Origin of the sequence: Paenibacillus sp. FSL H7-0357 (assembly GCF_000758525.1) — a bacterium.
Taxonomy (GTDB): Bacteria; Bacillota; Bacilli; order Paenibacillales; family Paenibacillaceae; genus Paenibacillus_AQ.
Window position 1 is genome coordinate 1 of the sequence record NZ_CP009241.1, and the last position, 115,343, is coordinate 115,343.

The following is a 115,343-nucleotide window of genomic DNA, read 5'->3' on the forward strand; positions in this document are numbered from 1 at the left end:
GATAAGATTCAGCACTAACCCATTTTCTTCGACATTTCCACTTCATGGCTGATGCCACATTTGGAAGATTTAAAGGAGTGACAGTCTGTGGACAGCCATACTTCCGAATTATGGCAGCAAATATTATCGATTATTCAAACCAAATTAAGCAAACCGAGCTTCGATACATGGTTTAAGGCGACGAAGGCATTAACTCTTAGCCAGCACGCCATTATCATCTCGGCACCTACAACATTTGCCGTAGAATGGCTGGAAAGTCGTTACACCAAATTGGTAGGAGCTACGGTTTATGAAGTTACCGGACAACAGGTTGACGTCAAATTTGTGATTGAGGAGAACAAGCCCGTAGAGCCTGTAATCCAGCAGATGACGCCTTCTCCCGCAGTATCGCGTGAAGAAGCGCAGACTCATTTGCTTAATCCCAAGTACACTTTCGATACGTTCGTTATCGGCTCCGGCAACCGGTTTGCGCATGCAGCCTCTCTGGCTGTAGCGGAAGCGCCTGCCAAAGCGTATAATCCCTTGTTTTTGTACGGCGGGGTGGGTCTTGGGAAGACTCATCTAATGCATGCCATCGGGCACTACGTCCTGGAACATAACCCTAACAATAAGGTTATCTACATCTCGTCCGAGAAATTCACGAATGAATTCATCAACTCCATCCGTGACAACCGCGGTGAAAGCTTCCGTAACAAATACCGCAACGTTGACATTCTGCTGATTGACGATATTCAATTCCTGGCCGGCAAAGAGTCAACGCAGGAGGAATTTTTCCATACGTTTAACGCTCTTCATGAAGAACGCAAGCAAATTATTATCTCCAGCGACCGTCCCCCAAAGGAAATTCCCACTCTGGAAGAACGGCTTCGTTCCCGTTTTGAATGGGGACTCATTACCGATATTCAACCGCCTGATCTGGAGACGCGGATTGCCATTTTGCGCAAGAAAGCCAAGGCGGAGAACCTGGATATCCCCAATGAGGCCATGATGTACATCGCCAACCAGATCGATACGAACATTCGCGAGCTTGAGGGCGCATTGATCCGTGTTGTTGCCTATTCATCGCTTACCAACCAGGACGTAACCACTCATCTGGCAGCCGAAGCACTGAAGGATATCATTCCTTCCAGCCGGCCGAAGATGATCACCATGAACGATATTCAGCAAAAGGTCGGCGAATATTACAATTTGCGCATGGAAGATTTCAAGGCGCGCAAACGCACCAAAGCCGTAGCTTTTCCACGTCAAATCGCTATGTATCTCTCCCGTGAATTAACGGATTATTCGCTTCCCAAAATCGGAGAAGCTTTCGGGGGACGTGACCATACGACAGTTATACATGCCCATGAGAAGATTACGCAGCAATTAAAGGTAGACCAGGAGTTGTACAAAGTGGTAAATAATCTTGCGGAGAAAATTAAAAATCCTTCCTAAGAGGAACAAAGAGCCTATGCACAATCTATACACATGTGGGTAGGCTTAATTTTATGCTGTTTCGGGGGTTATCCACATAAACGGCGCCCCTACTACTAATACTATTAAATAACTATAATAATTCATCTTCTAAGAGCAGGTTTCGAAGAGGAATTACGTACACCTATTTCCCAATTTTTCAGCTAGGAGTGAAATCATGAAAATCAGCATTCTTAAAAATGAACTCAACGAATCAATCGGGCACGTATCCAAGGCAATCTCCAGCAGAACTACAATTCCCATTCTGACCGGCATTAAGCTGGAGGTAAGCCATCAAGGCGTTACCCTGACTGCAAGTGATACGGACATTTCCATCCAGTCCTTCATACCTGCAGAGAACGATAGCCATACCATCGTGAAAGTGGAACAGCCAGGCAGCGTTGTGCTTCCAGCCAAGTTTTTCGTCGAGATCATCAAGAAGCTTCCCTCCAAAGAAATTCACATGGAAGTCAAAGAGGGCTTTCAAACCTATATCTCTTCCGGCTCCACGGAAATTCAGATCGTCGGTCTTGACCCCGAGGAATTCCCAGTACTGCCGAGCATCGAGGAGAACGAAACGATCTCAATTCCAGGTGATTTGCTGAAAAATATGATTAAACAAACCGCCTTCTCCATCTCCACCCAAGAGACAACACCCATTCTGACAGGGATTCTGTGGAATCTGAGTGAGAATGAATTTAAATTTACAGCTACCGACCGCCACCGTCTGGCCACAAGAGCTGCGCATCTGGAAGGGACCGAGAATGTCCAATTCGCCAACATCGTCATTGCCGGCAAAACGCTGAATGAGCTAAGCAAAATCATACCGGACCAGAATATGCTGGTGGATATTGTCGTGGCCGATAATCAGGTGCTCTTCAAAATCGACAAAGTGCTGTTCTATTCGCGGATTCTGGATGGAATTTATCCGGATACTTCTAGAATTATTCCGACCAACTACAAAACAGAACTAACTTTGGATACAAAAAAACTCAGCGAATCGATTGACCGCGCTTATTTGCTGTCCCGTGAAGAAAAAACAAACATTGTACGTATGCAGACACTGGAGAACGGCGATGTTGAGATCTCTTCCAGCTCGTCAGAGCTGGGGAAGGTCCGTGAAGAACTGGAAGTGCTTGATTTCAAAGGCGAGCCGCTCAAAATCTCCTTCAACTCCAAATATATGCTCGATGTCCTGAAAGTTGTCGAAAGCGAGCAGCTCGTCATCGCCTTCACCGGTATGATGAGTCCGATTATTCTTAGACCGCTGGATGACAGCCGCAGTCTGTATGTCATTCTGCCGTACCGCACAACAAATTAAACGCCGCTGTTCACGAACCTGTGGATAAGTGGTGGAAAGGATAAAAAACATGAAAAAAATACTTATCCACAGTGGATATATTAAGCTGGACCAGTTCTTGAAGCTTTCAGATTGCGTATCCACAGGCGGCATGGCGAAGGCGCTGCTGCAGGAAGGCTACGTGAAGGTTAACGGGGAAAAAGAAGAACGACGTGGCAGAAAGCTTTATCCGGGTGATACAATAGAGGTTCAGGACAACGGCGCATTCGAGATTGAAGGCGGCGGAATAAAAGAGTAGTTCACCCAAGGAGGCAGAGGTTCGTGTTTGTTAAAAATATCGGTCTGCAGCATTACCGTAACTACGGGCTGCTGCGTCTGGAGAGCCTGGGCGATGTGAACCTGATTCTCGGTCAGAATGCCCAGGGCAAAACAAACCTCATGGAGGCTCTGTTCGTCCTGGCGATGACCAAGAGCCACCGTACCTCGAAGGACCGGGAACTCATTTCTTTCGATGCTCCCGGAGGATCCGCGCAAATTGTTGCCGAGGTGGAACGTAAATATGGCGATTTGAAGCTGGAGCTGACCTTGTCCGCCCAAGGCAAAAAAGCCAGAATCAACGGGCTGGAACAGCGCAGGCTCAGTGAATTCGTCGGCTCGCTCAACGTGGTGATGTTCGCTCCGGAAGATCTGGAGATCGTCAAAGGGACACCTGGAATACGGCGCCGGTTTCTTGATATGGAGATTGGCCAGGTGCAGCCAAGTTATCTTTTCCATCTGCAGCAATACCAGAAGGTGCTTCTGCAAAGAGGCAATCTGCTGAAGCAGCTATGGGGCAAGGAAGCAGCAGGCAAGGAGCTGTTGGAAATATGGGATGCCCAACTTATAGAGCATGGTGTTAAAATCGTCAAAAAAAGGAAACAATTCATAAAGAAGCTGCAAATCTGGGCAGAAAGCATTCACCGGGGCATTACGAACGGCGGGGAAGAGCTGAAATTGCTGTACGTCCCCTCTTTCGGCGAGCGGGACGAGGAAGATGAAGCTGTCTTATTAGACAAATTTATGTTAAAGTTATCACAAACAAGAGATCAGGAAATTAGGCGCGGCATGACGCTGACGGGTCCCCATCGGGATGACCTGTCCTTTTTTATCAACGGAAGAGAAGCTCAGGTCTACGGTTCTCAGGGGCAGCAGCGCACGGCAGCTTTGTCGCTCAAGCTGGCGGAAATCGAGCTGATCCATGAAGAAATCGGGGAGTACCCTGTGCTGCTTCTTGATGATGTTTTGTCCGAGCTTGATCCTTACCGCCAGACTCAGCTTATAGAAACCTTTCAAAGCAAGGTACAAACCTTCATCACTGCCACCGGTGTGGAAAGTTTAAGTGCCGATAAATTAAAAGGCGCAAGCCTATACCATGTTCATGATGGAAAAGTGGAGTTATAAAGAGCGGAGGAAGAGAATGTATATTCATTTGGGCGGAGAAAAGATTATTCGATCCTCAGAGCTGATTGCTATATTTGATATATCGATTGAGAGGTCCTCGAAGGTGTCGAAGCAGTTCATTGTTCATTCCCAGCAGGATAAAAAACTGGAACGAATCGGTGAAGAGGAAGCGAAGTCCATTGTCGTGACCAAAAATACTGTGTACTACTCCCCTATTTCCTCCTCCACTCTCAAAAAAAGAGCCAAAATCTTGTTGGAAATATAAGCTTTTCAGGTTACAAGAGATAATCAGAAAGAAGTAGGTGAAGGCATGTCAATGAATCAACCGACATATGATGAGAGTCAGATTCAGGTACTGGAAGGGCTGGAAGCTGTTCGGAAACGTCCCGGCATGTACATTGGTTCCACTAGCGCTAAAGGTCTGCATCATTTGGTTTGGGAGGTCGTCGATAACAGTATCGATGAGGCGCTGGCAGGTTTTTGCGACCGGATTCAAGTGATTATTCATGAGGATAACAGTGTGACCGTTATTGATAACGGACGGGGTATCCCTGTCGGTGAGAACGTGAAGCTGAAGAAATCGACGCTTGAGGTTGTAATGACTGTCCTGCATGCAGGTGGTAAATTCGGCGGTGGCGGATATAAGGTTTCGGGCGGTCTTCACGGTGTAGGGATATCGGTTGTGAACGCATTATCCGAGAAGGTAGTTGTAACCGTCAAACGTGACGGCCACGTCTACCAGCAGGAATACAGACGCGGTGCACCCCAATATGATATCAAGATTATCGGAGATTCCGACGAGACGGGTACCACTACAACCTTTCATCCGGATTCGGAGATTTTTACCGAAACGACAGTCTTCGAATACAACACGCTCCTTACTCGTATCCGCGAGCTGGCGTTTCTTAACAAGGGAATCGAGCTTTCACTGCTGGATGAGCGGACTGGGGTTTCCAATACCTTCAAATACGATGGCGGTATCGTAGAATATGTGAAATATTTGAACGAGAAAAAAGAGGCGCTTCATGAGGATCCGATCTACGTGGAAGGCTCACGGGATATGATTGCGGTTGAAGTAGCTCTGCAATATAACGATTCGTACACAGAGAACATTTACTCTTTTGCCAACAATATCAATACGCATGAAGGCGGAACGCATGAATCCGGCTTTAAGAGTGCATTGACACGGATCATCAATGATTATGCCCGCAAAACCGGCGTGATCAAGGACAGCAGCAACAACCTGACCGGAGATGACGTTCGTGAAGGATTGACGGCGATTATTTCCGTGAAAATTCCTGAGCCGCAATTCGAAGGGCAAACGAAGACCAAGCTCGGCAACAGTGAAGTCCGCGGGATTGTAGAATCCTTGTTCGGTGAGAAGCTGCAGGAATTCCTGGAAGAGAACCCTGCGGTTTCCCGGCGGGTGCTGGAGAAGTCACTGCAGGCTTCACGTGCCCGTGAGGCTGCCCGCAAAGCCCGTGAACTGACCCGCCGCAAGAGCGCTCTTGAAGTCAGTGCCTTGCCGGGTAAGCTGGCAGACTGCTCATCCAAGGATGCTTCGATCAGTGAGCTGTATATCGTCGAAGGTGACTCTGCCGGTGGATCAGCCAAGCAGGGCCGGGACCGTCACTTCCAGGCGATTCTGCCGCTGCGCGGTAAAATCCTGAACGTAGAGAAAGCACGGCTTGACCGTATCCTATCCAATGCCGAAATCCGGGCGATTATTACTGCTCTGGGAACCGGGATCAGCGAGGACTTTGATCTGTCCAAGGCGCGTTATCACAAGGTTGTTATTATGACTGATGCGGACGTCGACGGAGCCCATATCCGGACTCTGCTGTTGACCTTCTTCTACCGCTACATGCGGAAGATTATCGAAGCTGGCTATATTTATATCGCCCAGCCGCCGCTGTTCAAAATTGAGCGCAACAAAGTCATCCGCTATGCTCAAAGTGAGAGAGAACGCGATGAGATCATTGCTACCTTTGGTGAGAATGTTAAGGTAAATGTTCAGCGCTACAAAGGTCTGGGAGAAATGAACGCCACCCAGCTTTGGGATACCACCATGGATCCTGAGAGTCGCATGATGCTGCAGGTAACGATTGATGATGCAATATTAGCTGACAGTATCTTTGATACACTTATGGGAGATAATGTGCAGCCAAGATATGAATTCATTCAAGAGCATGCAAAATCGGTTCGGAACCTTGATATTTAATCATATGCGCACACCGGTCCTCATACAGACCTAGCATATGTTCCTAGCAAAGAACCTCCAGTTTCCTATTCCTTGGCGAATAGAAGCCGGAGGTTCTTTCGGTTAGGGTAGTCTTTTGCTCAGGAGAGGGGTTACCGGCGGGAGACTGCTGTTTTTCTTCTCTTTAACCGTCCATACGCCACAGCATAACGATGAATTTTGCGATAAATAGATTTGTCGTGAATTAATTTAAAGGCAATAATGGAGGGAAGGGTGTTCACTTCAAGCAGCCATACATCATGATGCTGATCCAGGGCAATATCAAGCCCGATCTCTTTAAGACCAGGGTAGGCTGTTTCAAGCTGCATGGCGATTTTTACACCCAGGGATTTTAACGACTGAAGCGTGGATGCCATCTCTGCCGGACCCATATGTTCTTTAAACAACGCATTGACGGTAAAGACACTTCCCCCGTTATGATAATTGGTCACAATCTTTTGCGGAGCGGCCACTCTGCCCAGCATTCCGGTTGTTTCCCACCCTCCATCCGGTCTTTTTTGCGTCAGTACCCGCAAATCAAACGGGCGGTCAGCATGCCGGAGCAAATCAATTCCCTGTTGGATTAAGTAGGAGCGTCCTTTAATCTTCGGCTTCAAAGCATTATGCAGCTCCTCCGTTGTGGAGAATGCTTCTGCCTCCAAACCATGGCGCAAGATATACATTATTTTTTGTTCAACCGCGGCTTCACTGCTTCCAGTACCGTAATCTCTGTTGACCGGCTGCTGTCCGCTGGGACTTAAATTCACCGTACGCTGCTCGGCTCGCATCACACCATTCCCATAAGTCCCGCGGTCAGGTTTTATATATACCGTCCCGTAGGTTCCGAGCAATTCGTTAAGAGCGGCCAAACTGTACTTTCGTGTTTCCGGGATGAAGATTGCCAGTAGGCGGTTTTGCAGGATAACTTTAGTTTTTGCCCATTTGCTGGAGACCCGTTGAATCCTCATTATCTTCCTCCTTAAAAGTTTTGTGAGCGTAACAGCATTGAATTCTCCTCGTACAAAACTTGCTTCGAAAGCATAAACTTAAAGTTTTGTGGGTTGATCTGAATGATGAATCTGGAAAGCTGAAATTTTAGGACAAGCTAACTAAACAATGTTATAATATAAGGATATGGGGTTATGTCATTTTGGACAAAACCAGGGCCATATAACCAATCTTCTTGTCTTTACAGTCTATGTAACGAAGACATTGGCGGAAAGGGCATTTACCCCTGACTGTGCCAAAAGAAATGAATATAGAAGATATAAATCTATAGTGTTTAATTGTGCTGCTTTTGTGAAAGTAATATAATAAAGGGTAGCGGTTTTTAACTGAAGGAGGTCCAGCAACTCATGGCTGAACAAAATAACCCGCAAATCAAAGATCGGGACATTGGTGAGGAAATGCGCGAATCCTTTATGGATTACGCAATGAGCATCATTGTAAGCCGGGCTTTGCCAGATGTGCGGGACGGACTCAAGCCTGTTCACCGACGCATTTTGTTTGCGATGTCGGAACTTGGAATGTCTCCGGATAAACCTCACAAGAAGTCAGCGAGAATCGTCGGTGAGGTTATCGGTAAGTATCATCCTCACGGGGACTCCGCTGTTTATGAGACGATGGTACGGATGGCGCAGGATTTCTCCATGCGCTACATGCTCGTAGACGGTCATGGGAACTTCGGTTCCATTGACGGAGATATGGCGGCAGCAATGCGGTATACCGAGGCACGCCTGTCCAAAATCGCCGGAGAGATGCTTCGCGATCTCAACAAGGAAACAGTTGATTTCGCACCTAACTATGATGGTGAAGAGAATGAACCTGTAGTTTTGCCTGCGCGTTATCCTAACCTGCTCGTTAACGGGGTATCCGGGATCGCTGTAGGGATGGCTACCAACATTCCTCCGCATAATCTGGGTGAAGTCATTGATGGCGTACAGGCGATGATCAAGAATCCAGAGATCACACCTATGGAGCTTATGGAATATATTCAAGGGCCGGATTTCCCTACAGCGGGCTATATTTTGGGCCGTGAAGGTATTCGCCAAGCTTACCGCACAGGACGCGGATCGGTTACGATGCGTGCTAAAGCAACTATTGAGGAGAACAATGGTAAAGCGCGGATCATTGTGCATGAACTGCCTTATCAGGTCAACAAAGCGAGATTGGTTGAAAAGATTGCAGAATTGGTACGTGAGAAACGGATCGAGGGAATAACCGATCTTCGTGATGAGTCCGACCGTAACGGTATGCGCGTTGTAATTGAGATGCGGCGTGATGTCAATCCAAGTGTCGTACTCAATAACTTGTACAAACATACTGCCATGCAATCTACATTCGGTATCAATATGCTGGCTATTGTAGGCAACGAGCCGAAGATCCTGAATCTTCGCGACGTGCTGTATCACTACTTACAGCATCAAATCGAAGTTATCCGCCGGCGGACGATCTTTGATCTGAAGAAGGCTGAGGCACGGGCGCATATTCTGGAAGGTCTGCGTGTTGCACTGGATCATCTGGATGAGGTTATTGCGCTGATCAGGGCTTCTCGTACGACGGATATCGCCCGTGAAGGCTTGATGGAAACATTCAGCCTCAGTATTGAGCAGGCTCAAGCAATTCTCGATATGCGGATGCAGCGCCTGACCGGATTGGAACGGGAAAAAATTGAGAACGAGTATAATGAATTGCTAGTCAAGATTGCCGAGTATAAGGAAATTCTGGCCAATGAGCATCTCGTGCTGGATATCATCAGCAACGAGCTTCAGGAAATCCGTGATAAATTTTCGGATGACCGCCGCACTGAAATCACAGTCGGCGAAGAAAGCATTCTTGACGAGGATCTGATCCCGCGTGAAGAGGTTGTCATTACGATTACGCATACCGGTTATATCAAACGTCTGCCGGTGAGCACGTATCGCAGCCAGAAGCGTGGAGGCCGCGGTGTGATCGGGATGGATACCAAGGATGAGGATTTCGTGGAGCATCTCTTCGTGAGTAATTCCCATAATTACCTCATGTTCTTTACCGATAAGGGCAAAGTTTACCGGATCAAGGCGTATGAGATTCCTGAGCTCGGACGTACTGCACGGGGGACGCCGATTATCAACCTGATTCAAATTGAACAGGGTGAGAAGATCAGTGCAGTTATCCAGGTAGAGGAAGCGGATAGCGACAAATACCTGTTCTTTGCTACCCGCGAAGGGATCGTGAAGAAAACGCCGCTTGAAGATTATAACAACATCCGCAAAGGCGGATTGATTGCCATTAATCTTCGTGAGGAAGACTCCTTGATCGAAGTTAAGCTGACAGACGGAGAGCAGAATCTGATTATCGGTACTGCCCGCGGCATGTCGATTACCTTCTCCGAGAACGATGTACGTTCTATGGGCCGCAGTGCAACAGGGGTCAAAGGGATTAACTTGGACGACAATGACCATGTGATCGGAATGGACTGCGTGGACAAGGAGCTTGAGGTGTTGATCGTAACGACTAAGGGTTACGGCAAGCGTACACCTGCCAGCGACTATCGTTCACAAACCCGTGGCGGTAAGGGGATCAAGACCATTAATCTTACGGATAAGAATGGACCGGTTGTTGGCTTGAAGGTTGTTAAGAAAGACGAAGACCTGATGATCATTACAACGAGCGGGACCTTGATTCGTACGAGTATGGATGGGATTTCTACCATGGGCCGTTATGCGCAGGGCGTTAAGCTGATTAATATCCGTGAGGATGATGCAGTAGCTACCCTTTGCAGAGCCGATAAGAATGAGGAAGACGAATTGTCCGAGCTCGAGGACGGCGAAGAGGGCCAGGTTACAGCAATAGATGAAACTGCTGAAACTACTGAAGCCGCTGAGCCTGAAATGGACGCTGGCAATGACGAGGATATTCTCGAATAGCACCCTATAAAGAGAGCACAGGTTTCTTATAAGAAGCCCGTGCTCTTTTTTTTGCTTTCTAATATAATTTTTATGGATTGCCGATACACTATCTAGCCGCTTGCAACTATCCATACTATAATTAGAGAATCAAATACTCCGGTGCTGCCTGGCGGCACACCAGTTAGCCGGTAATGTTCAGTCTCTATATAGAGCAGCATTCCTGAGCGCAAGTGTCATGAAGTAGAGGGGCTGAGTGGATGCCAAATATATCCGTAGCAGAAGTTAAACCAGGTTCAAAAGTTATTAAAGATGTAGTTACCCCTTTAGGAGGAGTATTATTTCCCAAGGGAAAAATAATACTGCCACGCGACGTTGAGATTCTGCAGGCTTTTTTAATTCAACAGGTGGAGATTGAAGGCAACCAGGGAGAGGCTGTACCTGCTGAAAATGTTAAAGCAGCCGCGAAGACGTTGCCAGTCAAGGCAGGAACACTCATTAATGAGTCAGTGCTGGCCAAAAGCAATTCCTCTTTACATGATGAATATGAGAAGATGCTGATTTTGATTAAGCAGAGCTACCGTTCTGTTGCTGCTGCCTCGATACCCATTTTTGAATTACGCAGTCAGTTGGAAGCATTGATCGGCAATTTAAAAGATTATCATGTCTTGAAGTTTGCTCCACGGATTCTGCATGATGAAGATTATAACTATCACAATGCAGTGCTGTCGGCATTAACCTGTTATAAAATCGCCCAGTGGTGCGGATATCCGCAGAAAGATTGGATGCAGGCTGCATTTGCCGGTTTGCTGCATGATATCGGTAACGTTAAAGTAGATGGGGCACTGCTGCACAAGCCGACCCCGCTGAATGGAGCGGAATTAGAAGAAGTCCGCAGACATACCACTTATGGATACCAGCTGCTGAGAAATGTTACAGCTATTAACGAAGGGGTTAGACTTGCGGCACTTCAGCATCACGAAAAAATAGACGGTACTGGTTATCCGCTCCATCTGGAGGGCAGCCAGATTCATGTCTACGCCAAGATCGTTGCTGTGGCTGATATCTTTCACGCCATGACCCTGGAGAAGGCTTACAGAAAGGCTCAGTCGCCTTATCTGGTATTGGAGCAGCTACAGACCGAAAGCTTCGGTAAGCTGGATCCGGTTATCGTTCAAACCTTTATTCAGAAAACAACAGATCTCTATAATGGCACAAGAATACGATTAAGCGACGGGCGTCATGGAGAGATTATCTTTACAGACCGCAGCAATCCTACCCGCCCTATGGTGCAGGTGGAGGGAAAAATCGTCAACCTGATGATGGAACGTGAGCTATACATTCAGGAGATCATTGCCTAACCCAAGGGATGAGTCCAATGAAAGCTTTGTTATCGCCCTTTATGCTGGTGCTTTTGCAGTAGGGGGCGGTACAAGCTGTTTACTCTAGAAAGAATTTTATAAATAATGCTTGCAATGTAGAACCATACATGATATATTCTATTTCTGGCCGCGAAACATCAACGCCGGGCTCGAAAAAGAAGTTGAAAAAAAGAGCTTGCATTGATCGGTTGGATGTGATATATTATAAGAGTTGCTGGTGACGAGATAATCGACACTGACAACGAGCTTGATCTTTGAAAACTGAACAACGAGTGAGTATGGAAATCACGCAAGTGAGATCCAAAATTAGAGAATGTAAATTCTCGTCAGATGTTTCAAATTGAGCAATCGCTCTTTCTAAATACCAATTTGGAGAGTTTGATCCTGGCTCAGGACGAACGCTGGCGGCGTGCCTAATACATGCAAGTCGAGCGGAGTTATGATGGAGCTTGCTCCGGATTAACTTAGCGGCGGACGGGTGAGTAACACGTAGGCAACCTACCTCTTTGACTGGGATAACTACCGGAAACGGTAGCTAATACCGGATAATTCCTTTGTTCACATGGACGAAGGATGAAAGGCGGAGCAATCTGCTACAAGGAGATGGGCCTGCGGCGCATTAGCTAGTTGGTGGGGTAACGGCCCACCAAGGCGACGATGCGTAGCCGACCTGAGAGGGTGAACGGCCACACTGGGACTGAGACACGGCCCAGACTCCTACGGGAGGCAGCAGTAGGGAATCTTCCGCAATGGGCGAAAGCCTGACGGAGCAACGCCGCGTGAGTGATGAAGGTTTTCGGATCGTAAAGCTCTGTTGCCAGGGAAGAACGTCCGGTAGAGTAACTGCTACCGGAGTGACGGTACCTGAGAAGAAAGCCCCGGCTAACTACGTGCCAGCAGCCGCGGTAATACGTAGGGGGCAAGCGTTGTCCGGAATTATTGGGCGTAAAGCGCGCGCAGGCGGCTATTTAAGTCTGGTGTTTAAACCTTGGGCTCAACCTGAGGTCGCACTGGAAACTGGGTGGCTTGAGTACAGAAGAGGAAAGTGGAATTCCACGTGTAGCGGTGAAATGCGTAGATATGTGGAGGAACACCAGTGGCGAAGGCGACTTTCTGGGCTGTAACTGACGCTGAGGCGCGAAAGCGTGGGGAGCAAACAGGATTAGATACCCTGGTAGTCCACGCCGTAAACGATGAGTGCTAGGTGTTAGGGGTTTCGATACCCTTGGTGCCGAAGTTAACACAGTAAGCACTCCGCCTGGGGAGTACGGTCGCAAGACTGAAACTCAAAGGAATTGACGGGGACCCGCACAAGCAGTGGAGTATGTGGTTTAATTCGAAGCAACGCGAAGAACCTTACCAGGTCTTGACATCCCTCTGAATCCATTAGAGATAGTGGCGGCCTTCGGGACAGAGGAGACAGGTGGTGCATGGTTGTCGTCAGCTCGTGTCGTGAGATGTTGGGTTAAGTCCCGCAACGAGCGCAACCCTTGACTTTAGTTGCCAGCAGGTTAAGCTGGGCACTCTAGAGTGACTGCCGGTGACAAACCGGAGGAAGGTGGGGATGACGTCAAATCATCATGCCCCTTATGACCTGGGCTACACACGTACTACAATGGCCGGTACAACGGGAAGCGAAACCGCGAGGTGGAGCCAATCCCAGCAAAGCCGGTCTCAGTTCGGATTGCAGGCTGCAACTCGCCTGCATGAAGTCGGAATTGCTAGTAATCGCGGATCAGCATGCCGCGGTGAATACGTTCCCGGGTCTTGTACACACCGCCCGTCACACCACGAGAGTTTACAACACCCGAAGTCGGTGGGGTAACCCGCAAGGGAGCCAGCCGCCGAAGGTGGGGTAGATGATTGGGGTGAAGTCGTAACAAGGTAGCCGTATCGGAAGGTGCGGCTGGATCACCTCCTTTCTATGGAGAATCGTTTCCTGCAATGGAAACATTCAAATCGGAAGTATTACTTCCAAAACTCAGGTTTAGGCCTGTTACTCACTCGTTGGTCAGTTTTGAGAGTTTAAGCTCTCAAGTAACACCTTGATCCTTGAAAACTGGATACCGAAACGAATTTGCGTTTTAGAACATTCCTTTAAGCTGAACTTGTGTAAACAAGTTTGTATTATAGCGATGCTAGCGATTTTCCTTCTGGAAAAACGCATTGGTTAAGCTAATAAGAGCACACGGAGGATGCCTAGGCGCCAGGAGCCGACGAAGGACGTGGCGAACAACGAAACTGCCTCGGGGAGCTGTAAGCAAGCTTTGATCCGGGGGTGTCCGAATGGGGAAACCCAGCTGTGGTAATTCGCAGTTACTTCTCTCTGAATACATAGGGGAGATAGAGGCAGACCAGGGGAACTGAAACATCTAAGTACCCTGAGGAAGAGAAAACAATAGTGATTCCGTCAGTAGCGGCGAGCGAACGCGGAACAGCCTAAACCAAGGGGCTTGCCTCTTGGGGTTGTGGGACGTCTCACATGGAGTTACAAAGGAATATGGTAGGTGAAGAGGTCTGGAAAGGCCCGCGATAGAGGTAAAAGCCCTGTAGCCTAAACTGTGTTCTCTCCGAGACGGATCCCGAGTAGTGCGGGGCACGTGAAACCCCGTATGAATCCAGCAGGACCATCTGCTAAGGCTAAATACTACCTGGCGACCGATAGTGAAACAGTACCGTGAGGGAAAGGTGAAAAGCACCCCGGAAGGGGAGTGAAATAGAACCTGAAACCGTGTGCTTACAAAAAGTCAGAGCCCTATTAATGGGTGATGGCGTGCCTTTTGTAGAATGAACCGGCGAGTTACGTTTAACATGCAAGGTTAAGGTGAGAAGCCGGAGCCGCAGCGAAAGCGAGTCTGAATAGGGCGACTTAAGTATGTGGACGTAGACCCGAAACCGTGTGATCTACCCCTGTCCAGGGTGAAGGTGCGGTAACACGCACTGGAGGCCCGAACCCACGTATGTTGAAAAATGCGGGGATGAGGTGGGGGTAGCGGAGAAATTCCAATCGAACTCGGAGATAGCTGGTTCTCCCCGAAATAGCTTTAGGGCTAGCCTCGGTGAATGGAGTGGTGGAGGTAGAGCACTGATTGGGTGCGGGGCCCGCAAGGGTTACCAAGCTCAGTCAAACTCCGAATGCCATTAACTTCTTGCCGGGAGTCAGACAGTGAGTGCTAAGATCCATTGTCAAAAGGGAAACAGCCCAGACCATCAGCTAAGGTCCCCAAGTGTGTGTTAAGTGGGAAAGGATGTGGAGTTGCACAGACAACCAGGATGTTGGCTTAGAAGCAGCCACCATTGAAAGAGTGCGTAATAGCTCACTGGTCGAGTGACTCTGCGCCGAAAATGTAACGGGGCTAAACACACCACCGAAGCTATGGCTAGATGCTTTGCATCTGGGGTAGGGGAGCGTTGTATGCAGGTTGAAGGTGTACCGTAAGGAGCGCTGGACAGCATACAAGTGAGAATGCCGGTATGAGTAACGAAAAGATCAGTGAGAATCTGATCCGCCGAAAGCCCAAGGTTTCCTGAGGAAGGCTCGTCCGCTCAGGGTAAGTCGGGACCTAAGGCGAGGCCGAAAGGCGTAGTCGAAGGACAACAGTTTGAAATTACTGTACCACCGTAATCCGCTATGAGCGATGGGGTGACGCAGGAGGGTAGTGACGCGGACTGATGGATGTCCGTCTAAGCAGTGAGGCTGGTGTGTAGGCAAATCCGCACACCGTTAAGGCTGGGCTGTGATGGGGAGCGAAAATTATAGTAGCGAAGGTCATGATCTCACACTGCCAAGAAAAGCCTCTAGCCAGGAGAAGGTGCCCGTACCGCAAACCGACACAGGTAGGCGAGAAGAGAATTCTAAGGCGCGCGGAAGAACTCTCGTTAAGGAACTCGGCAAAATGACCCCGTAACTTCGGGAGAAGGGGTGCCTCGGTAGGGTGAATAGCCCGAGGGGGCCGCAGTGAAAAGGCCCAAGCGACTGTTTAGCAAAAACACAGGTCTGTGCGAAGCCGCAAGGCGAAGTATACGGGCTGACGCCTGCCCGGTGCTGGAAGGTTAAGGGGAGCGGTTAGGAGCAATCCGAAGCTGTGAACCGAAGCCCCAGTAAACGGCGGCCGTAACTATAACGGTCCTAAGGTAGCGAAATTCCTTGTCAGGTAAATTCTGACCCGCACGAATGGCGTAACGACTTGGGCGCTGTCTCAACGAGAGATCCGGTGAAATTTTAATACCTGTGAAGATGCAGGTTACCCGCGACAAGACGGAAAGACCCCATGGAGCTTTACTGCAGCTTGATATTGAATTTGGGTACGATCTGTACAGGATAGGTGGGAGCCGTAGAGGCAGGAGCGCAAGCTTCTGCGGAGGCGCCGTTGGGATACCACCCTGATCGTATCTAGGTTCTAACCTGGTACCCTAATCGGGTACGGGGACCGTGTCAGGCGGGCAGTTTGACTGGGGCGGTCGCCTCCTAAAGAGTAACGGAGGCGTTCAAAGGTTCCCTCAGAATGGTTGGAAATCATTCGAAGAGTGCAAAGGCATAAGGGAGCTTGACTGCGAGACCAACAAGTCGAGCAGGGACGAAAGTCGGACTTAGTGATCCGGTGGTACCGCATGGAAGGGCCATCGCTCAACGGATAAAAGCTACCCTGGGGATAACAGGCTTATCTCCCCCAAGAGTCCACATCGACGGGGAGGTTTGGCACCTCGATGTCGGCTCATCGCATCCTGGGGCTGAAGTAGGTCCCAAGGGTTGGGCTGTTCGCCCATTAAAGCGGTACGCGAGCTGGGTTCAGAACGTCGTGAGACAGTTCGGTCCCTATCTGTCGTGGGCGCAGGAAATTTGAGAGGAGCTGTCCTTAGTACGAGAGGACCGGGATGGACGTACCGCTGGTGCATCAGTTGTTCCGCCAGGAGCATGGCTGAGTAGCTACGTACGGACGGGATAAGCGCTGAAAGCATCTAAGCGTGAAGCCCCCCTCAAGATGAGATTTCCCAATTAGTAAGACCCCTTGAAGACGACGAGGTAGATAGGTTGGAGGTGGAAGTGCAGCAATGCATGGAGCTGACCAATACTAATCGGTCGAGGGCTTATCCAACTAGTAAAGACGCAGATTCGTTTCGGATTCAGTTTTCAGGAATTAAGGTTCCTGAAGCACTTACGCTGTAAATGCCCGTTTGGTGGCGATAGCGGAGGGGTTCCACGCGTACCCATCCCGAACACGACCGTTAAGCCCTCCAGCGCCGATGGTACTTGGACCGAAGGGTCCTGGGAGAGTAGGACGCCGCCAAGCACACAAAGCCATTGTTGAGTTTCTCAACAGTGGCTTTTTTGTTATTTAGAGTGTAAGAGATAGGTATAGAGGAGTATAAATTTATAAAACGCTTACAATGGAGTGACATTTTTGTTACCGACGCCACAGCAGATCAAAGTATAATAGAAAAGTGCAAATATTAAGAAGAACCTTAATACGAATGAACTACTGATAAATTCTAAATTTGAATTTTCTTGCGTCTTTAGATGCATGGTAGAGGTAAGGAGGATTTAAGGTATGAAGCGAACCCGGCCCTTGTGGATATTATTTATTGTTTCTATAGTTTGTGTAATGCTGGTTGGTTGTGGTACGAAAGAGCCTGCCTGGGATGCTTTTGAGGGTGCACTTAACGAAAAGAGCTTTCCGGTACCTAAGGATGCCAGCTCTCCTGATCGGACCACTACCAATGTCGCTATGGATTATGTTCGTTATTCATTGCCCGGACTTAAAGAAAAGGATGGCGTAGCAGAGCCTTATTTGGAAGCCATCCAGGCTTGGGGATGGGAAGAACAACAGGATGATGACTCCGGAAGCTCGCGAGTTTTTGAGAAGGATGGACTCACAGTTCACCTAACGATCCATGATGACTATTTCATTGTGATGATTCCGAAGGAGAAGAAAACATAGTTAAAGAGCTGGAGAGTAAATAAATAACCGCCGTCTATTAGGACGGCGGTTATTTATTGTAGGGTGAGCATTTCATCGCTGTATGTATGTAGCTTATTGATTACTGAGAGTAATAAGAAACATCAGTGGATGTGAACTTAAGCATACCATTTTTCTCTTCACGATTTAGTCTCAGCAGCGTATAAAGACGGGGGAAGAGCACCCATAGATGACAGATGATCAAGGATACTGTAAATGCCGGCGGAGACCATACAATAAACAGTGCGGCGATGCACAGGCCGATCCAGAAGTTATGCATCTGCACTTTACGGAAGATGCCATAACTGATGTATTGATCAGGCATATAACCAAGCCATGGCAGGCGAAAGGATAATCTCCACCGCTTGGCGATGGGATGCCCGGTAATGACCAGAACTGACCGCGAGATTACATATTGAATCCATATCACAACTGGTGCGGCAATAATCATGAACAGGATACTCCACCAGGAAAGGAACACTGTTTCCAGCACTACGAAAAAGAGGGGGAGCGCAATATATATCCGCAGCTTAACAGGCGTGAGATTAATCTTTTTGATAAGCTTGTATTGATAGAATGTGGCTGCGCCTTTGGTGTTAGGTTCCATAAAGAAAGGTTTGACCTCCTCACTTAGTTCTCATGTTACTAATATCGGCGAATGACAGCAATTTATTAAACTTCAGCATCAGGTTCACCTTTAGACAAATGACGGAATATATATATTATAAGCCTTGAAGGATAGGAAAAAACTATGAAAAGGTTTAAAATGATAGAAGGTGTAACATACTGTTCTTAAAAGAGTCAAGGTGGGATGGTAATGGAACAGCAACCCGGACAGCCCTGCATCATTTGCGGACAAGTGAAAGAGGAAGGTATTGTGATTGTCTCGCATTTCATTTGTGAGGATTGTGAGAGTGAAATGGTGCATACAGAGGCGGAAGATGCCAAATACCGTTTTTTTATTGGACGGATGAAGAAGATCGGATTGCAGAAGAACGCTTGAGCAGAACACAGGTATGGAATGAAGATGGGGTAAAAAGAGCAGGCGGTGGTTATGTGTCGCGTTGGCTGCATATGAAGGCTTCAATATAACGGCTTCCCCGTCTTAAAGGGCGGGAGGAGCCGTTTTGTTGTTGTGAAGAGGCTTTTGTGCAGAATAATAGGCGTTTGCACATATTTGCGTTAAAATAGAAGGTAACCCCCAGGGAAGGAATAGATTATGAACAATTTACAGCCTGGCAGGGCACCTGTATACGAAATGTTGGAACAATATAGAGTAAAGGGTAATATATCTTATCATGTGCCGGGCCATAAGAATGGTGAGGCTTATAGCGGATTCGGGGGCGCAGGATATCTAAATGAGATCATGAAATACGATGTCACAGAGATTTCCGGAACAGATGACCTTCATCATCCTGAAGGGGTGATTAAGGAAGCACAGGAGCTGGCAGCGGATTGTTTTGGGGCGGAAGAGAGTTTTTTTCTCGTTGGCGGCAGCACTGCCGGTAATCTTGCCCTCATCCTGACGGTATGCCCCCAGCCGGGAATGATCATGATTCTGCAGCGCAATGTGCATAAATCGGTCATTCATGGACTAATGCTGGCGGGTGTCCAGGCAGTTTTTCTGGAGCCGCTGCTGGATACGGACAGCGGCCTTGCGGTCGCTCCTGCGGCTGAGACGGTGCAGGCTGCCTTGGCAGCCTACCCGGAAGCCGCAGCTGTGCTGGTCACCATGCCGAATTACTACGGCATGGGCAGCGACCTGGCGCCCCTCGCGCAGATCTGTCACGACAGCGGTGTTCCGCTGCTGGTTGACGAGGCGCATGGGGCGCATTACGGACAGCACCCCGCGCTGCCGGCCGGGGCGCTAATGTGCGGCGCGGACGGCGTAGTGCAGTCCACGCATAAGATGCTGCCGACGCTCACCATGGGCGCCATGCTGCATGTGCAGGGCCTGCGGCTTGACCGCACCCTGCTTAGGCAGCGGCTCGCGATGGTGCAGAGCTCCAGCCCATCCTACCCCGTGATGGCTTCGCTCGATCTGGCCCGGCGGCTGGTGCACAGCCAGCGCGCCGCTGCTTTCACGGCGGGGCTCGCCGCCGTAGACGTCCTGCGTCGCGGCCTGGCGCAGCTGCCGCGTTATGGGCTGCTGCAGCCAGCGGTGCCGCTGCAGCCTTCCGGCGGCGCAGGCGCAGCCGCCGGCACGGGAACGCCGCCGCATAGCGGGGCGGCGTACAGCATGCAGGACCCTTTTAAGGCCGTCATTTATGACGTCGCCGGGGTCCTGGGGGGCTTCGAGCTGCAGCGCAGGCTCGAGGAGAAGGGCATCGTGCCGGAGATGAGCGATGCCCGGCACGTAGTGCTGGCCTTCAGCCTCGGCTCGAAGGCTGAAGATGCCGCAGCGCTGCTGAGCGCGCTGCAGGAGATTGATGCGGACATGCCATGCCCGGTGCCGCAGGCATCTGGGGCTGATGCTGGTCCGGCATCAGCGGTGTCCAAGGCTGCTGCGGAGCAAGCACCCGCAGCAGCCTTGGCTGACAGCCAGGCAGAGGGAAGCAAATCTCCTCACAGCAATAATTCCACGTGGAACAATTTCACCACGTCTCTGATTTCAGATCCGGTTCCGTTCTCTTTACGGCCGGTGCTTGAAAGTGAAACAGAAAGTATCCGCTTGGAATATAGTATAGGAAGAGTGGCGGCAGAGATGGTTATTCCTTATCCGCCGGGCATTCCACTGCTCTATCCGGGCGAAGCAATAACCGAAGCCATATGCAACCGGCTGAGTGGTCTCAGTAAAGGCGGAGCCAAATTTCAGGCCTGCGCTGATCCGGTCTTACAGCATATCAAGGTATACAACATTCAGAAGGGCGGAGAAGTATAAGTGGCACGAGAAGGTTTCTTCATTACTTTGGAGGGAGGCGATGGCTCGGGAAAAACAACAGTACTGGGCCGGGTGGCGGCATATTTGCAGAATCACTCCATGCCCTACAGGATTACGCGTGAACCCGGGGGGATTGAAATCGCCGAGAAGATCCGATCCATTATTCTGGATCCCGCCCATACTGCTATGGATGCCCGGACGGAAGCGCTGCTGTATGCAGCGGCAAGAAGCCAGCATTTGGCTGAAGTAGTTGAGCCTGCACTCAAGGACGGAATTACCGTACTCTGTGACCGGTTTGTAGACAGCAGTCTCGTGTATCAGGGTTATGCGAGAGGACTTGGCATTGAAGAGGTCTGGAGCATTAACCGCTTTGCCATTGGCAGCCGGATGCCGGATCTAACCTTCTATCTGGATGTGGACCCGGAGGTGGGGCTGTCACGGATTGCTGCCAATCAGGAACGGGAAGTGAACCGCCTTGATTTGGAAAACCTGGCTTTTCACCAAAAGGTTCGTGAAGGGTATCAGCTCGTTATTGCCTCAGATCCTCAGCGGATTGTTGTCCTTGATGCCAATCGTCCGATTCATATGGTTGAACAGGATATCGTTCGTACGCTGAAGGAGCGCATTTTAAAGGATTTTTAAGGCGCTTTGTCTAATATTACTTAGGTGTGAACTTTTCACATCACCTTTGGAGAGGTAACACTCCAATGTATCGCCTACAAAACTTTTAGGAGGGAACGAAGATGAATTTAATCATCGCAATTATCCAGGATAAAGACAGTAACCGGTTGTCCAGTGAGCTGGTCAAGGCAAACTTCCGTGCAACCAAGCTGGCCAGTACAGGCGGATTTCTGCGCGCAGGGAATACCACATTTATGATTGGTGTAGACGATACTCAGGTAGATGCTGTACTTAGTGTTATCCGCAATAGCTGCAAAGTGCGTGAGCAGCTTGTTACTCCGGTAACTCCTATGAGCGGTACGACGGATTCATATTTACCACTTCCTGTAGAGGTACAGGTAGGCGGAGCAACAGTATTCGTGCTTCCTGTTGATCGTTTTGAGCATTATTGAGCATAATACCGGTGCAATCCCATGATAAGGACGGTAGATATCTTTGAAAATCAATCCGGGCTACAGGCCCCTAAAAAGCGAGCTGCCGACTAACGAAGAAGGTAGAAGGCCCATTCAGCAAAAATCATTCACTGATGTATTCCATCAGCAGGGTGAGCAGAAAACGATAGATGAGCTTAACCGCCAGATTAAAGATATCCAGCAGCAGGGCGATCGGTTATCCAAATCCATGACGGTCCGCGAGCTGGCGATTTACCGCAATATGATCAAAAAGTTTCTGGAGGAGACTGCGCGCCGCGGAGTCATTCTGAAGGATACGAAGGGCTGGGACCGTCGCGGCAGGAGTAAAAGGTATAAACTGCTGGAGGAGATCGATGCCGCGCTGCTGAACTTGGCGGATGACTTGCTGGAAAGTGAGCATGGCCGTATTGATCTGCTGGGACGGGTTGGAGAGATCCGCGGAATGCTGATTAATCTTGCTTTTTAAAAGAGTTGGAGGAATTTATGCCTTTTCATGATATATTAGGCCAGGAGGATGCCAAACGCCTGCTGCAAAATGCATTGCGCAAAGAAGCGGTCAGTCATGCCTATCTGTTCACCGGACCTTCCGGGAGCGGACAAATGAAGACAGCGCTGATGTTCGCACAAGCCATATTTTGCACCGCGCTCAAGGACGATGCCTGTGGGGAATGCCTGGAATGCCGCAAGGTTGAGCATGGCAACCATCCGGATTTAACCCTGCTGAAGCCCGAAGGGGCGAGCCTTAAGATCGATCAGATCCGTGAGCTGCAGCGTGTTTTTTCTTACCGCTCGGAAGGAATTAACCCGAAGGTTTATATTATAGAAGGAGCGGATAAAATGACGGTGCAAGCCGCCAACAGTCTGCTCAAATTTTTGGAGGAGCCACCTGCTCCGGCAGTAGGCATTTTAATCTCCGACAATAGCAGTTCCCTGCTTCCAACGATCCAGTCAAGGACTCAGCGTATTCCGTTTAGTCCGCTGCATCCGGATATTATGCTCCAGGCGTTATCCGGCGAGGGGGTTCCCGTGCCGCTAGCCCGGTGTGCAGTGTCGCTGACTTCAGGTCTTGATGGCTGCAGGGAACTTTTGGCACAGAATTGGTTTGCAGAAATGAGAAATCTAGTGTTACAATTAGCTAAGGAGTCTTTGGGCAAAGGCAGCACTGCGGTAGCAACCGTAGGGCAGAAGCTGTTCAAGGCCGGGCTCGGTGAACATTTGGATATTCTTTTCAGCATGTTCCACCTTTGGTTTAAAGATATGCTTTACTTCCTGTACCGAAGACACGAAAGCATCGTTTTCATAGATCAGTTAGACTTTATTTCCAGACATGCCCGTCAGCGGAGTACGGAACAATGGGTGGCTTATATGGAATTCGCGGCGGAGAGCAAGCGGAGGCTCCGGTCCAATGCCAATGCCCAACTGTGTCTGGAGCAGTTCTTAATCCGACTGGAAAGTTAAAGGGTTAGTTATGATATATCCTCTATATGTCGCTTCAGCCTGGAAGTATGGGTTTAACGGATAAGGAAGGACAAGCATGGATCATCAGAGAGCGGACTTGCTTAAGGGTTCCTTTACCGGCAAACAAGGGGGTTAATTTTTGTACAGCGTAGTAGGTGTCCGCTTCAAAAAAGCGGGTAAAATATATTATTTTGATCCGCTTGATTTCCCGATTGAACGCGATCAATGCGTTATTGTTGAGACGGCAAGAGGGGTCGAATACGGTAGAGTTGTCGTTGGCAAAAAAGAGGTGCAGGAAGCGGATGTTGTATTGCCTCTCAAGAAGGTCATGCGTATTGCCGGAGAAACCGACGCACGTGTGGTTGAAGAGAACAAAGGTGCAGCCAAGGACGCTTTTACCACCTGTTTAAATAAAATTCGCGATCATGGCCTCAAAATGAAGCTTGTGGATGTGGAATTCACGTTTGACCGCAATAAGATTATTTTTTATTTCACTGCCGAGGGCCGCGTCGATTTCCGCGAATTGGTCAAGGACCTGGCAAGTATTTTCCGTACCCGGATCGAGCTGCGGCAGATTGGTGTGCGTGATGAGGCTAAGATGCTGGGTGGTCTGGGGCCTTGCGGACGAGTATTGTGCTGCTCCTCCTGGCTTGGAGATTTCGAGCCGGTGTCGATCAAGATGGCTAAGGATCAGAACCTTTCGCTTAATCCGACAAAGATCTCGGGTTTGTGCGGACGGCTGATGTGTTGCCTGAAGTTTGAGCATGATAATTATGAAAGTACGAAGGAAGAAATGCCGGCGGTAGGCAAGATTGTCGTAACCTCACTCGGTGACGGCAAGGTGGTAGGAATTAATGCCGGAACCCGCACGGTTCATGTACAGCTGTTTGAAGTGGGCAAAGTTAAGGAACTTCCAATGGATGATGTTGTCGTCAAGTAAACCATATAAGGTTACTTTCGGGGTGGAAACTTGGAGAAGATAAATATATTTGCACACATGCAGGAGATGGAAGCGCAGATGGAAAGCATGCGCGCAAGTCTCGGAGATTGGAAACAGACGGTTAAGGAACTGATGGAAACCAATCAAAGGCTTAGTCTGGAGAATGAACAGCTCCGCAAAATATTGAAGAGGGACGCACCTTTGGACCCTGCCGTTGATACTGCGGAGGCGGAAGCTCTTTTGGCCGCCAGAGAGGGAACAGAAGAGGTAGTTGGGGAAGGTTATGACAATCTGGCCCGGCTGTATCATGAAGGCTTTCACATCTGCAATGTCTATTTCGGCCATTTGCGCACAGAAGGTGATTGTCTGTTCTGTCTTTCTTTTCTTAATAAATGAGGATATCCAGCCGTAGGAGATTTACGCCTACGGTTTTTTTTGAATTTAAGGGCGCAAACTGATGAAAGCGGGCATAGGTTCAGGAAAAACTAAGCGTATGCTTCCGAAGCGAGTTTTGTTTCGCAGGATTTCATTGAAGTGTATGCTCAACAAAACTTTTAGGAGATTACAATGACGAATTTTTCTAACGAAATACCTGTTCCTTTACTGCCAACGGAGCGGGTGGATGATTTATTGACTCATGATCTGCGGATTATTCAGAGTGATGAAGTGTTCAGCTTCTCGATGGATGCCGTACTGCTGGCCCGGTTTGCGGGTATGCCGCCACGCGGCAGAGTACTTGATCTTTGTACTGGCAATGGAGTTATTCCGATACTGCTCACTACACGAACCAAAGCTTCTATAGAAGGTATTGAAATTCAGCCGCGTTTGGCGGATATGGCCCGCCGTAGTGTAGCCTTAAACGGCCTGCAGGAGCGGATCAAGATACATGAAGGGGATTTGCGTGAACTGCATAATGAGGCTGGATACGGTGTATACGATGCGATTACCGTTAATCCGCCGTACATGCCGCTTAACGGAAGCGACCTCAAGCTGAATACACATCAGGCGATGGCCCGCCATGAGCTTGGCTGCACGCTGGAAGAGGTGATTCAGGCATGCGTAAGACTGGTCCGCACCGGAGGCAAGGTAAGTATGGTACACAAGCCACAGCGTCTGGTGGATATTATCAGCCTGATGAGACAAAACAGACTGGAGCCGAAGCTGATTCGTTTCGTGCATCCAAGAGCGCATTTGGAAGCCAATATGGTATTGATTGAAGCTGCACGCGATGGAAAGCCTGAGGTGCGTTTACAACCGCCGCTGATCGTATATAATGAGGACAATCAATACTGTCCGGAAATTATGGATATTTATTATGGAAACAAAGAGGGTAAATGATGACTATAACGTGCCAAAGCAGCTTTCAAAATAACAATGATGGAATTAAACCGCCAGGATGCGGTTGTCTTTATCTGGTCGCTACGCCAATCGGCAATCTGGAGGATATGACTTACCGTGCGGTCCGCACTTTAAAAGAATGTGATATTATTGCCGCCGAGGATACAAGACAGACACGTAAGTTACTGAGCCATTTTGAAATTACGCCTTCCATGCTGTTCAGCTATCATGAGCATAATAAGGCTGCCAGTGGACCGGAACTGATCCGCTATATAATAGAAGGTAAAAATTTGGCGCTTGTCAGCGACGCCGGTCTGCCGGCGATTTCCGACCCTGGAGCAGATCTTGTAGCACTGGCCGTCAGCCACCATATTCCGGTCATTCCGATCCCCGGAGCTAACGCGGCTTTGTCAGCTTTGATCGCCTCCGGCTTGCCGACCACAAGCTTTACCTTTGTCGGGTTCCTGCCCAGGGAGCGTAAGGATATCCGTAGTGTATTATCCGCTGTTCGTTCTGTGCAGGGGACTTTGCTGTTCTATGAATCTCCGCACCGGGTAGCCAAAACCTTGGTTCATCTGCAGGAGGCGTTCGGCAACCGCCGGGTAGTGCTGGCCCGTGAACTGACAAAACGTTATGAGGAGTTTCTGCGCGGAACGATTGAGGAATGTTCTGCTTGGCTGGCCGAACATCCGCCGCTTGGCGAATATGTAATCGTGGTTGAAGGGGAAAGCAAAGAAGAGGCTGAGATTGCTGAATCCTCCTGGTGGCGTGAGCTCAGCATTGAGCTGCATGTCGCTCACTATGAAAACGCAGGAATGGCACGGAAGGAAGCTATGAAAAAAGCCGCCGCAGACCGTGGCTTGGCCAAACGCGATATTTACAATGCATTGTTGGACAGGGAGTAAAGGGCATTTATCTTCGTAAAGCGATTTCCGTAGGGAGAGCAGGCAAAAGCAGAAAAAGCAGCTCACCAGCCAGCAACCAGTAACCGCTAAAGTCACTGGCCCGTGCCACCGTAAAGCGATTCCCGGAGGGAGAGCGGGCAAAAGCAGAAAAAGCTACTCACCAGCCAGTAACCGGCAACCGCTAAAGTCACTGGCCCGTGCCACCGTAAAGCGATTCCCGCAGGGAGAGCGGGCAAAAGCAAAAAAAGCAGCTCACCAGCCAGCAACCAGCAAGCGCTAAAGTCACTGGCCCGCACCACCGTGAAGCGATTCCCGTAGGGAGAGCGGGCAAAAGCAAAAAAAGCAGCTCATCAGCCAGCAACCAGTAACCGCTAAAGTCACTGGCCCGTGCTACCGTAAAGCGATTCCCGTAGGGAGAGCGGGCAAAAGCAGAAAAAGCTACTCACCAGCCAGCAGCCAGCAAGCGCTAAAGTCACTGGGCCCGCACCACCGTGAAGCGATTCCCGCAGGGAGAGCGGGCAAAAGCAAAAAAAGCAGCTCATCAGCCAGCAACCAGCAAGCGCTAAAGTCACTGGCCCGTGCCACCGTAAAGCGATTCCCGCAGGGAGAGCGGCTTTATCGCCCAAACGGTGCATGGGAGCGCCTTCGCGCAGCCGCCATAGGCGCACGGCCTATGGCGAAATCCCTCGCATGGCAAGGCCCTGAGGGCGTGCCCGAAAGAGGGCCGGTCCACCGTCACAGTTACTCCTTTACGCGCGGCCACAAATTAGACAAGCTTCCGGGTGTCCAGAGGGCCGGGGCCCTTGGGGCCCTCCCTGTAGGGAGGGTTTGGGAGGGTAAAAAAGCATAAAAAATACCTCCCGCATCAACGGGAGGCCAAGGAGATATAAAAAGGTTAGAATTAACAATTTGATTAGTTCCTATTATAACCTATTTGTTCTAGTTTGTCACAGGGGTAGGGATAGCAGAAATGCATTCATGACAAACAATTTTTCCTTTGAAATAGGTTACATTCTCAGCATTGCCGCAGAAAATGCAAGCTGGCTCGTATTTTTTAAGCATGATCCGCTCACCGTCCACGTAAATTTCGAGCGCATCTTTTTCTCCAATGCCCAGTGTACGGCGCAATTCGATCGGAATAACAACCCGTCCAAGCTCATCTACTTTTCTTACAATTCCTGTTGATTTCATCATTACAATCGTTGCTCCTCTCAATGTTCAAAAGCGTCATTATTCGACATTGTTCACCGTTTTATGATATTTATAATACCAACCATTCCCAAAACAGTCAACCTTTTTTGAGGCTAATTTTAAGGAATTTTTAAATAAAACTTTTATATCGCCTACATTACACATAAATTCATACAAATGCAGATAAAATTAAATTGTCGATTTGTAAAACGTTAAAATGACACAATTCGACAAAGTGCGACATAATTCATTATTATACTACCTATTACCTCTTATTTCTAATTATATTATTCGAAGGAGTTGAACACATGAAGCAACCGCTGACAGAAGAGAAGGTTTTCAAAGATCCGGTTCATAACTATATTCACGTGCAGGACACAATTATCTGGCGATTGATCAACACTAAGGAATTTCAGCGTCTGCGGCGTATCCGTCAGCTTGGCACCTCCTATCTAACCTTTCATGGTGCAGAGCATAGCCGATTTTCACATTCCCTTGGTGTCTACGAAATTACACGCCGTATCATTTCGCAGTTCGAGCGAAGCGGGTATAAGGATTGGATGCCGGACGAGAGCCTGCTCACTCTATGTGCAGCGCTGCTGCATGATTTGGGGCATGGCCCGTTCTCCCATTCTATAGAAGAAGCCTTTGAAATGAACCATGAAGACTGGACCTGCCGGATCATTCTGGAGGACACGGAGATCACCGCAATTCTGCGGGATGTGGCAGAGGATTTTCCCGGCAAGGTAGCTTCGGTAATCTCCAAAACTTATGAGCATGAAATTGTAGTCAACTTGGTTTCCGGCCCTCTGGATGCTGACCGCATGGATTATCTGCTCCGCGATGCATACTATACGGGAGTAAACTATGGGACGATCGATATTGACAGGATCCTAAGAATGCTGCGCCCATACCATGGAAGGGTAGTGGTTAAGGAATCAGGGATGCACGCCATCGAGGATTACTTAATGTCGCGCTATCAAATGTACTGGCAGGTATATTTTCACCCGGTCACACGCAGTTCCGAAATCATTTTGCGGCAAATTTTCCGCAGAGCCAAAGAGCTGTACCAGAGCGGTTATGAATTCCGGTTCATGATTGATCCTTTAGGTGATTTGTTCCGCGGAGAGGTTACGGTGGAACAATATCTGCTGCTGGACGAAGCTATGATCCAGACCGCCTTCATGCAGTGGACTTTGGAGAAGGATGAATTGTTAAGCGACTTGTGCAGCCGGTTTATTCATCGTAAACTGTATAAATATGTAGAGATGGAGAACCTTGATTCCGAGACGATTGACGAAATACGCCGCAGCTTTGCCGTGGCAGGGCTAGATGCCGATTATGATCTGGAAATTGATTTTCCGACAGATTTGCCCTATGATGTGTTTCGTCCGGGACAAGGCTTTGACAGCAAGCAAATTCTGCTGCTTGACCGCCATGACAAACTGAGGGAGATCTCTGAAGTTTCAGATATCGTACGCTCCATCAGCGGAATTCACCGCGGCCGTTATCACCTGTATTTTCCACAGGATAAGCTGCAGAAAGCCCTTCCATTTCTGCCTTCTTCTATCGCAGAAATCTTTGCAAAGTAATCCAAAAATACTTGGAATTCATCATAGAAATTATGACAGAAAAGGGGATGTAACATGCAATTGTTCGACACGCACACCCATCTGGATGCTCCACAATTCGACGAGGACCGCGAAAAGGTAATCGCCAATGCGCTCGAGGCAGGAGTTACCAAAATGATTAATATTGGCTTTAACAGGGAAACAATCCCAACAACCATGAAGCTTGCTGAAACCTATGATTATATCTATGCAGCCGTCGGCTGGCATCCGCAGGATGCCATAGACATGAGGGACGGGGATCTCGAGTGGATTGCCTCACTGTGCAGTCATAAAAAAGTAGTTGCCATCGGAGAAATTGGGTTGGATTACTACTGGGATACCTCTCCTAAAGAGGTACAGCATGAAGTGTTCCGCAAACAAATCGGACTGGCCCGTGAACTGAAAATGCCGATTTGCATTCATAACCGTGATGCTCATGAAGATGTGGTGCGGATTCTTCGTGAAGAGAAGGCTGATGAAATAGGCGGAGTGATGCACTCCTTCTCCGGCAGCTGGGAAATAGCCAAAATGTGCCTGGATTTAGGCTTTCACCTATCCTTCGGCGGCCCGATTACATTCAAGAACGCCAGAGTGCCAAAAGAGGTGCTGGCCCAGACTCCGCTGGACCGATTGCTGATTGAAACGGACTCGCCTTATTTGACACCGCACCCTTTCCGGGGCAAGCGAAATGAGAGCGCACATGTGAGATTAGTAGCAGAGGCTGCCGCGGAAATAAAAGGGATTGATTTACAGGAATTGGCGGAAATTACGTATGCGAACGCACTGGAACGATTTGGGATTGTCTGAAATCGGGAGTAAAAGCGGTGAAAAATGAAGTATAGCCGATATATTAAACTTTTTTAATTTAAAAACGGCTGAATATTACAATATTTTAATCATTTTTTTGCGTAAACGTGGTTGAATCGTCCTTTACAACATGCATCAAAACAGGATATCATCTTTTCAGTGCAGTGAGCTGTTGTTACTGTGACAGTCACTGAATCATGGATCGTCTCGCTGAGTCTCCGTATGGAGAACGGGGGAACCAATAATGCCTGCCGCATGTCCGTACATAGAGTACAACACAGAAATGCCGCAGAATTTATTTGATTTCTTCACGTGGTCTTTGGGGTGAATTTGAGGGCAACCGCCGTGAGCGGGTGACCTAAGATAGGGCGTCTCTCTTATGCCCGAACCCGACAGCTAACCCCGTAAGCGCAAGTAAGAGAGGAAACCTCGTGCATAAACATTCCCGCGTATTCTGACATCCGGAGAAGCCACGAAAGAGTCCTCTGTGAACTCTTTTTTGGGCTTTTTTTGTTTTGAATAATGCGAATGTTCCCAGCATACTGTTATATAACAGGTATCTGGAGTAATTATGCCGGGCAGGCGATCCATGAGCAGGAAACGCTGAAGCAATGCGGGCGTATCCTGTTGCAATCTCAAACCTAGTTTCGTCAGCAATCATACAGTCACCTTGATATACAACTTGACGACGGGGCTATGTAAGGAGGATGGAGAGAGTGGGCGTATTCCAACCAGAAGTATCCCATGATTCGCAATCATCCAGCAGGTCTTTCGCATTACGGTGGAAGCAAGTGAATCCTCGCTTACTTTCGCTTGCAGGTGCGGTATCAATCGTTATCGCGCTGCTCATTCTGCTGTACGTACACGGTCAGAGCAAGAAAGAGATATTTTTAGTTATAGACGGGAAAGCACAGACGCTGGAAACGCGCGAAGCGCTGCTCAGTGATGTGCTGGCTAAGGAACAAATTTCGCTGCAGCCGCATGATGAATTATCTATTGGCCTTAGTGATGAGATACAGGACGGCGACCGTGTCGTGATCAATCGTGCGCAGAAGTTTAGTCTCACTGCGGATGGAGCAACAAAAACGCTGTACACCACCGAAGACACTATCGGTGACGCCATTAGCAAACTGGGTTTAAGCCTGGAGAGCAGTGACAAGATATACCCTTCGCTTGACACCACAGTATCGGCCGGCATGGAAATTAAAATTGTCCGCATCAACAAGCAGATTGTGGAGCGGAAGCAAAATTTGCCATTCCAGGTCATTAAGACCTCAGATCCTTCCCTGACCAAGGGGACCGTAAAAGTGGCACAGTTAGGCGCACCAGGCGTCATGGTCCAGCATATCGAGAAGGTCTACCAAGATGGAGAACTGGTCTCTATGCGCATGATTGGCAAGGAAGTACAGACGGTTACCAAACATAAAATTGTTTATGTTGGTACGAAGCCCCTGCCAAAGCCCGTTGTAGCTGCTGTGACAACTTCCAAAAAAAGTACGGCATCCAAAACAACCAAAGTTTCCGCAAAAAGCAGTAACGTCGTGCACAAGGCAGGCGTAGATTTCCAATACAAGAAGATGATCAAAAATGTGTCGATGACAGCCTATTCTTCAGAAGAACCAGGCATTGGGACCCGCACGGCTTCTGGCACACGTGTAACAGAAGGCCGGACAATAGCTGTGGACCCGAATGTAATTCCTATCGGCTGGTGGGTGTACATTGAGGGATTAGGGTTTCGCCGAGCAGAGGATACCGGCGGTGCCATCAAAGGCAACAAGTTAGATGTTTATTACGATTCACTGAGCCATGCCCGTAATTTCGGCCGCAAGTCCCGGACTATTTATGTGATCGGTCCAGTGAAGCCGGAGCTGAATTAACGTGGTCCGCTTTTGCAAATTAATGGTTTATAAGCTATAGTGAGTGTAGCACTGACAGAACGGGCTACCGCTCATCACTTATACATTCTTTAGCCAAAAAGAAGGGGAGCGAATCCTCTTCTTTTTGTGTTTTACAGGAAGGAGCAACGTGTATGATTAAGGAATTAATTGTGGTGGAAGGCAAGAGTGATACGGTTGCCGTCAAGCGGGCGGTGGAGGCCGATACGATAGAGACTGGCGGTTCAGCGGTAGACCGCAAGGTTATCGCCAAGATAGCGCTGGCAATGGAACGCAGAGGCGTGATCATCCTTACGGATCCCGATCATGCCGGCGAACGCATCCGCAAGATTGTTTCCTCCAAGGTGCCAGGCTGCAAGCATGCATTCATCCCGGAGAAGGATGCTACACGCAAAGGGGATATCGGTGTTGAGAATGCATCACCGGAAGCGATCCGTCATGCGCTGCAGCATGTACATACCTCCTTTGAAGGAGCCCCTGCCCTAATTGGGCTGGAGGATCTTATGGCGGCGGGCATGCTGGTGCATTCGCGAGCGGCTGAGCGCAGGATGGCGCTGGGCAACCTGCTTGGCATCGGGTATTGTAACGGCAAACAGCTATACAAGCGGCTGGCTATGTTTGGCATCACGCGGGAAGAATTCTCCGGAGCTCTCGCACAAATTGATCAGGGAGGCATTACTTCATGAGTGGCAATAACAAGATCTCATCGCCAGTACGGACCAAAGAAATTATTCAGCGCTACGGTTTTTCGTTCAAAAAAAGTCTGGGACAGAACTTTCTGATCGACCAGAATATCCTTGATAAAATAGTGGACGCAGCAGAATTAACTGACTCTGCGGGCGCCCTGGAGATTGGCCCGGGTATCGGAGCGCTTACTGAACGGCTGGCCATGGCTGCGGGTGCGGTGACTGCTGTAGAGATCGACCGCAGACTGATTCCGATTCTGCGGGATGTATTGTCTCCGTACCCGCATGTCAAAATCCGCAATGATGATGTGCTGAAGGTAAACCTGCAGGAACTGTTCACAGAGGATTTTGCAACCGTCGACAAAGTAAGTGTGGTTGCCAACCTGCCGTATTATGTGACAACCCCCATACTGATGAAACTGCTGGAGGAGAAACTTCCGCTGGATAATATCGTGGTAATGATCCAGAAGGAGGTTGCTGAGCGTATGGCGGCTTCTCCGGGCGGCAAAGAATATGGAAGCCTCAGCATAGCCGTGCAGTACTACAGTGAGCCTGAGCTGGTCTGTATTGTGCCGCGTACGGTCTTCATCCCGCAGCCGAATGTGGAATCTGCTGTAATCCGGCTGAAGGTCAGAGAACGTCCTCCAGTTGATGTGGCTGATGAGAAGCATTTCTTTGAAGTGGTCCAGGCTTCCTTCACCCAGCGGCGCAAGACAATAGCGAACAATCTCAAGGCCCGCTTCTTCCCGGGAGAAGGCCGTGAGCGCCTGGAGGCGCTGCTGGCTGAGGCTGGCATAGAACCAACCCGCCGCGGGGAGACGCTGAGTATTGCGGAGTACGCCCGGCTTAGCGCTGTGCTGCTGGCGGCAGGAATCGCCTAGAGTATGCAGCGTGAAACATCGCGCTTTATCTTTTGAAAATGCGGCTGTTTAAGAACCAACCATGACCTTTGCCCATACGATGGGGGTAGAGGTGGTGTTGTCATGAATTTAGGAGACTTGGTCGTTCGCAAATCTTATGGTGGAGATGTAACTTTCCGGGTGGAGAACATCGTGCAGAGTGGAGCCGTAATCAAAGGCACAGAATTCCGCCTGTTGGCGGATGCTCCCCTGGACGACTTGGTTCAAGTGCCGCCTACCCGTATTACAGAACGGGGACAGCAGGCACAGATCAAAGCGAAGGAATCATTGACAAGGTTGCGTAAGGACCGTCAGGAACAGAGCCAGCGCAGCGGAGAGACTGTTGCGGGAGGCTGGCCGCAATCCCCCAAGGAGGCGGCTTATTTCGAGGTGCCGGGCAAAGTGCTGCATTTGGACGGCGATGCGCTTTATTTGAACAAAAGTCTTAGCTTGTATGAACAGCTGCGGATTCCCGCAGAAGGACATCATGTTCATGAGTCCAAAATGGCAGAGACGTTATACCGGCTTCTGCCCCGTGTGCGTCCGGATATCGTAGTTATTACTGGCCACGACGGGGTGCTGAAACAGCCGCATACTTATGATCTCTACAGTCTCAGCAGCTACAAAAATTCGCAGAACTTTGTGGCAGCTATTGGGGTTGCAAGGGAATATGAACGGAATTTTGATGCCCTGACCATTGTGGCAGGAGCCTGCCAGTCGCATTTTGAGGCACTGCTGGGGGCGGGGGCCAATTTTGCCAGTTCGCCGGGGAGAATCCTGATTCATGCGCTGGATCCCGTCTATATAGCGGCCAAAGCTTCTTTTACCTCGATCCGTGACACTGTGAGTCTAGGCGATGTACTGAATCATACCATCAGCGGCAACCAGGGAATGGGCGGGATAGAGACACGCGGCAGCTTCCGGATCGGAATGCCTCGCCTGCAGAATCTTTCCGCGCTGAAAGTCACCCCGTCGGCGATATAGTATCGTGGCCCCGGAAAGGCCGTGCGCAATAATTTTCCAGAATGGCAGGAATAAAAAAAGGAAAGGATAAGCATAACGCTTTTCTTTTCCTTTTTTTGTTGTGGAAGCCGGACAAGCGGTGACAGCCTCCGGTATATTATTACCGATAACAAGGCGCCTCGGTCGGCACTCTTTCGTTCCGAAAAAATTCCGTTGACAACTATTTTGGCATCATCTATAATTATTTATTTGCTTTGACAATGTTTGTGAAAAGTTGTATAATGGACAAGGAAAGAGGTGGTCGTCAGGTAATGGCTAATAACGCGCTGTTGGAAATTAAACGCAGTCTCGAAGCTCACGTCGGTCATAAGATCACGTTGCGTGCAAACGGTGGACGTCGTAAGACCGTTGAACGCACCGGTGTCCTGGAAGAAACGTACCCTTCTGTATTTATTGTCAAACTGGATCAGGAGCAGCAAACCTTCAAGCGTGTCTCCTATAGCTATGCCGATATTCTTACGGAGTCTGTGGAGATCACAGTCTGCGAAGACGATGGGCAAATGCGGATTATGTATATTAAGGCTTAAGAGTTACGGACAGTCTCCTATGGGGGCTGTTTTTTGTTTTTTGAATATAACAACGGTGTGGACGGTTTCTTCGCGGGTTGAATGATCATTGCCCCGGTACAGCATACTAAAGGAGCAATAAGCTTATCATCTACTACCCTAAGGAGGAATTCCGCTAATGAGCCGCAGAAAACGAGGCATGATGTCGGAGGAACTGAAGACGGAATTGGCCAAGGAGCTTGGATTCTACGAAACGGTAGAGCGGGACGGCTGGGGTGGAATCCGGGCCCAGGATGCAGGGAATATGGTGAAAAGGGCCATTCAGCTTGCCGAGCAGGCTGCCCGGAAGTCTTAACCGCTTTTGTGCGGAAAAACGGTCATAAAAAAGGGGAGCCGTCCTTGCGGCGGTCCCCTTTTCGGCCTGTCCAAACTTTTGATAATGGACTTCGTTACAAGTTTCTCATATAATATGTTAAGTTGTTTTTACGGGAAAAGCTGAAGGTGGGTGAACGCCTTGAAAATGTATGAGAAAGCGCCGGCCAAGATCAATTTGATGCTGGATGTGCTTCACAAGCGGCCTGACGGATTTCACGAAGTGGAAATGATTATGACCATGGTGGATCTGGCGGACCGTTTGGAGCTATCAGAGATGAAGAGAGACTCGATTATTATATCAAGCCAGGCGGGATATATTCCGCTCGACGAGAAGAACCTTGCCTTTCAGGCGGCGAGGCTTATTAAAGACCGTTATAACGTGAAGAGCGGTGTACATATCCATCTGGACAAAAGAATTCCGGTCGCTGCCGGCCTTGCCGGCGGCAGCAGCGATGCCGCAGCTACGCTGCGCGGCCTGAACAGGCTCTGGCGCCTTGGTATCCCGGCGCAGGAGCTGCAGGAACTGGGCGCCGAGCTGGGCTCGGACGTGCCGTTCTGCGTCACAGGAGGCACTGCCCTGGCTACGGGCAGAGGCGAGCGGCTGACTCCGATTGAGAATCCGCCGCAGTGCTGGGTCGTCCTGGCGAAGCCGCCGATTAATGTGTCGACGGCTGAGGTGTATGGACGCGTACGAGCGAGTGACATTGCGGTGCATCCGTCGGCAACGCGGATGCAGGAGGCCATTGCAGCGGGCGACTTCAACGCAGTCTGTGCGGGGCTAGGCAACGTGCTGGAGGGTGTGACGCTAAAGCTCCATCCTGAGGTGCAGCAGCTGAAGGAAGCCATGATGAAGCTGGGTGCAGATGGAGTGCTGATGTCCGGCAGCGGACCGACCGTCTTCGGTCTGGTATCCAAGCAGTCGAAGGTAGCCAGAATTTACAATGGACTGCGCGGATTCTGTAAGGAAGTTTACGCGGTACGTTCGCTAAGCTGAAGAGCTTCCAGAGGAACGGCTAGCCCTGTCAAAGGCAGAGCAGCCGTTTCTTCTTGTGTAAATCCGTACAAAAGTGATATTATTTTATAATAATATTCGGTTTTGGCGAGGAGCATTCCGTGAAAAAACTTAAAAGAAGCCAACGTTTGGTAGACATGACCCAATTTTTGCTTGAGAAACCCCATGACCTGCTGTCGCTGTCAACATTTGCAGACCGGTATGGCGCGGCAAAGTCATCCATCAGCGAAGATTTGGCTATTATAAAAGAAGTATTTGAAGGCGAAGGCATGGGTGAGCTGCAGACACTGGCCGGTGCGGCAGGCGGGGTACGTTATATTCCTAGAATGCCAACAGAGATGGCGCTGGCCTTCGTTAACCGTTTGTGCGGACAGCTGGAGCAGAGCGACCGGATTCTGCCCGGCGGTTATTTATATATGTCTGACCTGCTGGGGCTGCCTTCTCTGATGGAACAGGCCGGAAAGATCATTGCAACGGCTTTCTACGGGGTAGAGATTGATGTAGTGATGACCGTGGAAACCAAAGGCATTCCGCTGGCTTATGCCACAGCTGCACAGCTCGGGCTGCCGGTGGTGCTGGTGCGCCGTGACCATCAGGTAACTGAGGGCTCTGCCGTTAGCATCAACTATGTATCGGGCTCGCACAAGAGCATACATACGATGTCGCTGTCGAGAAGGGCGCTGCGTGAGAAGTCGCGGGTGCTGATCGTGGATGATTTCATGAAGGCTGGCGGTACCGTACGCGGTATGGTCGATCTGCTTGGCGAGTTCAATGCCGAAGTGGCCGGTGTAGGTGTACTCGTGGAATCAGGTGCGGTGGAGACGGAAGAGCGTCTGCTGCATGACTATGTATCTCTGGTGAAGCTGAATGAGGTGGATTCCAAGGTGCGGCGGATTTCAGCGTATCCGGGTAATTATTTCTCCTCCTGAGCTGGACAGTCACTTTGCGCTAAAGAACAGTAAAATGTCGAAATCGTAAGGGATTATTAGAAAACCCCGCGAATGGTGTCGAAATCAATGGTTGCGCAAAAATAATCTTCATTATCAGGCATTTTTTGGAATCAAAAAGAAGGAATTCGCTTTGCTGTGTGGAATTATACACCAAGTCTCTGATGGAAAAAGGTGGTGAACACACACATGCAAATTACGGATGTCAGACTCCGCCGCGTCAACTCTGAGGGGAGAATGAAAGCAATCGCATCCATTACAATCGACAACGAGTTTGTTGTTCATGACATTCGAGTCATCGACGGTAATAACGGGATGTTCGTTGCTATGCCCAGCAAGCGTACACCGGACGGCGAATTCCGCGATATCGCACACCCGATTTCTTCGGGAACACGCGAGAAGATTCAATCTGCGGTTCTGGCCGAGTACGATCGCGCCGCTACGGAAGAAGAAGAGGTCATCGAAGAGGGAGCTTAAGCCTTAAGCTGACTCTGATGTCCAGCTGCCCTCCCAGGGCGGCGTAAGGTCAAGCCGTTTTTAATTGGGGTTCGAAGAAAAGGGAACCATGCTTACATGGTTCTCTTTTCTTTTTTCCCGATATGAGATATATTCAGTAGTGAGCTCAAGAAGTGGGAGGTTGGCATTCTTGAAAAGAATGGCTGTTGTACTTGCCGCAGGTCAAGGCAAGCGCATGAAATCTAAATTATATAAAGTGCTGCACCCCGTCTGTGGCAAACCGATGGTAGGGCACGTACTTGATACAGTTAAAGCGACCGGAAGCCAGCGTACCGTTGTTATTGTCGGACATGGCGCAGAGCAAGTAAAAGCCCATATAGGCCAGGATGCGGAATATGTGCTGCAGGAAACCCAACTGGGTACCGGCCACGCCGTCAAACAGGCTAAGGATCTTATCGGCGGCGAGGAAGGCACAACCATCGTGATTTGCGGCGATACACCGCTGGTCATGGCGGAAACGCTGGAAGGGCTTATGGCACTGCACGAAGGGCAGCATGCGGCAGCAACTGTACTGACTGCTGTGATGGATCAGCCTGCAGGCTATGGACGGGTTATCCGCGGGGAAGACGGCGGTGTACTGAAGATTGTGGAACAGAAGGATTGCACCGCTGAGGAAGCAGCTGTAAGCGAAATTAATACAGGTACCTACTGTTTTGATAATGCCAAGCTGTTCGCGGCGCTGGAGAAGGTCACCAACAGCAATAACCAGCAGGAATATTATTTAACCGATGTAATCGGCATACTCCGGGCACAGGGTGATATCGTTCTGGGATATCAGGCTCATGACGCTGCGGAGTCTATCGGCGTTAACGACCGTTTGGCTTTATCCGAAGCGGAAGGTTATATGCGCCAGCGCATCAACCGCCAGCATATGCTGAACGGTGTAACCATCATTGATCCGGCTTCCACCTATATAGGAGCCGATGTCATCATTGGATCAGATACCGTGCTATATCCGGGTACCCAGCTGAAAGGCAAAACCGTCATTGGTGAAGATTGCGTGATCGGGCCTTCCAGTGAAATCGAAGACTGCGTGATTATGGACGGCGCTGAGGTGAAGCATTCCGTACTGAATCAGGCACAAGTCGGCGCACGGACTACCGTTGGGCCTTTTGCCTATTTGCGTCCGGGCACTATACTCGGTGAGGAAGTCAAAATCGGCGATTTCGTGGAAATTAAGAATGCAGTGATCGGCGACGGCTCCAAAGTATCGCATTTGAGCTATGTCGGCGATGCCTCTGTAGGTAAGAATGTAAATGTTGGCTGTGGTGCAATTACTGCCAATTATGACGGATTTAATAAATCCAAGACGACAATTGAAGATGATGCCTTCATCGGCAGCAATGTGAATCTGATTGCACCAGTCACCGTAGGCAAAGGCGCTTTTGTTGTTGCAGGGTCGACAATCACAAGATCTGTTTCGGAGAATGATTTGGCCATTGCCAGAGTAAGACAGGAGAACAAGCCGGGGTATGCCGAGAAGATCCGCTCCCGGGCCAAAGCAAAGAAAGACCAGTCGAGTCAATCGTAAGGGCCACTGCCAAAGCGCCGGATAGAGCTGAGATCTCTTTACCGGCGCTGCTTGGAAGCTAAATTCCGTCACGGAGGGTTTATATTTTATGACTTATTGCGATTCCAAATTAAAGATTTTCACCTGCAACTCCAATCCTAAGCTGGCTAGTCAAATTGCCGATTATATCGGAATTCCGATGGGTGAATCACATACCACAAGCTTCAGCGACGGGGAGATTCAGGTCAAGCTGTCTGAGAGTGTCCGGGGCTGCCATGTCTATATCGTACAGTCGACTTGTGGTCCGGTTAACGACAATTTGATGGAGCTTCTGGTTATGGTAGATGCGCTCAAACGCGCTTCCGCGAAAAGCATCAATGTGGTTATTCCTTATTACGGATACGCTCGTCAAGACCGTAAGGCGCGTTCCCGTGATCCAATTACGGCCAAGCTGGTAGCGAACCTGATCGAAAAAGCAGGAGCTCACCGTGTTATCACGATGGACCTTCATGCGATGCAAATTCAAGGCTTTTTTGATATTCCGGTGGATCATCTGCTGGGTGTTCCGATTCTTGCCCAGTATTTCCGTTCGAAGCAAATCCAGAATCCGGTTGTGGTCTCCCCGGACCATGGCGGTGTTGTGCGGGCTAGAAAGCTTGCCGATTTCCTTAACGCACCTCTGGCGATCATCGACAAACGCCGTCCGGAACCGAATGTCAGCGAAGTCATGAATATTATCGGTAACATCGAAGGTAAAACAGCGATTCTGATCGATGATATTATCGACACTGCCGGAACGATTGTACTGGGAGCCAATGCCTTGATGGAAGGCGGCGTGAAGGAAGTTTATGCTTGCTGTACCCACCCGGTATTGTCCGGACCTGCGCATGAACGTCTGGAAAATTCACCAATCAAAGAAATTATCGTGACGGATACCATTCCAATCCGCAGCAGCAATCCGACCTCGAAGCTCAAAGTGTTGTCCGTGGCTCCACTTATGGGTGAGGCGATTATTCGTGTTCATGAGGAGCTGTCCATCAGCAAATTGTTCGAAATCGAATAGTATTCGGGTAGTGCTCTTGTAGAGATATGACTGCCGTTCCCGCCTGTATTCAAAAAGGGTTACACCTCCGTAACGGAAGATGTAACCCTTGTCGGCGTGATGACCTCCAGCTTTGCTGCGGCATCAATACCCTGGCCGGGAGATAAAGGTGAACAGGCTGCGGTTGTAAAGAGTACCCTGCAGCTCAACAAAGCCTTCATCTGCTGCTGTAACTACACCGATGGCTACGTGCACATTGTCTCTGTAAATTTCGACAGGCACAGCATATTGGATGTGGTACTGGAAATGGCGCTGAAGCGTTAAGATGTCGCCCTGATGTGGCATTGTTCATCACCTGTCTTTGGAGTAAAGTGGCCCTCGGCTGCTCTAGAAGTAAGCCTAATAAAATTTATTGTACCAAAAACGGAACTCTTCTGCTTAAGAGAACCGGATGGAAAGGATAGGCCATCATGAAATGGATTGTTGGACTCGGAAATCCGGGACCGCAGTACGCCAAAACCAGGCATAACGTCGGTTTTATGGCGCTTGACGAGCTAGCGGCCAGAAACGGAATCACCTTTAACCAGAATAAGTGCAAGTCCGTAATCGGTGAGGGCGTCATCGGGGGAGTCAAGACAGTTCTGATCAAACCCATGACCTTTATGAACCTGTCCGGAGAAGCAGTTCGTGCATACATGGAATATTATAAAGTGAATTTAGAGGATATGATTGTAGTCTATGATGATCTTGATACGGAAATCGGCAAAATCCGGCTGCGTTATCAGGGAAGTGCCGGAGGCCATAACGGAATCAAGTCGATCATACAGCATACAGGCACGCAAAGCTTCAACCGTGTGCGGATGGGGATCTCCCGTCCTGAACCGGGCTTTGCTATTGTAGATTATGTGCTTTCTGCCTTTCCCAAGAAAGAAGGAGACAGGCTGAAGACCATGATCCTAGATACCTGTGACGCCCTGGAGTTCAGCCTGCAGCATACCTTTGAACAGACCATGGCCAAATTCAATGGCTAACTGCCCGCTCCCGCCCGCATCTTAAGGCTAAATACGACCGGAGCGGGGCATACTGAAGGGTATATACTACCTTCAGGAGGCATATAGATGGCAATACACTACGTATGCAGGCACTGCCGGACATTTCTGGGAAGCATCAATAGAAGTAATATCACAGAAGCGCAGCTTGGTCTGCATTCTTTGACCCCTGCGGAGCGCAGAGATATCATAGCGTATGATTCAGAAGGTGAGATCACGGTAAAGGTTACTTGCGATTACTGCAAGCAGGCCTTGGAGAACAACCCTGAGCTCAGCCTGCTGGCCAGTCCGCTTCAGTAAGGTGGAAGCGCCTGTCTCTATCGTCATCCGCAAGCCTTGGCCTTATCGCTGAGGCTTGTTTTCGATTCTAATCATAATAGGTGCGGCAGCTTAGGCTGCCGTCAGCCTGTTCAGTAAGAGAGGTGTCCTTTGTTGTTACAAGGTCTTATAGAAGCTTTTTCCAAAGATCCTGATTTTCAGTCCGTCACCCGTGGTGTTGCCGCAGGGATGAAGGAGCAGCTAATATCAGGTTTGTCCGGTTCGGCCAGACAAATTATGCTGGCGGCGCTGCATGAAGAAACCGAACGGCCGCTGCTTATAGTCACCCATAATATGTTCTCGGCCCAGAAGATGGCTGAGGATTTGCAGGAAGCGCTTTCTCCGGATCGCGTGCTGCTTTACCCTGCCAATGAGCTGGTTGCCGCTGAAGCGGCTGTCTCCAGCCCTGAGACGCTTGCTCAGCGGATAGATGTCCTGACCAAATGTGCCCAGGGCTTCCGTGGCGTTGTGGTTGTGCCTTATTCTGGCGTCCGGCGTCTGCTTCCGTCGCCGCATGTGATGGCAGAGGCACAATTAACCGTTTCACAGGATGGAACCCTCTCTCTGGATGATTTTCTGATGTCTATGATTATGATGGGTTATGAACGGGTTGAACGGGTAGAGAACCGTGGTGAGCTTAGTGTGCGGGGAGGCATTGTCGATTTCTATCCAATGACCTCATCGCTGGCTTACCGGGTAGAGCTGTTTGATGATGAGATCGATTCGATTCGAACCTTTGATCCTGCAGACCAGCGATCCATCGACAAGGTGCGCAGTGTGAAGATCACACCGGCTAAGGAGATCATCGCAGACCAGTCCCGCCAGGATTCGGCAGCCTCTGAAGCGGCAGCGATGCTGGAACGCCAGCTGGAGAAAATGACCGACCGGCAGGCAAAGCTGCGTTTGCGTGAGGAAATGGGCCGGGAGCTGGAGATGCTGCGGCAGGGAACCTATTTCCCTGAAGTCTATAAATATATCAGTCTCTTATATCCTGAACGCTGCCATTTATATGATTATATGGCACAGGACACCCTTCTTATTATGGATGAGCCGGCCAGACTGCTGGAAACGGCGAAACAGCTGGAGCGGGACGAGTCGGAATGGAACCTGCATTTGCTGCAGAACGGCAAAAACCTGCCTGATCTTCATCTTTCCGTAGACAATGAAGCTATCATGTACCGCCGCCCATTCCAGAGCCTGTTCATGTCAATTTTCCTGCGCCAGGTTCCACATATCCAGCCGCAGAACATCCTTGGATTTATCAGCCGCGGCATGCAGGATTTCCACGGCCAGATGAATGTGCTGAAATCGGAGATGGAGCGCTGGCATAAGTCGGGTGTGCAGGTTGTGATGCTGGCGAGCAGCGAGGAGCGGATGGAGCGGGTCCGCCGGGTGCTGTACGATTATGGCATTGAAGAGCCTACTATTGTCCACGGGAATCTGGGCTCCGGTTTTGAGCTGCCTTCCATTCATCTTGCTGTGATCACTGAAGGAGAGATGTTCTCCCAGAAGCAGCGTAAGGCGCGCAAGGTTTCCAAAGGAATTGACAATGCAGAACGGATTAAGAGCTATACCGAGCTTAAAATCGGCGATTACGTGGTACACCAGAATCACGGTATCGGCAAATATATGGGGATTGGCACGCTTGAGGTCAGCGGAATTCACCGGGATTATATGCATATTCTATATGCCGGTGGCGATAAGCTGTCCGTACCGATTGAACAGATAGATCTGATTCAGAAATATGTCGGATCGGAAGATAAAGAACCGAAGGTATACAAGCTTGGCGGAAACGAGTGGACGCGAGTCACCAATAAAGTGCGTTCTTCTGTTCAGGATATCGCGGATGATCTGATTAAGCTGTACGCTGAGCGCCAAAGTGCTCTGGGTTATGGTTTTGAGAAGGATACGCAGGAGCAGCGTGAATTCGAGGAAATGTTCCCGTATGACGAAACCCGCGATCAGCTGCGCGCTATCGAAGAGATCAAGAAGGATATGGAGCAGAACCGTCCGATGGACCGGCTGCTATGCGGAGACGTAGGCTATGGCAAGACGGAAGTGGCGATCCGGGCAGCCTTCAAATCAGCGATTGAAGGCAAGCAGGTTGCCGTGCTGGTGCCGACCACAATCCTCGCACAGCAGCATTATGAAACCTTCCGTGAGCGGTTTGCCAATTATCCGCTGAACATTCAGGTACTGAGCCGCTTCCGCAGCCGTAAAGAGCAGAACGAGACCATTAAGGGTGTCCGGCAGGGAACGGTAGATGTAGTAATCGGCACACACAGACTGTTGTCGCAGGATATGGTCTTTAAGGATCTCGGTCTTTTAATTGTTGATGAAGAGCAGCGCTTTGGTGTAACCCATAAAGAAAAACTCAAGAAGCTCAAGACCAATGTCGATGTGCTCACCTTGACTGCAACGCCTATTCCACGGACCTTGCATATGTCGATGCTTGGCGTGCGGGATTTGTCAGTCATTGAGACACCACCGGAGAACCGCTTTCCCGTGCAGACGTATGTGGTTGAACATAGTCAGACGCTTACCCGGGAAGCGGTGGAACGTGAGCTGGCCCGTGGAGGACAGGTCTATTATCTCTACAACCGCGTTCAAGGTATTCAGGAAATGGCCGCACAAATCTCCATGCTTGTTCCGGAAGCAAGGGTCGGCATTGGCCATGGCCAAATGTCGGAGTCGGAGCTGGAGAAGACCATACTCGACTTCCTTGACGGAGAATACGATGTGCTGGTGAGCACAAGTATTATTGAGACTGGAGTGGATATTCCGAACGTCAATACGCTTATTGTCCATGATGCCGACAAAATGGGGCTATCACAGCTCTATCAGCTGCGTGGACGTGTAGGACGCTCCAACAGGATTGCCTATGCCTATTTCACGTACCAGCGGGACAAGGTGCTGACTGAGGTCGCGGAGAAGCGCCTGCAATCTATCAAGGAATTTACGGAGCTTGGCTCCGGCTTCAAAATTGCCATGCGCGACCTTTCCATTCGCGGAGCGGGCAATCTGCTTGGTGCGGAGCAGCACGGGTTTATCGCTTCCGTCGGTTTCGATCTGTATTCGCAAATGCTGGCGGAAGAAATCCGCAAGCGTAAGGTTACTGTACTGGGAGAAGAGGATACTTCGCTGAAGCAGGGCAATACGGTCATTGATTTGTCCATTGATGCGTATCTTCCATCCGAGTATATTTACGACAGCATCCAGAAGATCGAAATTTATAAGAAGGTTGCGGCGGTTTCCACTTTTGAGGACGCTGGGGAACTGGAGGATGAGCTGCTTGACCGCTTCGGAGAATTGCCGGAGGCCGTAGTCAATCTGCTGTCCGTAGCCCGGCTCAAGGTATATGGAAAGCTCTATGGATTGGAATCGATGATCCGTCGTGGCGACGATGTTTCGTTGAACTTCCATGAAGGCAGCACCGGGGCCTTTGATACGGCCAAGCTTGCCAAAGTTGGAAATAGCTTCGAAAGACGTGTACAATTTGATAGGGATGCTAAAGCCAGTATCCGCATCAAGTCGAAGGATCTTGACGATAAGGCGCTGCTTGATCTGTTGGAGCAGTTTCTGGCTGCGGCTAAACAGTCTCTAAAATTGAAGGGAGAACTACATGATGTCGTTAAATAAAAAAAAATCCTGGAAAGTGCTGCTGGTCTCACTGGCAGCGGCTCTTTCCTTCTCTATGCTTTCTGCTTGCAGCAGCAACAACAATACTAAAAATAATAATGCAGCTGATGATAGCAGCACAGCGTACGCTACCTACAAAGGGGGAACCATTACTGAGAAGGAATTCGATTTAGACACCCGTGTCATGAAATTTCTCTCCCCGCAGCAGGCCCAGTACCTGGAGATTGATACCTTCAAGGAATCCATTCTGAACCAGGAAGTGGCCTTTGAGCATCTGGCCGGCAAGGCAACAGATGAGGCTAAGAAGCAGGCCGAGAAGGAAGCCGATGTGCAATTAGCTGATCTTAAGAGCCGTTTGGGTGACACCTATGATAGCTTACTGAAGGAGCAGAGTCTAAAGGAAGACGATGTGCGGACTTATATGGTGCGTGTGCTTACGGTTTATCAGGATATGCTGCTCAAAGTAACCGATGACCAAGTAAAGAAGGAATTTGAACTAATCAAAGGCGATTTCACTGTAGCTACTCTGCGTCAGGTGTTGATCGGACTGACTGACGCCAACAAAAAGGAGCGTACCGAGGAAGACGCACTTAAGCTGGCTAAGGAGGTAAAGGCTAAGCTTGACGGTGGAGCGGACTTTGCGGAAATCGCCAAGCAATACACCGACGATACCGCGTCCAAGGAAGCTGGCGGCCAGCTGAAAGAAGTATTGCTGGGCAATTATTTGGAGGAGTTCAAGGCAGCAGCCCAGACACTGCCGTTGAATACAATCAGTGATCCAGTACTAACAAAAGTGGGTTATTACATCATTAAGGTGGAGAGCCGCACAGAAGCAACCTTTGAGAAGCTGACCGATGAACAGAAGGAAGCAATCAAAAGCTCGCTGGCTTCGCAAAGCCTGGAGTCCTACCTCGAAAATAATCTGAAAGACCTGGAAATTAAAATCAATCTGCCGAAAAGCTCCGCTGCTGCCACTGAGTCCGGAACAAACAGCGGAACTAAAGCTACAGAAGCTCCAAGTGCCTCACCAGCGGCTACAAAAGAAGCCAAATAAACCTTTTGCACGGACAAGCCATCCTGACGCTTCAAAGCGAGGGATGGCTTTATTTTGTAAATTATAATGTATAATTATGTTAAAAATAGCGCATAACGGGGAGGGGTGCGCCGGAAGTCTGCGGATTAAGGATATTTAATGTTATACCTTCCAGAGGATGTATAAGGAACTGGGAAGAGATGAATACTATGGTCAGATATTACGATAAATCACTGGGATTATCCATTCCCATAATGGACAGTAGTTGGACCATACTTCTTAAGAAAGCGGGGCAACATGTGAAATGAAAGCTACTGGAATTGTACGCCGTATTGATGACCTCGGTCGAGTTGTTATCCCTAAAGAGATCAGACGCACACTACGTATTCGTGAAGGGGATCCGTTGGAAATTTTCGTCGATCGCGACGGTGAAGTCATACTGAAGAAGTATTCCCCGATTGGTGAGCTGGGTGATTTCGCCAAGGAATATGCAGAGTCGCTTTATGAAGGCACAGGGCATATTACAATGATTACTGACAGGGACACTTTTATCGCCCTTGCCGGAGGTTCCAAAAAGGATTATCTCGAGAAACAGGTGGGTGTGCTCCTGGAGAAGGTAATGGACAGCCGCAAGACCGTGCTCGAAACGAATGCAGGCAGCTATGACATCGGTAAAGATCATGCAGAATTAATATCGAGCTATGTAGCCGCTCCCATCATCTCCGGCGGGGACCCCATCGGTTGTGTAGTGCTTCTGAACAAGGATGATTCGGTAAAAATGGCGCAAATGGAAATCAAAATGGCCGAAACGGCAGCCGCTTTTTTGGGCAAGCAGATGGAGCAGTAACAGCTTTGATACTATGGACCCCGCTTTCCTTTTGGTATGATACAAAGGGAGGGCGGGGTTTTAGCGTTCCATTTTGGAAAAGATAAGAAGATGCGGATTGCAGAAAAATGCAGCCGTACGTGTAAATGCAAGCAAAACCGTTTCTACTTACGCGCCTCCATGCGTTATAATATAGAAATTCATCCCATTATGGCAGTTATCGCTGTAGAAGCAGGTACTTTTATGAAATCTGGTACACAAGGCTCTAAATTACTGCAAGGCGCATTTATTCTCAGCGCAGCAGCCATTCTCTCCAAACTGATTGGTACGCTGCAGAAAATTCCGCTGCAAAATCTGGGTGGAGACGCCGTGTTCGGCATATACAACACGGTTAATCCCCTGTACACGATGCTTATAACGATAGCGATGCTGGGTCTGCCGTCTGCAATCGCCAGATTCGTGGCCGAGTCCTCGGCCGACAGAGATGAAAGCGAAGGCCGGAGGGTTCTGCTGCTGTCAGCGGCCATTACAGTCATCAGCGGCCTTGTGATTGGGGCCCTTGCCTATCTTGGGGCTCCGGTTATCGCCGGGTGGGTCGGCAACTCCCATGTGATTCCCGCGCTGCGCTGCAGCGCATTGGGGCTTGCTGTTGTTCCGCTTATGGCCGCATTGCGCGGTTATTTTCAGGGACTGCATAATATGGTCCCTACCGCGGTGTCGCAGGTTGTCGAGCAGTCGGTGCGGGTAGCCGTCATGATCGCACTGCTGTTGTATCTGACCGGTAAGGGAGCAGACGCGGCCACCATCGCGGCGGGTGCGCTGATTGGTTCGGCTGGCGGCGGAGCGGCCGGTCTGATTGTCATGCTGCTGTATTGGCAGAATTACCGCCGCCGTGTGAGCGTAGCGCAGCAGTCGGCTGAGCTGGCGATATCAGCTGCCTCCGAAACCGCCTGGACCCGGAGTTCTGCTGCGGACACTGTCCGGGAGCAGACAGGAGCCAAGGCCCGCAAGCTGCTGGGCTATGGCATTCCAGTCATGCTCGGAACGCTGGCTATACCGCTTATCGGGCTGGTCGATGTATTTACCGTCCCCCGGTTGCTGTCGTCAACTGTCAGCGAAGCGGCGGCGATGGCGCAGTTCGGCATCTACAATCGCGGTCTGCCGCTTGTTCAGATGGTAACAATGCTGGCCACTTCGTTATCAGTGGTCTTCATCCCGGCACTCGCGGAGGCGAAGCACCGCGGAGATCTCGGGCTGATCCAGACCCGCTGCAGCCTGTCGCTGCGCTGGTTCTGGCTGCTGGGCCTGGCCGCTTCGGTTGGCCTGGCCGTCCTTGCAGAGCCGGTCAATGTGGCTCTGTACGGTGATGCTGCCGGCAGCGGTACGATGACCTGGCTGGCCTTTACCGCCGCTGGCGGTACGGTCAGCATCATCTCCGCCGCGCTGCTGCAGGGCCTGGGCGCCGTGCGCGCGCCGGCGGTACATCTCTTGGCGGCCGCGGTGCTCAAGGCGGCCCTCAACCTGCTGCTGATTCCGCAGCAGGGCATTACCGGCGCAGCCATCGCCAGCGTGGCCGCGCATCTCTTCGCAGCAGCGCTGAATGTGCTGCTGCTGCACCGTATGGGCCATCTGCGGCTGCGCTTCGCAGATGCCCTGGTGAAGCCCGCGCTGCTGCTCGCGGGCCTTGGCCTGGCCGCCGCAGCTGTAAGCCTCGGCGTTGGCAGTGCGGCCGCAGCCGCCGGCTTCGGCGGCGGGCGAACCACAGCCCTGGCGCAGAGCCTGCTCGGCGTGCTGGCAGGCTGCGCCGTCTTCGCCGCCGGCGCTGTTGCCCTGCGGCTGCTCAGCGAAAGCGAGCTGCGCCAGCTTCCGGGCTTTGGCCCGCGGCTTGCGGACAAGCTGAAGAAGCTGCGCCTGTTCCCTTAAGGCGCAGCTAGCTGTTCCAAATGTTATCTCTTAAGCATGAGATTACTATATTGCAGTACATACAAAGCTGCCTTAGCCACAGCGGCATGGCAGTGAGAAGGAGTGGAGACAGGTATGAGCGCAACATTAACCGTGGTTGGCCTCGGTTCCGGCAATCCCGACCGGCTGACCCTGGGCATTATCAAGAAGCTGCAATCCGCATCCGCCGTTTATGTCCGGACCGCAGAGCATCCGGTGATGGCGGCTTTAACAGAGCTTGAAATAGCTTCCCAGTCCTTTGACGGGCTGTATGAATCGCTGTCCTCGTTTCCTGAGGTGTATGAAGCCATTACGGCGAAATTAATCGAGGAAGCGCGTTCCGCACCGCAGGGTACGGAAATTGTCTATGCCGTCCCGGGGCATCCCATGGTTGCAGAATCGGCGGTATCCCTGCTGCGGGAGCGCTGCCCGGGCGCGGGAGTAGAACTGCACATTCTCGGCGGGGAGAGCTTTCTCGATGAGGCATTTGTACGGCTTGGCTTCGACCCGATTGAAGGGTTTCAGCTTCTGGATGCTTCCGGTATCCGCAGTTCCCAGCTTCAGCCGGAGCTGCATACGCTGATCGGCCAGGTCTACGACAGCTTCACGGCTTCCGAAACCAAGCTCTGTCTGATGGATTGTTATCCGCCGGAGTATGAGGTAATCGTAGGGCATGCTCTTGGAGTGGATAAGGAAGAACGTATTCTCCGGGTACCGCTGTATGAGCTGGACCGTCTGGAAGGGTACGGCAATCTCTCGCTGATTTATGTTCCGGCAAACCGCGCGGAAAGTGCACGAAAACGCACATTTGCCCGCTTGCATGAAATTGTCGATACGTTGCGCAGTCCGGAAGGGTGCCCATGGGACCGGGAGCAGACGCATGAATCACTGCGCAAAAATCTGATTGAGGAAACCTATGAGGTTCTGGAAACGATCGATGAGGATGATCCGGACCATATGAAGGAAGAGCTGGGCGACCTGCTGCTGCAGATCATGCTTCATTCCCAGATGGAGGAGGAGCAGGGCACCTTTAATGTCTATGATGTCATTGAAGGATTGAATGACAAGCTGATCTTCCGCCATCCGCATGTCTTCGGCGATAAGAATGCTGCAGATGCCGAGGAAGCGCTCCAGAACTGGGAGGGCATGAAGGCTGAGGAAAAACGGCTTAAGGGTGTAAAACCGGAAGCAGAATCCGCGCTGAGCGGTGTTCCCCGTGATTTGCCTGCGCTGATGAAGGCCTACAAACTGCAGAAAAAGGCCTCCAAAGTAGGATTCGATTGGGACAACGTTGGCGATGTGCTGGCTAAAATCCGCGAAGAGATTGATGAGCTTCAGGAGGCTATCGAATCCGGTGCACCGGCGGAGGAGCAAATGCTGGAGCTGGGGGATCTGCTGTTCGCCGCGACCAATGCGGCACGCTTCATCGGAGCGGATCCTGAAGAGGCGTTGACCCGCACCAACCGCAAGTTTGTGTCTAGATTCCAATATATTGAGGAGCAGCTGCTAAGCCGGAATACCCGTCTATTGGACAGTAGTCTAGAAGAGATGGAAGCGTTGTGGCAGGAGGCTAAGATCAAGGAGCGAAAACAATAGATTCTGAGCATCCTCTAATATTGGATAGGCGCTTTCTCCGCCTTTTGCAGTATAGGGGCCGTAAGAAGAGGCAATGATGTGAATGGGGCTTAACTCTCTGGTTTGGAATGTTGTGAGAGGTTTATAATGTAATAGTGCCTGAGCCTGGACTGCTCTCTTAATTTTTTTAAAATCGAGTGTTTGCGGCAGGAATTTCGGGCGGCATCCAGAATATCTTAAAGACGAAATGACGATTCGCGGCATATCTTAGCAGCTTATCGCGTTTCATTTATTTTTTTGTATCCTAGGAGGAACTTCAAATTATGAACAAGACAGATTTGGTAAACAACATTTCCGAAAAAAGCGGATTGGCAAAGAAAGATGTAGAAACCGTATTGAACGGCGTGCTGGGCGAAATTACAGATGCTCTGTCCAAAGGCGATAAGGTCCAATTGATCGGCTTCGGTACTTTCGAAACCCGCAAACGTTCCGGCCGCACCGGCCGCAACCCGCAATCGGGCACACCTATTGAAATTCCTGAATCCACTGTACCGGCCTTCAAGGCTGGCAACAAGCTTAAAGAAGCCGTCAACTAATGCGCCTGGACAAATTCCTGAAGGTATCCCGTTTGATTAAGCGCCGCACTGTGGCTAAAGATGTGTCCGAACAGGGCCGGGTGCTGATTAACGGGAAGGAATCGAAACCGAGCAGTACGGTAAAGATCGGCGACGAGATTACAGTGCAATTCGGTCAAAAGCTAGTAACGGTCAAAGTGGAGAAACTGGTGGAAACGACCCGCAAGGACGAGGCCGCCGGTATGTATACGCTGCTCCGTGAAGAGCCTGTTGCCAAAAGCAGCGGTCTCGACTGGTAAAAGCGCTGTAAGGATAAGCAGATCACAAGCAAGAGGGTGTTCCTGATGCCAGAAATGGCCGGAACACCCTCTTTGTTTTTAATAATAATAGAACTCCGTTGGCTTCTTGCATGAGCTCTATTGGTCTTTTGAAATTCTAAAAGCCTCTGTTCTATAACCTCTCCTTCCACCATAGATTAGAAACAAGAAGGAGGGGTACATGCTATGATCGAGCCAGTCAAAGTCAATAAACAGCACGATCTGCACATGCGCAGTCGCAAGCAATTGGAGATAACAGGCGTGCAGAATGTAGAGAGCTTCGACAGCGAGGAGTTTCTGCTACGCACGGAACTTGGCCATCTCACCATTCGCGGAAATCATTTACATATCAAGAATCTAAGTCTGGAGAATGGGCTTTTGTCTCTGGAGGGCAATGTCCATTCCCTGATTTACCTTGATCCCGGAGCGCAGAGTAAAAACAAAGGCATCCTCGGCAAACTGTTTAAATGAATCCCGCGATTCAGTGGATCACCCTGCTTTACATGATGCTGGCCGGCACAGCCATGGGACTGGCCTATGACAGCTACCGGGTGCTGTCGCTGAAATTAAGCTTTCCCAAATGGCTGAATGCGCTGCTGGATCTGCTGTATTGGATGTGGGCGGCACTCCTCGTCTTCCGGATGCTTTATGCCGGAAATCAGGGACAATTGAGGTTTTATGTCTTTCTTGGCCTCTTTCTAGGCGTATGGATTTATTTTTTACTCTTCAGTGTTACGGTGCGGCATTTTGTGGTAATGTTAATTCAGTCGATTCAGTATACGTGCAGGCTGCTATGGAGAGCTGTAGAAATCGTAATAGGCATGCCGCTTCGCTGGCTTTGGCGCCTCCTGAGGGGGACGCTGCTGCTCTTGGGCCGGATCCTGTTATTTATCCTGAAGCTGCTGCTGCGTCTAACGAAGCCAATTTGGGTACTTCCAGTAAGATGGATCTCTCCGCCATTGTCCCGGCTCTATCACAGTGCCTGGATGGTGAGATTGTCTGAGTGGTTGACCGCATGGTGGAAACGCTGAGATTGAACTGGGGGTAGGCTGCATGAACAGATTTTCTGCAGAAGAGAAGAGTAGCAATAACAAAGGCTTGGCTGCAGGCACGAAGAGAAGAAGATTCCTATGGGCGGTCATGGTTACAGTTTTTTTGGGCTGGGCCGGTTATATTTTCTTTGCCCAGAGTGCGGCAATTGCGGAAAAGAGTGAACAACTGGCCAAGAAGCAGGCGAGCAGCGAGGGAGTTACGGCTTCCCTCAATCAACTGAAATACGAAGTGTCGCGACTTAACGACGACGAGTATATCGGCCAATTGGCGCGTAAATGGTACAATATGTATCCGTTAGGGGAACAGCCTATTCGTCCCGAGCAATCAGGGCAATAAAGCAGGCCAAAAGAGGCTTTCGCTGTGTTGCCTTGCTTTGCTCTTTACTGTATAATCAAATCACCGCAGACTGGATGGACTTTATATTCGTCTGTATATTTTTAAGGGAGGATCATTTTATTCTATGGCAATTGAAGTGGGCACCAAGTTAGAAGGCAAGGTGACAGGCATCACGCATTTCGGAGCATTTGTGGATCTGTCAGGAGGTGTCACAGGTCTCGTTCACATTTCGGAAATCGCCGATAACTACGTCAAGGATGTTAACGATCATTTAAAGATTGGTGATGTAGTAACTGTCAAGGTGATCAACGTTGACAAGGACGGCAAGATCGGGCTTTCCATCAAGCAGGCTGTAGATAAGCCGGCATCGGAAGTACGTCCCCCTAGAGCTCCAAGACCAGAACGTCCAAGCGGTGGAGACCGTTTCGGCGGCGGTGGCGGCAGTGGTGGTGGAGGCGGCGGCGGTGGTGGTGGTTTCAATCGTGAACGGGGAGGGCGTCCATTCAAGCCTGCAGCCGGTAAACCTTCATTCGAGGATAAAATGTCACGCTTCCTGAAAGACAGCGAAGAACGGATATCTTCGATCAAGAAGAACACAGAAGGAAAGCGCGGAGGCCGTGGAGCCAAACGCGTATAATCTACTTGCACATCATAAATAACCGCAGGGGCTTTCGCCCTTGCGGTTTTTTTGTCGGTGCCCGGCAAATTGCCGACAGCATCTATCTCATTCTCACATAACACCAGAGCAATCGCTGACGAAAATCTGCCGCTGGCCTCTGCACAGTTTTGCGGCAATCCGCTGGTCGAGTCTATCAATCCAATGCCCCGCATGGGATCGAGAGGCTTCGCGGGTGCTTTGTCGGGACAGGCTTTTTTGTCGGAAATTTTTTACAGTTTGCTCTCTGTTTCTGACAAACTTTCTTAAGACCCCCGCTATATAATGAGAACCATAAATTCTTAAACGGGTGGTGCAGAGGAATGAATAAAAGCAATGTGGTCAATTTGCCGGAGTGGACAAAAGCGGGAAGCAAAGACAAGGTGCAGAAGGAAGCCTGGGGCATGCGTCTAAAGAGCTGGGGTATGAATCAACCGCTGCTTCAGTTTCTAACAGTGAAGAAATGGATGCTGCTGTTGAGCTTAATGGGCTTTATGCTGGGACGGGCAATGATTTTGGACGAGCTGTCACCCTTTGCTGTAGCTTACTTTGCTGTCATTGTGTTTATGCGTAAAGACTCTATACTTCCGGTGGCTGCAGCCACGATCCTCGGCAGTCTGTTCACCCCGTTCCCCGGAGCAGTAGTGATTGCCGCAGAGCTAATTATCTTCTACCTGCTGTACAAAGGTTTTGAGAGCTTCCAGCGGATTGATCTATCCTATGCGCCGCTGATGGTATTCGTATCCTCATTTATGGTCGGACTGTTCCGGATTATCATGGGTCCCTCCCTTACCTGGTACCCGCTGATGATGGCGACACTCGATGCGCTGCTTGGCTTTGTGCTTACACTGGTATTTTTGCAGGCGCTTCCTTTGTTTACTTACAAGCAAAGGAGCCGGGCGCTGCGGAATGAAGAAGTTCTCTGCTTAATTATTCTGCTGGCTTCCGTCATGACCGGCCTTGTGGGCTGGACCATAAACGGCTTGTCGCTGGAACATATTCTGTCACGCTTTCTTATTCTGTTGTTTGCTCTCGCCGGGGGAGCTCCGCTCGGTGCTGCCGTCGGGGTAGTCACCGGACTGATCCTCAGCCTGGCTGATATCGGAGCCATTTATCAGATGAGTCTCCTGGCTTTCTCCGGAATGCTGGCCGGGATGATGCAGTCCGGGCGCAAAGGGGCAGTCTCGATCGGGATGCTGCTGGGCTCGACTATACTTTCGGTCTACTTCCTGGGCCCGGGTGATGTGATGGCCTCAACTTGGGAGACTTGCGCTGCAGTGTTGTTGTTTCTTCTAACACCAAAGGGGATTATTTCTGCCATCGCCAAATATGTGCCGGGCACACCGGATCACAGCCGGTCACAGCATGAATATGCCAGAAGAGTGAGAGATATTACAGCAGACCGGGTAACCCAGTTCTCGCAGGTATTCCAGCAGCTGTCGAGCAGCTTCGGGCAGATTCCCCGGGCTGGAGAAGCCGGTAAAAGTGAACGTGAAATGGAAGACTTCATGAGTACCGTAACTGAGGGTGCCTGCGCCGGCTGTATCCGGCGTTCGCATTGCTGGGACACGAAGTTTTATCAGACGTACAGGTATATGACAGATATGATGACGACCGTAGAAGAATGCCCGGATATCACCGCAGCCCAGCTTCCGCCCGAGTGGAGCCGGATTTGCGGCAAGACAGGGGAGGTACTGGAAGTGATGAAGGGCCAGTATGAGCTATACCAGCATGATATGCGCTGGAAAAGACAAATATACGACAGCCGCCAATTTGTTGCCGAGCAGCTTTCGGGTGTATCTCAGGTGATGGAGGACCTGGCGAAGGAGATCAAACGTGAAGGCCAGGCAATGTACCGGCAGGAGGCCCAGATCCGCGAGGCGCTGGAGAAGCTGGGGTTGTCCATTCATTCGATTGAGATTTTAAGCCTCGATCCCGGCCGGGTAGAAATAGAAGTGGTTCATGCTTATACCCGCGGTTTTGATGAGTGCCGCAAGATGGTTGCGCCGCTGTTGTCCGATATTCTGGAGGAGAATATTGCAGTCGTAAGTGAAACGGCGGTGCATCCCCGCGAGGGATTGTCGATGGTCACCTTTGGATCTGCCAAAGCTTATGAGGTGAATACCGGAGTGGCAGGGGCGGCCAAGGGAGGCGATATGTTCTCCGGCGACAGCTTCAGTACCGTAGAGCTTGGAAATGGCACATTTGCTGTGTCCATCAGTGACGGGATGGGTAACGGAGAGCGGGCCCGGATGGAGAGCAGTGCCGCATTGTCCATGCTGGAGAAGCTGCTGCAGTCCGGTATGGACGAGAAGCTGGCGGTAAAGTCCGTCAATTCCATTCTGCTGCTGCGTTCTCCGGATGAGTTCTATGCGACGGTGGATATGGCGCTAATCGACCAGTATTCGGCGCATACCACTTTTATGAAAATCGCGTCTGCGCCTTCCTTTATCCGCCGGGGGAGCGAAGTCATCCCGATTACTTCGAGCAATCTTCCGATCGGAATCATAAAAGACATTGAGGTGGATTTGATCAGCATGCAGCTGCGTCCGGGTGATATTCTCATTATGATGACCGATGGTATTTATGATGCGCCCGGATATGCCGTTAATAAAGAGATATGGATGAAGCGGTTAATCCAGGAGCTGGAGGGAGATGATCCTCAGGATATGGCCGACAGCCTGCTGGAAAAGGTTATCCGTTATCAAGGCAATGAAATCCATGATGATATGACCATTGTCGTCAGCCGGGTCGATCATTATCATCCGGAGTGGTCCAGCCTGCATATGCCTGGCATCGGCCGGATGGAGCGGCCGCGGACGGTCAGCTAGTAAGGTAATCTATCATCTAACTCACGTTATTCTTTCGTGAGCTATATATGGAAGCAATGGAGTATCCTAATTCGGCGGGGCCTCATCTACCCCGCCGCCCTTTGCGCCGCCCCGTTTCAAAAGCCGCTGGCTCGGCGGCGTTCTTTTTCAGGTTTCAAACATAACGTGAATCTATGGGACGGAGAGGAATTTTGGAGCTGGAGAAGCGTCAGCGTGCGCCTTTGTCCCCGGATTTGCACCATGTGGCCAATTCAATAAATCCGGGGACAACAGCGATCGGAAGCCCAAAAGTTCCTCGCAGTTCCCCGAGTTCACTATTGTTTTTATCTGAATATCTCCGCTAAGCGGCGTTTGAAATCTCTCAACCTTGGATATGCTAGAAACAGATAACAAGGCAAAGGGGAGTGAACGGTCATGAAGCAAATTCTGCTCATTACGGACGGATGTTCCAATGTGGGGGAGAGTCCGGTGATGGCTGCGGCGCATGCCCGGCAGGAGGGAATCACCGTTAACGTGGTTGGCGTGGTCGATTACGGAACCATTGGCGAGCTGGGAAGCCGGGAGATTTCTGATATTGCCAAAGCAGGGGGAGGACTGAGCCGGATTGTCGGAACGCCGCAGCTGGCGCAGACCATCCAGATGATGACCCGCAAAACTGTGGTTCAGACCATTCAGCAGGCGGTTAATAAAGAGGTAAAAAAAATACTCGGCGAAGGCTCGCTGGAAGAGCTGCCGCCATTGAAACGTTCGCAGGTCGTTACCGTCGTAGATGAGCTGACAGAAACCTCGCCGCTGCGCATCGCACTGCTGATTGACGCAAGCGCAAGTATGAAGCCTAAACTGGGTGCCGTAGAGGATGCCATCCGTGATTTGGCCCTCAGCCTGGAAGCGCGGGAAGGAAGCAGTGAGATTTCCGTGTTCCATTTTCCCGGGCGCTCGAGCAGTGAGGAGGCCATGCTGGATATGGACTGGACGAGCAATGTGTCGGAGGTCCGCTCGCTGTTCTCCAAGCTGAAAATGAGGGGAGCCACGCCTACAGGACCGGCTATTTTCAAGGTGCTCGAACATTACCGTTGTGATACACTGGATGAACACCGTGACCGCCTTCCGGGCAGGGATCACGATGAAAGAGAAGGGATGATTGGTGGGTATGTCGTCTAATCCGCCCTACCCTGTCGGCACCGTTATTAGCGGCAAATGGCGGGGGAACCGTTATGTCATTGAACGGATGCTGGGAAGAGGGGCCAATGGAACCGTATATCTCGTGCAAAGAGAAGGCAGACGGGAGCGGTATGCGCTCAAGATCGGAAACGATACGCTTGAGCTGCAGTCAGAAATCAATGTGCTGACCTCGCTGCAATCCTGCCGGAAGCGAAGTGAGTTTCGCGCCCGCCGTGAATCCGCGCTGTCCTCTTACCTGCTGGAGTCGGATGATTTCAAAGATGGAGAGCATACCCCTTTTTATGTGATGCGTTACGTTGAAGGTAAACAGCTGCACCATTTTTTGGCCAAAAACGGGATCTCCTGGCTGGGGCTGGTAGGACTGAAGCTGTTAGAGAAGCTGCAGACGCTGCATGAATGCGGTTTTGTGTTTGGTGATCTCAAGCCCGAGAATGTAATGGTATCCGATTACGGCGAAGCCGAACTGATCGACTATGGCGGCGCAAGTCCCATGGGACGCAGTGTGAAGCAATTTACCGAGTGGCATGACCGCGGATTCTGGAATGCAGGCAGCCGTACCGGCGACGAGAATTATGATCTGTTTGCTTTTGCCGTTCTCTGCCTTCGTTTGCTTAATGAAGACGGGCTGAAAGCCGCTGCCCAGCAGCTGCCGCAGACAAGAAGCGTCGATGAACTGATTAAGCTGGCCAAAAGTTTGCCCGACAGGAAGCTCTCCTCTTGGCTGTGTCTTGCACTGAAAGGCGGATTTCCCGGTTCCGCGCAGGCTGCTGAGATCTGGAAGATTCATATATACGGAACGCGCAAACAGCCGAAGGATGCCATGGCGACCCCGCGCTGGCTAAAAAGTGCGTTTGGGTTATCGTTATTTGTGCTGGCTTTTACGATTTATTGGGTATTGCGTTTTTGATCTCATACATATACCGGAATGCTTGCCATACCGGTCAAAGATTGTGTAAATGATAGGGCAAGAAAGGGAGCACCGTATGGAGCAAATGAATGAGCTTGTGGAATCCGTAATGGAGTCTGCAGACGAGCACGGGCTGTGGGCGCCCCATGACACCATAGTAGTCGCAGTTTCCGGAGGGCCGGACTCTGTGGCTCTTTTGCGTATTCTGCATGAAATATCCGTGAACCGGATACCGCTAAACCTGGTATGTGCCCATGTGAACCACGGGTTCAGAGCCGAGTCCGTTGAGGAGGCGGAGTTCGTCCGGCAAATGGCCGGGGAGCTGGGGGTGCCTTTTGAGCTGGCCGAATTTGATATCCCTTCCCTCGCCAAAGGCAGCGGGCTTGGCCCCGAGGGGACGGCACGCGAGAAACGCTATCAGTTTCTGATCGAGACCGCGCACCGCTATGGCGCACGCTCCGTTGCACTGGCACATCATGCCGATGATCAGGCGGAGACGGTGCTTATGCGGCTGTTGCGGGGCAGCGGACCTTCCGGCCTGGCCGGAATGCGCTGGAAGAGGACAGAAAAAAAGGTGGAACTCATCCGCCCCTTCCTGCGTATTAACAAAACGGCTCTTGTCGGGTTATGCCGGGATGAAGGGTTTCCCTATGCCGAAGATGCCAGCAATCTGCTGACCAAATACAAGCGGAATGTCATCCGGCTGGAGGTGCTGCCTTCACTGGAAAAGTACAACCCGAAAGTCAAACAGTCGCTTCTGCAATTGTCCGAAATTGTCGGAGCCGAAGATGAATTTATGGAGGCGAACGCAGCAAAATGCTTCGATGAGCTGGTTTTGATGAAGCATGGAAAATACACCTTTAAGAGAGCTTTGTTCGCGGCCATACCCTCCGCTTTACAACGGCGTTTGATTAAACTAATATTAAATTATCTGTCGGCGGATTCATCGACCCTGGATTTTTCCAAGATCGAGGCTGTACGCCGGGGGACGCTGCAGGAACACCCCACCGTATGGAGTTTGGATTTGGGTGGAGGTCTGATCTGTGTGCGGCAATATGATACAATTTTGTTCTCGTCCAAGCCTCCGCAGCGGAAGGTAAGTTATACATATCGGCTGTCTTTGCCTCATTCCCGGCTTTTGCTGACGGAAATAGGAAAAGTAATGACGATGACGGTGCTGGAGAAAGAAACTTTTTTAGTACAGGGGGAGGACTATGGGAAGATGTCGGCTTGGTTTGACAGCGATGAGCTGGTCCTGCCGCTGACCATTCGTTCCCGATTGCCTGGAGATACCATAAGGGTTATGGGATTAAACGGAAGCAAAAAGGTAAAAGATATTTACATTGATGATAAAATACCTTCTTCCGAACGCTCTGAGATTCCCCTCGTTTGTGATGGTTTGGGCAATATCGTCTGGATTCCGGGCGTAAGGCGCTCGATGCATGCCGCAGTAGGGCGGCACACGGCCTCGGTTCTTCTCTTGTCTCTGGAGGACATGGAGCAGCACGAAGAAGCGTAATGGTCGAAGTAAGTCTTTCATAGTATAACTTAGGAGGTTCGCAAGTTGCAGAACGATATTCAAGAAATCTTGATCAGCGAAGAAGAAATCCAACAAAGAATCAGGGAGCTCGGCGCCCAGCTGAGCGCAGAATATGCAGGACGTACGCCATTGGTAATTTGTGTGCTGAAAGGCGCGTTTATCTTTATGGCAGATTTGGTTAAAGTCATTACAGTACCTGTTGAGATGGATTTCATGGCTGTATCCAGCTATGGGGCATCCACCAAATCTTCCGGTGTGGTCAAAATCATCAAGGATTTGGATGCGTCAGTTGAAGGACGCGATGTTCTGATCGTCGAAGACATCATCGACAGCGGTCTTACACTCAGTTATTTAATTGAAATGCTTCAAGGACGCAACGCTGCTTCCATTTCTGTGGTTACCCTGTTTGATAAACCGACAGGACGCACCGTTAATCTCGAAGCTGCTTATACCGGCTTTGTGATTCCTGATGCTTTCGTAGTCGGCTACGGACTCGACTATGCCGAACTGTATCGGAACCTTCCTTACGTCGGTGTACTGAAGCCTGAAATTTATTCCAAATGAGCTAATCGACAGCCTTAGATCCACGGATCAGATTTCCGGACCTCTGAGCATTTGAGGACTCTGGGCAGGCTATGGTACAATAACTTGAGCGTTGTGAGAGGAGGTAGGGGATGAATCGGTTCATCCGGAATTCTGGTTTTTATTTGATTTTATTTTTAGTCGTGGTGGGCATTGTCCAGTTTGTGAGCAATGGAAATGAATCCGCCGATTTCCCTAGATACGATGAATTAAGGCAGGAATTGAAAGACAATAATGTGAAGAGTATGACGATTCAGTTTGAAGGCAATGCTTTTGCCGTTACTGGTGAATATAGAGAGCAGCCGTCAGATGCCAAATCGAAAAATTTCTCCACATTTGTTCCTCCTACAGACAAAGCCCTTGATGAGCTTATTGGAGCCAGCGAAGTCAACGGTGTAGAGCTGGTTACGAAAAAAATGGAAGGTGACAGCATTTGGCTGACATTCCTTTCTTCCATCATTCCGCTGGTTATTATGTTCATCCTGTTCTTCTTCCTGTTCAATCAGGCACAGGGTGGCGGCGGCAAAGTAATGAATTTCGGCAAGAGCAAGGCCCGGTTATATAATGAAGAGAAGAAGAAAATCAGCTTTGAGGATGTTGCAGGCGCTGATGAAGAGAAGCAAGAGCTGGTGGAAGTCGTGGAATTCCTCAAGGATCCGCGTAAATTCGCAGCTGTAGGCGCACGTATTCCTAAAGGGGTTCTCCTCGTGGGTCCTCCAGGGACTGGTAAAACCTTGCTGGCCCGTGCAGTTGCCGGTGAAGCAGGAGTTCCGTTCTTCAGTATTTCCGGTTCCGACTTTGTGGAAATGTTCGTAGGTGTCGGTGCTTCCCGTGTACGTGACTTGTTCGAAAATGCCAAGAAGAATGCACCATGTATCATCTTTATTGATGAGATCGATGCAGTGGGACGTCAGCGCGGCGCCGGACTTGGTGGCGGACATGATGAACGTGAACAGACACTTAACCAATTGCTTGTAGAAATGGACGGTTTCGGCGGCAACGAAGGCATTATTATTGTCGCAGCTACCAACCGTGCAGATATACTTGACCCGGCATTGCTTCGTCCGGGACGTTTCGACCGTCAAATTACGGTTGACCGCCCAGATGTTAAAGGCCGTGAAGCTGTACTTAAAGTTCACTCCCGCAACAAGCCGCTTACGAAAGACGTAAGACTTGATGTTATCGCCAAACGCACTACCGGATTTACCGGTGCCGATCTGGAGAACCTGCTGAATGAAGCGGCTCTGCTCGCTGCACGCCGCAACCGCAAGGATATTACCATGCGTGAGGTAGATGAAGCGATTGACCGTGTAATTGTAGGTACCGAGAAGCGCAGCCGCGTGATCAGCGACCGTGAGAAGCGTATTGTAGCTTACCACGAAGCCGGTCATACGATTGTCGGTTACTTCCTGGAACATGCAGACATGGTTCACAAAGTTACGATTATCCCGCGCGGACGCGCAGGCGGATATGTCATTATGCTTCCTAAAGAAGACCGCATGCTTGTTACGAAGCAGGAATTGCTTGATAAAGTAACCGGACTCCTCGGTGGACGTGTTGCCGAAGAGATGTTCATCGGTGAAATCGGCACAGGCGCATACAGCGACTTCCAACAGGCTACGCGTATTGTCCGCAGCATGATTATGGAATACGGTATGAGTGATAAGCTGGGACCTATGCAGTTCGGTACATCCCAAGGCCAGGTCTTCCTGGGCCGCGATATCGGGCATGAGCAGAACTACAGTGATTCCATCGCTTATGAAATCGACCAGGAGATGCAGAACTTTATCCGCAGCAGCTATGAACGCTGCCGGGAGCTGCTTACCAAGCACTCCAAGGAAATGCACCTCATTGCCAACACCTTGCTTGAGAAAGAAACGCTGGAACTGGATCAGATTAGAGAATTGATCGAGCAAGGCTATCTGACTGAAGATGGTAAACCGGAAGAGACTCCGGGTGTGACACACGAAGCCGGCGAACCAGTTATTGATTCTATCGGTGATGTGCGTGTCCGCATTCAAGGCAAGGACGACACCTCTTCTACAATTCCTGATCTGACCAAGGATATTCCGAATAATCCGGAGTCCGGGGATGGAAATGATTCTAACGACGGCAATAAAGACGGCGGCGGAGGCCTCGTCTAAAGAGCCCCTTAACTGAATGAAGCTACGCAAGCTCGTCCGGAGAACCTTAAAGTTCTCCGGATTTTTTTCGCCTTTAGGCTTCCTGCCGTACAGCTTGATCGACTCCCGGTTACATTGACAGAGGGTGGAACCTTGTGTACATTAGTGATTAAATATTAAATAATGGATAACTATCTATAGCAGAGCTGAGTGGCTGTGCAGATCCGCAAGGAACATATAATCTATTCGAATGTAGAGCCGGCTTACGCCGTGAAGAAATAAGGGGGAGAACTAACCGTGGAAGCTCTGGCGCTTGAGCGCAAGCAGGAACAAAATCGCGAACTTCGTGTGCGCCTCGAACAGCTGAAAAAAGAACGGAATGCAATCATTTTGGCTCATTATTATCAGCGTGATGAAATTCAGGAGGTTGCCGATTTTCGGGGGGACTCTTTTTTACTCGCTCAAAAGGCAGCGGAGACCGATGCGGAAGTGATTGTCTTCTGCGGTGTTCATTTCATGGGGGAAAGCGCTAAGATTCTGGCGCCTAACAAAACTGTGCTTATTCCTGATGAACGCGCCGGTTGTCCGATGGCCGATATGGTCAATGTAGATGGCTTGCGCAAGCTGAAAGCACAGCATCCGAATGCTAAAGTGGTGACTTATATCAACTCGTCGGCTGAAATTAAAGCAGAGACTGATATTTGCTGTACCTCTGCCAACGCTGTGAAGGTCATCGAATCACTCGATGCGGAAGAAATTATCTGGGTGCCGGATAAGAATCTGGGCCAATATGTCCAGGATCAGACGGGCAAGAAGCTGATTATCTGGGAAGGCTATTGCAACACTCATGATATGCTTACCGTTAAAGATGTAGTGGAAATGAAAGCAAAATATCCGGAAGCCGAGTTTGTGGTGCATCCGGAATGCCGTCCTGAAGTGGTTGCCATGGGCGATTATGTAGGCAGCACCACCTCGATTCTTGAATATTGCCGGAAATCGGACCGCCGGCAGTTCATTGTTGGGACAGAAGACGGTACCGGATACCAGCTCCGCTTGGATAGTCCGGATAAGGAATTCCATTTTGCAACGAAATTTCTTGTATGCCCTAATATGAAAGTCAATAATTTAAAGAAACTGGTCAAATGCCTGGAGACGATGAAGCCGCAGATTTACGTACCACCCGCTGTCGCCGACAAAGCCAGAACTTCCCTAGAGCGCATGCTACAAGTCCGGTAGCATGCGCTACTCTTTCGTTGAAACAGGTGAAAAGCGGTCATGATTCCACAGTATTTGGTTGATTTCGACCTTCGCGAGCTTCCTACAATAAAGACGGATTGCATTGTTATCGGTTCAGGTATCGCCGGATTGTTCACGGCTATTAAAGCGAGTGAAGAGCGGCATGTCATTATGATTACTAAAAAATCGCTGATGGAGAGCAATACTAGATATGCTCAGGGAGGAATTGCCGCTGTAATAGCCGAAGATGACTCTCCGGCATATCACCGGCAGGATACACTAATGGCCGGTGCAGGGCTCTGCTCCTCGGCTGCTGTTGATGTATTGGTGAATGAAGGACCGGGCGGGGTGCATGAGCTGATCCGGCTCGGCACCGTATTTGACAAGGAAGATGGCATATTAGCTTTGACTCAAGAAGGAGCACACAGCCACCGCCGGATTCTGCATGCCAACGGGGATGCTACGGGCTTTGAAATTGTGCGTGCACTCTCTGAACAGGTTACTGAACATGACAATATAGAGGTATGGGATGATCATTATGTCATTGATCTCGTTACCGAGGGCGGCGAATGCCTTGGGGCACTGGTACAGCGGCCGGGCGGAGGCAGATTGTTCCTGCAGGCTGATGCAACGATTCTATGCTCCGGGGGGCGGGACAATTGTACCGCTATACTACTAATCCGGAAGTTGCGACCGGAGACGGCGTAGCCATCGCTTACCGGGCCGGAGCCCATGTGCGTGACATGGAATTTATCCAATTCCATCCGACGGCGCTTAGTTATCCGGGAGCCCCGAGGTTTCTGATCTCGGAAGCGGTACGCGGCGAGGGAGCCGTGCTGCGCAATATCAATGGAGAGCGGTTCATGGAACGATATCACGAGCTGCTGGAACTGGCACCCCGCGATATCGTGGCCCGGGCCATTGTCAGTGAGATGGAGCTGACCAAATCAACGTTTGTCTATCTGGATATTACGCATGAATCGGCCGATATGGTCAAACATCGTTTTCCCACGATATATGAGACATGTATGGGCTACGGACTGGATATTACAACGGACTGGATTCCCGTGGCTCCTGCTGCGCATTATATGATGGGGGGCATTAAGACCGATCTCAACGGAGAGAGCAATATCTCCCGTTTATTCGCCTGCGGTGAGGTGTCTTCCACCGGGGTGCATGGTGCCAACCGCTTGGCTAGCAATTCCTTGTCCGAGGCCATTGTGTTCGGACGGCGGATTATTGAACGCATTCGCCAGCTTCCCCCGCTGCGGCGGGAGACGATTTCGGCAGGCAGTCAGCAAGGCCGTGTTGAGTCTCCCACACAAGCTATTGTGGAGCGGCGGCTTAAGCTGCAGAAGGTAATGGTCCGTTACGCCGGATTGCGGCGGAATGAGGAGATGTTGTCCAAGGGGCTGGAGGAATTGAAACGGCAGCTGCCAATTTTTGCTTCGGCGCTGACCAAACGTGAGGAGTACGAGTTCGCCAATATGCTGACCTGCTGCCTGCTGATTACGGAATCGGCTTTGGCGCGGGAGGAGAGCCGCGGAGCACATTACCGTGAAGACTATCCGCTGCGGAATGATGCAGAGTGGCAGAAACATCTGCTCCAGATTCGCGAACTGGGAATAGTGGAGGAATTAAGTGATGATGTTTAATGGATATAATGAAGAGCTGGTACAGGCAATTAAAGGCTGGCTGCAGGAGGATGTCGGCTCCGGGGATATAACGACCCGTACGACGATACCTGCAGGCCATGAGTCCAAGGGTATTATTCATGCCAAAGAGGACGGCATTATCTGCGGAATTCCTGTAGCGGAGCTTGTGTTTGAGATTGTAGATCCGTCGCTTGTGTTCACGGCACTGGTGCAAGAAGGCCAGAGTGTGTCCAAGGGAACGGTCATCGCAGAAGTTGAAGGCAGCACGCATGCGATCCTCACCGGGGAACGGCTGGCACTTAATTTAATGCAGCGGTTGTCCGGCGTGGCTTCACGTACCGCCTCCTTCGTTCAGGAGCTTCATGGCTTGCCGACGCGTCTGGTGGATACGCGCAAGACAACACCCGGTCACCGGATGCTGGAGAAATACGCTGTACGGGTCGGTGGTGGAGCGAATCACCGATTCGGATTATATGATGCGGTAATGATTAAGGACAACCATATCAAAGGTGCTGGCGGAATCCGTCAGGCTGTAGGACGTGCTCGGGCTAATATTCCGCATACAATGACGATTGAAGTAGAGACGGAAAACCTGGAGCAGGTGGAGGAAGCACTTGTTGCCGGAGCCGATATCATCATGCTTGATAATATGTCTCCTGAACTGATGAAGGAAGCTGTGAGAAGAATTAAGGCGAAATCGCCTCATGTCAAGACTGAAGCATCGGGTAATGTATCTTTGGAAACGGTTCGCCGTATCGCGGAGTCCGGCGTTGATGTAATTTCAGTGGGCCGTCTCACCTATTCTTTCTCCAGTCTGGACATCAGTCTGGATCTGAATGCGAAGAAGGAGGGCCCGCTGTCATGATGCTCGCCGTCGATATCGGCAATACCAATATTGTTCTCGGTGTGTACCGGCAGCGTGAGCTGCTGCACCACTTCAGGCTTAATACTGCACGCCAGTCCACTGTGGATGAGTATGGAGTTCTGATCCATAATCTATTCAGCATGTCGGGACTTTCGGTGAAGGACATCGAAGGGGTTATTATCTCCTCGGTAGTGCCGCCGCTTGTTCAGGTCATCGTGGAGATGTGTGTGAAATATATTGGCAAGGATCCGCTGCTGGTAGGTCCAGGAATCAAGACTGGGCTTAACCTGCGCTATGAGAATCCGCGTGAGGTAGGCGCTGACCGGATTGTTAATGCGGTTGCTGCCATTGAGCAATACAAATGTCCGCTAGTTGTTGTTGATTTCGGAACTGCGACTACCTTCGATTGCATTGACGCAGGTGCCAATTATCTTGGCGGGGCGATTGTGCCGGGACTCGGCATTTCTACGGAGGCTTTATATCAGCGGGCTTCCAAACTGCCGCGGATTGAGCTGGAGAAGCCGAAGAAGGTAATCGGACGGAACACGGTCCACGCTATGCAGGCAGGGATTATTTTCGGCTATGCCGGGCAGGTTGAAGGGATTGTAAGGCGCATTAAGCTGGAAATGAATGCGCCGGTGCTGAAGGTCATCGCTACGGGTGGACTTGCCCCGCTCATTGCCGGTGAAACGGATTGTATTGATGAAGTGAATCCAATGCTGACGCTGGAAGGTCTGCGTATTATTTATGACCGTAACAAATAAAATAAAGAAGCCTTAAAAGGGCAAGAGATAGGAGGAGTATGCACCCGATGGATAACAAAAAGGACCGGCTGGTCCGGGGAACGGCGCTGGATGGCAGAGTCAGAGCTTTTGCTGTGCGCACGACAGCGCTGGTTGATGAATTGCGGCGCAGACATGATACGTATCCAACGGCTACAGCCGCACTGGGCCGTACAGTTACCGCTGCAGCCATGATGGGCGCAATGCTCAAAGGTCAGGAGAAACTCGCCGTGATGGTCAAAGGCAATGGACCGATCGGACAGATTACTGCAGAATCCAATGCTTTTGGAGAGGTACGCGGTTATGTGACCAACCCGCATGTTCATCTGCCGAGCAATAGTCTTGGCAAGCTGGATGTCGCAGGAGCCGTGGGTACGGAAGGGTTTATTGATATCAGTAAGGATTTAGGCATGAAGGAGCCTTACCGGGGAAGTGTGCCGATTATTTCCGGTGAGCTCGGCGATGATTTCACGTATTATTTTGCAGTTTCCGAACAAACGCCGGCTGCGGTGGGTCTTGGTGTGCTGGTTGAAACCGATAACTCCGTGCGCGTAGCCGGGGGATTTATTGTACAACTGCTTCCAGGGCTTACGGATGAAGAGATCACTGAGATTGAGCGGGCGGTAGGGTCGCTGCCTTCAGTAACCGCTTTACTGGAAGAGGGGCTGGAACCCGAAGAGATGCTCCGTTATCTTTTACCGGATGCAGTGATTATGGATGAGCTGGATATCAAATTTGTCTGCCAATGCTCGCGTGAAAGGGTGGAGCAGACACTGGTCAGCTTGGGTGAGAAAGAGCTGGAGCGTTTGATTGAAGAAGATGATCAGGCTGAGGTTGTCTGCCATTTTTGCAACGAGGCCTATGTTTTTAATAAGGATGAATTGCAGGTTATCCTGGATCAAGCGAAATCGTAGGGCTGGGGATGATGACAAGACAGGAGCGCGCGCTGCGCAATGCCGTTATTCTACTGGCTGTCGCGACTTTGATGCTCGGAGGTCTTTTATTCTGGAGTTTGCGGGCGATGTCCATTCTTAAAGGAGAGCCGGCGGACGGCGAGTCCCCGGACATCGCCTCTGCGGGAGGCCAACCGGTAACGGACCAAGCCTGGGTGGATGAACTCAAAAAAAAGTACGGTAATGATGTGCTGCTGGGCATGCTTAATCATATTGTAGTCGACAAAGAGGCCAAGGCTCTTGGTGTTGCTGTGACAGATGTGGAGATTGAGCAGGAATTGAAGCGCAGCATGACCGGTTACGGTTCGGAAGAGCAATACTATGCCCAGATGCAGTCGGAGCTGGGGCTTTCCCGTCAGGAAGTGCGTGAAGAAGCGGTGTATCGTCTGACTCTTCAGGCAGTCGCAACTGCAGGCATTACAATTACTGATGCGGAAATTGATAATTATTTAGCGGAGAATTCCGAGCGGTTCACACCGAGGAAAGAAATGCAGCTCTCAATAATTAAAGTGGCCACCTACAGCGAAGCTGAGCGTGTAATGGACCGGCTGGAGCAAGGAGAGGACTTTGCTGCACTTGCCAAGGAATTATCCATAGATGAGGAAAGCCGTGGACGAGGCGGCAGCATCGGAACCGTGGAGGAGGAGGATCCCTTTTGGCCGGAAGATCTGCTGAAGACGGCAGCGCAGCTGGACGAAGGAGATATCGCAGGTCCCCTGCAGACGGGCGATGATTATGCCATTATCCGGCTGGAGAAAATGATTGATCCCAAAAGCCAGGATCAGACGGAAATCCGTGAGCAGGTTCGCCGTGAGCTGGCACTGGAGCAGGCAGCTCCATTACAGCAGGTGGAGAGTGATTTGCGCGCTAAATATGATACAGCGATATATATTGACAACAGCCTGCAAGATTGATAATATGAAATTAAATGGAAAACCTACTGTTTTAGTCGGAAATAGATGGCGGCGAATCATATTTGGCCGTGGAACAGCGCTATAACTTGGTGCTGCGGTGTTGAATCTCCTGGTGCACACCCGGAATTACAAGCTGAAGACTTATGTATGTCACAAGTTATGCACCCATATATATCATTTATCATTCCAAGGAGGTTTTTACTCATGGCTAAAGTCGTCAACAGTGTAACAGATTTGATCGGAGGCACACCGCTCGTTCGTCTCAATCGTATTGTTCCTGAAGGATCAGCGGAAATTTATTTGAAGCTGGAATACCAAAACCCGGGCTCCAGCGTTAAAGACCGCATTGCCCTCAGTATTGTAGAAGAGGCTGAGAAGGAAGGTCTTCTGAAACCAGGCGGCACGATTGTAGAAGCAACCAGCGGCAATACAGGTATTGGCCTTGCGCTTGTAGCTGCAGCCAAAGGTTATAAGGCTATTATTGTTATGCCGGAAACGATGAGCCTTGAGCGCCGCAATCTGCTGCGTGCTTACGGCGCAGAGCTGGTGCTGACTCCAGGATCGGAAGGTATGAACGGTGCGGTTAAGAAAGCGGAGCAGATCTTAAGCGAGAACCCAAGCTTCTTCCTGGCTGAACAATTCAAGAACAAAGCCAACTTGAAAATCCACCTTGAAACAACCGGCCCGGAAATCGTGGAAGCCATTGAATCCATTGGTGGACCGCTGGATGCTTTCATCGCTGGTGTGGGTACAGGGGGAACTATCTCCGGTGCAGGTGAAGTGTTGAAGGGTCAATATCCTGATGTGAAGATTTATGCGGTAGAACCAGCTGCTTCGCCAATTCTGGCCGGCGGCAAACCAGGACCTCACAAAATTCAGGGGATTGGCGCAAACTTCATTCCTGAAATCCTCAACCAGGACATTTACGATGAGATCATTCACGTAGAGAACGATGAAGCATTTGAAACTGCCCGTCGCGTGGCTAAAGAGGAAGGCGTGTTGTCCGGTATTTCTTCCGGTGCAGCTGTATTCGCGGCTCTCAAAGTAGCTAAGGAACTGGGCGCAGGCAAAAAAGTAGTTGTGATCATCCCAAGTAACGGCGAACGCTACTTGAGCACACCGCTGTATAATTTCGAAGCATAATTGCTGACAAAGCAAATGACTAAGAGTCCTCGCATCCGCTAAGACAGGGATAACGAAGGCTCTTTTTTGTGCATGATGAAAGATATAATCTTTCCTGTGCTTCCACAGCAGATGAGGCTGGAGTCAGTCGAAACGGTTTTTTTCAGAAAATCCATGGTTCAGGCTTTTCAAAGCAGCACGAAGTACAGTATACTGACAGGCAATAAACTTTAGATTGCTTAATGCAAGAAGCGCAGGCTTCACAAGACTTAAGCGAACGCTTACGAAGCAAGTTTTGTTACGAAGCAAATTTAAGAAGCGCAGGCTTCACAAAACTTTTAGGAGGATGGCTTTGGAAATCATAACGGCTTGGCAGGATTGGGAGCAGTGGGCACAAGAGGACTGGAGCCTCCTCCCTTTAATTATAAAATCACCGCAGGACAAGGAGGGCTTGCCCTCTTCCTGGATGAAGGCCTGGCAGCTGGCCTCCCCCTATTCAGTGGTGCTGGAGAGCGGGAAAGGCGGACGATACACATACTTGGGGTTGCAGCCCGTTTCAGTACTAAAAGGAAAAGGCGGGGATGCCGAGGTGCTCAGCTTGTCCCCGGAGGCAGCGGGAACGAATGAACCTGTGCCGCAAGCTGTGGAGCTGCAGGGAGAGCCGCTGAAAGTACTGCAAAACTGGATGAGCGGCTTCTCCTCACCCAAACTGCAGGTTGCCGGCCTGCCCCCGTTCCGTGGAGGCTGTGCGGGGTTCCTCAGCTATGACGTAGTCCGATCTCTGGAGCAGCTTCCTGTGCTTGCCCAGGATGATCCCGGATTTCCGGACTATCTCTTCATGCGGCTGGAAGAGCTGTGGATCTATGACCATCTTGAGAACACGCTCTATTCCATCGTGCATGTGCCGGTTGCTGCGGCCAGCTCGTCTGAGCTGGGCGCTCTGAAGTCACTGTATCAAGACGCAATCGTCCGGGCAGAAGGCATGGTGGAACAGTGGCATCAGATCTGCTCTGCTCCCGGCCTGGGAGAAGACCGCAAAGAGGAACGTGGGATTATCGCTGCTGTTGAATCAAGCGCCGACCTGTCCGGTGAATGGCCAGGCATGACCTCTGCTTTCTCGCCCGGGCAATTCCAGCAGGCTGTGCTTGACGTTCAAGAATACATCCGCCAGGGGGATGTATTCCAGGTCAACCTGTCGCTGCGCCAGGAGGCGCAGCTGAATTCCTCGCCGGAGGATGTGTATGATTGGCTGCGCAAGCTCAACCCGTCCCCGTACATGGGGCTGCTGCGCTCGCCCGGCTTCGCGCTCTCCAGCGCTTCGCCGGAGCTGCTGGTCAAGCTGCACGGGGACAAGGTCAGCGCCCGCCCCATTGCCGGTACCCGGCGCAGGGGCCTGACTCCCGCGGAGGATGCCGCCATGGAGGCGGAGCTGCGCGGGAGCGAGAAGGAGATCGCCGAGCATATTATGCTTGTCGATCTGGAGAGAAACGATATCGGCCGGGTCGCGGCCTATGGATCGGTCAGCGTGCCGGAGCTGCTGACCGTGGAGCGATACTCGCATGTCATGCATCTCGTCTCGCAGGTCGAGGGCAGCATCGCCCCCGGCAAGGATGCTTATGATGTCATGGCCGCCTTGTTCCCCGGCGGTACTATTACCGGCGCACCCAAGGTGCGGACAATGGAAATCATCGAGGAACTGGAGCCGGTACGGCGTGGTCCATATACTGGATCACTGGGCTGGATTGACTATAATGGCAATATGGAATTAAATATTATTATAAGAACACTGGCAGTGAAGGACGGAGTCGGATATATTCAGACGGGCGCGGGCATTGTGATTGATTCCGATCCGTACCGCGAATACCGGGAATGCCATAATAAAGCCAAAGCGGTTGTGAAGGCGGTTCTCTGCAGTGAGCATCAGCAGGAATTGCGGACGACCGGCGGCGCCGAAGGGGGAGCAATACAATGATCTTGGTCATCGATAATTATGATTCCTTTACGTACAATCTGGTGCAATACCTGGGTGAGCTGGGGGAAGAAGTGAAAGTATTCCGCAACGATGAAATCAGCATTCAGGAGATAGAGGCGCTGGCTCCGGACCACATTTTGATCTCTCCCGGACCTTGTACGCCGAACGAAGCCGGCATCAGTCTGGAAGTGCTGCAGCATTTCAAGGGGATCATACCTATCTTTGGAGTCTGTCTCGGACATCAGGCTATCGGACAGGCTTTTGGCGGTAATGTTATCCGTGCGGAGCGTCTGATGCATGGCAAAACATCGCCGATTCACCATCACGGCACATCCGTATTTGAAGGACTGGAATCTCCCTTTACCGCAACCCGCTATCATTCCCTGATTGTAGAGCGTGAGAGTCTGCCGGATTGTCTGGAGATTACAGCCGAGACTGCGGAAGGTGAGATTATGGCGCTGCGCCATAAAGAGTACCCGATTGAAGGCGTGCAGTTCCACCCTGAATCGATCATTACGGATCATGGGCACATCATGCTGCGCAACTTCCTGAAACGGAGAGCCGGGGAAACGGCATGAAATATATAGGGCTCAACAAAAGCGTAGTTGAGGCTAAAGACGCCGTGGTCTCCACCTTGGATCACGGCTTTTTATACGGTATGGGCTTGTTTGAAACCTTTCGCACCTATAACGGCGTGCCCTTCCTGCTGCGCCGTCATCTGGGCAGACTGGCTGAGGGCTGCAGGCAGCTAGGCATTCCGTTTGAACCGGATGAAGCGTCCTTGCGGGACTGGATCACACGGGTGATGGACAAAAACGAACTGAAGGACGCCTATATACGGTACACAGTTACAGCCGGGGAGGACATTCTTGGCCTTCCGGCTGGTGACTATAACCGCCCGAATCATTTGCTCTATATCAAAGAATTGCCGCGCCAGCCAGCCGCTCTCTACAGTGAGGGCAAAGGGCTGCAGCTGTTGCAGCTGCGGCGTAATACCCCCGAAGGACCGGTAAGGCTGAAGTCACTCCACTATATGAACAATATACTGGCCAAGCGGGAGCTTGCCGGATATGCCTCTGCGGCCGGCGGCACGGAAGGGCTTATGCTGACTGCAGAAGGGAATATTGCTGAGGGAATTGTGAGCAATATTTTTTTCATCAGCAATGAGGTGCTGCACACGCCTGACCTGGCCACAGGCATCCTTCCGGGAATTACCCGGGAAATGGTCCTTAAGCTGGCTCCTGCCGCCGGACTCCGCGTGGAAGAGGGATTGTACCGCTGGGAACAGCTTCAGGCTGCCGATGAGGTGTTTCTCACCAATTCGGTGCAGGAGATTGTCCCGGTTACCACACTGTGGCACGGTGATGAGGCGCTGACTGTAGGCACAGGGCGCTGCGGGGCACACACGGCGCAATTGATTACTTTATACAGGGAAAGGACGGGAGAGCCGGTATGAGACCCGTAATCTATAAGCGGATCTACCGCTGGAACAACAGCGAGCTGGTCCTTGGTGACCGAACGTTAATTATGGGCATTTTAAATGTAACCCCGGATTCCTTCTCTGATGGCGGACTATGGAATGAACCGGATCAAGCGGTAAAGCATGCGCTGCAAATGGCTGCTGAAGGTGCCGATATTATCGATATAGGCGGAGAGTCAACCCGTCCCGGCCATCAACCAGTAAGCTTGGAAGAGGAGCTGGCCCGTGTACTGCCTGTTATTGAGAGTATCCACCGCGCTGCACCTCAGTTGATATTATCCATAGATACCTATAAGGCGGAGGTGGCACGTCAGGCGATTCGGGCAGGGGCGCATATCATCAACGACATTTGGGGGTGCAAAGCCGATCCTGATATGGCAGCTGTGGCTGCTGAGGCGGACTGTCCGATTATTTTGATGCATAACCGCCACGACCGGAATTATCAGAATTTGGCCACGGATATGGCGGCTGACCTCAATGGCAGCATCAACCTGGCGCTCGAAGCCGGGGTGAAGCCGCATAATATCATCCTTGATCCAGGCATTGGCTTTGCCAAGGATTATGCGGAGAATTTGCAGGCGATGATGGTACTGGATGAACTGGCGATGCTGGGTTATCCCCTGCTGCTTGCCACTTCCCGCAAAAAATTCATCCGTACCGTGCTGGACCTCCCGTCTGATGATGTGATGGAGGGAACCGCCGCTACCGTTGCATTCGGCATTGCTCAAGGCTGCCAGATTGTGCGGGTGCATGATGTGGCCACGATGAAACGTACCGTACTTATGTGTGATGCGATGCTCTATGCCGCCTCTCCGCGGGTGCATGAATAGGTGGCTATTGCTGAACGAACTATTTTGTATTAGAAAGCAGGTATCAGGATGGATAAAATGAAGCTGCACCGCATGGAGTATTATGGATATCATGGTGTGTTTGAAGAGGAACGCAAGCTTGGACAACGTTACTATATTGACCTGGAGCTGGAGCTTGATCTGCAGGGGGCTGGTCTTCAGGATGATCTGGACCAAACCGTAAATTACGCCGAAGTGCATGCGCTCGTCAAAAAAATTGTCGAAACAAAGTCCTTTAAGCTGATTGAAGCTTTGGCGGAACATATTGCATCCTCAGTACTGGACACTTATACTATTATCAATGCAGTAACAGTCAAAGTAACCAAGCCGCATCCGCCGTTCGACATTCATTTTCAGGGAGTGACTGTAGAACTGCATAGAACGAGAAAGTGAGACAGGGCCCATGACTATACACTCCACCTCTGAGGTATCAGAGGCTTATATTGCTTTAGGGGCCAATTTGGGTGACCGCGAAGGCACCTTGAAGGAAGCTTTGAACAGGCTGGATCATTATGACGGGATTGAAGTTGTACGCTGCTCCAATGTATATGAGACAGAGCCTGTCGGCTATCTCGACCAGCCGCAGTTTTTGAATATGGCGGCCGCCCTCCGCACCACGCTTGCGCCGGAGGACTTGCTTCATGTGATGCTCGATATTGAAGCACAGCTAGGCCGGGTTCGTGATATCCGTTATGGCCCGAGAACAGTGGATCTTGATTTATTGTGGGTAGAAGGACAGAGCTATGATACGGCAGATTTAACGCTTCCGCATCCCCGGATGCTGGAACGGGCGTTTGTGCTGTTTCCGCTCAGTGACATCGTACTGCTGGATGAGGATTCTTCCGGACTCCGGGGAATCATTACAGCAGCGCTGCAGGATATAGACGGAAAGGAAGGAATGCGCTTGTGGACATCAAACGTATGGGAACGCGGGTCAGAGCATTCCGAAAGCTGAAAGGATACACCCAGCAAGAGTTGGCGGATTCTGTCGGAATTTCACTGGCTGTGCTAGGCGCAGTCGAGAGGGGAAACCGGCATTTGGAAGATAAAATTTTAAATAAAATTGCGGATGTTCTTGAGGTTTCGGTCGAAGAGTTGGCCAATCCCTCTACTTAGGCAGACATCCATTCATAAATAGAACTAAAGGAAGTGAAGAAATGTGCTGAAAATTGGCGGCATTGAGATGAAGAATCAGGTCGTTCTGGCCCCTATGGCCGGTGTATGTAATCCGGCGTTCCGGCTGATTGCAAAAGAATTCGGCACCGGCTTGGTATGTGCGGAAATGGTCAGTGACAAAGCTATTCTGCACGGCAATTCGCGTACGCGTGAGATGCTGTTCGTGGATGAACGGGAGAAGCCGCTTAGCCTGCAGATTTTTGGCGGAGACCGTAAATCGCTCGTTGAGGCGGCCAAAGTTGTGGATAAGGAGACCAATGCCGATATTATCGACATTAATATGGGGTGTCCCGTACCGAAAGTAACAAAATGTGATGCCGGGGCCCGCTGGCTGCTGAATCCGGACAAAATCTACGAGATGGTCTCGGCGGTTGTAGAAGCCGTTGACAAGCCGGTTACCGTGAAAATGCGGATCGGCTGGGACAGCGAGCATATCTTTGTAGAAGAGAATGCCCGCGCAGTGGAACGTGCCGGAGGCCAGGCTGTCAGTGTGCATGGACGTACCCGTGAGCAGCTCTACACCGGCCATGCCGACTGGAAGTATATTAAAATGGCTAAAGAGGCTGTTTCGATTCCTGTCATCGGCAACGGCGATGTTAACACACCTGAGGATGCCCGGGCGATGCTGGATCAGACCGGCTGCGACGGGGTGATGATTGGACGCGGCGCGCTGGGCAATCCATGGATGCTTTACCGGACCATTCAATATTTGAGCACAGGTGAGCTGACGCCTGAACCCGGAGCGGAAGAGAAGATCAAAGTGGCGATTCTTCATATGGACCGTTTGGTGGCCCTTAAAGGCGAGGCGGTAGCAGTTCGTGAAATGCGCAAACATCTAGCCTGGTACTTAAAAGGTCTTAAGGCTGCTGCCCGCGTAAAGGATGTCATTATGGAAGAAACCAAACGCGATGAAATGGTGCGGATCTTGAATGATTTTGTCGTACAGCTTAAAGATGAAGAAGAACAAGAGGACCGTAATCCGTCTCTCTCGGCAGTTTAATCACCGTCTCCACTGGCTTTAAGAGATAACACCGGAACATTATATGGGGCGTCATTGACATTTTGTAGCGGTTCCAATATAATTTCACAGTATAAAATCGCCGTTACAGCAAGGGCAATGCAGCATGGAGGGTTCTTATCCCTCTGGATTCGCATATAGTATGGTGTTTTCAATAAATGTATACGACAGGAGAATCGGTTGAGATGAGCGATAAAGAAGTCATCCTTACGCCGGACGGACTTAAGCGTCTGGAAGAAGAACTGGAGACCCTCAAATCCGTGAAACGCCGCGAAGTGGCCGAACGGATTAAAGTGGCGATTGGCTACGGAGATATCAGCGAGAACTCCGAATATGAGGACGCGAAGAATGAACAGGCCTTTATCGAAGGGCGTATTATCACTTTGGAAAAAATGCTCCGCAACGCGCGCATCATCAATAGCGATGAGATCGTTACCGATGTGGTAAGTATCGGGGTTACTGTAAGCGTTGAAGATATGGAATATGGCGATGTGATGGAATACACAATCGTTGGTACAGCCGAATCCGACCCGCTTAACAATAAAATCTCCAATGAAAGCCCGGTAGGCAGAGCTATTATCGGTAAGAAAATCGGCACTGTTGTAGATGTTAGTGTACCTGCAGGAGTCATTCAATATAAAATTCTTGATATCCGAATGAAGTAATCTACAGGCGCTTTGCACCTGTGAATAGACATGCTGCCCTCGCACAGAGAACTGCACTGCACTGGCAGAAGAAGGAACAGGGCCCGGAAAGCTTCCTTAGGGAAGCTTTTTTCTAAATAAAGAAGAGATACCGCCCGAAAAATATGGCTGAACACATATAGCTTATATTTTGTACTGGAACGGACTGCCCTCAATTATGAGGGTGGAGCCGTTTCTTCTTGTGTATATGACATGAGGCATTAGAGAGGATGAGGAACATGACTGAGGAAATGAACACCGTGGAAACCACGGAAAAAGAGCTTAGTGAGCTGTTGCAGATTCGCCGTGCTAAATTGGACGAGCTGCGGGCACTGGGAATTGACCCGTTTGGCAAAAAATATGACCGCACAGCAGGTGCCGGGGACCTTCTGGCTAAGTATGACGGACAAACAAAAGAGGAATTGGACGAGCTGGCTCTGGAAGTCAGCATTGCCGGTCGGATTATGGCTAAACGTGTCATGGGTAAGGCAAGTTTTGCCCACATCCAGGATCTTAGCGGAAAAATCCAAATTTATGTGCGCCAGGACAGCATCCCTGAGGCACAATACGCAGCCTTTAATGTTCTCGATTTGGGCGATATTATCGGAGTGCGCGGTATCGTGTTCAAAACCAAGACTGGCGAAACCTCTATTAAAGTGTCCAATCTTGAGGTTTTGTCCAAATCTCTGCTGCCGCTGCCTGAGAAGTACCATGGCCTGAAGGATGTTGAGCTGCGCTACCGCCAGCGTTATGTAGATCTGATCATTAACCCTGAAGTACAGCAGACCTTTATTGCCCGTTCACGGATCATCCAGTCGATGCGCCGTTACCTGGACTCCCTTGGCTACCTTGAGGTTGAAACCCCAACACTTCATGCAATTGCCGGCGGAGCCGCTGCACGTCCGTTCATCACATACCACAATACGCTGGATATGCAGCTGTATATGCGGATTGCGATTGAACTGCATCTGAAACGTCTGATTGTCGGCGGACTCGAAAAAGTTTATGAAATCGGCCGTGTATACCGCAATGAGGGCATTTCGACGCGTCATAATCCGGAGTTCACCATGATCGAGCTGTATGAGGCTTATGCCGACTACAAGGACATTATGCATTTGACCGAGAGCATGATCGCCCATATCGCCCAGGAGGTTCTTGGCAGCCAGAAGATCAACTATCAAGGCCAGGAAGTAGACCTCTCGCCAGGATGGCGCCGTGTGACCATGGTTGATGCCGTCAAAGAAGTGACGGGTGTCGACTTTGGCGTTCAGATGACGGATGAAGAAGCACAGCGTTTGGCCAAGGAGCACCGTGTACCGGTTGAAAAGCATATGACCTTCGGCCATATCCTGAATGCCTTCTTTGAGCAGTTTGTTGAGGAAACATTGATTCAGCCTACATTTGTAATGGGGCATCCGGTTGAAATCTCGCCGCTGGCCAAAAAGAACGATCAAGACCCGCGGTTTACCGACCGCTTTGAGCTGTTTATCGTCGCACGCGAGCACGCGAATGCCTTTAGTGAGCTGAACGACCCGATTGACCAGCGTCAGCGCTTTGAAGCGCAGATTCAGGAGAAGGAGCAGGGCAATGATGAAGCCCATGAGATGGACGATGACTTCATCCGTGCTCTGGAATATGGTATGCCTCCTACAGGCGGACTGGGAATCGGTGTAGACCGTCTGATCATGCTGCTGACCAATGCTGCCTCAATTCGTGATGTTCTGCTGTTCCCGCATATGCGCAACAAGACTGAATAATTTCAATTGTTCTATTTCACAGAGCCAAGGGGCGCTGTATTGTACAGCAGTTCCTTGGCTCTGTGGGTTTAGAATGATGGCTTAGAAGTGGTGTAACGGATTACGGGGTATGCGGGAAGCGGTGCATCCAACCTAATTTAAAATAATGCTTGCAATACAGAACCATACATGATATATTCTATTTCTGGCCGCGAAACATCAACGCCGGGCTCGAAAAAGAAGTTGAAAAAAAGAGCTTGCATTGATCGGTTGGATGTGATATATTATAAGAGTTGCTGGTGACGAGATAATCGACACTGACAACGAGCTTGATCTTTGAAAACTGAACAACGAGTGAGTATGGAAATCACGCAAGTGAGATCCAAAATTAGAGAATGTAAATTCTCGTCAGATGTTTCAAATTGAGCAATCGCTCTTTCTAAATACCAATTTGGAGAGTTTGATCCTGGCTCAGGACGAACGCTGGCGGCGTGCCTAATACATGCAAGTCGAGCGGAGTTATGAAGGAGCTTGCTCCGGATTAACTTAGCGGCGGACGGGTGAGTAACACGTAGGCAACCTACCTCTTTGACTGGGATAACTACCGGAAACGGTAGCTAATACCGGATAATTCCTTTGTTCACATGGACGAAGGATGAAAGGCGGAGCAATCTGCTACAAGGAGATGGGCCTGCGGCGCATTAGCTAGTTGGTGGGGTAACGGCCCACCAAGGCGACGATGCGTAGCCGACCTGAGAGGGTGAACGGCCACACTGGGACTGAGACACGGCCCAGACTCCTACGGGAGGCAGCAGTAGGGAATCTTCCGCAATGGGCGAAAGCCTGACGGAGCAACGCCGCGTGAGTGATGAAGGTTTTCGGATCGTAAAGCTCTGTTGCCAGGGAAGAACGTCCGGTAGAGTAACTGCTACCGGAGTGACGGTACCTGAGAAGAAAGCCCCGGCTAACTACGTGCCAGCAGCCGCGGTAATACGTAGGGGGCAAGCGTTGTCCGGAATTATTGGGCGTAAAGCGCGCGCAGGCGGCTATTTAAGTCTGGTGTTTAAACCTTGGGCTCAACCTGAGGTCGCACTGGAAACTGGGTGGCTTGAGTACAGAAGAGGAAAGTGGAATTCCACGTGTAGCGGTGAAATGCGTAGATATGTGGAGGAACACCAGTGGCGAAGGCGACTTTCTGGGCTGTAACTGACGCTGAGGCGCGAAAGCGTGGGGAGCAAACAGGATTAGATACCCTGGTAGTCCACGCCGTAAACGATGAGTGCTAGGTGTTAGGGGTTTCGATACCCTTGGTGCCGAAGTTAACACAGTAAGCACTCCGCCTGGGGAGTACGGTCGCAAGACTGAAACTCAAAGGAATTGACGGGGACCCGCACAAGCAGTGGAGTATGTGGTTTAATTCGAAGCAACGCGAAGAACCTTACCAGGTCTTGACATCCCTCTGAATCCATTAGAGATAGTGGCGGCCTTCGGGACAGAGGAGACAGGTGGTGCATGGTTGTCGTCAGCTCGTGTCGTGAGATGTTGGGTTAAGTCCCGCAACGAGCGCAACCCTTGACTTTAGTTGCCAGCAGGTTAAGCTGGGCACTCTAGAGTGACTGCCGGTGACAAACCGGAGGAAGGTGGGGATGACGTCAAATCATCATGCCCCTTATGACCTGGGCTACACACGTACTACAATGGCCGGTACAACGGGAAGCGAAACCGCGAGGTGGAGCCAATCCCAGCAAAGCCGGTCTCAGTTCGGATTGCAGGCTGCAACTCGCCTGCATGAAGTCGGAATTGCTAGTAATCGCGGATCAGCATGCCGCGGTGAATACGTTCCCGGGTCTTGTACACACCGCCCGTCACACCACGAGAGTTTACAACACCCGAAGTCGGTGGGGTAACCCGCAAGGGAGCCAGCCGCCGAAGGTGGGGTAGATGATTGGGGTGAAGTCGTAACAAGGTAGCCGTATCGGAAGGTGCGGCTGGATCACCTCCTTTCTATGGAGAATCGTTTCCTGCAATGGAAACATTCAAATCGGAAGTATTACTTCCAAAACTCAGGTTTAGGCCTGTTACTCACTCGTTGGTCAGTTTTGAGAGTTTAAGCTCTCAAGTAACACCTTGATCCTTGAAAACTGGATACCGAAACGAATTTGCGTTTTAGAACATTCCTTTAAGCTGAACTTGTGTAAACAAGTTTGTATTATAGCGATGCTAGCGATTTTCCTTCTGGAAAAACGCATTGGTTAAGCTAATAAGAGCACACGGAGGATGCCTAGGCGCCAGGAGCCGACGAAGGACGTGGCGAACAACGAAACTGCCTCGGGGAGCTGTAAGCAAGCTTTGATCCGGGGGTGTCCGAATGGGGAAACCCAGCTGTGGTAATTCGCAGTTACTTCTCTCTGAATACATAGGGGAGATAGAGGCAGACCAGGGGAACTGAAACATCTAAGTACCCTGAGGAAGAGAAAACAATAGTGATTCCGTCAGTAGCGGCGAGCGAACGCGGAACAGCCTAAACCAAGGGGCTTGCCTCTTGGGGTTGTGGGACGTCTCACATGGAGTTACAAAGGAATATGGTAGGTGAAGAGGTCTGGAAAGGCCCGCGATAGAGGTAAAAGCCCTGTAGCCTAAACTGTGTTCTCTCCGAGACGGATCCCGAGTAGTGCGGGGCACGTGAAACCCCGTATGAATCCAGCAGGACCATCTGCTAAGGCTAAATACTACCTGGCGACCGATAGTGAAACAGTACCGTGAGGGAAAGGTGAAAAGCACCCCGGAAGGGGAGTGAAATAGAACCTGAAACCGTGTGCTTACAAAAAGTCAGAGCCCTATTAATGGGTGATGGCGTGCCTTTTGTAGAATGAACCGGCGAGTTACGTTTAACATGCAAGGTTAAGGTGAGAAGCCGGAGCCGCAGCGAAAGCGAGTCTGAATAGGGCGACTTAAGTATGTGGACGTAGACCCGAAACCGTGTGATCTACCCCTGTCCAGGGTGAAGGTGCGGTAACACGCACTGGAGGCCCGAACCCACGTATGTTGAAAAATGCGGGGATGAGGTGGGGGTAGCGGAGAAATTCCAATCGAACTCGGAGATAGCTGGTTCTCCCCGAAATAGCTTTAGGGCTAGCCTCGGTGAATGGAGTGGTGGAGGTAGAGCACTGATTGGGTGCGGGGCCCGCAAGGGTTACCAAGCTCAGTCAAACTCCGAATGCCATTAACTTCTTGCCGGGAGTCAGACAGTGAGTGCTAAGATCCATTGTCAAAAGGGAAACAGCCCAGACCATCAGCTAAGGTCCCCAAGTGTGTGTTAAGTGGGAAAGGATGTGGAGTTGCACAGACAACCAGGATGTTGGCTTAGAAGCAGCCACCATTGAAAGAGTGCGTAATAGCTCACTGGTCGAGTGACTCTGCGCCGAAAATGTAACGGGGCTAAACACACCACCGAAGCTATGGCTAGATGCTTTGCATCTGGGGTAGGGGAGCGTTGTATGCAGGTTGAAGGTGTACCGTAAGGAGCGCTGGACAGCATACAAGTGAGAATGCCGGTATGAGTAACGAAAAGATCAGTGAGAATCTGATCCGCCGAAAGCCCAAGGTTTCCTGAGGAAGGCTCGTCCGCTCAGGGTAAGTCGGGACCTAAGGCGAGGCCGAAAGGCGTAGTCGAAGGACAACAGTTTGAAATTACTGTACCACCGTAATCCGCTATGAGCGATGGGGTGACGCAGGAGGGTAGTGACGCGGACTGATGGATGTCCGTCTAAGCAGTGAGGCTGGTGTGTAGGCAAATCCGCACACCGTTAAGGCTGGGCTGTGATGGGGAGCGAAAATTATAGTAGCGAAGGTCATGATCTCACACTGCCAAGAAAAGCCTCTAGCCAGGAGAAGGTGCCCGTACCGCAAACCGACACAGGTAGGCGAGAAGAGAATTCTAAGGCGCGCGGAAGAACTCTCGTTAAGGAACTCGGCAAAATGACCCCGTAACTTCGGGAGAAGGGGTGCCTCGGTAGGGTGAATAGCCCGAGGGGGCCGCAGTGAAAAGGCCCAAGCGACTGTTTAGCAAAAACACAGGTCTGTGCGAAGCCGCAAGGCGAAGTATACGGGCTGACGCCTGCCCGGTGCTGGAAGGTTAAGGGGAGCGGTTAGGAGCAATCCGAAGCTGTGAACCGAAGCCCCAGTAAACGGCGGCCGTAACTATAACGGTCCTAAGGTAGCGAAATTCCTTGTCAGGTAAATTCTGACCCGCACGAATGGCGTAACGACTTGGGCGCTGTCTCAACGAGAGATCCGGTGAAATTTTAATACCTGTGAAGATGCAGGTTACCCGCGACAAGACGGAAAGACCCCATGGAGCTTTACTGCAGCTTGATATTGAATTTGGGTACGATCTGTACAGGATAGGTGGGAGCCGTAGAGGCAGGAGCGCAAGCTTCTGCGGAGGCGCCGTTGGGATACCACCCTGATCGTATCTAGGTTCTAACCTGGTACCCTAATCGGGTACGGGGACCGTGTCAGGCGGGCAGTTTGACTGGGGCGGTCGCCTCCTAAAGAGTAACGGAGGCGTTCAAAGGTTCCCTCAGAATGGTTGGAAATCATTCGAAGAGTGCAAAGGCATAAGGGAGCTTGACTGCGAGACCAACAAGTCGAGCAGGGACGAAAGTCGGACTTAGTGATCCGGTGGTACCGCATGGAAGGGCCATCGCTCAACGGATAAAAGCTACCCTGGGGATAACAGGCTTATCTCCCCCAAGAGTCCACATCGACGGGGAGGTTTGGCACCTCGATGTCGGCTCATCGCATCCTGGGGCTGAAGTAGGTCCCAAGGGTTGGGCTGTTCGCCCATTAAAGCGGTACGCGAGCTGGGTTCAGAACGTCGTGAGACAGTTCGGTCCCTATCTGTCGTGGGCGCAGGAAATTTGAGAGGAGCTGTCCTTAGTACGAGAGGACCGGGATGGACGTACCGCTGGTGCATCAGTTGTTCCGCCAGGAGCATGGCTGAGTAGCTACGTACGGACGGGATAAGCGCTGAAAGCATCTAAGCGTGAAGCCCCCCTCAAGATGAGATTTCCCAATTAGTAAGACCCCTTGAAGACGACGAGGTAGATAGGTTGGAGGTGGAAGTGCAGCAATGCATGGAGCTGACCAATACTAATCGGTCGAGGGCTTATCCAAGAATTAAGACGCAGATTTGTTTCGGATTCAGTTTTCAGGAATTAAGGTTCCTGAAGCATTTACGCTGTAAATGCCCGTTTGGTGGCGATAGCGGAGGGGTTCCACGCGTACCCATCCCGAACACGACCGTTAAGCCCTCCAGCGCCGATGGTACTTGGACCGAAGGGTCCTGGGAGAGTAGGACGCCGCCAAGCACACAAAGCCATTGTTGAGTTTCTCAACAGTGGCTTTTTTGTTGGGTTAAAGTGCAAATGGTGGTAGTTAAAGCAATATATAGGCTAATCCCACGCCCTAAAACTACGAATGTACATATACAATAAATGGGTTCTTACAGTGATAATGTCCACTGGATACGGACTTTCGTCCAAGAATTCGCTTACCCGGTGACCGTTTTCCGATTCCCTCCTCCGATGATGTAATATTCTTGACAGGCCAAAAACCCTTTGCTAAGATGGCAATAATATATTTTTGGACAAGCATCTCAAACGTTAATTGAAGATACGGATATGTATAACTTCGCTGTTTAGTTCGGTGTCTATCGGATATGGACTTCAAACCGGAGTTTCTTCATTTATAAAGTTTGTGGGCGGTTAGAATAAAGATAATCGAGGAGGAATGACCCAGGTGTGGGAAGATAAGTTTGGTAAAGAAGGTTTGACGTTTGACGATGTGCTGTTGGTGCCGCGCAAATCCGAGGTACTGCCGAAGGAAGTGGATCTGGCCACGGTACTGAGCAAAAATGTGAAGCTGAATATCCCTCTGATGAGTGCAGGCATGGATACAGTCACAGAAGCAGCTATGGCGATTGCAATTGCCCGCGAGGGAGGCATTGGCATTATTCATAAGAATATGTCAGTGGAGCAGCAGGCTGAAGAAGTAGACCGGGTAAAGCGCTCCGAGAGCGGTGTTATTACTAATCCCTTTTCTCTAACGCCAGAACACTGGGTTTCCGACGCTGAAGTCCTGATGGGTAAATACCGTATTTCCGGAGTACCTATCGTTGATGAAAGCAACAAGCTGGTTGGGATTCTGACCAATAGAGATCTGCGTTTCATTCATGATTTTAATATTCAAATTAAAGAAGTGATGACCCATGAGAATCTGGTCACTGCTGCGGTTGGCACTACTCTCCAGGAAGCAGAAGGTATCCTTCAACGCCATAAGATCGAGAAACTGCCGCTTGTAGATGAGAACAACATTCTTAAAGGTTTGATCACGATTAAAGATATAGAAAAAGCAATTCAATTCCCGAATGGAGCAAAAGATGCTCACGGCCGTCTGCTGGTGGGTGCAGCAATTGGTATTTCCAAAGATACTTTTGAACGTACAGAGGCGTTGGTGAAAGCCGGCGTGGATCTGATTACGGTAGATTCCGCACACGGGCATCATATTAATATTATTGATGCTGTCCGCAAATTGCGTGAACTGTACCCGGATCTTACGATTGTTGCCGGTAACGTGGCAACCGGAGACGCAACCCGTGAATTGATTGAAGCTGGCGCTTCTGTAGTCAAAGTGGGTATTGGACCGGGATCAATTTGTACCACACGCGTAATTGCCGGTATCGGTGTTCCGCAAATTACGGCCATTTACGATTGTGCAACGGTTGCCCGTGAGTACGGCATTCCGATTATTGCTGACGGGGGTATCAAATATTCCGGTGAGGTTACCAAAGCGATTGCTGCGGGAGCATCTGCGGTTATGATGGGAAGCCTGTTCGCCGGAACGGAAGAAAGCCCGGGCGAATCTGAGATTTATCAGGGACGTAAATTCAAGGTATACCGCGGCATGGGCAGTATGAGCGCCATGAAGCAGGGCAGTAAAGACCGTTACTTCCAGGATGATGACAAGAAGCTTGTTCCAGAAGGTATTGAAGGTAGAGTCGCTTTCAAAGGTTCTCTCTCCGATACGGTTCATCAGCTGATCGGCGGGCTTCGTTCTGGTATGGGGTATTGTGGAACGAAGACGCTGGAGGAACTGCGCAATGATACATCTTTCATCCGGATTACAGGAGCCGGGTTGCGCGAAAGTCACCCTCATGATGTACAAATCACCAAGGAAGCTCCCAACTATTCCCTATAATTAGGCGGTTTCGATAAATTACGGACAGACAGGACTAAATTCGTCCTGTCTGTCTTTTTTTGCAGGTACCCCTGTGTTAGAATAGAACAAGCAATGGATATGAGGATCAAAAGGAGAGTAGTAATCATTGAAGCACAAGCGAAAATTTAGCAGTAAACAATTTGTGATTAAGACAGCGACAGTAGGTCTGCTTTTAAATATGTTAGCTTCTCCAGTACATTCGGTGTTCGCTGATGAAGTGAAGACACCGGCAACGACAGAAAAGGGTACTGCCGCCGGCACTACTGCGGCGAAAGCTGCAGTCAAGATTCCTAGTATAGAGTCACTGAAGCTCGAAGTGGATTCGGCAGTGTTGATCGAACCCACTACAGGCGAGGTGCTTTTGTCCCTGAATGCCGATAAGCCTCTGCCTCCGGCAAGCATGACGAAGATGATGACCGAATATCTGGTTGCAGATGCCGTGAAGAATGGCCAGATTTCCTGGGATCAGAAAGTAGTTGTTCAGGAAAATGCCTCCAAGCAGATCGGCTCGCGTATTTTTTTGGCTGAAGGCGATGAACATACGGTAAGAGAGCTATACATAGCAATGGCCGTTGGTTCTGCTAATGATGCCACCGTAGCGTTGGCTGAGCTTGTTTCGTCATCCGAGCAGGAATTTGTAGCTCTAATGAATGAAACTGCAAAGAAGATGGGAATGAAGACGGCTTACTTTATCAATTCTACCGGTCTTGACCGTGCCGATATGCCGGCTAAGTTCCAGCCCAAAGTCGATCGTGAAACCGTAATGTCAGCCATGGACGCAGCGATTCTTGCCAAATATATCGTCACGGACCACCCTGATTTCACAGAATTCACAACCATTCAGTCTTACAAGTTCCGTCAACGGGATGACAAACCGATGGTTAACTACAACTGGATGCTGGAAGCGAACAAGGATATCGCCAACTTTAAGGCATATGCTTATCCCGGCCTTGACGGGCTGAAGACAGGACATACCAACAATGCCGGCAACTGTTTCACCGGTACGGCTGTTCGCGACGGTATGCGGCTGATCAGTGTCGTTATGGGCGCCAACTCGGAAGCACACCGTTTCACGGAAACGAAGAAAGTACTTGATTTTGGCTTCAATAATTTCGAAATCAAACAGGTAGTGGCCCCTAAAGCCGTCATTGCCGGCAATGAAACAGTGCCCGTGCAAAAAGGCAAAAACAAAGATGTGTCTATCGTTACCGATGCCGGAGTTACTTTTATCGTGCCTAAAGGAACAGTTGCACCACAGATTAACACAGCGGTTGCCGTTAATGATGCAGCAACACTGGTAGCCCCGATTGCCAATGCTTCCAAAGTGGGCAAGGTTACTTACTCCTACAAGGTTGAAGGCATGTCTCAGGTTCAGGAGAAGACGGTCAATCTAATTACCGCAGAGGAAGCGGAGAAGGCTGGCTGGTTCAAGCTGCTGATGAGAGCAATAGGCGAATTTTTTAGCGATTTGTTTACAGGAATTAAGAACCTGTTCTAGGGCAGTAATGTCTGGTGCAGTGAATAATCCGAGTAAATAGGTTGTATATATAGCCGCCTTGCGGTAAAGTGGCAAGTTAGATAAGATCAATCGGGAGGCTTGAATCATGGAAACTGGAACATCGCGAGTTAAAAGAGGCATGGCAGAAATGCAAAAAGGCGGCGTCATTATGGACGTCATGAATGCAGAGCAAGCGAAAATTGCCGAGGCTGCGGGTGCAGTAGCTGTAATGGCTCTGGAACGCGTACCTTCTGATATCCGCGCAGCAGGCGGTGTAGCCCGGATGGCTGATCCTACAATCGTAGAAGAGGTTATCAAAGTGGTGAGCATTCCCGTTATGGCCAAAGCCCGTATCGGTCATTATGTAGAAGCGAAGGTTCTTGAATCTCTGGGCGTGGATTATTTGGATGAAAGCGAAGTGCTCACGCCTGCCGATGAAGTATTCCATATCAACAAACGTGAGTTTACAGTCCCTTTTGTCTGCGGAGCGAAAGATCTGGGTGAAGCGCTGCGACGTATTAATGAAGGAGCTTCGATGATCCGCACCAAGGGTGAACCGGGAACGGGCAACATTGTTGAAGCCGTGCGCCATATGCGTGTTATCAACAGCCAGATCCGCAAGGTAACCAACTTGTCCAAAGACGAGCTTTTTCACGAAGCTAAGACTTTAGGTGTTCCTTACGAGCTGCTGCTTGAAGTTCACGAGCTCGGCAAGCTGCCGGTTGTTAACTTTGCCGCAGGCGGTGTAGCTACTCCGGCTGATGCAGCCTTGATGATGCATCTGGGTGCGGATGGCGTATTCGTCGGTTCCGGTATATTCAAATCGGACAACCCCGAGAAATTCGCCCGGGCGATTGTGGAGGCAACTACTCACTTCACAGACTATAAACTGATCGCTGAAGTATCCAAGAACCTTGGCACGCCAATGAAGGGGATTGATATCGCAACTCTGACCCCGGCTGAACGTATGTCGGAGCGCGGCCGTTAATAGAGAGAAGGTTGTCCGGATGAAAATAGGAGTGCTGGCGCTTCAAGGCGCCGTAACAGAACATATTGTCAGTATAGAAAAAGCCGGGGCTGAGGGCCTGCCCATCAAGCGTGTAGAGCAGCTGGCTGAGGTCCAGGGGCTCATTATACCTGGTGGAGAGAGCACCACGATAGGCAAGCTGATGCGCAAGTATGGCTTCATTGAAGCGATACGCGATTTTGCAGGCTTGGGCAAGCCTATTTTTGGAACATGTGCCGGCATGATTGTACTGGCGAAGAGAATCGCCGGCGGTGAGCCCGGACATCTCGAACTGATGGACATTACCGTTGCCCGGAATGCCTTTGGCCGCCAGCGGGAAAGTTTTGAATGTGATCTGGAGGTTAAAGGGATAAATGAGCCGGTGCGTGCCGTCTTTATCCGCGCTCCTCTTATTAATGAAACGGGTCCGAATGTGGATGTGCTCACGGTTTACAATGATGAGATTGTAACTGCGCGTGAAGGCAATCTGCTGGTCTCCTCCTTTCATCCGGAACTGACAGAAGATTACCGGCTGCACCAGTATTTTGCCGATATGGTAGAGGCAAGTCTGGCAGCCAAACAATAGAACTGCATATAAGAACATTCTGACTCTTTCAGTGCTGCAAAACAGCAATTTGAAAGAGTTTAGGCTGTTTTCAGGAGGGAAACTTTGTGCTAGATGTAAAAGTATTGCGCAGTGATTACGCAAAGGTAGAAGAGGCGCTTAACAAACGCGGGAAATCGCTCGATTTGATCGCCCGATTTCCGCAGCTGGATCTGCGCCGCCGTGAGCTGCTGCAAGAGACAGAGGGTTTGAAGAACCGCCGGAACATTGTTTCCGGTGATGTTGCCAAGAAGAAGAAAAACGGCGAGCCGGCTGATGATTTAATTGCAGAGATGCGGACCGTTTCTGACCGCATTAAAGAACTCGATGATGAAGTGCGTGTTCTGGAGACTCAGATTGACGAACTGACGATGAGTATCCCGAACATTCCGCATGAATCTGTACCAGTAGGCAAATCCGAGGAAGAGAATGTTGAATTGCGCCGCTGGTCGCAGCCAAGAGAATTCGGATTCACTCCAAAATCACATTGGGAGCTGGCACAGCAGCTGGATATCATTGATTTTGAAGCTGCTGCTAAGGTAACCGGCTCCAGATTTGTTTTCTATAAGGGACTTGGAGCTCGTCTTGAACGTGCCCTGATTAACTTTATGATGGACCTTCACAGTGGAGAGCATAATTATGAAGAGATGCTGCCGCCGTATATCGTCAACAAGGATAGCTTATATGGTACAGGCCAGCTTCCGAAGTTTGAAGAGGATCTGTTCAAGCTGCGGGATACCGAGTACTACTTAATTCCTACGGCTGAAGTCCCAGTGACGAATTACTATCGTGAGGAGATTTTGACAGCGGCAGACCTACCCAAATATCATGTCGCTTACAGCTCCTGTTTCCGTTCTGAAGCAGGGTCGGCAGGACGTGATACCCGCGGACTTATCCGCCAGCACCAGTTCAACAAGGTGGAGCTGGTGAAGCTCACCACCCCTGAGACCTCGTATGAGGAGCTTGAGAAGATGACAGCGGATGCGGAGCGTGTACTGCAGCTTCTGGGGCTGCCATACCGTGTCCTGGGCCTATGCACCGGAGATATGGGCTTTACATCGGCTAAGACTTACGATTTGGAGGTTTGGCTGCCGGAGAGCGGCATGTACCGTGAAATCTCCTCTTGCTCCAATACGGAGGACTTCCAGGCGCGCCGGGCGAATATCCGTTTCCGCAAGGAACCCAAATCCAAGCCGGAGTTTGTTCATACGCTGAATGGCTCTGCACTGGCTGTCGGCCGGACGGTCGCCGCTATTCTGGAGAACTACCAGCAAGAAGATGGCAGCGTCCAGATTCCAGAGGCCCTTCAGCCGTATATGCGTAATGTAAAATGTATTAGTCCTAAAGTTTCTTAATAAAACAGTTGCTTATTGTTTGTATTGTGTGGTACAATTACTAATGCATGTGAAATTTAGATGCATTGGAGAGGTACCGAAGCGGTCATAACGGGGCGGTCTTGAAAACCGTTAGGGTGCAAGCCCACATGGGTTCGAATCCCATCCTCTCCGCCATTTCCTTTAATTGAATGAATTTACAGATAGAAGCCGCCTTCCTTGGAAGGCGGCTTTTTTGTACAGCAGGTTGAGAAAAATAAGGTTGTGGAATTTAATTTTTTAAATATTCCTTTACAGGAATATTCCCATGATGGTATATTTATATCGAGCAAGGGAATACAAAAGCCAGACACTTAATGAAGGGTACGTACCTTCACAGCTAAGAATGGATGATGACTATGAATTCGAATGTCATGAGTGCCTTGGCAGAGCCTAACCGCCTGCAGATTGTTGAGCTTTTGCGCGAACGCCCGCTAACTGTAGGGGAAATCGCTGAAAGGCTGCAACTGCGCCAGCCTCAAGCATCCAAACATTTGCGTGTTCTAAGTGAGGCTGGCATCGTGGAGGCCCGGGTGGACGCTAACCGCCGGATCTATAGCCTGCTGCCGGAACCTTTTCAGGAGCTGGAGAATTGGCTGAGGAGCTATCGCCACATCTGGGAGGAGCGGTTCGACCGGCTGGATGACTATTTACAGAAAGTACAAGGTAAGCAAGCAGTAGAAGAGCAGCAAGATTGAATAAGAGATGATGGATGAGCTTTGCGAACGCTGTGGCAGAACTGTCTTAACCCACTAAGGAAGATCGAGGAGGAAATTAAAAATGGCAAATGAAATGGTATCCAAGGTAGAGGATAAGGTACTTATTCTGGAACGTGAGTTCAATGCCCCTCGGGAGCTGGTATTTCAGGCGTTTTCGCAAGCAGAGCATCTGAAGCATTGGTGGGGGCCGAGAGGCTGGTCGCTGCCGGTATGCCATATGGATTTCCGCGTGGGCGGAGTCTGGCATTATTGTATGAAGTGCGAGGACAAGAACCAGGGTGATTTCTATGGTATGGAATCATGGGGCAAGGGTGTGTACCGTGAGATCGTTGCACCAGAGAAGATCGTGTATGTAGATTATTTCTCCGATGCGGAGGGCAACGTTGCAGATGATATGCCTGAGACGCTCGTTACCCTAATCTTCGTCGAAACAGAAGATGGGACTAAAGTCATTAATCGCGCAGAATATGCGACAGCAGAAGGATTGCAGCAGGTACTGGATATGGGTATGCTGCAGGGTATCACGGAGACCTGGAACAGACTGGTTGAGCATTTGGACTCGATCCGGAAGATCGGTTAAAGGATAAAAGTCCTGCATATATGAAGGTCATTCCTCTTAGAAGGAGTGATCTTTTTTTATTCTTATTTATGGAACCTGTTCCAGAGGGAATAAAAATCCTCTTTTCTCCGCAATGTATTAAAGAAGGGAGGCTGATAAGAACAATGAACCGACAATTACAACTGGACCAGCAAAGTCTGGTTACCGCATGGCAGGAGCGTCTGCCTGCACTGATGGAGGATGGAGACAGCTTTAGTGTGCAAGGAGATGCAGCTGACCAGAACAGTCTGCTGATTCATTTCAATGCGGCAGGGCGGCAGGATTATTCTCTTGATTTTCGCTGCACTTATGTCGATAGCCGTGAAGTGGCTGTGAATCTGATTGATGCCGAGCAGAGCGGAAGGAATACCGATGAGCGTACCGATGCCGTACAATTACTGGCCCAGCAGTATACAAGACAGATTCATGAATGTGCACAAGCGCTACAAGATTTAACTAATCCATAGGAGGGGAATAAGAAATGAGTAAGCCTAAAAGTATGCCGGTTCCCGGGGTAGACACCAATCATGAGCCTAGAGGAGAACATCATTCTTCAGCGCCCAAGCCGCTTTCCGGCTCCAAAAAGGTCAAACAGGCTAACCATGTAGATCATCATAATCCGCAGGGATAACACCTTCGGAAAAGAAAGGAGAAATGAACTGTTTCCCCTTTTTGCCAAATGGTTTATCATTAGGAAGGGGAAACAATTTTTTTACATGGGAGAGGAGAACAACAATGAACAAAAAATGGGGGTTATCCGCTTCCGCATTGCTGCTTGCAGCTGCAATTATTTTGCCGGGATGCGCGAACAAACAAGAGGCACCAAAAGAGGCCCTGAAATCGGCCGCCGCTAAAGCGACTGCATTGACTTCATATGAAATGAAGAGCAAGCTAGTCATTAACAACCTGACAGTGGAAGCCGGTGAAGGTACAACGGATGCCACGACAGGTATGGTGCTCAGTATGCTGAAGAACGCTGATATTTCCGTGAATGGGGTATACCAAGCGGATCCGATGCAGACAGAAATGACTATGGTACTGAACCTGAAGGGTGATATGGCGATGTCCTTTAACATCCCTATGGTAATGACCGCAGAGAAGATGTACGTCAAAGTACCGTCGATTCCGTTCTTGCCGCTTCCGGAGACAATTGTAGGGAAGTACGTAGAGCTTGACCTGAAGGAACTGGCAGAGCAGGGCGGCACCGAATGGAGCCCGGCTTCAGTAGACACGCAAAAAATGCAAAAGCTCTCCAATGAAGTGGTAAGCACACTGTTGGCCGAGTATGATGAAGAGAAATATTTTACCGACATCAAACCTAAAGATGCAGCATTGCCGGAGGACGTCAAGGCTAAACAAGTGGTTCAGTTCCAGGTGACCAATGACAATGTCAAAGAAGCACTTACAATCCTCGTGAATAATGCACTGCCGAAGATTATTGATATTGTGGGTAAGGAAGAATACAAGACTATGCTGCAAATTGACGAGGCTGATTTAGCCAAAGCCAAAGAAGAACTGCAGTCCAGCGAGACCCGTGCCGAGGTCGACAAAGGATTGGCTGATTTGAACAAGTATCTTACGATCAACCAATTCAAACTCGATACCGCGATCGACAAAGATAGCTTCCCTGTATACCAGAACCTGTTGATGGATATCATCGTCAAAGATCCTGAGCAAGGAACGAACGTCAGCCTGTCATTAACCGGAAGTAACCAATACAGCAAAGTTAATGAGAAGCAGACCTTCACGATTGGCATCCCGCAGGGCGATGATGTAGTTACAATGGAAGAGCTGCAACAGCAGTTCGGTGGAATGGGCACTTATTGATCTAAGCAACATAGAAATCCCGCATGCGTGCGTATTTTTCGCGCTCATGCGGGATTTTTTTGTCCAAATATAAGAATTTATATGCTTCACGCTATAAATTATCCTTCAATTTCTCGCTGAAACGGATAGTATCATCGGCCAGAATAGCGTAGGTGCGGTGGTCCTGCCACTGACCGTTGATTTTAATGAAATGCCGGGCAATTCCTTCTGCCTGAAACCCGTTCTTCTCCAATACACGGCGGGAGCCTTCGTTATGCAGCAGGATGCAAGCCTGTACCCGATGCAGCCCAAGAGCATGGAAGGCATACTCCAGGATTAAGCCTACAGCGGCGCTGGTATACCCTTTTCCTTGTACCTCATGGTCAATAAAATAGCCGATATCGGCATATTGTCCGACGCCACGTACCACATTGGAAATGGTAACCTGCCCAATTAATTGTCCGTCCAGCAGGAAGATGCCAAACATATAGGCTCTATCCTGACGGGCATCCTCCAAACGCTGGCCAACGAGCTGCTTCTGGCTTTCAAGGGTAAAATAATCGTCCTCGCGCAGTGGTTCAAACGGCTGATGCTGTACCTTGTTGCGCAGGCGCAGCTGAAGCAGCTCATCTGCATCCTGGAGCTGCAGCAGGGAGAGATAGATACCTTGAGACGTATTGTACAGTTTAAGAGACATATAATCCTCCTTGGTCATTTTTGCGAATAACTATAGCTTGGACGGCTTCTGGCGCAAGCGGCGGAAAAAGGAAGTCAGCAGATCCGCACACTCCTCCTGCAAGATACCTTGAATGACTTCGGTCCGGTGATTGAACCGCGGTTCCTCCAGGAGATTCATGAGGGTGCCTGCACAGCCGGCTTTAGGGTCTGTTGTGCCATATACCGTGAGAGGGACTCTAGATTGAACCATGGCCCCCGCACACATCGGACAGGGCTCAAGGGTAACGTAGAGCCGGCAATCGAGCAGCCTCCAGGAGTTCAAAGCTATACTGGCCTCGCGGATGGCCACCATTTCAGCATGAGCCGTGGAGTCCATTGTGGTCTCACGCAGATTGTAGCCGCGCCCGATGATTTCGCCATGGCGGACAATTACTGCTCCGATGGGCACCTCGCCCAGTGCCTCTGCTTTGCGGGCTTCCGCAATCGCCTCCCGCATCCAATATTCATGAGCCTCCTGCTCTTCGGGCGGCAGTTCATCAAGTAATATATTCAAGTGCATCTTCCCTTCGTATTCTGTACCTTGTGCAACGAACAAATATTCGTTCTGAACAAATTGTGTATAAGTCTGTGGATAACCGCCGACTTATACACAATATTGTACACATCAGAATTTAATAAATTGTTTATATGTGTATAGCCTGTGGATTAACCTTATGTTTTTCTTATCCATTGTAGAGAAACTCCCTATAAAATTCAATGCTTCGCAAAATATGCCCCGTCTCTGAAATGTCTTTTCAAATGGATAGGCAAAAGGTATGATATTCATGAACACTCCGCTAGGATTTACCAGCGGATAAGAGGTGAAAAAGCAGCTTGTCCATAAAAACAAAATTATCGGCTATTATTTTTGGTTCGGTACTGCTGATCTTGGCGCTCAATCTTACACTGAATCTTTACGCGGCCCGGGATAATCTGCGTATTGAAAGTGAAAATAATATGAAGATGACCGCCATGCAGGTTGCCGTTTCAGTCGAACAGAGCAGCTATAGCTCGAACTATGTGCAGTATCAGCTGGCCCAGAACCTGCGGATGGCCGCCATTTTAGCCTCTGAAGAGCTTGACCCGGATATCAAGAATGTGAAGAATGAACAGCTGGTGTACCTGGCGGATAAGCTCGGTGTGTCTAATATTTCACTTCTGGTCAAGACTGATGATGATATAGTGGTTGCCAAATCGTCTGATCCTAATGAGATTGGACTGCCTACCAAAGGAATGGGGTATTGGTACGTCGCATTTCTCGAGCTGTTTGCCGGTCAGAAAGTATCCGTTCAGCAGGGGCAGAGCCTTGAGAATTTCTGGTCCGGACCTTTTGAATATTCGACTTCCAATCCTAAGTTCATTGAAAAGTGGGGATATTATCACGATGCCTCGACTAACTACATCATAGATCCTTACATACGCAGTACAGCAGTGAGTGATTACGTCAAAATTATGAATCCCGATGAGATCGTTCAGCAGTCCAAAGAGGTCAATCCGGGACTTCTGGAGGTCACAGGAATCAATCCCAAAACCTTTGCCTCTGCAAGCATGATGCCTAATGGTGAAGACCGCGTGAATGAGAAGCTGCGCAGCCGTCCTATTAAATTCGGCACCTATATCTTTGGCAATGTGGAGGAGGATAAGTCGGCGATGATGGCAGCCCTCGGCAAAGGGCAGCCGGTCACGCTGGATACGGAGGCTCTTGGCAAAAGAGTGCTCAAAAGCTTCATTCCGATCAGCCAGCCGGGTGCTGATGATTATGTCGTTTCAGTAGTCATGGACTATTCGGTCATTTCTTCGGTCATCAAAGACCAATTGTTCAATAATATCACTACTTCATTGTTGCTGCTTATCATTTTTTTCGTGTGCAGCTATGTGCTTGCCGGCGTGGTAACCCGTCCGATTCAGGATATTCTGGCCAAGGTCAATGATGTGGCCAAAGGCAAATTTGAGCCGCCGTTAAAGGTGGACAGCCGGGATGAGCTGGGACAGCTGGCCCACAGGATTAATGCGATGACCTCCCATCTTTCCCAGCATACGAACCGGTTAGGGCAGACGCTGGAAGAGAACCGGGCGGTTAAAGAACATTTGGAATCGGTGATTAACGGCACCTCCGATGCGATTCATACTGTAGATATGGATGGACGGATCATCAGTACGAACAGAGCATTTGAGGATCTGTACGGCTGGAGTGCCGCAGATGCCCTTGTTAAGCCGCCTTATCTGGTGCCGGCTACGGTGCAGAAACAGGAAGAAGAAAGGCTGAGGGAGCTGAAGAATGGCGCTGTTCTGCCTCCGGTAGAGACTGTAAGGCTGAAGCGGGACGGCTCGATGGTCGAAGTTAGTGTCAGCACCTCGATCATTCGTGACGAAGAGGGACGCCCACAGGCCTTTGTCCACGTATCCCGTGACATGACAGAGCGCAACCGGATCGAAGAGCTGCTGAGACGCTCAGAGAAGCTGACTACGGTGGGACAGCTGGCCGCCGGGGTTGCCCATGAAATCCGTAATCCGCTGACAACGCTACGGGGATTCCTGCAGCTTCAACAAGAAAAGCAGGTACTGGTTCCGCTGCACATTGACTTAATGCTCTCCGAACTGGAACGAATTAATCTTATTGTGAGTGAATTTCTGATTTTGGCCAAGCCGCAGGCAGTTCACTTTCAGCAAAAGGATGTCCGGCACATTCTAAATGATGTAATTTCCCTTCTGAGCAGCCAGGCCCATCTCTTTGGCATAGAGTTTGAGTCACGGTTTGCAGAGCTGCCGGCAACGGTGCATTGCGAGGAGAACCAGCTCAAGCAGGTGTTTATTAATATCGTCAAGAATGCCATTGAAGCCATGCCGGACGGTGGAACCATCACACTGGAGCAGTATATGGATGAAGACTCCGTTGTTATTGTGATCTCTGACGAGGGAGGCGGCATTCCCGATTATATGCTGCCCAAGCTGGGCGAGCCGTTCTATACCAATAAAGAGTCAGGGACGGGACTTGGGCTGATGGTCAGCCAGCGGATTATCCAGGCTCACAAAGGCAGTCTGGAGATTCGCAGTGAATACGGTTGCGGGACGGAGGTTATTATTAAACTGCCCGCACCAGTTGAACCTGCTGCAGAGCAGGGCATGAATAAAGAACGGAGTGAAGACAATCATGAGAATTAATAAATTCATCAGTGAGACAGGCTATTGTTCACGCCGTGAAGCAGACAAGCTGGTGGAAGGCGGCAGGGTTACCATTAACGGTGAGCCGGCCGTACTCGGCAGCCAGGCCGTTCCGGGCGATGAAGTACGGATTGATGGCAAGCCGCTGGAAACGGGAAGCCAGATCGTCTACATTGCGCTTAATAAGCCGGTAGGCATCACATCGACCACGGAAAGCCACATTCAGGGGAATATCGTTGACTTTGTCGGGCATCAGGAGCGCATCTTTCCGATCGGCCGGTTGGACAAGGACTCTGAGGGGTTAATTTTGCTTACCAATGATGGAGACATTGTTAACAAGATATTGCGGGCTGAAGGCAAGCATGAGAAGGAATACGTAGTCACTGTAGACCGGCCTGTCACGCCTTCCTTCATTTCCGGGATGTCGAGTGGAGTGAAGATCCTGGGCGGCAGAACGCTGCCCTGTGAAGTGACAAGAATGACAGAGCGGGTATTCCGCATTATCCTGACTGAAGGCAAGAACCGGCAAATACGCCGCATGTGCAGCGCCTTTGGCTATGAGGTCAGAAAGCTGCAGCGCATCCGGGTCATGAATATCCGCCTTGGGACGCTGCAAACCGGAGAGTGGCGTGAGCTGTCGCCTCAGGAGAAGCAAGAGCTCGGGGAAATGCTAAACTATGAGCTGCAGTAGCCAGTAAGAAAGTGCTGCCGAAGAAAGCAAAGAGCTGTTCCAGAAGATCTCCCGCGGGATCTTTGGAACAGCTCTTTTATCTGAGTGCCTATTATTGGTTAGGGAGGGTAACGCCCTTTGGTTCAGTAACTTCTTGATATTTGCGCAGGATAGAAACTTCTACGCGGCGGTTCTTGGCCCGTCCGGCAGTTGTGTCATTTGGGGCGATTGGATGGTATTCCCCGTATCCGATAGGACTGAATTTAACGGGATTCAGATTCGGATTCAGCAGCAGGATTTTCATGAAATGCAGTGCGCGGTCTACGCTGAGGTCCCAGTTAGATGAGTAGCTGCTATTGGAAATTGGAATATTATCCGTATGCCCTTGTACAAGGACGTCATAATCAGGAAATTGCTGCAGCATGTTCGAGATTGATTTGGCAAGCTGGCGGGAATCATCCTTTACGTCAGCCTGTCCTGAAGCAAACAGGGCGTTGTCGCTGATGGTAATCATCAATTGCGATTGATTCAGCTTTGTGCTGAGCAAATCGGTCAGCCCGTTCTTTTCAATATATTGATCAAACTGCTTTTTTAGTTTCTCCAGATCCTCTTGCTCTTTCGCCCGCAGCTTGGCCATGTCGGATTTGCCGGTATTCTTATCAATAACACTGTTCATTTTATCTTGCTTACCCTGATCAAGCTGGGTATTTGTCGGGGCATCGGAACGATATTCCAGAACACCGCCACCCCCGTTGAGCGCAGAGCTGAAGGCATCAGCCATTTCTTCAAATTTCTTGGCGTCTGTAGAACTCATGGCATACAGGACGAGGAACAGCGCCACCAGAAGCGTCATCAGGTCGGAATAGGGTAATAGCCAGGATTCATCGGCATGCTCTTCGTGTTCTTCATGTCTAGTCTTTTTGCTCACTGGAGCCGCCTCCCTTTTCGATTAGCTTAACGCGTTCAGAAGGTGTCAGGAAGACGGAAAGCTTCTGATTGATAGCGATTGTGGATACTCCGGATTGAATAGAGAGCAGACCTTCTACCATCATCAGCCGGATTTCAATTTCACGCTTGGAAATTCTTTTGAGCTTGTTGGACATAGGATGCCACATTACATAACCGGTGAAAATACCGAGCAATGTAGCAATAAAGGCTCCGGCAATTGCGTGGGTCAGAGAGGCCATATCTTCCATATCCGCCAGAGCGGCAATCAGCCCGATAACAGCACCCAATACCCCTAGGGTAGGAGCGTACATCCCCGCTTGTGTGAAGACCAGGGCTCCGGCTTTATGTCGATCTTCTGTAGCATGAATATCTTCCATTAACACATCGCGGACAAATTCCTGGTCGTTGCCGTCGATAATCATCCGCATACCGTTACGGAGGAAGTTGTCTTCGATCTCATCGACCTTGGACTCCAGTGCCAACAGACCTTCGCGCCGGGTAATGGAAGCCCATTCCATGAACATTGTAATCAGTTCAGCTTTGCTGACCAACTTTTTCTTAATAAAGAGGATCTTGAACAGCCTGGGTACATTCTTGACCTCCGACATGGGAAAGGCCACAAAGATTGAGGCAGTCGTACCAAGAAAGATAATGACATAAGCTGCCGGATTTTCCAAGCTGGTAAGCGGGGCATGCTTGAGCATCATTCCCCAGACAACTGCGATGAGACCAAATACTAAGCCTAGTAATGTTGAAATTTCCATTTATGCACCTCGTCCATGAGAATTAAGAAGTGATCCGTTCAGACCGCATATTTCATCCTTGAACAGCGGCGGGACACCCTGCACGTAACCAAATCACGTATATTCTTATTTATCGACAGCATTCCGTTTTTTGTGAAGTCATTTTTTCGGCTATAATGATAAGGTAAGTTATTATTCATCTGTGAAGAAAACGGAGTGATACACGTGGGTGTGAAACATGGCAGAGATTACAGCGAGATTCTTAGTGATTTGACAGAAGCAGTCGGACGTATTTCTGATGGGTATGTGTTTTTTGAGATGGAGCCGGATGAATGGCAGGAACTGCCGCAGGAATCCAAGCTGGAGGTATGGGAAGCGCTCGCAGAGGATCTGTTCTACGCGCTGGGCAACGAGCCTGTTATCCAGGTAGGCAGTGGTGTGGTTATCTATGACAAGGAGACGCACCGTATCAATATTTTGCTGGGTGAAGAGGATTTGGCCTCGGTTGTACTCGTTTAGAGCAGCAGAACAGCAGAGTAACGGGAGGACGGTTTGCCCCCTGTCTGCGGCCCGTGGTAAAATTGTAGATGCCGAGTACTATTTGCCGGGATCTTAGAATACATTAAACCGAAAAAAAGCCTTCATCCTGGCGCATCCCTTGGACTTTACCGAAGCTGAGGGATGTTTTGTTTAAAGGATATGGGAAGCTGGGCTGTACGGACTTTACGGCTAACTTAGTAAGGGAGGAAACAAATTGCATTTTACGGAGGAAGAGCTGCGTGAGCAGGTAAGTAAGCTGGAGGGTTGGAAGCTGGAGCCGAATATGATGGTGCGCAAATATATGTTTAATGAATATATGAAGGGTATCGCCTTTGTGGATGAGGTGGCCGCGATCTCGGAAGCCTTCGATCATCATCCGCATATTACAATTGATTACAAGACGGTAATTCTGCGCTTGTCCGCAAAAGAAGAGAGCGGGCTTGCCGCGCTAGAGTTCCGCCAGGCGCATGAATTTAACGAAGCTTTCGATAAAACGCGTTAGGCGCAGGAGAAACCGACCTATCATAGGAATGGATATAAAAATGCCCGTGCAAGGATGCTCTGAATATCCTTTGTACGGGCATTCTGTATTTTTAAGGTCAGGTTTATTTCTTCTCTGCAAGCCACATGGCAACATTGGCAATCTCTTCGGGAGCAAGCTTATCCTTGAAAGACGGCATTTGGCCGCGTCCCTTCGTAACAATGGTGTAGATTTCTTCTGCGTTATGCTGGCCGCCTTCCTGCTGCAGACTAGGGCCTAGACCGCCCTGTAGCTGATCACCGTGGCAGGTAATGCAGCTTGCCTGTACAATCGCTTCGGCGCTTGCGGCATCCAGTGTGACTTGCGGCATCGTCGGGTTATTTTCTTCGGCGACCTCTGCTTTGCCGGGTAGTGTGAACAAGAGCACTACCGCAAAGGCACAGGCTGCGAAAAACAAACCGCCCATGATCCATTTCTGCATCTTCATCCGTCCCCTCCATGTAAGCTGCTTCCTACATTATATAGGATGGTGAAGCGTTATCATAGCATTTGTGTCAAAAAAGTGGACGATTTCAACACTGAAATTTTCAATTTAATGGGACGTTGTGTTGTTTATCATAGACCATGCAATAAAATGGCTTATTTCCGGTTGGAGTAAGGCGTTCATAAGTATCCGTGATCATGAAGCCGCATTTTTGGTAGGTTCGGATCGCCCGCTGGTTCCAGGTCAATACTTCCAGATCAATCTCCCGCTCGGGATAACGCTTCAGCGCGGCCTGAACGATGGCTTCCATGAAAATGTGGCCAAGACCGTGTCCGCAAAGTTCGGGGCGCATTCCAATACCCAGCCTGACGACACCCTCCATCGGAAACAACTGCGCAAAGCCGCAAAGGATGCCTTGCCCGTTGACCACGGAAACATACTGGTCTCTGCGTAGCTCTGGATCGCCAAATTCAATGCCAAGCGCCTCCATTTGGGACCAAGGCATCCATTCGTAAATATTATAAGGCGCTTTGTAATTCCATGCGGCGATATCTTCGGCATGGCTGATCTCCATGGGAACTACATGGAATGTAACGGGGGAGCTAATCATAAGGCCACCGGCCTCCTTTCATGGGGAGCAACAGCACTAGCTATACCTAATTATATCCATAACTGGCCTGATTCGACTCAGAAATTTTCTGAAAGGCGGAAACTTGACAAAGTAGTAAAAATATTTTATAAAATGGAGGAAATTTGGGGGAGATTTATGTTTTGCGGATATTGAGAGGGGTAAGTAATTTTATAGACAAAAAAAACAGGCCCCCTCCAGATTTCGGCAAAAATCATGGAAGAGTGCCCGTTTTACGACAACTTATTGCACGTCATCATTGTCTTGGGAATCAGAAGTAACGGATTGGTAAGCATCTGTACTCATGATCCGTTTGGCGCCAACGTAGCGGTTGACGTAGTAGCTGTCACTCATCGTGCTGATGGTTACACCACGGGAGGATGAAGCATGTGCGAATTTGCCCTCACCGACATAAATGCCGACGTGGGATACACCTTTACCGCTTGTATTATAAAATACAAGATCTCCCGCTCTCAGATCATCCCGGGAAATGGCAGTACCCATTTGGTATTGGGAACCGGATTGGTGTGGCAAATTGATACCGATCTTATCAAAAACGTACATTGTAAATCCGGAGCAATCAAAGCCGTTGGTCGATACACCGCCGGATACGTATTTACTTCCGATGGTCTTGTCGATGACTTTATCCATTTTGGAATCCGCGAAAGCGCTTCCTGCTCCGATGGTAAGCATAATGGAAAAGCTAAGTACTGCTGCTGCTAACTTCTTCTTCAAAAGTGAATACCCCTTCCAAATGCCTACGAGGTTAGCTTAAGGGTTCGGTTGAAGGTCCCCTATGACCCCTCTGTGAATAGGAGGTCAATTCACCCAAAATCGGTTCCCCCGTTTCCCTAATGGTTAGGGAACTCGGCATGACTGTTGATTAGGATTAGCTTGTTAACCAATACATGACAAAACCTTTGTAAAACCCGATTCAATAATTACAAAAATGTTACTAAAAACTCACTGCGATAATTGTAACAAAGACTTCGCCAGTTGGCAATCACTTAAAACATATTAATGCATAATATTTACGCTTTTTAAGAGTTATCTTTGCTAAAAAGGTCTTATATTTACGCGCTGAGTAAGCTTTAACTTAGATTTGTTGGGATTTTTAGTAAAAAGGTGTTTCACAGACCTCAAATACGTGTAAAAGGTAGAATAAGGAAGACAAAAAGGAAAAACCCGGAAATGATTACGGCAATAATCAGTTTCCGGATCTCTATAAGTTACAATTATTTATTGGAGGATGAAATTCCTGAGGGATGTCAATCGTAAGCGATAGCTTTGTAAGCTGTTGTGCTCATTACTCGTTTGGCTCCAACGTAGCGGTTGGCCCAGTAGGATTGACTCATTGAACTGATAGTTACACCACGGGATGAAGAGGATTGGGCGAATTTTCCGTTGCCGACATAAATGCCGACATGGGAGACTCCATTGCCAAGGGTATTGAAGAATACCAGGTCGCCGGAACGGAGGTTATTCCGTGATACGGCGGTTCCAACGCTGAATTGTGCTTTGGAAGTGCGGGGCAAGGTAAGGCCAACATTCTTAAATACATATTTGGTGAATCCAGAACAATCAAAGCCGGCAGTGCTTATGCCTCCGGTTTTATACGTCGTTCCCAGTGTTTTTGTAATAACCGTATCCATTCTGGAGTCGGCGAAAGCGCTCCCTGCTCCAAGCGTGAACACCATCACTAGCCCTAATGCTGCTGCGGTGCATTTCTTCTTAAAATTATGACTTTTCAAAAGATGTACTCCTTCCAAGGCCTGCGAGGTTAGCTTAAGGATTCGGTAGAAGGTTCCCCTATGACCCCTCTAAAGCGAGATCAATTCACCCAAAATATGGTTCCCCCACTTCCCGGTGCCGGGAATTTGGCGTTTTATGCACCGAAACAGTGACGTATCGACAAGGTTAAATGCTTAAAGGCACATTCATTTACTTCAAATTAGTTTCAAAAGATTACAAAGTTGTTACTACTGGTACAGGCATCATTGTACCAGAGGATTTACAGTTTTGCAAATACCCTAAATCACGTTGTAACCAAAAGAAGAGTCCCGCCCTTTATCTGGGGCAGTGACTCTTCTATTATGCCAAGGGACTGGCGTAATTATTGTGGAAATGTTTTGCTGCACCAAAGGTGATACTGCCCCGCTATGCTCCACATTTTGAACAGCGTTGAGGGAAGCGGTGAAAATTGCCGGAACAGCAGTGCGGGCAGGCCTGGACAGAAAAGTGCGGTCACTCCGGAGAGCAGCAGCAGAAGCAGGCCGCCGGCGCCGAACAGTGCAGATATACAGGTGGAAGGGAGGATTACCCTAAGGCCAACCAGCAAGGAAGAGAACATGCCTGTTCCTCCGGTGAAGCCAAACTGCATGTACAGCAGCAGAATGCGGATCAGGTAGAAGTACAGGAGCCAGGCCAGAACATAAGGAACCAGTCTCAGCAGCAGGGTATAATCGAGAATACCGCTGAGGAGAAGCCCGTACATTTTGGGGAGAAGCCAATACAGCGGTGCTGCGGCCAGAAGCCATTCCGCTAGACTGAACAGCAGTACGGGGAGTCCGTAAAGCTTCATTCCGGGAAAAAAGAACATTCCCCGCTCCCCTTTGCGCTCCTGGTGCAGCTCATGCAGCAGCCCTGCACGGATAAAGGGGGAGCATAGCAGCCGTAGCGCTGAGAGGGCCAGCAGCAGCCAGAGCCAGCGCAGCACCCCGGGGTCTGTGCCCAATGCAGTCTGTCCTTCGATATAATACAGCAATCTGCCTATTCCGCTGCCGCCGGCGTGTGTATCGGGATAACGGAGCAGCACCGGGATGAGGGCTGACCTGACGAATCTGTACAGGAAATAGCCCCAAAGCAGCCGATAGATAAAAAGCAGAATCAGAATATAAAATTGCTCTTTCATGCTGTACCAGCCGCGGGTTATCGATCTTTTCACAATCCTTCACCTCACCAGACAAGAGTTCCGAGCAGGGTTTCAAGCAGCTTCGTTGCACTAAGCGTCCAGCGGGAGAGCGTCTTTCGCTCCAGCTCCGCCAGTCTAAAATTGTTGAGATGCTTACTCTCCAGCAGAATGGAGTGATCCGGATCAATCTCTGCGGACAAAAGAGGCGCTTTGTAGGCTAGCTGAAAGGTGGTTTCCTTCTCTGTTCCATTCCAAAACTGCTGGACGGTATAGCCATCCAGGAAGGTGAACTTTATCGGGACGTCACCATACTGATTTCCTTTATTGCTGACCGCTACTGAGCTTTCGTAACGGGCATTATCATCGCCGCCCTCTTTTTTAGGGTCAGAGATTTTAATATGATCAATCGAAAAATCCGGAGAACCGCCGCTGTATACATATTGGTCGAAGTAGGCTTGCCAGGATTTTTTGGTCACCTTCTCCACGATTTTCTGGAAGTCAGCGGTAGAAGGATGCCGGAAGCGGAACTTACGGGTATAGGCCGCCATTAGGGTATCCATCGTCTTGGTTCCGACCTGCTGTTCGATATCCTTCAGCACCAGCTTGCCGCGGATGTACACATTTCTGGCATAGGAATCGGCAGGAGTGTATTTCCAGGTTTCCAGGTCAAGCGGCTGGGAGGATGTCACCAGGCTGGCCTGCAGGACATGATTGGATGATACCCCATACTCCTGCTCCATCAGCCTGTCTTCGGCGTAGGAAGTGAAGCTTTCGTCCAGCCAGGCCTCCTCGAATTCATTGCTGGCTAACATCCCGTAGAAATATTGATGGCCGATCTCATGAATGACCGTGCGCTCCAGAGAGGTCCCTGGAGAAGCCTCAGCTGCGCCAAAAGCAGTAACCAGTGTGGGATATTCCATCCCGCCGGCGCCGTTGCCCTCTTTGGGAGGTACGACGATGGATAATGTAGAGTAAGGATAAGGTCCGTACCATTTGCTGAAGTTGGTCAGGGCGGCCTTCGCTGCCTGGAAATAACGCTCCTGCAGATGTTTATGCAGCGGGTCCAGATAAAGCTTGATTCTCACGCCAGGTACATGGTCTGTAGAGAAGGCCTCCTCGGCTACCACAAAGTCCGGAGAAGCGGCCCAGGCGAAGTCATGTACATCATCCGCATAAAATTGGTACACCTTCTGATCTTGCTTCAGCTTGGCGCTCTTGACCGGGAACCCGCTTGCGCCAACGATATAATTGGGGGGGACGGAGATGGTTACATTGTAGATACCGAAATCGCTGTAAAATTCGGATGTTCCGTGATATTGGTGCAGATTCCAGCCTTCCTCTTGTACACCCCGGGTACCGGCAGGTTCATAGACGCTCAGTTTGGGAAACCATTGCCCGGCCATCACGAAATTGCCGGCGGAACCCATGCGGGCGAATATTTTGGGCAGCTTAACTTCAAACTGGACCTTAAGCGTTACGCTTTCCCCTCCGTTAACCGGCTGCGGGAGATGCACCTTTACGAGTGTCTTGTCATTGACATTGCCATCATCAGGCTGCACATATTGCAGCCGCTGCATGAGCGAGACTCCCTCCGTAGTCCGGAGATCGGTCAGGGTCATGCTGCCAAATCCGTTCGCTGGCATGGCATCACCCCGGAGTTCGCCTCCAGATTCTTTCATAAACGTAGTATCCTCAGAAGCAAATGCGTTTGGATAAAGATGAAAGTAGAGTTCTTGTACCGGTTTTAGGCCCGGGTGAGTCCAGGTCACCGTCTCTGTGGCTCTTAGAGAGGTGGTGTCCGGCAGCAGCTGCACGTCGATATGATACTCCACTACCCGCTGGCTTAACGCCTTCGAGACCGGAAGGGGAGTGCTCTCGGGAAGAACGGGCTGCACGGCTTTGGGCTTAGGCAGGGCAGCGGGGGACTTGGCCTCTTTTTGAACAGCAGCAGTTAGAACGGCAGGGCTGTGCTCTGCACCATACCCTGAAAGGACCCCTATTCCCCCTCCCAGCAGAGTGAGGGCGGACAGGGCCGCAAAGACGATAATGTACCTTAATGACAGTGGCTTCATAACTGTGATTCCTCCCGTGACAAGCATCTACGGGATGTATATGTTTGCATTCGCCGCATTATTAGCTAAAATTAAATTATTAGTGAAAGGAAAGGATGTGCACTTGTGGATAACGTACAACCGGAGGGCAAGAAACAGATTGCCTTAAATATTGTGAATGCCAAGAGCAAACATAAAGGCTTCGGCGCAGGCTCCATTGATTTGAACAATGTATCGCCCGTTATTATTGACGGCGGTGAAGCAGTTATCGATATCGGTGCCATGCATGCCAAGAGTAAGGTAGAGAAGGGGATTAAGTTCTCCATGAACCGCGAGGATGTGCCGGCGGGCAGACAGGTCTGGGTTGTCTGGGTAGCTGTAGACCGTACGGCGGAGGGCCAGTTCTACGGGGGCATTACCGCTTGCGAGATGTGGATTGATACAGAGGCACGGCGCGGCTGGAAAATTCTTGCCGATCATGTGAACAAGCTGGATGCTGCTCTGAAGCGGAAGATCATTCTGGAGGGGCTCGGTACAGTGGAAAGAGCGGCGCTTAAATCACTGCTGATTTCTCATAATGAAGCTTGGTGGAATGCCTCTCCGGAAGAGCTGAAAGCGGCACTGTCGGAATAGGAGATGTCCCCTGCAACATACTTTGTTTCAAGCTAAAAGGCTTGGCCCTCCCGAAACGGGAAAGGCCAAGCCTTTTGAATGCTCATGAGGGATGAATCAAGATGTTTGTGTTCATTTATCTGCCTGCTGCATTGATCTTGCGCTTTAGCTGGCTGACTCTGGCCTGGCTGATGCCAAGAACCTCGGCAAGCTCCTTCTGGTTGGCATACGGATGGTCCGCGATGGCCTTCTCGAGACGCTGGCTCATTTCCTCTGTCTTTGTTCTCCGGCCGCCACGCAGTAATGCAGTGTTGTCTTCAACAGGACTTACCGGTTGCTCTGCCGCATCGGAAACAAGCCCGGGATCTCCCAGCTCTTTGAGGCAGCTGTTGCAAATAAACTGATCTTTAAAGTAAGTTACATGATCAAGGCTTCTGCAAAAAGTGCATTCTGTAGAGGTGTACTTTCTGAGCACAATAATCTCTTCATTCAGAATGAAGAACTCGATAGGATCTCCAATGTCAATATTACGTGTCATGCGGATTTCTACGGGAACCACAATTCTACCAAGACTGTCTAAACTCCGGATCATGCCTGTATCTTTCATCTCATGTCCCTCATTTGCATCTTTATATTTTTGTGTGGATATCTATGATTATAACAGTAATTGTAAGTTAAGAGAACGGGGGAAACGCATACATTTATAGGAATTTGGCGAATAAAGGGATGAAAAACCTCTGCCTGCGGAGGTCCGCTAGCAGAGGCTGATTAGGGTTCATTATTTTTTACCCAATTCCGGGATACCGAAACAGGCAGGGAAATCTTTAAACTCTGAAAGAGCTGGCCTGCTTATCATTTACCGAAACGTAAGGATTGTTCCTGAGATAGAAACGCCAGGGCAGCTCCGCATACTCTTCAGCATAGGGAATATTGATGCGGGGAGCCTGTACAATATCAAGAGCTTCGGGGCTTGCGCCCTGCTCCAGCCAGAGCGGCCCGCCCGGTATGTCCAGGCGGATTTCATTCAGGCTTTTGTCGATCCGCAGCGCCCGGCAGAGCTTGCCCGGACCGCCCGACAGGTCGGACGGCTTCTTGATGCCTATGCCCCGGTAAGATGCCATCCGCTCCGCATCGGCGGGAGTGAGCGGCTCCACCGCGCGGATTAATACCGCATGCGGATTGTCTTGCGCGGCGGTTACCACATTGAGGCAGTGGTACATACCATATATGAGATATACATAGGCGGTGCCGCCGGAGCTGAACATTACTTCGGTTCTGGCGGTGCGGCGGCCGCCATAAGCATGGCTGCCTTTGTCTTCGGCGCCTCCGTAGCTTTCCGTTTCCACGATGCGGCAGCGTATATCCCCGTCTTCCGTGCGCCGGACCAGATGCTGGCCAAGAAGAAGCGGCGCGGCCCTAAGCGCTGTATGCGCATAGATCTCCGGGGACAGAAGTGGAGAAGAAGGGAACGCTTCCCTGCCGCTGGCAGCGTTATTCGCATTCATAGATTGATGGCACCTCTCCCTGGCGAAGCAGGGCTTAAAGCCTGTGCTTCTGCCGTTCATTGGTCCCATCGTAGCGCAGACGGGGCAATGGCTGCAACAAGGATCAGTTCATCCACCAGCGTTTAATGTCGCTCCACAAGGAATGTTCATCCTTGGCAGGGACTGCGCTGTCCTTTGATCCGCCGGATGGAGCGGTGTCTTCGCCTGCACCATGCTGGTCACAATATTCCGTAGGTTCTGTACCGCTGATGAAGGTTTCCAGCTCCTTCTCGGGGCAGGCGGCTGTGGCCAGCTTGCCGGATTGCGGGTTAATGTACACGCTGACTACGCCGTCGGGAATCGGAAAAGTTTTTGGCGGGACATTTGCCAGCGCTTTTTCCGTGAACTCCGCAAAAATTGGCGCAGCCCGCCTTCCGTCAGACGTGGCGATTTCACGCCCTTTATCATAGCCCACCCAGACTGCGGTAGACAGCTCGGGGGTGAAGCCGACCATCCAGCCGTCGGTGTCAGTGGTGCCGGTCTTGCCGGCCACGGGACGTTTGATAACGGAGGCAACACGATTTCCCGTACCGCCGCTCTCGAATACACCTTCCATCAGCCGGGTCAGCACATAGGCCGCTGCCGGCTCGACAACCTTTTGCCCCTGGCCCTGTGGAGCTTCATAGAGCAGATTGCCTTTGGAGTCAGTAATCTTGAGGATAGCCGTCACAGGCAGCTTAGCCCCTCCGCCGCCAATCACCGCGAAGGCTGAGGCCATCTCCAGCGGACTGACCGGCGAGGTGCCGAGCGCTAGTGAGGGCACGCTTTGCAGCGGGCTGCCGATACCCATATTAGCGGCCATTTCGGCGACCTTATCCGCCCCTACCTTCATAATGGTATTCACGGCATAAATGTTGTCAGAGGCGGCAATCGCCTGACGCATATTGATCTCTCCAAGATATTTGTCGCCAAAGTTGCGGGGCTGATAGGTTTTGCGGTTATTGTCGTAATGGAACAGCGTCGGCTGGCTGTTAAAGACAGACAGTCCGGTCATCGTCTTGGACGAGAGTGCGGTCAAATACATAATTGGCTTAAAGGAAGATCCCGGCTGGCGCGTTGTGGCCAAGGCATGGTTGAACGGGTTGGTGCGGTAATTTGTGCCTCCGACCATCGCTTTGATATAACCGGTGCGGGGGTCGATGGAGACAAGGGCGGTCTCCAGCTCACTGCTGCCGTCCATTCCTTTATCGACAGCATCCTCTGCCGCCTGCTGCATATCGGAATCAAGGGTGGTATAGACTTTCAGCCCGCCCTGGTCCAGCTCATCGCTGCTGATATGGAGGGTGTCGATGACAAGACTGCGCACATAATCGCGAAAATAAGGTGCGGCTACAGTGGTGTCCTTCTGACCCTGAGGCTTGAAATTCAAGCCTTCCCGGGCTGCCGTCTGGGCCTCCGCATCGGTAATATCGCCTACATTGGCCATCGCAGACAAAATGATGCCCTGCCGCTTCTTGGCATTCTCCATATGCGTATACGGCGAATAGTAGGTCGGGCCCTTGGGAATCCCGGCAAGCATGGCGCTCTCGGCCAGATCCAAATCCGCCGCAGCTTTGCCGAAATACATTCGTGCAGCCGCTTCAATGCCGTAGGCTCCATGTCCGTAATAGATTTCATTTAAATACATGTTCAGGATTTCGTCTTTACTAAACTTCATCTCAAGCTGCATCGTATATAAAGCTTCCTTCGCCTTACGGGTCCAGGTCTTCTCATGGGTCAGATAAAGATTGCGCGCAAGCTGCTGGGTCAGGGTGCTGGCCCCCTGCGTGCGTTTGCCCGCCTCCAGATTGACGAGTACAGCCCGGGCCATACCTTTTAGATCAAAGCCGGAGTGGTCGTAGAACTTACGGTCCTCCACGGCCAGTGTTGCCTGTATGAGCAGCGGAGAAATCTCTTCCAGCTTTACAGGGTCCCGGCTACGTCCATCGTTGGTGAAGGTGGCCAGCACATTGCCCCGGGAATCGAGCAGCTTGGAGCGGATATCATCTCCGATCGGAGGAAGGTCTTTCTGATATAGATAGCCGATCAATGCCCCGGAAGCGAGCAGCAACAGTACGGTCATGACGGCCAGCAGCCGGAACAGCCCGCGGAAGCGGTGTTTCTTTGCCTTGGGTTTATCAGAATCGCGCGGCATGGCATCAGGCTCCTTCTTTATAAATATCTAAATTATAGGAAACGACAGCTGTATTCTTTTTTCCTCATTAATTTTCATTATGGGGAAGGATGGGATCAGATATTCAGGAGACCTGTACTTTGCATCAAAAGAGATAAGAGGGAGCCGTTTGAAGACGGTGACCAAATTGTCTTCTTTTTGTGATTTTCTCTGGTGGATCGAGCAGCGGCGGGGGAGTATAACAGAGTAGTGTTTACTGAAAAGGGTATATATCTTACAGGAGGTGTTCTCATGAATTGGACCCATAAAATACATCACACGGCTTTAACGCTCCTCTCGGCGGGCCTTTTGGCGGTTTCCGGCTGGGGAGCATCCGCTTCACCGGCGCAGGCAGCGTCAGCACCGGCACCTGCCTGCGGCAGCGGTGATCACGGATTGTTGCAGGAATTGCAGGCGAAACTGAGCAGCACCCAAAGCGCACCGCCCAGCTTTAACGATCTCCAGTTTCTGAGCGCAGATACAGGCCGGGCGGCAGGAAACGGCTTTATGATCGGTACGTCGGATGGCGGCTGTCACTTTCAGGAGATCTACAAGGGACAATGGAACTTCCGCCAAATGGATTTCCCGGACAACGTCAAAGGTTGGGCGCTGGCTTCAGTTCAAGATGGTTCAGCGGTCTATCTGATTACAACCTCTGACGGAGGCTCTACCTGGAAGAGACTTTCGGACAAGGCGGTAACTTTTGAGCGAATCGATTTTACAGACAGGATGCACGGCTTTGGGTACAACCGGACCTCTACCTACTACACTGCGGACGGCGGCCTTAGCTGGAGCAAGATCTCAACACCGGCCAACACGAGCGGCGCAGAGTTCAGCAGCCGCAGTAACGGTTGGGCAGTTGTAACTGCACCGGGTTCCGGCTACCGGATCATGAAGACTACGGATGGCGGCTCCACTTGGAAGCTTAGCCTGAAGTCCGCCTTTGACTATCCTGAATCAGGACGAATCTATGCGAAGGGTGATCAAGTATACGCCTTGCTATACGGGGGGAGCGGTATGTCGCAGACCTCTTATTCACTGTATGCCAGCGGTAATAAGGGCAACAGCTGGCGCAGAGTAATTGCCGAGGATTCGGCTGGTGGCGGACCTGCGCCGGGCAGCGGCGCCGAGCCGCTCAAGACTGGACCAGCTTCCGGGAAACCGGGCAACATGCAGCTGGTCGGCAACAGCACCGCTTTTCTGTTCGGCTTCTCTCCGGCGGGAGAGAAGGTAGCCGTTGGCAGGACCTATAACAGCGGCAAGCAGTGGTCAAATCAGCCGGCCATTTCTGGAGTTGACGGAATGATTTCCTTTACCGGCAGCAAAGCGGGCTGGATGGCCATGAAAGGCGTCAATAGTTCCTCCCTGTACGCTACGGAAGACGGCGGTACCACCTGGAAGCTGAAATTGACTTTTAAAGGAACAGAATAATTATCCGGCAGCGGAACCGCTTGGTCCTGCACGAATGGCGGCTCCTCTGGGGGCCGCTTTTGCATTTCGGACATCTAGTTACTACCCCGGGAAAGTGTGTTTTTTTCGCCGGTATGGTAAAATTTTATGTACTTTCTAAGGAAGGCGCCCGGCGTGTGAAAGGGTTGCTTATCTAAACAATCTTGATTAATCATTAGGAGGACTTCCAATATGGCTTTTCGCGTATCTGCTGTGCAATATCATCTGCATACGATCTCTTCATTTGAGGAGTTTTCCGCTCAATGCGAGCATTACATAAAGACAGCGGAGGAGTATAGCGCCGACTTCATCCTGTTTCCCGAATTTTTGACGACGCAGCTAATGTCCATAGGTGATGAACAGGGTAAAGCCCTGGGAATTAACGACCTGCCGCAGTTTACCGGCCGTTACCGGGAAATGTTCTCTGGTTATGCCCGGAAGTACGGTGTACATATTATTGGCGGAACCCACGTACTGCGCAGAAATGACAAGCTGTACAATGTGGCGCATCTCTTTTATCCGGATGGAAGAATTGCCGAGCAGGCCAAGCTGCACATTACACCTGCAGAAGTCGAAGGCTGGAATATGGGGGCGGGAGAAGGGCTGGAGGTATTCCAGACCGATAAAGGAACCATTGTTATGCTGACCTGCTATGACATTGAATTTCCGGAAATTGTGCGCATGGCCAGAGCCAAAGGTGCAGACGTGATTTTCTGTCCATCCTGTACGGATGACCGCCATGGATTCCACCGGGTAAGATATACGAGCCACGCCCGCGCGATTGAGAATCAGATCTATGTGGTGCTGACGGGGACGGTAGGCTCCTTGCCGACTGTCGACCTGATGCGCGCCAATTTCGGCCAGGCAGCGGTCATTACGCCGAATGATATTCCTTTTCCGCCGCAAGGTCTGCTCGCCGAAGGTGAAATTAATGACGATATGATCATTACCGCCGATCTGGATCTGGAGCTGCTGTACAGTGTGCGCGAGAAAGGTTCTGTAACGACGTGGCGGGACCGCAGGACAGACCTCTACACAGATTGGAAGTAAGGAGTGGAGCACGGTATGTACTACAAAACCTTTTATGCTTTTGACGAAAAAATCCCGGTGCCTGCGGTTATCCGCCAGTATACCGAAGACGATTTTGCCGAGCTGATCACCATTCAGTCCGAAGCATTTCCGCCGCCTTATCCTGCTGAATTATGGTGGAAGCGGGAGCAGCTGCTGAATCATGTGACGCTTTTTCCGGAAGGCGCGCTCGCTGTGGAAGTGAACGGGGAACTGGCTGGCTCGGTGACAGGGCTGAAAATCAATTTTGAGCCGGAGGGTGAAGGGCTTCATCATACGTGGTCGGAGGTTACAGCAGACGGTTATATTACCACGCATCAGCCGGATGGAAATACGCTGTATATCGCCGATCTATGCGTACGTCCCAAATACCGCAAGCTGGGACTCGGCAAGGAACTGGTGCAGTCGCTGTATCACGTTGTGGTAGAGCAGAAGCTGGAGCGGCTACTGGGAGCGGGAAGAATGCCCGGCTATCATCTGCAGGCTTCCCGGATGCCGGCGGAGAAGTATCTGGCCGAAGTGGTTGCCGGCATACTAACTGATCCTGTGATTACCTTCCTGCTGCGCTGCGGGCGGACGCCGGTCGGGGTCGTAGCCGATTATCTGGATGATGAAGAATCGGGCAATTTCGCAGCACTGATGGAATGGCGCAACCCCTTTGTTGCACGTGTATGAAGTCGCAGTGAATTCATAACCGGATGGAGGAGGAAATGGAAATATGGAATATATAAGAATCACCGATATTGGGGACCCGTTGTTCAGACAAGTACATCAATTGCTGGCAGAGGTGTTCCCGCCGGAGGAAGTGCTGGAGTACAGCTTGTGGAAAGCGCCGCTTGAAGATCCCGGGATTCGCGTATTTGCCGCCGTCCATGACGGAGCTGTGGTGGGCACAACGGAATACCGTTATTATCCGGACTGGAATGTGGCAATGACCGACTTCACCATCATTGGCCGGGAGGGTCTGGGGATCGGGCGTTTTCTGGCCCGGAACCGGCTGAAAGACCTGAATAAGCTTGCTGCGGATAGCGGCAAAATGCTGTACGGTATGTTCGCAGAAATCTACGATCCTTACCGGGCGCAA

At 50.3% G+C, this 115,343-nt stretch carries 103 protein-coding genes, 1 tRNA gene, 6 rRNA genes, 1 pseudogene and 3 riboswitches (1 of these 114 running past the window's edge); of the genes and pseudogenes, 94 read left to right on the forward strand and 17 right to left on the reverse strand.

Annotated elements, in window-relative coordinates:
* The first annotated feature begins 87 nt into the window (after positions 1–87).
* From dnaA to gyrB, 6 genes are all read left to right on the forward strand, one after another.
* Complete coding sequence (gene dnaA / locus H70357_RS00005) at positions 88–1,434, forward strand: chromosomal replication initiator protein DnaA (protein ID WP_038584283.1); 1,347 nt, start codon at positions 88–90, stop codon at positions 1,432–1,434.
* Between the two features lie 196 nt (positions 1,435–1,630).
* Positions 1,631–2,773 (forward strand): DNA polymerase III subunit beta, encoded by a 1,143-nt coding sequence (gene dnaN, locus H70357_RS00010; protein ID WP_038584286.1) that lies wholly within the window; start codon positions 1,631–1,633, stop codon positions 2,771–2,773.
* Positions 2,774–2,822: 49 nt separating this feature from the next.
* Positions 2,823–3,050: a S4 domain-containing protein YaaA gene (gene yaaA, locus H70357_RS00015; RefSeq protein ID WP_038584289.1), complete on the forward strand. Its 228-nt coding sequence runs from the start codon at positions 2,823–2,825 to the stop codon at positions 3,048–3,050.
* A 23-nt stretch (positions 3,051–3,073) separates the two neighbouring features.
* On the forward strand, positions 3,074–4,192 hold the full coding sequence (gene recF, locus H70357_RS00020; RefSeq protein WP_038584292.1) for a DNA replication/repair protein RecF: 1,119 nt from the start codon (positions 3,074–3,076) through the stop codon (positions 4,190–4,192).
* A gap of 16 nt (positions 4,193–4,208) precedes the next feature.
* Positions 4,209–4,457 carry an extracellular matrix regulator RemB gene (remB, locus tag H70357_RS00025; protein ID WP_038584295.1) on the forward strand — a complete coding sequence of 83 codons (249 nt, stop codon included), beginning with the start codon at positions 4,209–4,211 and terminating at the stop codon, positions 4,455–4,457.
* 45 nt (positions 4,458–4,502) lie between these two features.
* Entirely contained in the window at positions 4,503–6,413 is a 1,911-nt protein-coding gene (gyrB, locus tag H70357_RS00030) for a DNA topoisomerase (ATP-hydrolyzing) subunit B (RefSeq protein WP_038584297.1), read from the forward strand.
* A 131-nt stretch (positions 6,414–6,544) separates the two neighbouring features.
* Here gyrB and H70357_RS00035 read toward each other — a convergent pair whose 3' ends face one another.
* Positions 6,545–7,399, reverse strand: a complete 855-nt coding sequence (locus tag H70357_RS00035) for a YheC/YheD family protein (protein ID WP_038584301.1) — start codon at positions 7,397–7,399, stop codon at positions 6,545–6,547.
* Positions 7,400–7,786: 387 nt separating this feature from the next.
* Between H70357_RS00035 and gyrA the strand changes: the two genes are divergently transcribed.
* The 6 genes from gyrA (at position 7,787) to H70357_RS00065 (ending at position 17,639) form a co-directional block, all read left to right on the forward strand.
* Positions 7,787–10,339, forward strand: a complete 2,553-nt coding sequence (gene gyrA, locus H70357_RS00040; RefSeq protein ID WP_038584303.1) for a DNA gyrase subunit A — start codon at positions 7,787–7,789, stop codon at positions 10,337–10,339.
* Between the two features lie 239 nt (positions 10,340–10,578).
* Positions 10,579–11,679 carry an HD-GYP domain-containing protein gene (locus tag H70357_RS00045; RefSeq protein ID WP_038584306.1) on the forward strand — a complete coding sequence of 367 codons (1,101 nt, stop codon included), beginning with the start codon at positions 10,579–10,581 and terminating at the stop codon, positions 11,677–11,679.
* A 387-nt stretch (positions 11,680–12,066) separates the two neighbouring features.
* Positions 12,067–13,622, forward strand: a 16S ribosomal RNA gene (locus H70357_RS00050).
* A gap of 246 nt (positions 13,623–13,868) precedes the next feature.
* Positions 13,869–16,796 (forward strand): 23S ribosomal RNA (locus H70357_RS00055).
* Between the two features lie 78 nt (positions 16,797–16,874).
* Positions 16,875–16,991, forward strand: a 5S ribosomal RNA gene (gene rrf, locus H70357_RS00060).
* Together the 16S, 23S and 5S rRNA genes form the textbook arrangement of a ribosomal RNA operon.
* Before the next feature lie 258 nt (positions 16,992–17,249).
* Positions 17,250–17,639 carry a hypothetical protein gene (locus tag H70357_RS00065; RefSeq protein WP_038584309.1) on the forward strand — a complete coding sequence of 130 codons (390 nt, stop codon included), beginning with the start codon at positions 17,250–17,252 and terminating at the stop codon, positions 17,637–17,639.
* Between the two features lie 100 nt (positions 17,640–17,739).
* Here the strand turns inward: H70357_RS00065 and H70357_RS00070 are convergent, their stop codons facing one another.
* Positions 17,740–18,264, reverse strand: a complete 525-nt coding sequence (locus H70357_RS00070; protein ID WP_038584312.1) for a hypothetical protein — start codon at positions 18,262–18,264, stop codon at positions 17,740–17,742.
* A gap of 210 nt (positions 18,265–18,474) precedes the next feature.
* On the opposite strand from H70357_RS00070, the gene H70357_RS00075 reads away from it, so the two are divergent.
* From H70357_RS00075 to rsmI, 10 genes are all read left to right on the forward strand, one after another.
* On the forward strand, positions 18,475–18,660 hold the full coding sequence (locus tag H70357_RS00075) for a sigma factor G inhibitor Gin (protein WP_038584317.1): 186 nt from the start codon (positions 18,475–18,477) through the stop codon (positions 18,658–18,660).
* A 216-nt stretch (positions 18,661–18,876) separates the two neighbouring features.
* Complete coding sequence (locus H70357_RS00080; protein ID WP_038584320.1) at positions 18,877–20,538, forward strand: aminotransferase class I/II-fold pyridoxal phosphate-dependent enzyme; 1,662 nt, start codon at positions 18,877–18,879, stop codon at positions 20,536–20,538.
* Positions 20,539–21,180, forward strand: coding sequence for a dTMP kinase (tmk, locus tag H70357_RS00085; RefSeq protein WP_038584324.1), 642 nt, complete (start codon positions 20,539–20,541; stop codon positions 21,178–21,180).
* A gap of 101 nt (positions 21,181–21,281) precedes the next feature.
* Positions 21,282–21,611 carry a cyclic di-AMP receptor DarA gene (locus tag H70357_RS00090; RefSeq protein ID WP_038584327.1) on the forward strand — a complete coding sequence of 110 codons (330 nt, stop codon included), beginning with the start codon at positions 21,282–21,284 and terminating at the stop codon, positions 21,609–21,611.
* A 43-nt stretch (positions 21,612–21,654) separates the two neighbouring features.
* Complete coding sequence (locus H70357_RS00095) at positions 21,655–22,098, forward strand: YaaR family protein (protein WP_038584331.1); 444 nt, start codon at positions 21,655–21,657, stop codon at positions 22,096–22,098.
* Between the two features lie 17 nt (positions 22,099–22,115).
* Positions 22,116–23,090 (forward strand): DNA polymerase III subunit delta', encoded by a 975-nt coding sequence (holB, locus tag H70357_RS00100; RefSeq protein ID WP_038584334.1) that lies wholly within the window; start codon positions 22,116–22,118, stop codon positions 23,088–23,090.
* Positions 23,091–23,229: 139 nt separating this feature from the next.
* Positions 23,230–24,030, forward strand: a complete 801-nt coding sequence (locus H70357_RS00105) for a PSP1 domain-containing protein (RefSeq protein WP_038584336.1) — start codon at positions 23,230–23,232, stop codon at positions 24,028–24,030.
* Between the two features lie 30 nt (positions 24,031–24,060).
* Positions 24,061–24,426 carry an initiation-control protein YabA gene (locus H70357_RS00110; protein ID WP_038584339.1) on the forward strand — a complete coding sequence of 122 codons (366 nt, stop codon included), beginning with the start codon at positions 24,061–24,063 and terminating at the stop codon, positions 24,424–24,426.
* A 171-nt stretch (positions 24,427–24,597) separates the two neighbouring features.
* Positions 24,598–25,368, forward strand: a complete 771-nt coding sequence (locus H70357_RS00115) for a tRNA1(Val) (adenine(37)-N6)-methyltransferase (protein WP_038584342.1) — start codon at positions 24,598–24,600, stop codon at positions 25,366–25,368.
* Positions 25,368–26,273, forward strand: coding sequence for a 16S rRNA (cytidine(1402)-2'-O)-methyltransferase (rsmI, locus tag H70357_RS00120; RefSeq protein ID WP_038584344.1), 906 nt, complete (start codon positions 25,368–25,370; stop codon positions 26,271–26,273). The genes H70357_RS00115 and rsmI overlap by 1 nt, the downstream gene beginning before the upstream one ends.
* Before the next feature lie 939 nt (positions 26,274–27,212).
* On the opposite strand, the gene H70357_RS00125 is transcribed toward rsmI, so the two are convergent.
* Entirely contained in the window at positions 27,213–27,467 is a 255-nt protein-coding gene (locus H70357_RS00125) for an AbrB/MazE/SpoVT family DNA-binding domain-containing protein (protein WP_019914502.1), read from the reverse strand.
* 305 nt (positions 27,468–27,772) lie between these two features.
* Between H70357_RS00125 and H70357_RS00130 the strand changes: the two genes are divergently transcribed.
* From H70357_RS00130 to H70357_RS00190, 13 genes are all read left to right on the forward strand, one after another.
* Positions 27,773–29,056, forward strand: a complete 1,284-nt coding sequence (locus tag H70357_RS00130; RefSeq protein ID WP_038584347.1) for an HD domain-containing protein — start codon at positions 27,773–27,775, stop codon at positions 29,054–29,056.
* A gap of 54 nt (positions 29,057–29,110) precedes the next feature.
* Positions 29,111–29,881 (forward strand): TatD family hydrolase, encoded by a 771-nt coding sequence (locus tag H70357_RS00135; protein WP_038584350.1) that lies wholly within the window; start codon positions 29,111–29,113, stop codon positions 29,879–29,881.
* Positions 29,882–30,079: 198 nt separating this feature from the next.
* Positions 30,080–30,307: riboswitch (cyclic di-AMP (ydaO/yuaA leader) on the forward strand.
* 290 nt (positions 30,308–30,597) lie between these two features.
* The gene (locus H70357_RS00140; RefSeq protein WP_038584352.1) at positions 30,598–31,758 is read left to right on the forward strand and encodes a resuscitation-promoting factor; all 1,161 of its coding nucleotides are present in this window, start codon (positions 30,598–30,600) and stop codon (positions 31,756–31,758) included.
* 152 nt (positions 31,759–31,910) lie between these two features.
* A complete protein-coding gene (gene rnmV / locus H70357_RS00145) occupies positions 31,911–32,462 on the forward strand; it encodes a ribonuclease M5 (protein WP_038584355.1) in 552 nt (183 codons plus the stop codon).
* Complete coding sequence (gene rsmA / locus H70357_RS00150; RefSeq protein WP_038584358.1) at positions 32,459–33,343, forward strand: 16S rRNA (adenine(1518)-N(6)/adenine(1519)-N(6))-dimethyltransferase RsmA; 885 nt, start codon at positions 32,459–32,461, stop codon at positions 33,341–33,343. The genes rnmV and rsmA overlap by 4 nt, the downstream gene beginning before the upstream one ends.
* A 102-nt stretch (positions 33,344–33,445) precedes the next feature.
* Positions 33,446–34,345, forward strand: a complete 900-nt coding sequence (yabG, locus tag H70357_RS00155) for a sporulation peptidase YabG (protein ID WP_038584361.1) — start codon at positions 33,446–33,448, stop codon at positions 34,343–34,345.
* Between the two features lie 290 nt (positions 34,346–34,635).
* Positions 34,636–34,911 (forward strand): biofilm formation stimulator Veg, encoded by a 276-nt coding sequence (gene veg, locus H70357_RS00160; protein ID WP_019914493.1) that lies wholly within the window; start codon positions 34,636–34,638, stop codon positions 34,909–34,911.
* Between the two features lie 157 nt (positions 34,912–35,068).
* The gene (locus H70357_RS00165; protein WP_019914492.1) at positions 35,069–35,245 is read left to right on the forward strand and encodes a small, acid-soluble spore protein, alpha/beta type; all 177 of its coding nucleotides are present in this window, start codon (positions 35,069–35,071) and stop codon (positions 35,243–35,245) included.
* Between the two features lie 159 nt (positions 35,246–35,404).
* Positions 35,405–36,259: a 4-(cytidine 5'-diphospho)-2-C-methyl-D-erythritol kinase gene (ispE, locus tag H70357_RS00170; RefSeq protein WP_038584364.1), complete on the forward strand. Its 855-nt coding sequence runs from the start codon at positions 35,405–35,407 to the stop codon at positions 36,257–36,259.
* 119 nt (positions 36,260–36,378) lie between these two features.
* On the forward strand, positions 36,379–37,206 hold the full coding sequence (gene purR / locus H70357_RS00175) for a pur operon repressor (RefSeq protein WP_038584367.1): 828 nt from the start codon (positions 36,379–36,381) through the stop codon (positions 37,204–37,206).
* A 207-nt stretch (positions 37,207–37,413) separates the two neighbouring features.
* A complete protein-coding gene (gene spoVG, locus H70357_RS00180) occupies positions 37,414–37,701 on the forward strand; it encodes a septation regulator SpoVG (RefSeq protein ID WP_020425826.1) in 288 nt (95 codons plus the stop codon).
* A gap of 169 nt (positions 37,702–37,870) precedes the next feature.
* On the forward strand, positions 37,871–39,271 hold the full coding sequence (glmU, locus tag H70357_RS00185) for a bifunctional UDP-N-acetylglucosamine diphosphorylase/glucosamine-1-phosphate N-acetyltransferase GlmU (RefSeq protein ID WP_038584370.1): 1,401 nt from the start codon (positions 37,871–37,873) through the stop codon (positions 39,269–39,271).
* A gap of 88 nt (positions 39,272–39,359) precedes the next feature.
* A complete protein-coding gene (locus tag H70357_RS00190; RefSeq protein WP_019914487.1) occupies positions 39,360–40,313 on the forward strand; it encodes a ribose-phosphate diphosphokinase in 954 nt (317 codons plus the stop codon).
* Between the two features lie 123 nt (positions 40,314–40,436).
* Here the strand turns inward: H70357_RS00190 and H70357_RS00195 are convergent, their stop codons facing one another.
* Positions 40,437–40,637 (reverse strand): hypothetical protein, encoded by a 201-nt coding sequence (locus tag H70357_RS00195; RefSeq protein ID WP_038584374.1) that lies wholly within the window; start codon positions 40,635–40,637, stop codon positions 40,437–40,439.
* A 125-nt stretch (positions 40,638–40,762) separates the two neighbouring features.
* On the opposite strand from H70357_RS00195, the gene pth reads away from it, so the two are divergent.
* The 50 genes and pseudogenes from pth (at position 40,763) to H70357_RS00445 (ending at position 94,120) form a co-directional block, all read left to right on the forward strand.
* A complete protein-coding gene (pth, locus tag H70357_RS00200) occupies positions 40,763–41,323 on the forward strand; it encodes an aminoacyl-tRNA hydrolase (protein ID WP_038584377.1) in 561 nt (186 codons plus the stop codon).
* Positions 41,324–41,410: 87 nt separating this feature from the next.
* Positions 41,411–41,641: an anti-sigma-F factor Fin gene (locus H70357_RS00205; protein WP_038584380.1), complete on the forward strand. Its 231-nt coding sequence runs from the start codon at positions 41,411–41,413 to the stop codon at positions 41,639–41,641.
* A 132-nt stretch (positions 41,642–41,773) separates the two neighbouring features.
* Positions 41,774–45,298 (forward strand): transcription-repair coupling factor, encoded by a 3,525-nt coding sequence (gene mfd / locus H70357_RS00210; protein ID WP_038598275.1) that lies wholly within the window; start codon positions 41,774–41,776, stop codon positions 45,296–45,298.
* Positions 45,282–46,352, forward strand: a complete 1,071-nt coding sequence (locus tag H70357_RS00215) for a peptidylprolyl isomerase (RefSeq protein WP_063848008.1) — start codon at positions 45,282–45,284, stop codon at positions 46,350–46,352. Before mfd ends, H70357_RS00215 begins: the two co-directional genes overlap by 17 nt.
* Before the next feature lie 283 nt (positions 46,353–46,635).
* The gene (gene spoVT / locus H70357_RS00220; protein WP_038584386.1) at positions 46,636–47,178 is read left to right on the forward strand and encodes a stage V sporulation protein T; all 543 of its coding nucleotides are present in this window, start codon (positions 46,636–46,638) and stop codon (positions 47,176–47,178) included.
* 222 nt (positions 47,179–47,400) lie between these two features.
* Positions 47,401–49,080: a putative polysaccharide biosynthesis protein gene (locus H70357_RS00225; RefSeq protein WP_038598278.1), complete on the forward strand. Its 1,680-nt coding sequence runs from the start codon at positions 47,401–47,403 to the stop codon at positions 49,078–49,080.
* Positions 49,081–49,194: 114 nt separating this feature from the next.
* Complete coding sequence (gene mazG, locus H70357_RS00230; RefSeq protein WP_038584389.1) at positions 49,195–50,694, forward strand: bifunctional methyltransferase/pyrophosphohydrolase YabN; 1,500 nt, start codon at positions 49,195–49,197, stop codon at positions 50,692–50,694.
* Positions 50,695–50,996: 302 nt separating this feature from the next.
* Positions 50,997–51,269, forward strand: coding sequence for an HU family DNA-binding protein (locus H70357_RS00235; protein ID WP_038584392.1), 273 nt, complete (start codon positions 50,997–50,999; stop codon positions 51,267–51,269).
* Positions 51,269–51,547: an RNA-binding S4 domain-containing protein gene (locus tag H70357_RS00240; RefSeq protein ID WP_038584395.1), complete on the forward strand. Its 279-nt coding sequence runs from the start codon at positions 51,269–51,271 to the stop codon at positions 51,545–51,547. Before H70357_RS00235 ends, H70357_RS00240 begins: the two co-directional genes overlap by 1 nt.
* Positions 51,548–51,751: 204 nt before the next feature.
* Entirely contained in the window at positions 51,752–52,036 is a 285-nt protein-coding gene (gene yabP, locus H70357_RS00245; protein ID WP_038584398.1) for a sporulation protein YabP, read from the forward strand.
* Positions 52,033–52,596, forward strand: coding sequence for a spore cortex biosynthesis protein YabQ (yabQ, locus tag H70357_RS00250; RefSeq protein ID WP_038584400.1), 564 nt, complete (start codon positions 52,033–52,035; stop codon positions 52,594–52,596). The genes yabP and yabQ overlap by 4 nt, the downstream gene beginning before the upstream one ends.
* Before the next feature lie 22 nt (positions 52,597–52,618).
* The gene (locus tag H70357_RS00255) at positions 52,619–52,954 is read left to right on the forward strand and encodes an FtsB family cell division protein (protein WP_038584402.1); all 336 of its coding nucleotides are present in this window, start codon (positions 52,619–52,621) and stop codon (positions 52,952–52,954) included.
* Between the two features lie 124 nt (positions 52,955–53,078).
* Entirely contained in the window at positions 53,079–53,591 is a 513-nt protein-coding gene (locus H70357_RS00260; protein WP_038584404.1) for a S1 domain-containing RNA-binding protein, read from the forward strand.
* A 341-nt stretch (positions 53,592–53,932) separates the two neighbouring features.
* A complete protein-coding gene (gene spoIIE, locus H70357_RS00265; protein WP_038584407.1) occupies positions 53,933–56,440 on the forward strand; it encodes a stage II sporulation protein E in 2,508 nt (835 codons plus the stop codon).
* A 414-nt stretch (positions 56,441–56,854) separates the two neighbouring features.
* Positions 56,855–57,601: a vWA domain-containing protein gene (locus tag H70357_RS00270; RefSeq protein WP_038584410.1), complete on the forward strand. Its 747-nt coding sequence runs from the start codon at positions 56,855–56,857 to the stop codon at positions 57,599–57,601.
* Positions 57,591–58,529 (forward strand): serine/threonine protein kinase, encoded by a 939-nt coding sequence (locus H70357_RS00275; protein ID WP_038584413.1) that lies wholly within the window; start codon positions 57,591–57,593, stop codon positions 58,527–58,529. Before H70357_RS00270 ends, H70357_RS00275 begins: the two co-directional genes overlap by 11 nt.
* Positions 58,530–58,605: 76 nt before the next feature.
* Entirely contained in the window at positions 58,606–60,048 is a 1,443-nt protein-coding gene (gene tilS / locus H70357_RS00280) for a tRNA lysidine(34) synthetase TilS (protein WP_038584415.1), read from the forward strand.
* Between the two features lie 45 nt (positions 60,049–60,093).
* Positions 60,094–60,633 carry a hypoxanthine phosphoribosyltransferase gene (hpt, locus tag H70357_RS00285; protein ID WP_038584418.1) on the forward strand — a complete coding sequence of 180 codons (540 nt, stop codon included), beginning with the start codon at positions 60,094–60,096 and terminating at the stop codon, positions 60,631–60,633.
* Between the two features lie 110 nt (positions 60,634–60,743).
* Entirely contained in the window at positions 60,744–62,795 is a 2,052-nt protein-coding gene (ftsH, locus tag H70357_RS00290) for an ATP-dependent zinc metalloprotease FtsH (protein WP_038584422.1), read from the forward strand.
* Between the two features lie 276 nt (positions 62,796–63,071).
* Positions 63,072–64,010: a quinolinate synthase NadA gene (gene nadA / locus H70357_RS00295; RefSeq protein WP_038584425.1), complete on the forward strand. Its 939-nt coding sequence runs from the start codon at positions 63,072–63,074 to the stop codon at positions 64,008–64,010.
* A gap of 39 nt (positions 64,011–64,049) precedes the next feature.
* Positions 64,050–65,665: pseudogene (gene nadB / locus H70357_RS00300) on the forward strand (L-aspartate oxidase).
* Positions 65,655–66,530, forward strand: a complete 876-nt coding sequence (gene nadC, locus H70357_RS00305; protein WP_038584428.1) for a carboxylating nicotinate-nucleotide diphosphorylase — start codon at positions 65,655–65,657, stop codon at positions 66,528–66,530. The pseudogene nadB and the gene nadC overlap by 11 nt, the downstream one beginning before the upstream one ends.
* The gene (locus tag H70357_RS00310) at positions 66,527–67,294 is read left to right on the forward strand and encodes a type III pantothenate kinase (RefSeq protein WP_038584431.1); all 768 of its coding nucleotides are present in this window, start codon (positions 66,527–66,529) and stop codon (positions 67,292–67,294) included. The genes nadC and H70357_RS00310 overlap by 4 nt, the downstream gene beginning before the upstream one ends.
* A gap of 47 nt (positions 67,295–67,341) precedes the next feature.
* On the forward strand, positions 67,342–68,226 hold the full coding sequence (gene hslO, locus H70357_RS00315) for an Hsp33 family molecular chaperone HslO (protein WP_038584434.1): 885 nt from the start codon (positions 67,342–67,344) through the stop codon (positions 68,224–68,226).
* A gap of 8 nt (positions 68,227–68,234) precedes the next feature.
* Positions 68,235–69,179: a peptidyl-prolyl cis-trans isomerase gene (locus H70357_RS00320; protein WP_081965636.1), complete on the forward strand. Its 945-nt coding sequence runs from the start codon at positions 68,235–68,237 to the stop codon at positions 69,177–69,179.
* Positions 69,180–69,383: 204 nt separating this feature from the next.
* Positions 69,384–70,322 carry a cysteine synthase A gene (gene cysK / locus H70357_RS00325; protein ID WP_038584437.1) on the forward strand — a complete coding sequence of 313 codons (939 nt, stop codon included), beginning with the start codon at positions 69,384–69,386 and terminating at the stop codon, positions 70,320–70,322.
* 325 nt (positions 70,323–70,647) lie between these two features.
* Positions 70,648–72,273 carry an anthranilate synthase component I family protein gene (locus H70357_RS00330; protein WP_038584440.1) on the forward strand — a complete coding sequence of 542 codons (1,626 nt, stop codon included), beginning with the start codon at positions 70,648–70,650 and terminating at the stop codon, positions 72,271–72,273.
* Positions 72,270–72,851, forward strand: a complete 582-nt coding sequence (gene pabA, locus H70357_RS00335) for an aminodeoxychorismate/anthranilate synthase component II (protein ID WP_038584443.1) — start codon at positions 72,270–72,272, stop codon at positions 72,849–72,851. The genes H70357_RS00330 and pabA overlap by 4 nt, the downstream gene beginning before the upstream one ends.
* Positions 72,848–73,729, forward strand: coding sequence for an aminotransferase class IV (locus tag H70357_RS00340; protein ID WP_038584445.1), 882 nt, complete (start codon positions 72,848–72,850; stop codon positions 73,727–73,729). Before pabA ends, H70357_RS00340 begins: the two co-directional genes overlap by 4 nt.
* Positions 73,726–74,583 carry a dihydropteroate synthase gene (folP, locus tag H70357_RS00345; protein ID WP_038584448.1) on the forward strand — a complete coding sequence of 286 codons (858 nt, stop codon included), beginning with the start codon at positions 73,726–73,728 and terminating at the stop codon, positions 74,581–74,583. The genes H70357_RS00340 and folP overlap by 4 nt, the downstream gene beginning before the upstream one ends.
* A 48-nt stretch (positions 74,584–74,631) precedes the next feature.
* Positions 74,632–74,994, forward strand: coding sequence for a dihydroneopterin aldolase (folB, locus tag H70357_RS00350; protein WP_038584452.1), 363 nt, complete (start codon positions 74,632–74,634; stop codon positions 74,992–74,994).
* Between the two features lie 10 nt (positions 74,995–75,004).
* Complete coding sequence (gene folK / locus H70357_RS00355) at positions 75,005–75,556, forward strand: 2-amino-4-hydroxy-6-hydroxymethyldihydropteridine diphosphokinase (protein WP_038584455.1); 552 nt, start codon at positions 75,005–75,007, stop codon at positions 75,554–75,556.
* Complete coding sequence (locus H70357_RS00360) at positions 75,508–75,717, forward strand: helix-turn-helix domain-containing protein (protein ID WP_038584458.1); 210 nt, start codon at positions 75,508–75,510, stop codon at positions 75,715–75,717. The genes folK and H70357_RS00360 overlap by 49 nt, the downstream gene beginning before the upstream one ends.
* A 43-nt stretch (positions 75,718–75,760) precedes the next feature.
* On the forward strand, positions 75,761–76,777 hold the full coding sequence (gene dusB, locus H70357_RS00365) for a tRNA dihydrouridine synthase DusB (RefSeq protein WP_038584461.1): 1,017 nt from the start codon (positions 75,761–75,763) through the stop codon (positions 76,775–76,777).
* 203 nt (positions 76,778–76,980) lie between these two features.
* The gene (gene greA / locus H70357_RS00370) at positions 76,981–77,460 is read left to right on the forward strand and encodes a transcription elongation factor GreA (RefSeq protein WP_038584463.1); all 480 of its coding nucleotides are present in this window, start codon (positions 76,981–76,983) and stop codon (positions 77,458–77,460) included.
* 257 nt (positions 77,461–77,717) lie between these two features.
* Positions 77,718–79,235: a lysine--tRNA ligase gene (gene lysS / locus H70357_RS00375; protein WP_156130789.1), complete on the forward strand. Its 1,518-nt coding sequence runs from the start codon at positions 77,718–77,720 to the stop codon at positions 79,233–79,235.
* Positions 79,236–79,662: 427 nt separating this feature from the next.
* Positions 79,663–81,218, forward strand: a 16S ribosomal RNA gene (locus H70357_RS00380).
* A 246-nt stretch (positions 81,219–81,464) separates the two neighbouring features.
* Positions 81,465–84,392: ribosomal RNA gene (locus H70357_RS00385) — 23S ribosomal RNA — on the forward strand.
* A gap of 77 nt (positions 84,393–84,469) precedes the next feature.
* A 5S ribosomal RNA gene (gene rrf / locus H70357_RS00390) occupies positions 84,470–84,586 on the forward strand.
* Positions 84,587–85,016: 430 nt separating this feature from the next.
* Positions 85,017–86,474, forward strand: a complete 1,458-nt coding sequence (gene guaB / locus H70357_RS00395) for an IMP dehydrogenase (protein WP_038584466.1) — start codon at positions 85,017–85,019, stop codon at positions 86,472–86,474.
* A gap of 127 nt (positions 86,475–86,601) precedes the next feature.
* Positions 86,602–87,993, forward strand: a complete 1,392-nt coding sequence (locus H70357_RS00400; protein ID WP_038584469.1) for a D-alanyl-D-alanine carboxypeptidase family protein — start codon at positions 86,602–86,604, stop codon at positions 87,991–87,993.
* A gap of 103 nt (positions 87,994–88,096) precedes the next feature.
* On the forward strand, positions 88,097–88,981 hold the full coding sequence (gene pdxS, locus H70357_RS00405) for a pyridoxal 5'-phosphate synthase lyase subunit PdxS (RefSeq protein WP_218642550.1): 885 nt from the start codon (positions 88,097–88,099) through the stop codon (positions 88,979–88,981).
* A gap of 19 nt (positions 88,982–89,000) precedes the next feature.
* Entirely contained in the window at positions 89,001–89,585 is a 585-nt protein-coding gene (gene pdxT, locus H70357_RS00410; protein WP_038584475.1) for a pyridoxal 5'-phosphate synthase glutaminase subunit PdxT, read from the forward strand.
* An 86-nt stretch (positions 89,586–89,671) separates the two neighbouring features.
* Complete coding sequence (gene serS / locus H70357_RS00415) at positions 89,672–90,958, forward strand: serine--tRNA ligase (protein WP_038584477.1); 1,287 nt, start codon at positions 89,672–89,674, stop codon at positions 90,956–90,958.
* A gap of 67 nt (positions 90,959–91,025) precedes the next feature.
* Positions 91,026–91,114, forward strand: a tRNA-Ser gene (locus H70357_RS00420).
* 221 nt (positions 91,115–91,335) lie between these two features.
* Positions 91,336–91,674, forward strand: a complete 339-nt coding sequence (locus tag H70357_RS00425; RefSeq protein WP_144024484.1) for an ArsR/SmtB family transcription factor — start codon at positions 91,336–91,338, stop codon at positions 91,672–91,674.
* 82 nt (positions 91,675–91,756) lie between these two features.
* The gene (locus tag H70357_RS00430; protein ID WP_038584480.1) at positions 91,757–92,275 is read left to right on the forward strand and encodes an SRPBCC family protein; all 519 of its coding nucleotides are present in this window, start codon (positions 91,757–91,759) and stop codon (positions 92,273–92,275) included.
* Between the two features lie 143 nt (positions 92,276–92,418).
* Positions 92,419–92,760 carry a hypothetical protein gene (locus H70357_RS00435; protein ID WP_038584483.1) on the forward strand — a complete coding sequence of 114 codons (342 nt, stop codon included), beginning with the start codon at positions 92,419–92,421 and terminating at the stop codon, positions 92,758–92,760.
* A 14-nt stretch (positions 92,761–92,774) separates the two neighbouring features.
* Positions 92,775–92,924 carry a small acid-soluble spore protein P gene (locus H70357_RS00440; RefSeq protein ID WP_038584486.1) on the forward strand — a complete coding sequence of 50 codons (150 nt, stop codon included), beginning with the start codon at positions 92,775–92,777 and terminating at the stop codon, positions 92,922–92,924.
* Between the two features lie 104 nt (positions 92,925–93,028).
* Positions 93,029–94,120 carry a hypothetical protein gene (locus H70357_RS00445; protein ID WP_038584489.1) on the forward strand — a complete coding sequence of 364 codons (1,092 nt, stop codon included), beginning with the start codon at positions 93,029–93,031 and terminating at the stop codon, positions 94,118–94,120.
* Positions 94,121–94,211: 91 nt separating this feature from the next.
* Here the strand turns inward: H70357_RS00445 and H70357_RS00450 are convergent, their stop codons facing one another.
* A complete protein-coding gene (locus tag H70357_RS00450) occupies positions 94,212–94,796 on the reverse strand; it encodes a GNAT family N-acetyltransferase (protein ID WP_038584491.1) in 585 nt (194 codons plus the stop codon).
* A gap of 30 nt (positions 94,797–94,826) precedes the next feature.
* Positions 94,827–95,330 (reverse strand): tRNA adenosine(34) deaminase TadA, encoded by a 504-nt coding sequence (gene tadA / locus H70357_RS00455; protein WP_379148444.1) that lies wholly within the window; start codon positions 95,328–95,330, stop codon positions 94,827–94,829.
* A 320-nt stretch (positions 95,331–95,650) separates the two neighbouring features.
* Between tadA and H70357_RS00460 the strand changes: the two genes are divergently transcribed.
* Together H70357_RS00460 and rluF are read left to right on the forward strand one after the other, a co-directional pair.
* Positions 95,651–97,978, forward strand: a complete 2,328-nt coding sequence (locus H70357_RS00460; RefSeq protein ID WP_038584493.1) for an ATP-binding protein — start codon at positions 95,651–95,653, stop codon at positions 97,976–97,978.
* Positions 97,968–98,669, forward strand: a complete 702-nt coding sequence (gene rluF, locus H70357_RS00465; protein WP_038584496.1) for a 23S rRNA pseudouridine(2604) synthase RluF — start codon at positions 97,968–97,970, stop codon at positions 98,667–98,669. Before H70357_RS00460 ends, rluF begins: the two co-directional genes overlap by 11 nt.
* Before the next feature lie 91 nt (positions 98,670–98,760).
* Here rluF and motB read toward each other — a convergent pair whose 3' ends face one another.
* Together motB and motA are read right to left on the reverse strand one after the other, a co-directional pair.
* Positions 98,761–99,576, reverse strand: coding sequence for a flagellar motor protein MotB (motB, locus tag H70357_RS00470; RefSeq protein ID WP_038584499.1), 816 nt, complete (start codon positions 99,574–99,576; stop codon positions 98,761–98,763).
* The gene (gene motA / locus H70357_RS00475; RefSeq protein ID WP_038584502.1) at positions 99,560–100,360 is read right to left on the reverse strand and encodes a flagellar motor stator protein MotA; all 801 of its coding nucleotides are present in this window, start codon (positions 100,358–100,360) and stop codon (positions 99,560–99,562) included. Before motA ends, motB begins: the two co-directional genes overlap by 17 nt.
* Positions 100,361–100,564: 204 nt before the next feature.
* Between motA and H70357_RS00480 the strand changes: the two genes are divergently transcribed.
* Both H70357_RS00480 and H70357_RS00485 read left to right on the forward strand, forming a co-directional pair.
* Entirely contained in the window at positions 100,565–100,858 is a 294-nt protein-coding gene (locus H70357_RS00480; protein WP_038584505.1) for a hypothetical protein, read from the forward strand.
* Between the two features lie 235 nt (positions 100,859–101,093).
* Entirely contained in the window at positions 101,094–101,381 is a 288-nt protein-coding gene (locus H70357_RS00485) for a 4a-hydroxytetrahydrobiopterin dehydratase (RefSeq protein WP_038584508.1), read from the forward strand.
* A gap of 103 nt (positions 101,382–101,484) precedes the next feature.
* Here the strand turns inward: H70357_RS00485 and H70357_RS00490 are convergent, their stop codons facing one another.
* The 6 genes from H70357_RS00490 to H70357_RS00515 all read right to left on the reverse strand — a co-directional run bounded on the left by H70357_RS00490 (position 101,485) and on the right by H70357_RS00515 (position 107,455).
* Complete coding sequence (locus H70357_RS00490; RefSeq protein WP_038598290.1) at positions 101,485–101,841, reverse strand: c-type cytochrome; 357 nt, start codon at positions 101,839–101,841, stop codon at positions 101,485–101,487.
* 106 nt (positions 101,842–101,947) lie between these two features.
* Entirely contained in the window at positions 101,948–102,454 is a 507-nt protein-coding gene (locus H70357_RS00495) for a GNAT family N-acetyltransferase (protein ID WP_038584513.1), read from the reverse strand.
* A 261-nt stretch (positions 102,455–102,715) separates the two neighbouring features.
* Positions 102,716–103,207 carry a C40 family peptidase gene (locus H70357_RS00500; RefSeq protein WP_038584516.1) on the reverse strand — a complete coding sequence of 164 codons (492 nt, stop codon included), beginning with the start codon at positions 103,205–103,207 and terminating at the stop codon, positions 102,716–102,718.
* A 5-nt stretch (positions 103,208–103,212) separates the two neighbouring features.
* Positions 103,213–103,355, reverse strand: a riboswitch (cyclic di-AMP (ydaO/yuaA leader).
* A gap of 385 nt (positions 103,356–103,740) precedes the next feature.
* Positions 103,741–104,169, reverse strand: coding sequence for a C40 family peptidase (locus tag H70357_RS00505; protein ID WP_052092407.1), 429 nt, complete (start codon positions 104,167–104,169; stop codon positions 103,741–103,743).
* A 57-nt stretch (positions 104,170–104,226) separates the two neighbouring features.
* Positions 104,227–104,365: riboswitch (cyclic di-AMP (ydaO/yuaA leader) on the reverse strand.
* A gap of 220 nt (positions 104,366–104,585) precedes the next feature.
* A complete protein-coding gene (locus H70357_RS00510; RefSeq protein ID WP_038584522.1) occupies positions 104,586–105,416 on the reverse strand; it encodes a hypothetical protein in 831 nt (276 codons plus the stop codon).
* Between the two features lie 11 nt (positions 105,417–105,427).
* Complete coding sequence (locus H70357_RS00515; RefSeq protein ID WP_052091735.1) at positions 105,428–107,455, reverse strand: M1 family metallopeptidase; 2,028 nt, start codon at positions 107,453–107,455, stop codon at positions 105,428–105,430.
* Between the two features lie 105 nt (positions 107,456–107,560).
* On the opposite strand from H70357_RS00515, the gene H70357_RS00520 reads away from it, so the two are divergent.
* Positions 107,561–108,067 carry a YwhD family protein gene (locus H70357_RS00520; protein WP_038584525.1) on the forward strand — a complete coding sequence of 169 codons (507 nt, stop codon included), beginning with the start codon at positions 107,561–107,563 and terminating at the stop codon, positions 108,065–108,067.
* 115 nt (positions 108,068–108,182) lie between these two features.
* Here H70357_RS00520 and H70357_RS00525 read toward each other — a convergent pair whose 3' ends face one another.
* The 3 genes from H70357_RS00525 to H70357_RS00535 all read right to left on the reverse strand — a co-directional run bounded on the left by H70357_RS00525 (position 108,183) and on the right by H70357_RS00535 (position 111,724).
* Positions 108,183–108,653: an AbrB/MazE/SpoVT family DNA-binding domain-containing protein gene (locus H70357_RS00525; RefSeq protein WP_038584528.1), complete on the reverse strand. Its 471-nt coding sequence runs from the start codon at positions 108,651–108,653 to the stop codon at positions 108,183–108,185.
* 217 nt (positions 108,654–108,870) lie between these two features.
* Positions 108,871–109,551: a DNA-3-methyladenine glycosylase gene (locus H70357_RS00530; RefSeq protein ID WP_081965637.1), complete on the reverse strand. Its 681-nt coding sequence runs from the start codon at positions 109,549–109,551 to the stop codon at positions 108,871–108,873.
* A gap of 103 nt (positions 109,552–109,654) precedes the next feature.
* The gene (locus H70357_RS00535) at positions 109,655–111,724 is read right to left on the reverse strand and encodes a transglycosylase domain-containing protein (RefSeq protein ID WP_038584531.1); all 2,070 of its coding nucleotides are present in this window, start codon (positions 111,722–111,724) and stop codon (positions 109,655–109,657) included.
* A gap of 270 nt (positions 111,725–111,994) precedes the next feature.
* Here H70357_RS00535 and H70357_RS00540 point away from each other — a divergent pair, with 270 nt between their 5' ends.
* From H70357_RS00540 to H70357_RS00555, 4 genes are all read left to right on the forward strand, one after another.
* Positions 111,995–113,173, forward strand: coding sequence for a beta propeller repeat protein (locus H70357_RS00540; protein ID WP_052091736.1), 1,179 nt, complete (start codon positions 111,995–111,997; stop codon positions 113,171–113,173).
* Positions 113,174–113,383: 210 nt separating this feature from the next.
* Entirely contained in the window at positions 113,384–114,241 is an 858-nt protein-coding gene (locus H70357_RS00545) for a carbon-nitrogen hydrolase family protein (RefSeq protein WP_038584534.1), read from the forward strand.
* A 15-nt stretch (positions 114,242–114,256) separates the two neighbouring features.
* Positions 114,257–114,934 carry a GNAT family N-acetyltransferase gene (locus H70357_RS00550; protein ID WP_038584537.1) on the forward strand — a complete coding sequence of 226 codons (678 nt, stop codon included), beginning with the start codon at positions 114,257–114,259 and terminating at the stop codon, positions 114,932–114,934.
* Between the two features lie 43 nt (positions 114,935–114,977).
* Positions 114,978–115,343, forward strand: the 5' portion of a protein-coding gene (locus tag H70357_RS00555; protein WP_038584540.1) for a hypothetical protein. It continues 306 nt past the right edge of the window; only the first 366 of its 672 coding nucleotides appear in the window; it begins with the start codon at positions 114,978–114,980; the stop codon falls past the right edge of the window.

Excerpts from the sequence above, each read along its gene's own strand:
- H70357_RS00440 (WP_038584486.1), top strand. The coding sequence starts at position 92,775 with ATGAGTAAGCCTAAAAGTATGCCGGTTCCCGGGGTAGACACCAATCAT.
- H70357_RS00080 (WP_038584320.1), top strand. The coding sequence starts at position 18,877 with ATGAACAATTTACAGCCTGGCAGGGCACCTGTATACGAAATGTTGGAA.
- remB (WP_038584295.1), top strand. The coding sequence starts at position 4,209 with ATGTATATTCATTTGGGCGGAGAAAAGATTATTCGATCCTCAGAGCTG.
- H70357_RS00130 (WP_038584347.1), top strand. The coding sequence starts at position 27,773 with ATGAAGCAACCGCTGACAGAAGAGAAGGTTTTCAAAGATCCGGTTCAT.
- H70357_RS00525 (WP_038584528.1), bottom strand. The coding sequence starts at position 108,653 with ATGAAAGATACAGGCATGATCCGGAGTTTAGACAGTCTTGGTAGAATT.
- H70357_RS00540 (WP_052091736.1), top strand. The coding sequence starts at position 111,995 with ATGAATTGGACCCATAAAATACATCACACGGCTTTAACGCTCCTCTCG.
- motA (WP_038584502.1), bottom strand. The coding sequence starts at position 100,360 with ATGGAAATTTCAACATTACTAGGCTTAGTATTTGGTCTCATCGCAGTT.
- H70357_RS00165 (WP_019914492.1), top strand. The coding sequence starts at position 35,069 with ATGAGCCGCAGAAAACGAGGCATGATGTCGGAGGAACTGAAGACGGAA.
- H70357_RS00545 (WP_038584534.1), top strand. The coding sequence starts at position 113,384 with ATGGCTTTTCGCGTATCTGCTGTGCAATATCATCTGCATACGATCTCT.
- H70357_RS00445 (WP_038584489.1), top strand. The coding sequence starts at position 93,029 with ATGAACAAAAAATGGGGGTTATCCGCTTCCGCATTGCTGCTTGCAGCT.
- folP (WP_038584448.1), top strand. The coding sequence starts at position 73,726 with ATGAGACCCGTAATCTATAAGCGGATCTACCGCTGGAACAACAGCGAG.
- rluF (WP_038584496.1), top strand. The coding sequence starts at position 97,968 with ATGAGAATTAATAAATTCATCAGTGAGACAGGCTATTGTTCACGCCGT.
- folK (WP_038584455.1), top strand. The coding sequence starts at position 75,005 with ATGACTATACACTCCACCTCTGAGGTATCAGAGGCTTATATTGCTTTA.
- rsmI (WP_038584344.1), top strand. The coding sequence starts at position 25,368 with ATGACTATAACGTGCCAAAGCAGCTTTCAAAATAACAATGATGGAATT.
- gyrA (WP_038584303.1), top strand. The coding sequence starts at position 7,787 with ATGGCTGAACAAAATAACCCGCAAATCAAAGATCGGGACATTGGTGAG.
- H70357_RS00090 (WP_038584327.1), top strand. The coding sequence starts at position 21,282 with ATGAATTTAATCATCGCAATTATCCAGGATAAAGACAGTAACCGGTTG.
- H70357_RS00275 (WP_038584413.1), top strand. The coding sequence starts at position 57,591 with ATGTCGTCTAATCCGCCCTACCCTGTCGGCACCGTTATTAGCGGCAAA.
- yabP (WP_038584398.1), top strand. The coding sequence starts at position 51,752 with ATGATCGAGCCAGTCAAAGTCAATAAACAGCACGATCTGCACATGCGC.
- greA (WP_038584463.1), top strand. The coding sequence starts at position 76,981 with ATGAGCGATAAAGAAGTCATCCTTACGCCGGACGGACTTAAGCGTCTG.
- H70357_RS00075 (WP_038584317.1), top strand. The coding sequence starts at position 18,475 with ATGGAACAGCAACCCGGACAGCCCTGCATCATTTGCGGACAAGTGAAA.
- tilS (WP_038584415.1), top strand. The coding sequence starts at position 58,606 with ATGGAGCAAATGAATGAGCTTGTGGAATCCGTAATGGAGTCTGCAGAC.
- H70357_RS00195 (WP_038584374.1), bottom strand. The coding sequence starts at position 40,637 with ATGCCACATCAGGGCGACATCTTAACGCTTCAGCGCCATTTCCAGTAC.
- H70357_RS00340 (WP_038584445.1), top strand. The coding sequence starts at position 72,848 with ATGAAATATATAGGGCTCAACAAAAGCGTAGTTGAGGCTAAAGACGCC.
- lysS (WP_156130789.1), top strand. The coding sequence starts at position 77,718 with ATGACTGAGGAAATGAACACCGTGGAAACCACGGAAAAAGAGCTTAGT.
- H70357_RS00530 (WP_081965637.1), bottom strand. The coding sequence starts at position 109,551 with ATGAATGCGAATAACGCTGCCAGCGGCAGGGAAGCGTTCCCTTCTTCT.
- H70357_RS00240 (WP_038584395.1), top strand. The coding sequence starts at position 51,269 with ATGCGCCTGGACAAATTCCTGAAGGTATCCCGTTTGATTAAGCGCCGC.
- gyrB (WP_038584297.1), top strand. The coding sequence starts at position 4,503 with ATGTCAATGAATCAACCGACATATGATGAGAGTCAGATTCAGGTACTG.
- spoVT (WP_038584386.1), top strand. The coding sequence starts at position 46,636 with ATGAAAGCTACTGGAATTGTACGCCGTATTGATGACCTCGGTCGAGTT.
- H70357_RS00490 (WP_038598290.1), bottom strand. The coding sequence starts at position 101,841 with ATGCAGAAATGGATCATGGGCGGTTTGTTTTTCGCAGCCTGTGCCTTT.
- spoIIE (WP_038584407.1), top strand. The coding sequence starts at position 53,933 with ATGAATAAAAGCAATGTGGTCAATTTGCCGGAGTGGACAAAAGCGGGA.
- cysK (WP_038584437.1), top strand. The coding sequence starts at position 69,384 with ATGGCTAAAGTCGTCAACAGTGTAACAGATTTGATCGGAGGCACACCG.
- H70357_RS00215 (WP_063848008.1), top strand. The coding sequence starts at position 45,282 with ATGATGTCGTTAAATAAAAAAAAATCCTGGAAAGTGCTGCTGGTCTCA.
- rnmV (WP_038584355.1), top strand. The coding sequence starts at position 31,911 with ATGATTAAGGAATTAATTGTGGTGGAAGGCAAGAGTGATACGGTTGCC.
- H70357_RS00260 (WP_038584404.1), top strand. The coding sequence starts at position 53,079 with ATGGCAATTGAAGTGGGCACCAAGTTAGAAGGCAAGGTGACAGGCATC.
- H70357_RS00205 (WP_038584380.1), top strand. The coding sequence starts at position 41,411 with ATGGCAATACACTACGTATGCAGGCACTGCCGGACATTTCTGGGAAGC.
- H70357_RS00310 (WP_038584431.1), top strand. The coding sequence starts at position 66,527 with ATGATGCTCGCCGTCGATATCGGCAATACCAATATTGTTCTCGGTGTG.
- ftsH (WP_038584422.1), top strand. The coding sequence starts at position 60,744 with ATGAATCGGTTCATCCGGAATTCTGGTTTTTATTTGATTTTATTTTTA.
- H70357_RS00235 (WP_038584392.1), top strand. The coding sequence starts at position 50,997 with ATGAACAAGACAGATTTGGTAAACAACATTTCCGAAAAAAGCGGATTG.
- H70357_RS00225 (WP_038598278.1), top strand. The coding sequence starts at position 47,401 with ATGAAATCTGGTACACAAGGCTCTAAATTACTGCAAGGCGCATTTATT.
- H70357_RS00065 (WP_038584309.1), top strand. The coding sequence starts at position 17,250 with ATGAAGCGAACCCGGCCCTTGTGGATATTATTTATTGTTTCTATAGTT.
- veg (WP_019914493.1), top strand. The coding sequence starts at position 34,636 with ATGGCTAATAACGCGCTGTTGGAAATTAAACGCAGTCTCGAAGCTCAC.
- H70357_RS00320 (WP_081965636.1), top strand. The coding sequence starts at position 68,235 with ATGATGACAAGACAGGAGCGCGCGCTGCGCAATGCCGTTATTCTACTG.
- pabA (WP_038584443.1), top strand. The coding sequence starts at position 72,270 with ATGATCTTGGTCATCGATAATTATGATTCCTTTACGTACAATCTGGTG.
- H70357_RS00435 (WP_038584483.1), top strand. The coding sequence starts at position 92,419 with ATGAACCGACAATTACAACTGGACCAGCAAAGTCTGGTTACCGCATGG.
- H70357_RS00045 (WP_038584306.1), top strand. The coding sequence starts at position 10,579 with ATGCCAAATATATCCGTAGCAGAAGTTAAACCAGGTTCAAAAGTTATT.
- yabQ (WP_038584400.1), top strand. The coding sequence starts at position 52,033 with ATGAATCCCGCGATTCAGTGGATCACCCTGCTTTACATGATGCTGGCC.
- H70357_RS00450 (WP_038584491.1), bottom strand. The coding sequence starts at position 94,796 with ATGTCTCTTAAACTGTACAATACGTCTCAAGGTATCTATCTCTCCCTG.
- H70357_RS00070 (WP_038584312.1), bottom strand. The coding sequence starts at position 18,264 with ATGGAACCTAACACCAAAGGCGCAGCCACATTCTATCAATACAAGCTT.
- H70357_RS00505 (WP_052092407.1), bottom strand. The coding sequence starts at position 104,169 with ATGGTGTTCACGCTTGGAGCAGGGAGCGCTTTCGCCGACTCCAGAATG.
- H70357_RS00535 (WP_038584531.1), bottom strand. The coding sequence starts at position 111,724 with ATGCCGCGCGATTCTGATAAACCCAAGGCAAAGAAACACCGCTTCCGC.
- H70357_RS00035 (WP_038584301.1), bottom strand. The coding sequence starts at position 7,399 with ATGAGGATTCAACGGGTCTCCAGCAAATGGGCAAAAACTAAAGTTATC.
- spoVG (WP_020425826.1), top strand. The coding sequence starts at position 37,414 with ATGCAAATTACGGATGTCAGACTCCGCCGCGTCAACTCTGAGGGGAGA.
- H70357_RS00515 (WP_052091735.1), bottom strand. The coding sequence starts at position 107,455 with ATGAAGCCACTGTCATTAAGGTACATTATCGTCTTTGCGGCCCTGTCC.
- H70357_RS00495 (WP_038584513.1), bottom strand. The coding sequence starts at position 102,454 with ATGATTAGCTCCCCCGTTACATTCCATGTAGTTCCCATGGAGATCAGC.
- H70357_RS00270 (WP_038584410.1), top strand. The coding sequence starts at position 56,855 with ATGAAGCAAATTCTGCTCATTACGGACGGATGTTCCAATGTGGGGGAG.
- H70357_RS00115 (WP_038584342.1), top strand. The coding sequence starts at position 24,598 with ATGACGAATTTTTCTAACGAAATACCTGTTCCTTTACTGCCAACGGAG.
- yaaA (WP_038584289.1), top strand. The coding sequence starts at position 2,823 with ATGAAAAAAATACTTATCCACAGTGGATATATTAAGCTGGACCAGTTC.
- H70357_RS00550 (WP_038584537.1), top strand. The coding sequence starts at position 114,257 with ATGTACTACAAAACCTTTTATGCTTTTGACGAAAAAATCCCGGTGCCT.
- H70357_RS00430 (WP_038584480.1), top strand. The coding sequence starts at position 91,757 with ATGGCAAATGAAATGGTATCCAAGGTAGAGGATAAGGTACTTATTCTG.
- hslO (WP_038584434.1), top strand. The coding sequence starts at position 67,342 with ATGGATAACAAAAAGGACCGGCTGGTCCGGGGAACGGCGCTGGATGGC.
- H70357_RS00425 (WP_144024484.1), top strand. The coding sequence starts at position 91,336 with ATGAATTCGAATGTCATGAGTGCCTTGGCAGAGCCTAACCGCCTGCAG.
- yabG (WP_038584361.1), top strand. The coding sequence starts at position 33,446 with ATGAATTTAGGAGACTTGGTCGTTCGCAAATCTTATGGTGGAGATGTA.
- H70357_RS00255 (WP_038584402.1), top strand. The coding sequence starts at position 52,619 with ATGAACAGATTTTCTGCAGAAGAGAAGAGTAGCAATAACAAAGGCTTG.
- H70357_RS00135 (WP_038584350.1), top strand. The coding sequence starts at position 29,111 with ATGCAATTGTTCGACACGCACACCCATCTGGATGCTCCACAATTCGAC.
- holB (WP_038584334.1), top strand. The coding sequence starts at position 22,116 with ATGCCTTTTCATGATATATTAGGCCAGGAGGATGCCAAACGCCTGCTG.
- nadC (WP_038584428.1), top strand. The coding sequence starts at position 65,655 with ATGATGTTTAATGGATATAATGAAGAGCTGGTACAGGCAATTAAAGGC.
- H70357_RS00190 (WP_019914487.1), top strand. The coding sequence starts at position 39,360 with ATGACTTATTGCGATTCCAAATTAAAGATTTTCACCTGCAACTCCAAT.
- pth (WP_038584377.1), top strand. The coding sequence starts at position 40,763 with ATGAAATGGATTGTTGGACTCGGAAATCCGGGACCGCAGTACGCCAAA.
- dnaN (WP_038584286.1), top strand. The coding sequence starts at position 1,631 with ATGAAAATCAGCATTCTTAAAAATGAACTCAACGAATCAATCGGGCAC.
- H70357_RS00125 (WP_019914502.1), bottom strand. The coding sequence starts at position 27,467 with ATGATGAAATCAACAGGAATTGTAAGAAAAGTAGATGAGCTTGGACGG.
- mazG (WP_038584389.1), top strand. The coding sequence starts at position 49,195 with ATGAGCGCAACATTAACCGTGGTTGGCCTCGGTTCCGGCAATCCCGAC.
- rsmA (WP_038584358.1), top strand. The coding sequence starts at position 32,459 with ATGAGTGGCAATAACAAGATCTCATCGCCAGTACGGACCAAAGAAATT.
- pdxT (WP_038584475.1), top strand. The coding sequence starts at position 89,001 with ATGAAAATAGGAGTGCTGGCGCTTCAAGGCGCCGTAACAGAACATATT.
- folB (WP_038584452.1), top strand. The coding sequence starts at position 74,632 with ATGGATAAAATGAAGCTGCACCGCATGGAGTATTATGGATATCATGGT.
- H70357_RS00330 (WP_038584440.1), top strand. The coding sequence starts at position 70,648 with ATGGCTTTGGAAATCATAACGGCTTGGCAGGATTGGGAGCAGTGGGCA.